Origin of the sequence: Kribbella deserti (assembly GCF_042434725.1) — a bacterium.
Classification (GTDB): Bacteria; Actinomycetota; Actinomycetes; order Propionibacteriales; family Kribbellaceae; genus Kribbella; species Kribbella deserti.
The window spans coordinates 227914-340244 of record NZ_JBHLTC010000030.1 but is presented as its reverse complement, the minus strand read 5'-3'; the positions used below and the strand labels follow the sequence as shown (position 1 = coordinate 340244).

The 112331-nt window shown below is 68.2% G+C and carries 113 protein-coding genes and 1 pseudogene (2 of these 114 only partly in view); 67 read left to right on the top strand and 47 right to left on the bottom strand.

Features of this window, described 5'->3' with window-relative positions; translation table 11 throughout:
* Together ACFFGN_RS24320 and ACFFGN_RS24315 are read left to right on the top strand one after the other, a co-directional pair.
* Positions 1–228 carry the 3' end of a class I SAM-dependent methyltransferase gene (locus ACFFGN_RS24320; protein ID WP_380051630.1) on the top strand. It extends 615 nt beyond the left edge of the window, so only the last 228 of its 843 coding nucleotides appear in the window; its start codon lies off the left edge, out of view; it ends in the stop codon at positions 226–228.
* On the top strand, positions 221–745 hold the full coding sequence (locus tag ACFFGN_RS24315) for a bifunctional DNA primase/polymerase (protein WP_380051628.1): 525 nt from the start codon (positions 221–223) through the stop codon (positions 743–745). Before ACFFGN_RS24320 ends, ACFFGN_RS24315 begins: the two co-directional genes overlap by 8 nt.
* 9 nt (positions 746–754) lie before the next feature.
* On the opposite strand, the gene ACFFGN_RS24310 is transcribed toward ACFFGN_RS24315, so the two are convergent.
* Together ACFFGN_RS24310 and ACFFGN_RS24305 are read right to left on the bottom strand one after the other, a co-directional pair.
* On the bottom strand, positions 755–1072 hold the full coding sequence (locus tag ACFFGN_RS24310) for a hypothetical protein (RefSeq protein ID WP_380051626.1): 318 nt from the start codon (positions 1070–1072) through the stop codon (positions 755–757).
* Positions 1069–2565, bottom strand: coding sequence for an MFS transporter (locus tag ACFFGN_RS24305; protein WP_380051624.1), 1497 nt, complete (start codon positions 2563–2565; stop codon positions 1069–1071). Before ACFFGN_RS24305 ends, ACFFGN_RS24310 begins: the two co-directional genes overlap by 4 nt.
* Before the next feature lie 122 nt (positions 2566–2687).
* On the opposite strand from ACFFGN_RS24305, the gene ACFFGN_RS24300 reads away from it, so the two are divergent.
* The gene (locus ACFFGN_RS24300; protein ID WP_380051622.1) at positions 2688–3365 is read left to right on the top strand and encodes a winged helix-turn-helix transcriptional regulator; all 678 of its coding nucleotides are present in this window, start codon (positions 2688–2690) and stop codon (positions 3363–3365) included.
* Here the strand turns inward: ACFFGN_RS24300 and ACFFGN_RS24295 are convergent.
* From ACFFGN_RS24295 to tdh, 4 genes are all read right to left on the bottom strand, one after another.
* Positions 3362–4246 carry an RNA polymerase sigma-70 factor gene (locus ACFFGN_RS24295; RefSeq protein WP_380051620.1) on the bottom strand — a complete coding sequence of 295 codons (885 nt, stop codon included), beginning with the start codon at positions 4244–4246 and terminating at the stop codon, positions 3362–3364. The two genes, ACFFGN_RS24300 and ACFFGN_RS24295, sit on opposite strands and share 4 nt — an antisense overlap.
* A gap of 22 nt (positions 4247–4268) precedes the next feature.
* The gene (locus tag ACFFGN_RS24290; RefSeq protein WP_380051618.1) at positions 4269–5114 is read right to left on the bottom strand and encodes a M55 family metallopeptidase; all 846 of its coding nucleotides are present in this window, start codon (positions 5112–5114) and stop codon (positions 4269–4271) included.
* 147 nt (positions 5115–5261) lie between these two features.
* Positions 5262–6443, bottom strand: coding sequence for a glycine C-acetyltransferase (locus ACFFGN_RS24285; protein WP_380051697.1), 1182 nt, complete (start codon positions 6441–6443; stop codon positions 5262–5264).
* Positions 6444–6454: 11 nt separating this feature from the next.
* Positions 6455–7513 (bottom strand): L-threonine 3-dehydrogenase, encoded by a 1059-nt coding sequence (tdh, locus tag ACFFGN_RS24280; RefSeq protein WP_380051616.1) that lies wholly within the window; start codon positions 7511–7513, stop codon positions 6455–6457.
* A gap of 146 nt (positions 7514–7659) precedes the next feature.
* Here tdh and ACFFGN_RS24275 point away from each other — a divergent pair, with 146 nt between their 5' ends.
* From ACFFGN_RS24275 to ACFFGN_RS24245, 7 genes are all read left to right on the top strand, one after another.
* Positions 7660–8289, top strand: a complete 630-nt coding sequence (locus tag ACFFGN_RS24275; RefSeq protein WP_380051614.1) for a class E sortase — start codon at positions 7660–7662, stop codon at positions 8287–8289.
* A gap of 72 nt (positions 8290–8361) precedes the next feature.
* Positions 8362–8907 carry an orotate phosphoribosyltransferase gene (gene pyrE / locus ACFFGN_RS24270; protein ID WP_380051612.1) on the top strand — a complete coding sequence of 182 codons (546 nt, stop codon included), beginning with the start codon at positions 8362–8364 and terminating at the stop codon, positions 8905–8907.
* Positions 8907–9602 (top strand): type III secretion system chaperone family protein, encoded by a 696-nt coding sequence (locus ACFFGN_RS24265; RefSeq protein WP_380051610.1) that lies wholly within the window; start codon positions 8907–8909, stop codon positions 9600–9602. The genes pyrE and ACFFGN_RS24265 overlap by 1 nt, the downstream gene beginning before the upstream one ends.
* Positions 9603–9725: 123 nt before the next feature.
* Positions 9726–10406, top strand: a complete 681-nt coding sequence (locus ACFFGN_RS24260) for a hypothetical protein (RefSeq protein WP_380051608.1) — start codon at positions 9726–9728, stop codon at positions 10404–10406.
* Positions 10407–10516: 110 nt separating this feature from the next.
* Positions 10517–11368, top strand: a complete 852-nt coding sequence (locus ACFFGN_RS24255) for a LemA family protein (protein ID WP_380051606.1) — start codon at positions 10517–10519, stop codon at positions 11366–11368.
* A 246-nt stretch (positions 11369–11614) separates the two neighbouring features.
* Complete coding sequence (locus ACFFGN_RS24250; RefSeq protein ID WP_380051604.1) at positions 11615–14569, top strand: AfsR/SARP family transcriptional regulator; 2955 nt, start codon at positions 11615–11617, stop codon at positions 14567–14569.
* A gap of 151 nt (positions 14570–14720) precedes the next feature.
* Positions 14721–15095, top strand: coding sequence for a hypothetical protein (locus ACFFGN_RS24245; RefSeq protein ID WP_380051602.1), 375 nt, complete (start codon positions 14721–14723; stop codon positions 15093–15095).
* 49 nt (positions 15096–15144) lie between these two features.
* Here ACFFGN_RS24245 and ACFFGN_RS24240 read toward each other — a convergent pair whose 3' ends face one another.
* Positions 15145–15882, bottom strand: coding sequence for a DedA family protein (locus ACFFGN_RS24240; protein WP_380051600.1), 738 nt, complete (start codon positions 15880–15882; stop codon positions 15145–15147).
* 24 nt (positions 15883–15906) lie between these two features.
* On the opposite strand from ACFFGN_RS24240, the gene ACFFGN_RS24235 reads away from it, so the two are divergent.
* Positions 15907–16584 carry a TrmH family RNA methyltransferase gene (locus tag ACFFGN_RS24235; protein WP_380051598.1) on the top strand — a complete coding sequence of 226 codons (678 nt, stop codon included), beginning with the start codon at positions 15907–15909 and terminating at the stop codon, positions 16582–16584.
* Here the strand turns inward: ACFFGN_RS24235 and ACFFGN_RS24230 are convergent.
* The 3 genes from ACFFGN_RS24230 to galE form a co-directional block, all read right to left on the bottom strand.
* Positions 16581–17420, bottom strand: a complete 840-nt coding sequence (locus ACFFGN_RS24230; RefSeq protein WP_380051596.1) for a hypothetical protein — start codon at positions 17418–17420, stop codon at positions 16581–16583. The two genes, ACFFGN_RS24235 and ACFFGN_RS24230, sit on opposite strands and share 4 nt — an antisense overlap.
* A gap of 23 nt (positions 17421–17443) precedes the next feature.
* Complete coding sequence (locus ACFFGN_RS24225) at positions 17444–17950, bottom strand: SigE family RNA polymerase sigma factor (RefSeq protein ID WP_380051594.1); 507 nt, start codon at positions 17948–17950, stop codon at positions 17444–17446.
* A gap of 195 nt (positions 17951–18145) precedes the next feature.
* Positions 18146–19153 (bottom strand): UDP-glucose 4-epimerase GalE, encoded by a 1008-nt coding sequence (gene galE, locus ACFFGN_RS24220; protein WP_380051592.1) that lies wholly within the window; start codon positions 19151–19153, stop codon positions 18146–18148.
* Between the two features lie 203 nt (positions 19154–19356).
* Here galE and ACFFGN_RS24215 point away from each other — a divergent pair, with 203 nt between their 5' ends.
* The 8 genes from ACFFGN_RS24215 (at position 19357) to ACFFGN_RS24180 (ending at position 28139) form a co-directional block, all read left to right on the top strand.
* Entirely contained in the window at positions 19357–21528 is a 2172-nt protein-coding gene (locus tag ACFFGN_RS24215; RefSeq protein WP_380051590.1) for a hypothetical protein, read from the top strand.
* Positions 21513–22913, top strand: a complete 1401-nt coding sequence (pelF, locus tag ACFFGN_RS24210) for a GT4 family glycosyltransferase PelF (protein ID WP_380051588.1) — start codon at positions 21513–21515, stop codon at positions 22911–22913. The genes ACFFGN_RS24215 and pelF overlap by 16 nt, the downstream gene beginning before the upstream one ends.
* On the top strand, positions 22910–24298 hold the full coding sequence (locus ACFFGN_RS24205) for a hypothetical protein (RefSeq protein ID WP_380051586.1): 1389 nt from the start codon (positions 22910–22912) through the stop codon (positions 24296–24298). Before pelF ends, ACFFGN_RS24205 begins: the two co-directional genes overlap by 4 nt.
* Positions 24295–24972, top strand: a complete 678-nt coding sequence (locus ACFFGN_RS24200) for a spherulation-specific family 4 protein (protein ID WP_380051584.1) — start codon at positions 24295–24297, stop codon at positions 24970–24972. The genes ACFFGN_RS24205 and ACFFGN_RS24200 overlap by 4 nt, the downstream gene beginning before the upstream one ends.
* A complete protein-coding gene (locus ACFFGN_RS24195; protein ID WP_380051582.1) occupies positions 24966–25877 on the top strand; it encodes an endo alpha-1,4 polygalactosaminidase in 912 nt (303 codons plus the stop codon). Before ACFFGN_RS24200 ends, ACFFGN_RS24195 begins: the two co-directional genes overlap by 7 nt.
* Positions 25871–26566, top strand: a complete 696-nt coding sequence (locus tag ACFFGN_RS24190) for a response regulator transcription factor (protein WP_380051580.1) — start codon at positions 25871–25873, stop codon at positions 26564–26566. Before ACFFGN_RS24195 ends, ACFFGN_RS24190 begins: the two co-directional genes overlap by 7 nt.
* A gap of 210 nt (positions 26567–26776) precedes the next feature.
* Positions 26777–27439 (top strand): sensor histidine kinase, encoded by a 663-nt coding sequence (locus ACFFGN_RS24185; protein WP_380051578.1) that lies wholly within the window; start codon positions 26777–26779, stop codon positions 27437–27439.
* On the top strand, positions 27423–28139 hold the full coding sequence (locus ACFFGN_RS24180) for a response regulator (protein WP_380051576.1): 717 nt from the start codon (positions 27423–27425) through the stop codon (positions 28137–28139). Before ACFFGN_RS24185 ends, ACFFGN_RS24180 begins: the two co-directional genes overlap by 17 nt.
* A 141-nt stretch (positions 28140–28280) precedes the next feature.
* Here the strand turns inward: ACFFGN_RS24180 and ACFFGN_RS24175 are convergent, their stop codons facing one another.
* On the bottom strand, positions 28281–30017 hold the full coding sequence (locus tag ACFFGN_RS24175) for an FAD-dependent oxidoreductase (protein WP_380051574.1): 1737 nt from the start codon (positions 30015–30017) through the stop codon (positions 28281–28283).
* A gap of 214 nt (positions 30018–30231) precedes the next feature.
* A complete protein-coding gene (locus ACFFGN_RS24170) occupies positions 30232–31251 on the bottom strand; it encodes an SIS domain-containing protein (RefSeq protein WP_380051572.1) in 1020 nt (339 codons plus the stop codon).
* Between the two features lie 205 nt (positions 31252–31456).
* Between ACFFGN_RS24170 and ACFFGN_RS24165 the strand changes: the two genes are divergently transcribed.
* Together ACFFGN_RS24165 and fbaA are read left to right on the top strand one after the other, a co-directional pair.
* Positions 31457–32140 (top strand): GntR family transcriptional regulator, encoded by a 684-nt coding sequence (locus tag ACFFGN_RS24165; RefSeq protein ID WP_380051570.1) that lies wholly within the window; start codon positions 31457–31459, stop codon positions 32138–32140.
* A 188-nt stretch (positions 32141–32328) separates the two neighbouring features.
* Positions 32329–33354, top strand: a complete 1026-nt coding sequence (gene fbaA / locus ACFFGN_RS24160) for a class II fructose-bisphosphate aldolase (RefSeq protein ID WP_380051568.1) — start codon at positions 32329–32331, stop codon at positions 33352–33354.
* Between the two features lie 5 nt (positions 33355–33359).
* On the opposite strand, the gene ACFFGN_RS24155 is transcribed toward fbaA, so the two are convergent.
* Positions 33360–34061, bottom strand: a complete 702-nt coding sequence (locus ACFFGN_RS24155) for an IS30 family transposase (protein ID WP_380051695.1) — start codon at positions 34059–34061, stop codon at positions 33360–33362.
* Positions 34062–34169: 108 nt separating this feature from the next.
* On the opposite strand from ACFFGN_RS24155, the gene ACFFGN_RS24150 reads away from it, so the two are divergent.
* Positions 34170–35207, top strand: coding sequence for a type IV toxin-antitoxin system AbiEi family antitoxin domain-containing protein (locus ACFFGN_RS24150; RefSeq protein WP_380051566.1), 1038 nt, complete (start codon positions 34170–34172; stop codon positions 35205–35207).
* A gap of 82 nt (positions 35208–35289) precedes the next feature.
* Here ACFFGN_RS24150 and ACFFGN_RS24145 read toward each other — a convergent pair whose 3' ends face one another.
* Entirely contained in the window at positions 35290–35733 is a 444-nt protein-coding gene (locus ACFFGN_RS24145) for an HNH endonuclease (protein ID WP_380051564.1), read from the bottom strand.
* Positions 35734–36199: 466 nt separating this feature from the next.
* Between ACFFGN_RS24145 and ACFFGN_RS24140 the strand changes: the two genes are divergently transcribed.
* On the top strand, positions 36200–36607 hold the full coding sequence (locus tag ACFFGN_RS24140) for a DUF3151 domain-containing protein (protein ID WP_380051562.1): 408 nt from the start codon (positions 36200–36202) through the stop codon (positions 36605–36607).
* Positions 36608–36914: 307 nt separating this feature from the next.
* Here ACFFGN_RS24140 and ACFFGN_RS24135 read toward each other — a convergent pair whose 3' ends face one another.
* Positions 36915–37754 (bottom strand): DUF6597 domain-containing transcriptional factor, encoded by an 840-nt coding sequence (locus ACFFGN_RS24135; protein ID WP_380051560.1) that lies wholly within the window; start codon positions 37752–37754, stop codon positions 36915–36917.
* 54 nt (positions 37755–37808) lie between these two features.
* On the opposite strand from ACFFGN_RS24135, the gene ACFFGN_RS24130 reads away from it, so the two are divergent.
* Together ACFFGN_RS24130 and ACFFGN_RS24125 are read left to right on the top strand one after the other, a co-directional pair.
* The gene (locus tag ACFFGN_RS24130; protein ID WP_380051558.1) at positions 37809–38285 is read left to right on the top strand and encodes a VOC family protein; all 477 of its coding nucleotides are present in this window, start codon (positions 37809–37811) and stop codon (positions 38283–38285) included.
* 333 nt (positions 38286–38618) lie between these two features.
* A complete protein-coding gene (locus tag ACFFGN_RS24125; RefSeq protein ID WP_380051556.1) occupies positions 38619–39911 on the top strand; it encodes an adenylosuccinate synthase in 1293 nt (430 codons plus the stop codon).
* A gap of 76 nt (positions 39912–39987) precedes the next feature.
* Here the strand turns inward: ACFFGN_RS24125 and ACFFGN_RS24120 are convergent, their stop codons facing one another.
* The 3 genes from ACFFGN_RS24120 to ACFFGN_RS24110 form a co-directional block, all read right to left on the bottom strand.
* Positions 39988–42078 carry a serine/threonine-protein kinase gene (locus ACFFGN_RS24120; protein ID WP_380051553.1) on the bottom strand — a complete coding sequence of 697 codons (2091 nt, stop codon included), beginning with the start codon at positions 42076–42078 and terminating at the stop codon, positions 39988–39990.
* 168 nt (positions 42079–42246) lie between these two features.
* A complete protein-coding gene (locus ACFFGN_RS24115; protein WP_380051551.1) occupies positions 42247–42714 on the bottom strand; it encodes a hypothetical protein in 468 nt (155 codons plus the stop codon).
* 52 nt (positions 42715–42766) lie between these two features.
* The gene (locus ACFFGN_RS24110; protein ID WP_380051549.1) at positions 42767–44920 is read right to left on the bottom strand and encodes a sialate O-acetylesterase; all 2154 of its coding nucleotides are present in this window, start codon (positions 44918–44920) and stop codon (positions 42767–42769) included.
* Between the two features lie 168 nt (positions 44921–45088).
* On the opposite strand from ACFFGN_RS24110, the gene ACFFGN_RS24105 reads away from it, so the two are divergent.
* Positions 45089–45688, top strand: coding sequence for a DJ-1/PfpI family protein (locus tag ACFFGN_RS24105; protein WP_380051547.1), 600 nt, complete (start codon positions 45089–45091; stop codon positions 45686–45688).
* Positions 45689–45793: 105 nt separating this feature from the next.
* Here ACFFGN_RS24105 and ACFFGN_RS24100 read toward each other — a convergent pair whose 3' ends face one another.
* Together ACFFGN_RS24100 and ACFFGN_RS24095 are read right to left on the bottom strand one after the other, a co-directional pair.
* The gene (locus ACFFGN_RS24100; RefSeq protein WP_380051545.1) at positions 45794–46360 is read right to left on the bottom strand and encodes a TetR/AcrR family transcriptional regulator; all 567 of its coding nucleotides are present in this window, start codon (positions 46358–46360) and stop codon (positions 45794–45796) included.
* Between the two features lie 63 nt (positions 46361–46423).
* Complete coding sequence (locus ACFFGN_RS24095; protein ID WP_380051543.1) at positions 46424–47128, bottom strand: SDR family oxidoreductase; 705 nt, start codon at positions 47126–47128, stop codon at positions 46424–46426.
* A gap of 93 nt (positions 47129–47221) precedes the next feature.
* On the opposite strand from ACFFGN_RS24095, the gene ACFFGN_RS24090 reads away from it, so the two are divergent.
* Both ACFFGN_RS24090 and ACFFGN_RS24085 read left to right on the top strand, forming a co-directional pair.
* The gene (locus ACFFGN_RS24090) at positions 47222–47791 is read left to right on the top strand and encodes a TetR/AcrR family transcriptional regulator (RefSeq protein ID WP_380051541.1); all 570 of its coding nucleotides are present in this window, start codon (positions 47222–47224) and stop codon (positions 47789–47791) included.
* A 161-nt stretch (positions 47792–47952) separates the two neighbouring features.
* Positions 47953–48549, top strand: coding sequence for a DUF4232 domain-containing protein (locus ACFFGN_RS24085; protein ID WP_380051539.1), 597 nt, complete (start codon positions 47953–47955; stop codon positions 48547–48549).
* Between the two features lie 234 nt (positions 48550–48783).
* Here the strand turns inward: ACFFGN_RS24085 and ACFFGN_RS24080 are convergent, their stop codons facing one another.
* On the bottom strand, positions 48784–49935 hold the full coding sequence (locus ACFFGN_RS24080) for a glycoside hydrolase family 88 protein (RefSeq protein ID WP_380051538.1): 1152 nt from the start codon (positions 49933–49935) through the stop codon (positions 48784–48786).
* A gap of 154 nt (positions 49936–50089) precedes the next feature.
* Between ACFFGN_RS24080 and ACFFGN_RS24075 the strand changes: the two genes are divergently transcribed.
* Positions 50090–50845, top strand: coding sequence for a hypothetical protein (locus ACFFGN_RS24075; protein WP_380051536.1), 756 nt, complete (start codon positions 50090–50092; stop codon positions 50843–50845).
* Positions 50779–51423 carry a hypothetical protein gene (locus ACFFGN_RS24070; protein WP_380051534.1) on the top strand — a complete coding sequence of 215 codons (645 nt, stop codon included), beginning with the start codon at positions 50779–50781 and terminating at the stop codon, positions 51421–51423. The genes ACFFGN_RS24075 and ACFFGN_RS24070 overlap by 67 nt, the downstream gene beginning before the upstream one ends.
* A 43-nt stretch (positions 51424–51466) precedes the next feature.
* Here ACFFGN_RS24070 and ACFFGN_RS24065 read toward each other — a convergent pair whose 3' ends face one another.
* Entirely contained in the window at positions 51467–52303 is an 837-nt protein-coding gene (locus tag ACFFGN_RS24065; RefSeq protein WP_380051532.1) for a siderophore-interacting protein, read from the bottom strand.
* Positions 52304–52409: 106 nt separating this feature from the next.
* Between ACFFGN_RS24065 and ACFFGN_RS24060 the strand changes: the two genes are divergently transcribed.
* The 4 genes from ACFFGN_RS24060 (at position 52410) to ACFFGN_RS24045 (ending at position 56620) form a co-directional block, all read left to right on the top strand.
* Positions 52410–53495, top strand: a complete 1086-nt coding sequence (locus tag ACFFGN_RS24060; protein WP_380051530.1) for a FecCD family ABC transporter permease — start codon at positions 52410–52412, stop codon at positions 53493–53495.
* Positions 53495–54553 (top strand): FecCD family ABC transporter permease, encoded by a 1059-nt coding sequence (locus tag ACFFGN_RS24055; RefSeq protein ID WP_380051528.1) that lies wholly within the window; start codon positions 53495–53497, stop codon positions 54551–54553. The genes ACFFGN_RS24060 and ACFFGN_RS24055 overlap by 1 nt, the downstream gene beginning before the upstream one ends.
* Positions 54554–54557: 4 nt before the next feature.
* Positions 54558–55514 (top strand): ABC transporter ATP-binding protein, encoded by a 957-nt coding sequence (locus ACFFGN_RS24050; RefSeq protein ID WP_380051526.1) that lies wholly within the window; start codon positions 54558–54560, stop codon positions 55512–55514.
* Positions 55515–55651: 137 nt separating this feature from the next.
* Positions 55652–56620: a UbiA prenyltransferase family protein gene (locus ACFFGN_RS24045; RefSeq protein ID WP_380051524.1), complete on the top strand. Its 969-nt coding sequence runs from the start codon at positions 55652–55654 to the stop codon at positions 56618–56620.
* On the opposite strand, the gene ACFFGN_RS24040 is transcribed toward ACFFGN_RS24045, so the two are convergent.
* The 7 genes from ACFFGN_RS24040 to ACFFGN_RS24010 all read right to left on the bottom strand — a co-directional run bounded on the left by ACFFGN_RS24040 (position 56613) and on the right by ACFFGN_RS24010 (position 63452).
* Positions 56613–57245 carry a DUF2238 domain-containing protein gene (locus tag ACFFGN_RS24040; RefSeq protein WP_380051522.1) on the bottom strand — a complete coding sequence of 211 codons (633 nt, stop codon included), beginning with the start codon at positions 57243–57245 and terminating at the stop codon, positions 56613–56615. The two genes, ACFFGN_RS24045 and ACFFGN_RS24040, sit on opposite strands and share 8 nt — an antisense overlap.
* 138 nt (positions 57246–57383) lie before the next feature.
* On the bottom strand, positions 57384–57755 hold the full coding sequence (locus ACFFGN_RS24035) for an FKBP-type peptidyl-prolyl cis-trans isomerase (protein ID WP_380051520.1): 372 nt from the start codon (positions 57753–57755) through the stop codon (positions 57384–57386).
* Positions 57756–57785: 30 nt separating this feature from the next.
* Positions 57786–58658 carry an alpha/beta fold hydrolase gene (locus tag ACFFGN_RS24030; protein ID WP_380051518.1) on the bottom strand — a complete coding sequence of 291 codons (873 nt, stop codon included), beginning with the start codon at positions 58656–58658 and terminating at the stop codon, positions 57786–57788.
* Between the two features lie 66 nt (positions 58659–58724).
* Positions 58725–60047 carry an MFS transporter gene (locus ACFFGN_RS24025; RefSeq protein WP_380051516.1) on the bottom strand — a complete coding sequence of 441 codons (1323 nt, stop codon included), beginning with the start codon at positions 60045–60047 and terminating at the stop codon, positions 58725–58727.
* Positions 60048–60262: 215 nt separating this feature from the next.
* A complete protein-coding gene (locus ACFFGN_RS24020) occupies positions 60263–61672 on the bottom strand; it encodes an ABC transporter substrate-binding protein (RefSeq protein ID WP_380051514.1) in 1410 nt (469 codons plus the stop codon).
* A 26-nt stretch (positions 61673–61698) separates the two neighbouring features.
* Positions 61699–62547 carry a carbohydrate ABC transporter permease gene (locus ACFFGN_RS24015; RefSeq protein ID WP_380051512.1) on the bottom strand — a complete coding sequence of 283 codons (849 nt, stop codon included), beginning with the start codon at positions 62545–62547 and terminating at the stop codon, positions 61699–61701.
* A complete protein-coding gene (locus ACFFGN_RS24010) occupies positions 62544–63452 on the bottom strand; it encodes a carbohydrate ABC transporter permease (protein ID WP_380051510.1) in 909 nt (302 codons plus the stop codon). The genes ACFFGN_RS24015 and ACFFGN_RS24010 overlap by 4 nt, the downstream gene beginning before the upstream one ends.
* Positions 63453–63572: 120 nt before the next feature.
* Here ACFFGN_RS24010 and purD point away from each other — a divergent pair, with 120 nt between their 5' ends.
* From purD to ACFFGN_RS23940, 14 genes are all read left to right on the top strand, one after another.
* On the top strand, positions 63573–64847 hold the full coding sequence (gene purD, locus ACFFGN_RS24005; protein WP_380051508.1) for a phosphoribosylamine--glycine ligase: 1275 nt from the start codon (positions 63573–63575) through the stop codon (positions 64845–64847).
* A 60-nt stretch (positions 64848–64907) separates the two neighbouring features.
* Positions 64908–65441: a SigE family RNA polymerase sigma factor gene (locus ACFFGN_RS24000; protein WP_380051506.1), complete on the top strand. Its 534-nt coding sequence runs from the start codon at positions 64908–64910 to the stop codon at positions 65439–65441.
* Positions 65438–66541 carry a hypothetical protein gene (locus ACFFGN_RS23995; protein WP_380051504.1) on the top strand — a complete coding sequence of 368 codons (1104 nt, stop codon included), beginning with the start codon at positions 65438–65440 and terminating at the stop codon, positions 66539–66541. Before ACFFGN_RS24000 ends, ACFFGN_RS23995 begins: the two co-directional genes overlap by 4 nt.
* 61 nt (positions 66542–66602) lie before the next feature.
* Positions 66603–67127 carry a SigE family RNA polymerase sigma factor gene (locus ACFFGN_RS23990; RefSeq protein WP_380051502.1) on the top strand — a complete coding sequence of 175 codons (525 nt, stop codon included), beginning with the start codon at positions 66603–66605 and terminating at the stop codon, positions 67125–67127.
* Positions 67124–68167 (top strand): hypothetical protein, encoded by a 1044-nt coding sequence (locus tag ACFFGN_RS23985; protein WP_380051500.1) that lies wholly within the window; start codon positions 67124–67126, stop codon positions 68165–68167. The genes ACFFGN_RS23990 and ACFFGN_RS23985 overlap by 4 nt, the downstream gene beginning before the upstream one ends.
* Positions 68168–68240: 73 nt before the next feature.
* On the top strand, positions 68241–69152 hold the full coding sequence (locus tag ACFFGN_RS23980) for a hypothetical protein (RefSeq protein ID WP_380051498.1): 912 nt from the start codon (positions 68241–68243) through the stop codon (positions 69150–69152).
* A gap of 66 nt (positions 69153–69218) precedes the next feature.
* On the top strand, positions 69219–69734 hold the full coding sequence (locus ACFFGN_RS23975; RefSeq protein ID WP_380051496.1) for a SigE family RNA polymerase sigma factor: 516 nt from the start codon (positions 69219–69221) through the stop codon (positions 69732–69734).
* A gap of 11 nt (positions 69735–69745) precedes the next feature.
* Positions 69746–70855 carry a hypothetical protein gene (locus tag ACFFGN_RS23970; RefSeq protein WP_380051494.1) on the top strand — a complete coding sequence of 370 codons (1110 nt, stop codon included), beginning with the start codon at positions 69746–69748 and terminating at the stop codon, positions 70853–70855.
* Between the two features lie 59 nt (positions 70856–70914).
* Entirely contained in the window at positions 70915–72360 is a 1446-nt protein-coding gene (purB, locus tag ACFFGN_RS23965; protein ID WP_380051492.1) for an adenylosuccinate lyase, read from the top strand.
* Positions 72361–72379: 19 nt separating this feature from the next.
* Entirely contained in the window at positions 72380–73756 is a 1377-nt protein-coding gene (locus ACFFGN_RS23960) for an NACHT domain-containing protein (RefSeq protein ID WP_380051490.1), read from the top strand.
* Complete coding sequence (locus tag ACFFGN_RS23955; RefSeq protein WP_380051488.1) at positions 73757–74395, top strand: hypothetical protein; 639 nt, start codon at positions 73757–73759, stop codon at positions 74393–74395.
* 159 nt (positions 74396–74554) lie between these two features.
* Positions 74555–74911 carry a hypothetical protein gene (locus tag ACFFGN_RS23950; RefSeq protein WP_380051486.1) on the top strand — a complete coding sequence of 119 codons (357 nt, stop codon included), beginning with the start codon at positions 74555–74557 and terminating at the stop codon, positions 74909–74911.
* A complete protein-coding gene (locus tag ACFFGN_RS23945; RefSeq protein WP_380051484.1) occupies positions 74911–75300 on the top strand; it encodes a hypothetical protein in 390 nt (129 codons plus the stop codon). Before ACFFGN_RS23950 ends, ACFFGN_RS23945 begins: the two co-directional genes overlap by 1 nt.
* Positions 75301–75427: 127 nt before the next feature.
* Positions 75428–75844: a hypothetical protein gene (locus ACFFGN_RS23940; RefSeq protein ID WP_380051482.1), complete on the top strand. Its 417-nt coding sequence runs from the start codon at positions 75428–75430 to the stop codon at positions 75842–75844.
* A 166-nt stretch (positions 75845–76010) separates the two neighbouring features.
* On the opposite strand, the gene ACFFGN_RS23935 is transcribed toward ACFFGN_RS23940, so the two are convergent.
* Positions 76011–76589, bottom strand: a complete 579-nt coding sequence (locus ACFFGN_RS23935) for a TetR/AcrR family transcriptional regulator (protein WP_380051480.1) — start codon at positions 76587–76589, stop codon at positions 76011–76013.
* 47 nt (positions 76590–76636) lie between these two features.
* Here ACFFGN_RS23935 and ACFFGN_RS23930 point away from each other — a divergent pair, with 47 nt between their 5' ends.
* Entirely contained in the window at positions 76637–77803 is a 1167-nt protein-coding gene (locus ACFFGN_RS23930; protein ID WP_380051478.1) for an FAD-dependent oxidoreductase, read from the top strand.
* Positions 77804–77851: 48 nt separating this feature from the next.
* Here the strand turns inward: ACFFGN_RS23930 and ACFFGN_RS23925 are convergent, their stop codons facing one another.
* From ACFFGN_RS23925 to ACFFGN_RS23915, 3 genes are all read right to left on the bottom strand, one after another.
* Positions 77852–78349, bottom strand: a complete 498-nt coding sequence (locus ACFFGN_RS23925; protein WP_380051476.1) for a hypothetical protein — start codon at positions 78347–78349, stop codon at positions 77852–77854.
* 69 nt (positions 78350–78418) lie between these two features.
* Complete coding sequence (locus tag ACFFGN_RS23920) at positions 78419–78925, bottom strand: hypothetical protein (protein WP_380051474.1); 507 nt, start codon at positions 78923–78925, stop codon at positions 78419–78421.
* 36 nt (positions 78926–78961) lie between these two features.
* Positions 78962–79687: a CDP-alcohol phosphatidyltransferase family protein gene (locus ACFFGN_RS23915; protein WP_380051472.1), complete on the bottom strand. Its 726-nt coding sequence runs from the start codon at positions 79685–79687 to the stop codon at positions 78962–78964.
* Positions 79688–79900: 213 nt separating this feature from the next.
* Here ACFFGN_RS23915 and ACFFGN_RS23910 point away from each other — a divergent pair, with 213 nt between their 5' ends.
* The 7 genes from ACFFGN_RS23910 (at position 79901) to ACFFGN_RS23880 (ending at position 88019) form a co-directional block, all read left to right on the top strand.
* Positions 79901–80995: a hypothetical protein gene (locus ACFFGN_RS23910; RefSeq protein ID WP_380051470.1), complete on the top strand. Its 1095-nt coding sequence runs from the start codon at positions 79901–79903 to the stop codon at positions 80993–80995.
* A gap of 752 nt (positions 80996–81747) precedes the next feature.
* Positions 81748–81999 carry a phosphoribosylformylglycinamidine synthase subunit PurS gene (gene purS, locus ACFFGN_RS23905; protein WP_380051468.1) on the top strand — a complete coding sequence of 84 codons (252 nt, stop codon included), beginning with the start codon at positions 81748–81750 and terminating at the stop codon, positions 81997–81999.
* On the top strand, positions 81996–82667 hold the full coding sequence (gene purQ / locus ACFFGN_RS23900; RefSeq protein WP_380051466.1) for a phosphoribosylformylglycinamidine synthase subunit PurQ: 672 nt from the start codon (positions 81996–81998) through the stop codon (positions 82665–82667). The genes purS and purQ overlap by 4 nt, the downstream gene beginning before the upstream one ends.
* Positions 82667–84673 (top strand): hypothetical protein, encoded by a 2007-nt coding sequence (locus ACFFGN_RS23895; protein WP_380051464.1) that lies wholly within the window; start codon positions 82667–82669, stop codon positions 84671–84673. The genes purQ and ACFFGN_RS23895 overlap by 1 nt, the downstream gene beginning before the upstream one ends.
* Positions 84670–86931 (top strand): phosphoribosylformylglycinamidine synthase subunit PurL, encoded by a 2262-nt coding sequence (gene purL / locus ACFFGN_RS23890; RefSeq protein WP_380051462.1) that lies wholly within the window; start codon positions 84670–84672, stop codon positions 86929–86931. The genes ACFFGN_RS23895 and purL overlap by 4 nt, the downstream gene beginning before the upstream one ends.
* Before the next feature lie 167 nt (positions 86932–87098).
* Positions 87099–87641, top strand: a complete 543-nt coding sequence (locus tag ACFFGN_RS23885) for a DUF1707 SHOCT-like domain-containing protein (protein ID WP_380051460.1) — start codon at positions 87099–87101, stop codon at positions 87639–87641.
* 48 nt (positions 87642–87689) lie between these two features.
* The gene (locus tag ACFFGN_RS23880; RefSeq protein WP_380051458.1) at positions 87690–88019 is read left to right on the top strand and encodes a YnfA family protein; all 330 of its coding nucleotides are present in this window, start codon (positions 87690–87692) and stop codon (positions 88017–88019) included.
* 87 nt (positions 88020–88106) lie between these two features.
* Here ACFFGN_RS23880 and ACFFGN_RS23875 read toward each other — a convergent pair whose 3' ends face one another.
* On the bottom strand, positions 88107–88967 hold the full coding sequence (locus tag ACFFGN_RS23875; protein WP_380051456.1) for a hypothetical protein: 861 nt from the start codon (positions 88965–88967) through the stop codon (positions 88107–88109).
* On the bottom strand, positions 88964–89533 hold the full coding sequence (locus ACFFGN_RS23870) for an RNA polymerase sigma factor (protein WP_380051454.1): 570 nt from the start codon (positions 89531–89533) through the stop codon (positions 88964–88966). The genes ACFFGN_RS23875 and ACFFGN_RS23870 overlap by 4 nt, the downstream gene beginning before the upstream one ends.
* Positions 89534–89709: 176 nt before the next feature.
* On the opposite strand from ACFFGN_RS23870, the gene ACFFGN_RS23865 reads away from it, so the two are divergent.
* The 3 genes from ACFFGN_RS23865 to ACFFGN_RS23855 all read left to right on the top strand — a co-directional run bounded on the left by ACFFGN_RS23865 (position 89710) and on the right by ACFFGN_RS23855 (position 91858).
* A complete protein-coding gene (locus ACFFGN_RS23865) occupies positions 89710–90387 on the top strand; it encodes a GNAT family N-acetyltransferase (protein ID WP_380051452.1) in 678 nt (225 codons plus the stop codon).
* Complete coding sequence (locus tag ACFFGN_RS23860; RefSeq protein ID WP_380051450.1) at positions 90384–91043, top strand: cupin domain-containing protein; 660 nt, start codon at positions 90384–90386, stop codon at positions 91041–91043. Before ACFFGN_RS23865 ends, ACFFGN_RS23860 begins: the two co-directional genes overlap by 4 nt.
* A gap of 233 nt (positions 91044–91276) precedes the next feature.
* Positions 91277–91858 carry a hypothetical protein gene (locus ACFFGN_RS23855; protein WP_380051448.1) on the top strand — a complete coding sequence of 194 codons (582 nt, stop codon included), beginning with the start codon at positions 91277–91279 and terminating at the stop codon, positions 91856–91858.
* On the opposite strand, the gene ptsP is transcribed toward ACFFGN_RS23855, so the two are convergent.
* From ptsP to dhaK, 4 genes and pseudogenes are all read right to left on the bottom strand, one after another.
* On the bottom strand, positions 91844–93799 hold the full coding sequence (gene ptsP / locus ACFFGN_RS23850; protein ID WP_380051693.1) for a phosphoenolpyruvate--protein phosphotransferase: 1956 nt from the start codon (positions 93797–93799) through the stop codon (positions 91844–91846). The two genes, ACFFGN_RS23855 and ptsP, sit on opposite strands and share 15 nt — an antisense overlap.
* A gap of 105 nt (positions 93800–93904) precedes the next feature.
* Positions 93905–94348 (bottom strand): annotated as a pseudogene (gene dhaM, locus ACFFGN_RS23845) (dihydroxyacetone kinase phosphoryl donor subunit DhaM); the annotation flags it as partial.
* Between the two features lie 147 nt (positions 94349–94495).
* Positions 94496–95128: a dihydroxyacetone kinase subunit DhaL gene (gene dhaL, locus ACFFGN_RS23840; RefSeq protein WP_380051691.1), complete on the bottom strand. Its 633-nt coding sequence runs from the start codon at positions 95126–95128 to the stop codon at positions 94496–94498.
* Complete coding sequence (gene dhaK / locus ACFFGN_RS23835; protein WP_380051446.1) at positions 95116–96120, bottom strand: dihydroxyacetone kinase subunit DhaK; 1005 nt, start codon at positions 96118–96120, stop codon at positions 95116–95118. The genes dhaL and dhaK overlap by 13 nt, the downstream gene beginning before the upstream one ends.
* A gap of 276 nt (positions 96121–96396) precedes the next feature.
* Here dhaK and ACFFGN_RS23830 point away from each other — a divergent pair, with 276 nt between their 5' ends.
* Positions 96397–96906 carry a GNAT family N-acetyltransferase gene (locus ACFFGN_RS23830; RefSeq protein ID WP_380051444.1) on the top strand — a complete coding sequence of 170 codons (510 nt, stop codon included), beginning with the start codon at positions 96397–96399 and terminating at the stop codon, positions 96904–96906.
* Between the two features lie 141 nt (positions 96907–97047).
* Here the strand turns inward: ACFFGN_RS23830 and ACFFGN_RS23825 are convergent, their stop codons facing one another.
* Positions 97048–97608 carry an RNA polymerase sigma factor gene (locus ACFFGN_RS23825; RefSeq protein ID WP_380051442.1) on the bottom strand — a complete coding sequence of 187 codons (561 nt, stop codon included), beginning with the start codon at positions 97606–97608 and terminating at the stop codon, positions 97048–97050.
* Positions 97609–97669: 61 nt separating this feature from the next.
* On the opposite strand from ACFFGN_RS23825, the gene ACFFGN_RS23820 reads away from it, so the two are divergent.
* Positions 97670–99028, top strand: a complete 1359-nt coding sequence (locus ACFFGN_RS23820) for a serine/threonine-protein kinase (RefSeq protein ID WP_380051440.1) — start codon at positions 97670–97672, stop codon at positions 99026–99028.
* 34 nt (positions 99029–99062) lie between these two features.
* On the opposite strand, the gene ACFFGN_RS23815 is transcribed toward ACFFGN_RS23820, so the two are convergent.
* The 6 genes from ACFFGN_RS23815 to ACFFGN_RS23790 form a co-directional block, all read right to left on the bottom strand.
* Entirely contained in the window at positions 99063–99431 is a 369-nt protein-coding gene (locus ACFFGN_RS23815) for a hypothetical protein (RefSeq protein ID WP_380051438.1), read from the bottom strand.
* 104 nt (positions 99432–99535) lie between these two features.
* Positions 99536–100255 (bottom strand): hypothetical protein, encoded by a 720-nt coding sequence (locus tag ACFFGN_RS23810; RefSeq protein ID WP_380051436.1) that lies wholly within the window; start codon positions 100253–100255, stop codon positions 99536–99538.
* A gap of 78 nt (positions 100256–100333) precedes the next feature.
* Complete coding sequence (locus ACFFGN_RS23805) at positions 100334–101056, bottom strand: hypothetical protein (protein ID WP_380051434.1); 723 nt, start codon at positions 101054–101056, stop codon at positions 100334–100336.
* The gene (locus tag ACFFGN_RS23800; protein ID WP_380051432.1) at positions 101053–101715 is read right to left on the bottom strand and encodes a TenA family protein; all 663 of its coding nucleotides are present in this window, start codon (positions 101713–101715) and stop codon (positions 101053–101055) included. Before ACFFGN_RS23800 ends, ACFFGN_RS23805 begins: the two co-directional genes overlap by 4 nt.
* Before the next feature lie 5 nt (positions 101716–101720).
* Entirely contained in the window at positions 101721–103154 is a 1434-nt protein-coding gene (locus tag ACFFGN_RS23795) for a family 43 glycosylhydrolase (RefSeq protein ID WP_380051430.1), read from the bottom strand.
* A gap of 132 nt (positions 103155–103286) precedes the next feature.
* Complete coding sequence (locus ACFFGN_RS23790; RefSeq protein WP_380051428.1) at positions 103287–105575, bottom strand: pectate lyase-like domain-containing protein; 2289 nt, start codon at positions 105573–105575, stop codon at positions 103287–103289.
* 295 nt (positions 105576–105870) lie between these two features.
* Between ACFFGN_RS23790 and ACFFGN_RS23785 the strand changes: the two genes are divergently transcribed.
* The 5 genes from ACFFGN_RS23785 to ACFFGN_RS23765 all read left to right on the top strand — a co-directional run bounded on the left by ACFFGN_RS23785 (position 105871) and on the right by ACFFGN_RS23765 (position 111095).
* A complete protein-coding gene (locus tag ACFFGN_RS23785; RefSeq protein ID WP_380051426.1) occupies positions 105871–106500 on the top strand; it encodes an excalibur calcium-binding domain-containing protein in 630 nt (209 codons plus the stop codon).
* A gap of 92 nt (positions 106501–106592) precedes the next feature.
* Positions 106593–107645, top strand: a complete 1053-nt coding sequence (locus ACFFGN_RS23780) for an SGNH/GDSL hydrolase family protein (RefSeq protein WP_380051424.1) — start codon at positions 106593–106595, stop codon at positions 107643–107645.
* Positions 107646–107820: 175 nt separating this feature from the next.
* Positions 107821–108054 carry a hypothetical protein gene (locus ACFFGN_RS23775; protein ID WP_380051422.1) on the top strand — a complete coding sequence of 78 codons (234 nt, stop codon included), beginning with the start codon at positions 107821–107823 and terminating at the stop codon, positions 108052–108054.
* Positions 108055–108212: 158 nt separating this feature from the next.
* Positions 108213–109412 (top strand): Gfo/Idh/MocA family protein, encoded by a 1200-nt coding sequence (locus ACFFGN_RS23770; RefSeq protein ID WP_380051420.1) that lies wholly within the window; start codon positions 108213–108215, stop codon positions 109410–109412.
* A gap of 105 nt (positions 109413–109517) precedes the next feature.
* A complete protein-coding gene (locus ACFFGN_RS23765) occupies positions 109518–111095 on the top strand; it encodes a TIGR03086 family metal-binding protein (protein ID WP_380051418.1) in 1578 nt (525 codons plus the stop codon).
* Here ACFFGN_RS23765 and ACFFGN_RS23760 read toward each other — a convergent pair.
* Complete coding sequence (locus ACFFGN_RS23760; protein WP_380051416.1) at positions 111056–111763, bottom strand: GntR family transcriptional regulator; 708 nt, start codon at positions 111761–111763, stop codon at positions 111056–111058. The two genes, ACFFGN_RS23765 and ACFFGN_RS23760, sit on opposite strands and share 40 nt — an antisense overlap.
* An 87-nt stretch (positions 111764–111850) precedes the next feature.
* Between ACFFGN_RS23760 and ACFFGN_RS23755 the strand changes: the two genes are divergently transcribed.
* Positions 111851–112331, top strand: the beginning of a protein-coding gene (locus tag ACFFGN_RS23755; protein WP_380051414.1) for a UxaA family hydrolase. Its footprint extends 2216 nt past the window's final position; the window shows 481 of its 2697 coding nt (coding positions 1–481); the start codon lies at positions 111851–111853; the stop codon falls past the right edge of the window.

Below are 112331 nucleotides of genomic sequence, written 5' to 3'. Positions count from 1 at the left end.
GAGTTGACCGTCGCCGGGCTGCGGCCGGTAACGCTGCACGGGCTGACCGGTCCGGGCGGCTGGCTCACCGTCGTACTCGACGCGCATCGCGACCCGGGTCCGCTGCCGCCTTCACTGCTTGATCCGGACCCGCTCACGACCGCACTCGAATGCTCGCGCCTGGCCGACGATCAGCCCGAGCTGGTTCCGTCGAGTTCCCTGCTGCTCGGGGTGGGCTGGCGTGCGTGAAGCGAGAGCCCGTCAGCTGGCGGTCGAGTACGTCGAGCACGGGTGGCCCGTCGCCCGGCTCGCCATTCCGCGTCATGGCGTGTGCCCGTGCCGGCACGGCGCCGACTGTCTGGATCCGCACCTGCTCGACGGCCGGGTGGTCGAGGACCCGAACGAGGCCGCCGCGGCGTGGTCGTTCAAGCCCTGGGGCATCGCGTTGGTGACGGCGCGGTTCGACGTGATCGAACTGCCCGCGGCCTTCGGCGCACCCCTGCACCATCGCCTCAAGGAAAGCTGCCCGACCTCGATCGCCCCGCGAACCCGGCGCTGGTCCTTCTTCCTCACGCCGTTCTCCGTACCGGCCTCTCAGCTGGACCCGATCGGCGGCCGGCTGCGAAGCGGCCCCAAAGCCTGGGTCACCGCCCCCGGCACCTTCACCGAAAGCCACGGCCGAACCCGCTGGCTCGTCCCGCCCTACGTAACCGCCTGGCAAGCCCACCAACGCACTGACGCCTTCGACGACATCCTCAGGCCCTGATGGACGGCCTCACGCGCCGGGCGTGAGGAACCGGTAGGAGCCGACCAGGGTCGCTTCACTGAAGGACGGCGGGCCAGCCACCCGTTCGGCGATCGTCTTCTGGAAGTCGCGGAAGGCGGCGCTGTCCTCGAGTACGTTCTTCTCGGTCTCGTGGACCGCGACGTGCACGAACGTCACGCCGTCGGCCAACCGGAACGTGGCGTAGCGCAGGCCACCCGGGTCGTCGGCGTTGAGCTCGGCGAAGACAGCCTCCACGAGACGTTGGTTCGCATTGGCCGCGTCAGCGTCCTTGGTCTCGTAGCGGACCACGAAGGTCTTGTTCGTCATTGCAGAAGTCCTTTCGATGCGATGGATTCGAGGTTGGCGGAGGCCTTGGGCAGGCCGGGCAGGAAGAACGCGGCGAGGACACCGAGGCCCGCGAAGACGGCCGCGACGAGAAACCCTGCCTGCACGCCCTCGGTCAGGGCGGTCTCCGCACCGCCGGTGGCTCCTGCCGCGGTGGAGACCGCGACCGAGGTGACGATGGCGATGCCGAGGGCGCTGCCGATGTTGAAGGAGGTGTCCACCAGGCCGGCGGCGAGGCCGGACTCCTGCTCGGCAACGCCGTCGAGCGCGGCGATCTGCGAGGCGACGAAGGCGGCGCCCAGGCCCGGGCCGAAGATCAGCAGGCCCCAGAACAAGTCGCCGAGGAACGTGCCATCGGTCGGCACCGAGACGAGCAACAGCGAGCCGATCGCGACCAGGAGCAGCGCGGCGACGGCGACCGGGCGAAGGCCCAGCCGGGCGACGGCCGCCTGACCGGCCATGGCGCCCGCGATCGACATGACGCTCATGACCGCGCTGGCCAGACCGAACTGCAGGGCCGAATAACCGAGCACGTCCTGGGCGTACAACGTCAATGGGAACAACATGCCGTCCACTGAGAGTCCGACGGCGAGAATCACCAGGTTGCCGGTGACGAGTGTGCGCAGCCGGAAGATCCGCAGCGGCACGAGCGGTGCGGCCGAGCGGTACTCGATCAGCAGGAACAACCCCAGCAACGCCACGACGCCGGCGAATCGCGCGACCGTGGTCCCGCTGACCCAGCCGTCTTCGGGGGCATTGGTCAGGGTGTAGATCAGCAGCAACAACGCGCCGGTGATAGCCACTGCCCCCGGCACATCGAACCGTCGCACGCCACTCGTCTGCGCGCTGTCGCGGCTTTCCCGGATCAGCACCGGCACGAGCAGGAAGATGGCTATACCGACCGGAACGTTGAGGTAGAAGATCCACTGCCAGCCGAGGCCGGAGGTGATCACGCCGCCGAGCAGGAGGCCCGCGGTTGCGCCGATACCGCCCAGGCCGCCCCAGATTCCGAGAGCCTGATTCCGCTCGGCCGGGTCGCGGAACATCGAGATAACGATGGCCAGCGCGGTCGGTGCCATGATCGCTGCCGAAATCCCCTGCGCCGCGCGGGCCCAGATCAGGAGCTCACCGGTCCACGCGATCCCGCACACGAGCGACGACAGGACGAACAAGGCGGTTCCAGCGAGGAACACCCGGCGTCTCCCGATCAGATCGGCCACTCGTCCGAAGAACAGCAGCAACCCGCCGAAGGTGATCGCGTAGCCGGTCAGCACCCACTGCACCTGCGCCACGGTGAACTCCAGCTCGCGCTGCATCGCCGGTATCGCCGTCAGCACGATCGTCGCGTCCAGGATGACCATGAAGAAGGCCGTGCCGAGCAGGGCCAGCACCTTCCAACGCCGCGGATCTGGTGGTGCCGTGAGCTGTTGCGACGGTTGAGGTGACTGGCTTTGGTCGAGCTTGTCGTCGGACATCTCCGGGCTCCTTGGGCAATAGGCGGTCCTGTCGGCGACTCCTGTAGTTCTACAATATGATCATCTAATCCTAAAAAACAACTATAAAGATCGAAGCTAGGACTGCTTGATAAGGTGAAGCGGTGACGACCAAGCGCAAGTACGACGACGGCTGCGCTGCCGCTCATGCACTGGACCTCGTGGGTGAGCGCTGGGCGCTGCTGGTAGTGCGGGAGCTGATGTTCGGCCCGAAGCGGTTCACCGATCTCCGCGCGGGGATGCCCGGCGCCAGCCCGAATGTGTTGACGCAACGGTTGCGTGAGCTGGAGGAGGCGGGCATCGTGCACCGTCGCAAGCTGCCGCCGCCCGCCGCGGCCTGGGTGTACGAGCTCACAGATTGGGGTCAGGAACTCGAGCCGGTGGTCGAGGCACTCGGGCGCTGGGGCGCGCGGTCGCCGGTGATGCAGCACGACGCGGCGATGAGTGTGGACTCGTTGATGCTCGCGCTCAAGGCATTGTTCGATCCCCAGCGGGCCCGCGGAACCAGCGCGAAGCTGCTGCTCCGGCTCGGCGAGGACAGCTTCCGGATCGAGCTGTCGGACGACCGGATCCGGATCCGCCGTGGCGTGCTGAACCAGCCGGACGCCATCATCGAAACCGACCCGGACACCCTCAACGCGTTGCTCTGGAGCGACGAGAGCGTCGCCACCGCGATCGACGAGGGCGCCGTCCGTATCACCGGGGACCGCACCTGGGTCAAGCGCTTCCTCGGCCTCTTCCCCTTGCCGGAGCCGGCTCCCGCTGTCCGTCAGCCGTTTTAGGCGACGCCGGAAGCGCTGATCGGTTCGAGTTTTTCTGGGTTGAGTAGCCACATCAGGCGGTCGACGCCCTCGGTGGTCGCGCTGATGGTGACCAGGGCGTACGGCGTGCCGTCTCGCCGGAGCAGTACGGCGGCCCGGCCGTTCGCCTCGACCCAGGTGATGGTCGCGTCGGCCCAGAAGCGGGTGTGGAACGCCCGGACGAACTTGCTGACGTGGTCCCGGCCGACCACCGGGAACTTCGTGGCCCGCGCCAGACCGCCACCGTCGGAGTAGCTGATGACGTCGGCGGCCAGGAGCTTCTCCAGCGCGGGCAGATCGCCCGCCCGCGCGGCGGCGAGGAAGGCGGTCAGCAGCCGGCGGTGCTCGGCCGGAGCGACTCGTTCGGGCTGCTCGGCGGTGAGCTGCTTGCGCGCGCGGCTGACCAGTTGGCGGGCGTTGGCCTCGGTCGACTGGATGACCTCGGCGATCTGGTCGTACGGATAGGCGAAGGCCTCGCGCAGTACGTAGGCGGCTCGCTGGGTGGGAGACAACCGCTCGAGCAGCATCAGCACCGCCATTTCAAGCGCCTCACCGCGTTCGGCACCGAGAGCCGGATCGGCGCTGGTGTCGACCGGCTCGGGCAACCACGGTCCGACGTACGACTCGCGCCGGACCCGGGCCGAGCGCGCGACGTTGATCGCGAGCCGGGTGGTCGTGGTGACGAGAAAGCCCACGGGATCGCGAACGGTCTCCCGCTCGTAGGCCTGCCAGCGCAGCCAGGTGTCCTGTACGACGTCCTCCGCCTCGGCGGAACTTCCCAGTACGCGATAAGCGATCCCGAACAACCGAGGCCGTACTTCGCCGAACACCTCGGCCGCCTCGTCCAGCGCGTTCGTCACCACGCTGGACATCGTAAGGCGGGGCCTAGCGGCGGGCGGTGAGGGCGGTGCGTCCGCGCCGTGCGGAGGCGGCGAGTTCGTACCAGACGGTGATCAAGGCCAGTAGCTCGTCGATATCGCCGACCTGCTGGCGGACCGTGAGCTCACCGAGGCGTTCGCAGCCAGGGATGAACGCGAGTAGCTCGGCCGCCTCCGGGATCTGCAGGTCGAGTTCAACGACCAGATCATCCGGAACGGCCAACAGGCGCAGCGAACTCGCACCCTCGACTGCCAACGCCGCACCTTCCTGAACCAGCTGCCGGGCCACTACCGGGCTCAGGGAGTTCGTGGCGTTCCAGCCTTCAGCGGTCTTGACCTCCGCCGTACCGACGCCGGGCAGTACACGAGTCACCAGGCCGCAGATCTGGTCGTCGCCCGTGACCAGCCCAACCGGCACGCCACGGCTGGCGGCGTACCAGGCGTTCACCTCGGCCTCGGACACCTCCAGCCCGTTGACGCGCATCCGAGCGAATTCCGAGGAGAAGGTGTGTGCCAGCACACCAGGCGCTCCACCCGGCGCGTGGTACCCGACGAAGAGTGCGACGTCGTGATCGGGTGTGAGGCCGTGGGCCATGCACTGCGCCCGCGGCGTTCCGAAGACCAGCCGGGCTCGCGGATCCAGTTCAGCGTGCAGGAGGTTGTCCATCCGGCCGTGGCTGTCGCTAACCGTCACCTCGGTTGCGCCCGCCTCGTACGCGCCGAGGATCGCGGCATTCGTTTCGGCCGTCATCAGCGCTTGTGCGGCCACGTAGCCGGACTGGCCCTGGACCACCTGATCGAGGGTGGCGATTCCCGCGATGCCTTCCATATCGACCGAGATGTAGACCTTCATCCACTGCCCTTCCGCTTCGGCGACTTCTGCGCACCGTAGGACAGCCCGCCCGGTGGCGAAACGTACGTCCCGACGGCTCTCCAGATGAAAATTCGTCCGTCGGGACAGGGTGCGGTCCTACCTGAGACCGGCGTCCGGCGGCAGGCGTTAGGCCAGGGCGGCGCGGGCCTCGATGAAGGCGGCGACCACCTGGTCGATGTCCTCGGCGGTGTGCGCCGCGCTGAGCTGGGTCCGGATGCGGGCCTTGCCGTGCGGAACCACCGGGTACGAGAAGCCGATGACGTAGACGCCGAGTTCGAGCAGCTTGTCCGCAAGCCGTCCGGCCTGGGCCGCGTCGCCGATCATGACGGGCGAAATCGGGTGATCACCGGGCAGTACGTCGAAGCCGGCCTCGGTCATCTTCGTCCGGAACCGCTCGGTGTTCGCCTTCAGCCGGTCGCGGAGGTCGCTCGAAGCACCGATCAGCTCGAGCGCCTTCAGCGAGGCGGCGGTGACGGCGGGCGCGAGAGAGTTCGAGAACAGGTACGGGCGGGACCGCTGGCGCAGCAGCTCGACGATCTCCCGTCGGGCGGAGACGTAACCGCCCGACGCGCCACCGAGGGCCTTGCCGAGGGTGCCGGTGATGATGTCCACCCGGTCGCTGACGCCGAACAGCTCGGGCGTTCCGCCGCCGTTCGGGCCGACGAAGCCGACGGCATGCGAGTCATCCACCATCACCAGGGCGTCGTACCGCTCGGCCAGGTCGCAGATCTCGTCCAGCGGGGCGACGTACCCGTCCATGGAGAAGACGCCGTCGGTCGCGATCAGCCGGTACCGCGCGTCGGCCGCGTCCTTGAGCTGGGCCTCCAGGTCGGCCATGTCGCGGTTCTTGTAGCGGTAGCGCTTGGCCTTGCACAGCCGGATGCCGTCGATGATGCTGGCGTGGTTCAGCTCGTCGGAGATGACCGCGTCGTCCGGACCGAGCAGCGTCTCGAACAGCCCGCCGTTCGCGTCGAAGCAGGAGCTGTAGAGGATCGTGTCCTCCTGGCCCAGGAAGTTGCTCAGGGCATCTTCCAGCTGCTTGTGGATCGCCTGGGTGCCGCAGATGAACCGCACCGACGCCATCCCGAAGCCCCACTCGTCCAGCGCGTCCTTGGCCGCCTGGATCACCTCGGGGTGGTCGGCCAGACCGAGGTAGTTGTTGGCGCAGAAGTTCAGCACCTTGTTGCCCTCTAAGTTGCCACTGCCAACGGAGATGGCCGAGCTCTGCGGCGAGGTGATGACCCGCTCGGCCTTGTACAGGCCCGCCTCCCGGATCTCGCCGATGGTGCCTGCCAGGTCTTCCCGCATCCGGCCGAACATCAGTGCTTCTCCTCCAGGGTGTGATTGGTCCAGTCCAGGATGACCTTGCCGCACTGCCCAAGGCGTGCGGTGTCGAAGGCCTGCTCGAAGTCGCCGTAGCCGAAACGGTGCGTGATCACCGGCGCGAGGTCGAGACCGCGTTCGAGCATCACCGACATCGAGTACCAGGTCTCGAACATCTCGCGGCCGTAGATGCCCTTGATCGTGAGCATGTTCAGCACGACCGTGCCCCAGTCGATGGCGATCTCGTCCGACGGCAGTCCGAGCATCGCGATCTTGCCGCCGTGGTTCATGTTGGCCAGCATGTCGCGCAGCGCCTTGGGTTGACCCGACATCTCCATGCCGACGTCGAAGCCCTCGCGCATGCCGAGGCTCTGCTGCGCGTCCGAGATGTTCTGCTCGCCGACGTTGAGCGCGTGCGTCACGCCGATCTTGCGAGCCAGGTCGAGCCGGTACTCGGACAGGTCGGTGATGACGACGTTGCGCGCGCCCGCGTGCAGCGCGACGGCCGCGGCCATGATGCCGATCGGGCCGGCGCCGGTGATCAGGACGTCCTCGCCGACGACGGGGAACGACAGTGCGGTGTGTACGGCGTTGCCGAACGGGTCGAAGATCGCGGCCACGTCCAGGTCGACCGTGCCAGTGACGTCTCGATGGACCCAGACGTTGGACGACGGCAGCGCGACGTACTCCGCGAACGCGCCGGGCACGTGCACCCCGAGGCCGCGGGTCTTGATGCACAGGTGACGGCGGCCGGCCCGGCAGTTACGGCATTTCCCGCACACCAGGTGGCCCTCGCCGCTCACGAGGTCACCGACGGCCACATCGCGAACACCCGCGCCGACCTCGACCACCTCGCCGCAGAACTCGTGACCGGTGACCATCGGAACCGGCACGTTCTTCTGCGCCCAGGCGTCCCAGTTCTGGATGTGCAGGTCGGTACCGCACAAACCGGTGCGAAGGACCTTGATCAGCACCTCGTCGGCCTCGACGGTGGGCTCGGGCACGTCCTGCAGCCACAGCCCGGGCTTGCTCTCGGCCTTGACCAGCGCCTTCACGGCGTTCTCCCGTCCGTCGATCCTTGCCTTTGGCTCATCGTGGCGCCCTTTCGCTCATCGTGGTGCCAGGCAACGACCCGCGTCCATCGACACGTGCTACACAGCCTTTGCAGTCCCGTTGAAACATCCAGGCGATACTGGGCGGTATGTCACGGGGTGGATTGCGCTGGCTCGGGATCGTGTTCGTGGTCGCCGGGCTGGCAGTACTGGGCTGGGTAGGCTGGCAGTACGTCGGCACGGGCATTACCTCGGGTAAAGCGATGGAAGAGCTCGAGAACGATCTACGCCGCCAGTGGAAGCCAGAGGTGAAACCAGCGGCCAAACCCGGGTTGGGCCAGCCGGTGGCGCTAGTGCGGATTCCGGCGTTCGGTGCCGACTGGGAGAAGCCGATCGTGCAGGGCGTTCGTGAGGACGATCTGGCCAAGGGAGTCGGGCACTACCCGGATACGCAGCTCCCGGGCGAAATCGGCAATTTCGCCGTCGCAGCGCATCGGGTCACGCACGGATCGCCGTTCCGGAAGTTACTGCGATTGAACGCTGGTGACGAGGTAATCGTCGAAACCCGCGATGCGATCTACACGTACGTGCTGGACACCTCGCCGCGCGATCTGACGGTCAAACCGGCCGCCGGCTGGGTCCTGCAGCCCGTGCCCGGTAAGCCTTCGGTGAAGCCCACCAAGGCCATGATCACGCTCACGACCTGTCAGGACCTGTTCCGCTCGCCGGACCGCTCTGTCGCCTTCGGTCATCTCGCGAAGACCGTTAAGAAACGCTGACCGCTTGCGTGCATCGCCCTTCTTGGAACGCAAGGAACTGGCGGGCCCTGGGCGCGGATATGCTCCTAGGCCATGACTGTTGAGCGGGACGCGTTGCTGGAGCAGGTCAAGACCAAGGCGATCGTGCGGGGCCGGGTGACGCTGGCTTCGGGCAAGGAAGCCGACTACTACGTCGACCTGCGCCGGATCACCCTGGACGCCGAGGCCGCGCCGCTGATCGGCCCGGTGCTGCTGGAACTGACCGCCGATCTGGAGTACGACGCGGTGGGTGGCCTCACCCTGGGCGCCGATCCGGTCGCGCTGTCGATGCTCTACGCGGCGAACGCACAGGGCCGCAAGCTCGACGCCTTCGTCGTTCGCAAGGCCGAGAAGACGCACGGCCTGCAGCGCCGGATCGAGGGCCCGGACGTCAAGGGCCGTCGCGTGCTCGCGGTCGAGGACACCTCCACGACGGGTGGATCCGTGCTCACCGCCGTCGAGGCGCTGCGCGAGGCCGGTGCCGAGATCGTGGGTGTTGTGGTGATCGTGGACCGCGCGACCGGGGCGAAGGAGAAGGTCGAGGCCGAGGGGCTGCAGTACCGCTACGCCTTCGGACTCGACGAGCTCGACCTGTCCTGATGCAGGGTTCTTACCTGCTCTTCACCGCCATCTTCCTGGTTCTTGTCGTAGCGCTCGGCTTCCTGGGGCATCACCAGGCGAAGAAGCGGCGGGAGGCGTTCGCGGCGTTTGCCGCCTACAACGGGTGGACCTATCTCCCGGCCGACCCGGCCTTGGCCAGACAGTGGCGGGGCGAACCGTTCGACCAGGGCAGCAACCGCAAGGCGATCAACGTGGTGACCGGAGCGTTCCACGGCCGGTCGTTCGTGGCGTTCGACTACAGCTATCAGACGCGACGTACGGACTCGAAGGGCAGAACCAGTACCACCACCCACGAGTACGGCGTGGTGGTGATGAACATGCCCGGGCGGTTGCCGTACCTGGAGGTCACGCACGAGGGCATCTTCGGTGGCGTCGTCGCGAACGCACTGGGCTTCCGGGATATCCAGTTCGAGAGCGAGCAGTTCAACCGGACCTTCCGGGTGAAGGCGCCGGACGAACGCTTCGGTCATGCGGTCGTTCATCCGCGGATGATGGAGATGTTGCTCGCGCGCGGCGAGATCGGCTGGCGGATGGACGGCGACGCCGTGATCGGCTGGAGCCGTGGCGATCACCAGCCGAACCAGGTGCTGGGCCGGCTGGACCTGCTCAAGAACGTGCTCGACCAGGTGCCGCCGTACGTCTGGCGTGACTACGCGGGCGTCGACCCGCGCTAGGTGCCGCGCGCTGCTCGCCTTCTTGCGCGACGGGCAGGCGGCATACCCCGCGGCGGCGCGAACCCGTTGACGGCATAGCTTTGCGTACGACGCCCGCGAGGTCGAACCCGGAGAGAACCACCTGTGGAAAGTGCGTACGGCTTTGTCGCGTTAGTGGTCATCGTGGCGCTGACCATGCTCGTGAGACATGTGCGGGACGACCGTCGCCGTAGCGTGGTGAGCCAGTTCGCGCAGGCGCAGGGCTGGACGTTCGCCGCGGCGGATCCGGCCCTGGTCAACCGGTGGCGCGGGATTCCGTTCGACGATGGGTACGAACGCGAGGCCCGCAACGTGCAGACCGGCAACCGCAACGGGCGCGCGTTCATCGCGTTCGACTACACCTACGTCACTCGCGGTTCGGGACGAAGAAGCCAGTTGATCCGGGTGAGGCACAACTTCGGCGTGGTCGCGATACCGCTGCCGGGCGCCTTGCCCCCGCTGATGGTGGAACCGCAGAACCGCCTCATCGCGGCCTTGGGCGGCGAGGACTTCGACCTGGAGAGCGAGCGGTTCAACGAGGCCTTCCGGGTCCGTGCCGATGACCAGCGGTTCGGGCACGCCGTACTGCATCCGCGTCTGATGGAGTTGCTCCTGCAGCGCGGGGAACTCTCCTGGCGCATTCACGGCGACACCCTGCTCGGCTGGGCCCGGGGCCGTCACGAGCCGTCCGAGGCGCTCTGGCGGCTAGACCTACTTGCGGAGATCGCGGACCACGTACCGCCGTACGTCTGGCGCGACTACGCGAACGTCGATCCACGCCGCTGACGGTCTAGGGCCCACCTAGCGGGAGCCGAGAGTGAGCGCCGGGAGCGGGTTCGACCCAGGGGAGCATTAGGGTCGGGGGCAGCATCACCCCTACCTCTCGGGAGCAGGCCATGGTCGTCACCGTCATCGTGATCGTCGCGGTTGTCGTGATTCTCGCGATCGCGCTGATCACGTCGTACAACCGGTTCGTCAAGCAGCGGAACCTGATTCAGGAGTCCTGGCGGCAGATCGATGTCGAACTGCACCGGCGCTACGACCTGATCCCGAACCTGGTCGAGACGGTTCGCGCCTTCGCGGCCCACGAGCGGCACGTGTTCGAGGAGGTCGCGCGGCTGCGTACGCAGGCGCAAGGCGTCCAGGGCGCCGCGCCCGAGCAGCGGGCCCAGGCCGAGACCGCCCTGTCGGGGGCGTTGCGCCAGATGATGATCTCGGTCGAGGCCTACCCGCAGCTGCAGTCCAACCAGAACTTCCTGAACCTGCAGCGCGAACTGACCGACACCGAGGACCGGATCGCCGCCGGGCGCCGGTTCTACAACGCGAACGTGGGTGACTACAACACTCGCATCGAGGCCTTCCCGTCGAACCTGATCGCGAACGGCTTCAAGTTCGAGAAGGCCGGCTACTTCGAGGTGGAGGACGCGGCCGTGCGGTCCGTGCCGCAGGTGTCGTTCGGCACTATCGGCGCCGTGGCCGGCGAGAGCGCCCCGCCGCACGTCGGCCCGGGCCAGCCGTCGTCGGGCCAGGTTCAGCCGCAGATGCCGGGCTACGAGGGCCAGCAGAACCCGCAGGCCCTCCCGTCGTACGGCCCGCCCAACGGCGGCCACCCCCAGCAGCAGTACAGCGGCCAGCAAGGCCAGCAGCAGGGTCAGCCGTCGTACGGCCCGCCGAACGGTGGCCAGGCTGGTGGGCCGCCCGCCGGTCCAGACCGTCCTCAGGACGGTCAACCCCCGTTCACCGGCTGACGGACCACTACCGCCGTGAGGCGGTTCTGCCTCAAAGGGCAGCAAAACCAGACACCAATTCAGGCCCGGGAGTAACGAGTAACTCGTCACACCCGGGCCTGCCCTCCCCCCGGTACCGCCGATCACCCTGCCGGAGGGGGATACATCGGACGTACATCGAGGCGTACATCGCGCACCGAACACCTTCCGGTCATCGTCACTAGATGTCACCATGGGGCGGATCGCCAGAGGATTTGGGGGCAGCGCGTGGACAGCCTGAGGTACGAGATCCTCGGACCTTTGCGGCTCCACCACGCCCAGGGCCAGCCGCTGCGCGCCAGTAAACCGCGACAATTGCTGGCCACGCTGCTGTTGCACCCCAACCGGTTCGTCTCCACGGACCTGATCGCGGACGCACTCTGGGAAGGCAGTCCGCCACGCTCCGCAACCGCGAACATCCGCACCTATGTCCGGGCATTACGCGGTGTGTTGCAGGAGGCGGGCCTGCCGACGCCGATCGACACCTCCGCCTCCGGGTACAGCATCGAGGTCGGGGTCGACGAACTCGACGCGAGCCTGTTCGAGTCCTTGCTGGCCGAGGCGGGCCACCTTCGCGCCGTCGGGGACGGCCGCCAGGCGATGGCGTTGTTCACCCGGGCCTACAACCTGTGGCGCGGCCAACCGCTGGCGGACCTGAACATCGCCTCCGCCTGGGAGGGGTCGATCGCCCGGCTCGACGCGCAGTACCGCAGCCTGGTCGACACCCTGCTGGACCTCAGACTCGAGTACGGCGACGCGACCGGCGCTGCGGTGCTCCTGAGCGGGCGACTGACCGAGGACCCGTACGACGAACAGCTGTGGGCCCGGTTGATCGACGCCCTGGTAGACGCTGGCCGGTCCGGTGAAGCCCGGACGGCGTACCAGAAGGCCACGCGGACGCTAGCCGAGGACCTCGGGGTTGAGCCGGGCCCGGAGCTGCAGGCGGCTGGAGCGCGTGCAGAGCGTGGACCCGGGCGTGCGCGTCCAGCTGTCCTGCAGGCGGTTCCGCCGCCTGAGGAGCCTCAGCCTGGTCCGATGGCCGAGCGCGTCGGGCCGAGGCAGGTGCCGAGCCAGCTGCCGTTGGACCTTGCCGACTTCAGTGGGCGGAATGACGAGCTGATCCGGCTGCGCGACCTCATTTGCGGGCGCGATCCGGTTCGGCCGCCGATCGCCGTGATCTCGGGACCGCCCGGAACCGGCAAGACCGCGCTCGCCGTACGGCTTGGTCACCTGGTTCGGGAGTTCTTCCCCGACGGGCAGATCTACCTGGACATGCGCGGCGCCACCCAGCCACGGGACCCGGCGAGCGCCTTGCACGATCTGCTGCGCAGCCTGGACATTCCGGACTCGGCCGTGCCGGCGGATCCGGATCGCCGTTCGGCCGCCTTGCGTTCGGAACTGGCCAGCCGCCGCGTACTGATCGTGCTGGATGACGTTGGTGCCGCGAGCCAGGTGGTGCCGCTGATGCCCGGTACGGGTGCTTCGGCCCTGGTCGTGACGAGCCGGTCGCGGTTGACCGATCTGGCCGGCGCCGACGTGATCGCCCTGGACACCCTCGATCACGAGGAGGCGAGCGAACTGCTGCGCCGGGTGGCGGGCAAGGACCGGATCGACTCCGACAGCAGGGCCGCTGACGAGATCCTCACCGCCTGCGGCAACCTGCCTCTGGCCATCCGGATCGCGGCCAGCCGTCTCGCGCAGCGGCCCGACCTCACCCCGGCCGAACTGGCTCGGCGCCTGCAGGACGAGACCCAGCGCCTGGACGAGTTGAGCATCGGCGAACTGGCCGTTCGGACCAGCGCGGACCTGAGCTACGACTCGCTCCGCGCCGAGGACGCCCGGCTCTACCGGTTGATCGGCCACCTCGCGGTTGGGGACTTCTCCGGGCGTTCGCTGGAGGCCTTGGCGGCGCCCGCGGCCACCCGGCGCAGCCTGGATCGCCTGATCGAGGCGAACCTCGTGCAGGTCAGTTCGGTGGACCAGGGCGGCCGCCCGCGCTACCGCGTGCACGACCTGCTCCGGTTGCACGCGACCGAGATCGGCGATCCGGGCGAACGGGCGATGGCCGTGGCCGACCTGACCACCGTGCTGGAAGCCTTTCTCGACCGGTGCCGGTGGGCCACGCAGGCCCTGCCATTCGAGTATTTCGGCGTGCTGGAGAGCCAGCCGCTGAAGCCGGATCCGCTGGCGATGAGCGCGAGCGAAGCCGTCACCTGGTTCGACGAAGAACGCAACAGCTTCATCCCGGCGATCCGGGCCGCCGCGCACAACGGCCTGCACGAGCACGCCTGGCGGATCGCCGCGGCCTGGGCGCCGTACCTCGACATGCGGGCTGGATTCGATGACTGGCTCGAGTCGCACCGAATCGGCCTCGCGAGCGCCCGGGCCTGCGGCGATCTACGTGGACAGGCGATCATGCTGCGCTGTATCGGCCAGTGCGCGCTCTACCGCGACGACTGGCCGGTGGCGGAGCGTTCGCTGACCGACGCGCTCGCGTTGTTCGACCAGGTCGGTGACCAGATCGGGTATGGCGTGGCCTCGGTCGGGTTCGGCACCTTCCTGCGCGAACGGGCCACGCTGGACCAGGCCTTCGACCGGTACGAGACGGCCATGACCGCGTTCATCGAAGCCGGTGACGCCAACGGCGAGGCCGTCGCCCGCAGCGCCATCGCGTCGGTCTGCCTGCGCCGCGACGACACCGGTACGGCGGGCCGCCATCTCGCGCAGGCGTTCCTGCTCGGCGTGCGCCTGGGGGATCCGCACCGCGAGGCCAAGGTCCGTCGCCGCATCGCCGAACTGCGCGAACAGCAGGGCCGCCACGATCAGGCCGTACGCCAGTTGCGGGCGGCGTTGCAGATCTTCCTGGGCATCGGCGACGACCACTGCGCGGCGTACACCCGGACCGAGCTCGGTAAGGCCCTGGTCTCGCTCGGCGAGGACGCGGCCGCCCGAAAGGCCCTGCTGGACGCGATCGAGGCGGGGCACCGGCTCGGAGATCGCAGTGTCGAGGCCCAGGCGGCGTTCCAGCTCGGGCAGTCGCATCAGCAGGCCGGTCATCTCGACTCGGCCCGTCGCTATCTCAGCCGGGCCGCCCGGGTCTGGCAGCTGGTCGGCGCGGACGAACAAGCCGCCGAGGCCCGCCGCCAGCTGGCCGACCTCACCCCAGGCCTCGCCGCCGGCTGACCCGCCCTTTCGGCATGAATGCCGAAGAGCGGCGGGAATGTATGGCGGATGTATGTGGGTTCGGCAGGATCTCGGTTGTCGGCGGGGGATAGGGGCCGACGAGGTAGGGGTGACCGAAACACGGCGGGGGGAATGCGTGGAGCCGAGGGCTATGGACCGAGTGTCCAATCCACGCGATGCCGAAGCCGCTCTGGCGTGGGAACTGGAGCGGATCGGATCGGGGGCATGGCAGGGCTGGGCGCTGAAGTTTCAGCGGATGGCCTTCGGTTACGCCCACGACAGCGGTTGGCAGGACGAAGCGGACGCCTTGCGTTGGCTGAATCAGCACAACCTGTTGCACGAGGGGGAACCACCAAGGGGCGCTCTGGTCTGGTACCAGTCGGGGGAGCGCACTTTGGTGGCGTGTTCGGTCGGAGCCGGCCAGATCGTCGGCGCCCTGCCGTACGGGGAGGTAGGCGTCGCCGGCCTCACCGAGGTCAGCGCCGACTACGTCTGGTCTGACCCGCACTTCCCCTTCGCCCACTGAACCGCCGGAAAGCCGGAGACGGCTGAGATCAAGGCAAAGGACCGGCTGGTCAGGCCTTGTCGTGTTTGTGGGCCGCCGCGTCGAAGAGGGCGGTCAGTTCTTCCGGCTCGTCGTAGCGGTCGTCGCGGCCGTCGGCGTTCGCGTCCTTGAGTTCCTTGTCCCGGCGACGGGCCAACGCGAACTCGACCACCATCGGGATCACCGAGACGATGACGATCAGGATCAGCGCCGTCTCCAGGTTGTCGTGCACGAACTTGATCCGGCCCAGGTAGTAGCCGAGCACCGTGACGCCCGTGCCCCAGAGCACCGCGCCGACGCCGGTGTAGAAGAAGAACCGGCGCGGGTCCATCCGGCCGGCGCCCGCGGTCACGGTGATGAACGTGCGCACGATCGGTACGAACCGGGCCATCACGATGGCGCGGTTGCCGTACTTGTCGAAGAACGCGGCGGTCTGGTCGAGGTACTTCGGTTTCAGGAACTTCGCGTCGGGATTCTTGAACAACGAAGTGCCCAGGGCACGTCCGATGTAGTAGCCGGACACGTTGCCGAAGAACGCGGCCGTGGTCAGGATCACGCAGACCAGCCACAGCGGTACGCCGATCGTGCCGAGCGCGACGAACATGCCGACCGCGAACAGCAGCGAATCACCCGGCAGGATCGGGAACAGCAGACCGCACTCGATGAAGATGATCGCGACGGTTCCCCACAGGGCCCAGTCGCCGAGCGCGTTCAGCAGGTACTCGGGGTCCATCCAGCTGGGCATCAACATCGCCGCGAGAGCAATCACGCGCACAGGGTAGCGTCTCGACCCGTGCCGGAAGCCAATCGAGACAATGACCGTCCGCCCAATGACCTGATCGGGGCGGACCTGGTCGGGCCCAGCGAGGTGGGCGTCGGACCCTGGCCGGGTGACTGGCCGGACGATCCGCGCTACGACCCGGAGCTGCTCGCCAACGGTGATCGCCGCAACGTGGTGGACCAGTACCGGTACTGGCGGATGGACGCGATCGTCGCCGACCTGGACGCGCGGCGGAATCCGTTCCATGTCGCGATCGAGAACTGGCAGCACGATCTCAACATCGGCTCGGTGGTCCGTACGGCGAACGCCTTCCTGGCCGAGGAGGTCCACATCGTCGGTAACCGTAAGTGGAACCGCCGCGGCGCGATGGTGACGGACCGCTACCAGCACGTCCGGCACCACCCGCAGCTCGCCGATCTCGCGTCGTACGCCGCTGAGCGTGGTCTACCGGTGATCGGGATCGACAACCTGCCAGGGTCGGTTCCGCTCGAGACGTACGACCTGCCGCCCGCGTGCGTGCTGCTGTTCGGCCAGGAGGGCCCAGGTCTCACCGAAGAGGCCCACGCCATCTGTACCGCCGTACTGTCCATCGCCCAGTACGGATCCACGAGGTCGATCAATGCCAGCGCGGCGGCGGCCATCGCGATGCACGCCTGGATCCGCCGCCACACCTTCAAGCAGTCGCTCTAGTTACTGGGCGTTGGGGATGACGGGATCTCCGTGCTTGGCTTCGCGGTCGGCGGGGCCGGGGTCACCTCGAACAAGGACTCCGCCTTCCGCACGAACGCCGCGTCCAGCCTGTCCTGCCAGCGCGGGCTGGTCACGATCTTCGTGAGCTGCTCCAGGGACAGGGGCGGCGTGGGCCGGGTGCCCTGGCTTTTCCACTCGCTGGAGTTGTCCGCCATCAGGTCGATCTGCAGGCCGTCCTTCCGGCTCAGAATCGCGTTCCACCTCCGATGATTCTCCGGCGCGTGGAAGTTCTTCATGACGATGAGCTTCGATCCGTCCGCCAAGGTGCTCTGCTGGCAGTGGTTGCCAGGCTCCCGAGCCCATTCCTCCGCGCAGAGGTTCTGGTGCTTCTGCCGGGCGACACGCAGATTGAGCGAAGACTTGCCCACCGCGTCGGTATAGGAGAAGCGAACCCAGACAGCACCAGCAGCAACCTCACCCGGGATGCTCGCGTCGCCGCCACGGTAGCCGCCCGTGCGTCCGTCAGGAGGTAGCTGGTCCAGCAGGATCTGTAGCGCGGCCTGCGGGGTGATCGGCACTTGCTGGCTGGTGGACGCGACAGGCCCGGCGAAATCAGCTCCCGACTCATTCGGAGCGAAGCCCCCGGAGCCGGCGTAGGCGAAGACGCCACCTACAGTCGCTAGGACCGCCGTCACCACGACAAGCTGCCCGAGCCGCCGTCGGCGTACCAGCTTCTTTCCGTGAGCCACACCGCCGGCAAGCAGCTTGCCCAGGTCGACCGGTTCGTCGGCCACACCAGCGTCCATGTGATCGCGTAGTTCGGTTTCGAAGTTCATGGGGAATCCCCTCTCTGAGGTGGTCACAGGCCGCTGAGCTCGCGGTACTGGCTGGCCGCGCTGCCGAGTCGTTCCCGCAACCGTGCGAGGGCGCGCATGCTCTGAGTCCGTACGGCGCCCGCGCTGATGCCGAGCAGCGCCGCGGTGTCCTCGACGCTGTGGTCCTCCCAATAGCGGAGTACAACGATCGCCCGGTCCCGTGGGCGCAGTTCGGCCAACGCCGCGAACAACGTCAGCCGCAACGCGCTGTCCCGGTCGTAATGGGAGTCAGCCGGTGGGGCGTCCGTCGGTCGTTCCTGGCTGGTCTTCCGGCGATCCGCGACGTAGGTCCGGATCATCACCTTGCGGCTGTAGGCCACGGGGTTGTCGGCCCGGCGAACGTGCGGCCAGGCCGCGTACAGCTTGCCCAGCGTGGTCTGGGTCAGGTCCTCGGCGGCGTGCCGATTCCCCGCCAGCAGGTAGGCCATCCGGAACAGCTGCGCGCCGCGTGCCGAGGCGAACTCACTGAACTCGTCCAAATCGACACTCATCAGTCCCCTTCTCGTTGCTGGATGACCCTCTCACCCACCAAGAGCACGGAACCGCGCATTCTGTTACACCCCCAACTTCTGGCGCACCAATTTTTTGCGACGATCGGACCCGTTTTGCCGCTGCGAGGCCGCCCGCACCTGACAGGCAGCAGACGAGCGGCAAAACGGGTCCGATCGTCGCAAAAAAACTGGGGGTTACCCCACGAGGGTCTCGACCGGCTGGGGGAAGGCGGCCCAGGCGGAGGTGACCATGTCGTGCAGGGTGCGCTGGGCGCGCCAGCCGAGTTCCGAGGTGATTCGGGCCGGGTTGGCCACTACGCACGCGGGGTCGATCTCCCGGCGGGGTGTGACCTCGTACGGCTCGTGCAGGCCGGTTACCCGGGAGGCCGTCTCCAGTACGTCGAGAACGCTCGCCCCAAGGCCGGTACCGACGTTGTAGGTCCGGGCGATCCCGTCAGCCGCCAAAGCCTCGACCGCCGCCAGGTGTGCCTCCGCCAAGTCAGCCACGTGTAGGTAGTCCCGGATGCAGGTGCCATCCGGAGTCGGGTGGTCGTCGCCGTAGACCTGCGGGCGGATTCCCCGGGTCAAGGCCCGCAAGGTCAGTTGCAGCAAGTTCGCGACGCCTGGATCGCCTAGGGCGGGATGACCGGCGCCTGCGATGTTGAAGTACCTCAGGCTGATCCAGGACAGGTTTTGCGCCGCGGCCGCGTCACGGATCAACCACTCGCACACGAGCTTCGTGGCGCCGTACGGATTGATCGGGTCCGTTGGAGTGTCCTCGGTGACCTCGCCCGCCGGGGGAATCCCGTACACCGCCGCGCTCGACGAGAACACCAGGCGCCGTACGTCGACCGCGCGCATCGCCTCGAGCAGGCTGGCCGTGCCCCGGACGTTCTGGTCGTAGTAGTACAGCGGCTGCTCGACCGATTCGCCGACGGCCTTCTTCGCCGCGAGGTGGATCACCCCGGTCACGTCGTACCGGGTCATCACGGCGGCCAGCGTGGCGGTGTCGAGCACCGAGCAGGTCTCCAGGGCCACTCCGGCGGGCAGCCGGCCGGCCGAGCCGGTGCTGAGGTCGTCGACCACGACGACCTGGCGGCCGGCCCGGACCATCGTCTCGACCACGTGCGCGCCGATGTAACCGGCGCCGCCGGTGATCAGCCAGGTCGGCCGGGGGTGGTTCCACTGCTGCGTGACGGTCATGGCCGAAGCCTTTCGCCGCGGCGCCCGGCGCGGAACGTCCGTGCGGACCAGTCCGGGCCGGGTGTCGGGAGGTGGTCCACGTACTGCAAATGGTGGAGATGGGTCTCGTGCATCGACGCGATCCGCGATCCGCCGGGGCCGGACAGCATGTTGTCTGCCGTGACTTGTCCTGAGCCGCGGCGCCTGAGCCCGTGGGAGCAGAAGTGAGAATTGCCCGTCCGTCCGTCCGGCGCATGGTCGCCGGGGTCGTGCTCGCGCTGGTGGTGACCACCGCGGTCAGCCCGGCGACCAGCTCGGCCGCGGTCACGCCGCGCATTGACTTGAAGGTGCTGGTCGTGAACGACGGCAGCGCGCCGGTCGAGGCCATCGCCAGTGAACTCAGCGCCGCGGGCGTGCCGTTCACCGAGCTCGACCTCGGCTCCGCGACCCGGCCCACCGTGACCGCGGCGTACCTGTCGGACAAGATCGGTACGACGCCCCGGGCCAAGTACCAGGCCGTGGTGCTGCCGAACGAGGCACCGGCCGGTCTGACCGCGGCCGAGTTGACCGCCTTGCACGCGTTCGAGCGGGCCTTCTCGATCCGGCAGGTCAACGCCTCCACCTGGGCCCACCCGGGCGTCGGGCTGAACTACGCGGCCAACCCCGGCTACATCGGATCGCTGGACGGGGTCACCGCGACGGCCACGGCCGAGGCGCGAGCGGCCGACCTGAAGTACCTGGATGGGCCGGTGCCGTTCGAGGACGCGGACAAGGCCATCTCGGAGAGCTACGGCTATCTGGCCACCCCGCTGGCGGGTGCTGCCTTCAAGACTCTGGTCGGAGCGCCGATCCCCGGTACGGCGGAGACCGGTTCGCTGATCGGGCAGTACACGGTCGACGGGCGTGAGGAGCTCGTCATCACCTTTGTGTACAACGAATATCAGGAGCAGTTCCAGTTTGTTGCCCACGGCATCATTTCGTGGATGACCCGGGGAATCCACCTCGGCTACGACCGGAACTACTTCTCGGCGCACATCGACGACGTGTTCCTGGAGGACCTGCGCTGGAGCATCGACGGCAACTGCACGCCGGGTGACGGTTGTCCGGCCGGGGTGCCGGACAACCAGCCCATCCGGATGACCGCGGCCGACGTGGACTACCTGAAGGCATGGCAGGACCGGACCAAGATGCCGCTCGACCAGGCCTACAACGCCGAAGGCGCGGCGACCACCGTCGGCACCGACGCGCTGACCGACAAGTACCGCGCGAACAAGACGTCGTTCCGCTGGCTCAACCACACCTGGTCCCACCCGTACATGGGCTGTGTGCAGGACTTCACCGTGGTGCCGTGGAAGTGCGCCACCAACAGCCTCGGCGCGATCCAGTACATGCCGCGGGCAACGATCGCGACCGAGATCCGGAAGAACACCGACTGGGCCACGTCGGCCGGTGTCACGCTGGACCGGACCGAGCTGGTCACCGGTGAGCACTCGGGCCTGAAGACGCTGCCGCAGATGGCCGTCGACAACCCGAACCTGGCCGGTGCACTGAACGATCGAGGCGTGCGGTACATCGCCTCGGACGCCTCGCGGGAGAAGCAGCCGCGGTCGATCGGCAACGCCGTCACCGTGCCGCGGTACCCGATGAACATCTTCTACAACGTGGCCACCGAGGCCGAGGAGATGGACGAGTACAACTGGATCTACACCAGCCGGGCCGACGGCGGCAGTGGCATCTGTGAGGACAACCCGGCCACCACGACCTGTATCAAGCCGCAGAGCCTGACCACCGGCTTCCGCGACTACATCGTGCCGCTCGAAGTCCGGATCGCGCTGCGGCACGTGCTCGGCAACGACCCGCGTCCGCACTACGCCCACCAGTCGAACCTGGCCGAGGACCGGATCCTCTACCCGGTGCTCGACGGTGTGCTTGAGCGGTTCGGCCAGGCCTACGCCGCGAACACCCCGCTGCTGCACCCGACCATGAAGCAGTCCTCGGCCGTGCTGCAGCAGGCCATCGCGTGGAAGGCGAACCAGTCGAAGGTCACCGCCTACGTGACCGGAACGACGCTCACCGTGCAGAGCAGCTCGTCCGTCGCCGTACCGGTCACCGTGCCGGAGGGCACCCGTCTGGTCGGCCTGCTCGGCTCGACTGGCGCCGTCTTCGGTACGGCGTACGCGGGGGAGCGGTCGGACTACAAGACCGTGGGAGGTCTGCTGAGTGGGTCGTTCCAGCTCAAGGTGCCGGCGGGTTACCCGGCGCCGACGACCACCGCCCCGGCCACGACGGCGAAGACCACGACCACCACGAACCAGCCGGCCCAGCCGCGGGAGCTGCGGGAACCCGCCAAGGTCGGCCCGTTGCGGACCGGTGAGGTGCGGTGGACGTCGCGCTGATCAACGAAGGGACCTATCCCTACGTAAAAGGCGGCGTCAGCCAGTGGTGTGACAAGTTGATCCGCGGTCTGCCCGAGCACCGGTTCCGGTTGCTCACGTTGGTTGCCAACGGCACCGAACGGCAGACCTGGGAACTACCGGACAACGCCGACGGTGTGCGGCCGTTCCCCCTCTGGGGACCGGCCGTCACGCCCCGGCGCGGACGGGACCAGGCTCGGGTGGCAGACGCCGCCCGGGCCGTCCTGGCCGGATCGGTGCTGAACCAGCCGGTGACATTCGAGTGGGGCCTGCGTGAACTCGCGAAACTCGCGACAAACAAGGGCTTTTCGCGTTCCCTGCGTGCCTGCGATCTGGTCGGCTACCTGCTGGAAGTCTGGCCGGATCCGCAGACTCTCACCGTGCACGACGCCATCGTCGCGGCGGAGCTGGTGGAACGATCGCTACTGCCGTTGACCGTGGACCTGGGTCCGGGCCTCGACCTGAGCCACGCCGTGGCGAACGGCCTGCCGACGCTGGTAGGCCTGGCGGAGAAATGGCGCCGCGGAACGCCGCTGGTGATGTCGGAACACGGCGTGCACATTCGTGAGCGCTATCTCGCCTTCCGCGACCTGTCCTACCCGGCGCCGGTGAAAGAGGTTGTGCTCGGGTTCCTCCGGCAACTGGCCGAACTGGGGTACCGCAACGCGGACTTCGTCGTACCGGTGGCCAAGTTCAACGCCCGCTGGGAGTACCGGCTCGGCGCCGACCCGGCCTCGGTGGTACCGATCTACAACGGTGTCGAGCCCGAGCGGTACACCGAGATCGAGGCCGAGCCGGCCGTGCCGACGGTCAGCTGGGTCGGCCGGGTCGATCCGTTGAAGGACCTGGAGACGCTCATCAGCGCCTACGCGTTGATCCGCGAGCAGCTCCCGACCACGGTGTTGCGGCTGTTCGGGCCGACGCCGGAGGGCAACGAGGAGTACGAGAAGCGCTGCCTCGCCCTGGCCGAGCGGCTCGGCGTGGCCGACGGCATCACGCTCGAAGGGCCGGTGCCGTCGAGCCGGATCGCCTTTGAGGCCGGGCATGTGGTCGCGCTGTCGAGCATCTCCGAGGGCATGCCGTACACGGTGATCGAGGCGATGATGTGCGGCCGGGCCACCGTCTCCACCGACGTCGGCGGTACGGCGGAGGCCGTCGCGGGCGCGGGTTCGGTGGTACCACCGCGCGACCCGTCCGCGTTTGCCGAGGCTTGCCTCGACTATCTGCTGGACCCGGACCTGCGGCGGCGGATCGGTCAGGCCGCGCGGCGTCGTTCGCTCGACAACTTCACGTTGGAGAAGTCGATCGACACCTACCGGATGCTCTACACCGCCGCCGTGACGACGGTGGAACGGACCTCGGCATGAGCGCCGACTGCGTCCTGCTCCCCGGCCGACGGCATCCGCAGGCGGTGGACCTCGTCGAAGCGCCGGGTTCGGCTCCGCCGGTTGACGCCTACGAGGTGGCCGCCGCGCTGGAGGCGAGCGGCATCAGCGATCGCACGGCTCAGGAACGGTACGGCCATCCGGACGTGTTCTCCCTGGGGAAGTCTCTGCTGGCGGGCCTTCGCGCGGAAGCACCCGCGCCGGTTCGTGCGGCTCTGGTCGCGGGCCGGATCGACGTACGCCAGACGCTGCAACGCGGTCTGGTCTTTGTTCTGCCCGCGCTGCTGACCGGCGCGGCCATGGGTGAACGTACCGCGCCCGCCGAGGTGATCCTGCTGCTCGTCGCCGTCGCGTACGGGTGGGCGGCCAGCCAGGGCGTCGCGTACGCGGGCTACGCCATGACCGGCGCCGGTTCGTATCCCGAGGCCCGTCGCCTGATGCGCGATCTCGCCGCCCTGGCCTTCCTCCCGGCTCTGATCGGCCTGGGGATCATGGCCTGGTTCGATCCGTCGATCCGGTACGTCGCGGTGGTGGCGATCGGGCAGGTCGCGTTCGTGCTGGCCTCGACCGTGGGCGTCGTACTCCAGCGACCGGGACTGATGCTGCTGGTGCTGATCCCGGGTCTGCTCGTCTCGCTGCCCGACGTGCTTCGGCCCGAGTTGTTGCCAAAGGCAATTGTTTTGCCGGTGATCGCCGTCTCGGTGCTGGCCACGCTCGTGGTAGCGCTGGTGTTGTGCCGTGACGGGTGTCGCGCGGCCCGGCCGGTGACCCGCAGCGTTGTCGCCGATTGCCGGCTCTATGTCGGGTACGGCGCGTGCCTCGCGTTGTTGCTGACGTTGGGGTTGCTCGACGGTTTGCTGGTTCCCGGCGGCGGCGTGGGGATCGGGCTGACGTTGATGCCGCTTGTTGGTGGCGTACTGGTGGCCGAATGGCAGCTGGCCCGTTATCGGAGCCGCGCCGAACTCGCTCTGCGCGCGACCACTTCCGCGGAGCAGTTCGCCGCGATGGTTCAGACGGCCTTGCTGCGGTGTTTCGGCTGGTACCTCGCGTTGCTCCTGACCTTGATCCTGCTGGCGGTGGCCTCAGTGGATCGGCTCGACTTCATCGCGGTGCTGCGCTTCGCCGCCACCGGCCTGCTCGGCTGGTCCTTCCTTGCCGCGTTGCTGCTGGTGGCTCACCGCCTGGTCGCGCCGGTTCTGCTCGTCACCGGGATCGGGGTGGTTCTCGCCGCCGCGCGGTACGTCGTTCTCGATCCGTTGACGGCATTCGATCTTGCCATCGGCTATCTGGCCGTCTGTGGTTCCCTGGCCATGACGCTGACCGTATTGGTCTGGCAGTGGCTCCCAGCCGTGGAGGTTCACCGGTGACCCGTCTCGCCATTCCCTGGTACGTGCATCCGGCCGAAGACCCCGCGCAGTGGACACGTCTCGCGGAACTGGCCGACCGGATCGCTTTCGTGGTCGTGAACGTCGCCAGCGGCCCAGGCGAAGCGGACGACCCGTACTACCCGGAGGCACTCGCTGCCTTGCGGTCGAGCGGAGTCACCTTCTACGGGTACGTCGACACCGCTTACGCGGAGCGCGGCATCGTCCAGGTGGCGGCGGACATCCGCGTCTGGCTCGAGCGGTACGACGTCGACGGCATCATGTTCGACCAGGTCGCCCCTGGCCCGGACGGCCTCGGCTACAACCGGATGCTGGCCACGATCGCGCGCCAGGCCGGAGCCCGCGCCATTGTCGCGAATCCCGGCGTGCGGCCGTGTCCCGAACTGCTCGGCCTGTTCGACGTCACCTGCGTCTTCGAGGACACGGCCGGCTCGCATGGTTCGGTGGTCTCGGACGGCACAGGCGAATCGGCCGCGTGGGCGGTTGGGCCTGAGCGCCTTTGGCACCTCGTGTACGACGTCCCGGTGGAGGAGCTGGACGCTGTGCTGGCCCGGGTGGACGCGGCGGGAGCCGGTCTGGCCTTCGTCACCGACCGGGCCGGGCCGCATCCGTGGACCGGGTTGCCATCGCCGTTGGCAAGGTTTAGCCAGTGCTGAAGCTGGTGCTGTGTGTCGGGCTGTTCCTGTTCACGGGCTGCGCGGCGGATGAGCCGCCGACCGCGGTCCCCAGCCCAGGGCCAACCGCCAGCCCGACCGCGGCCCCTCGGCCCACCCCGGCTTCGACACCTGGTTCGACGCCTGCTTCGAGTGCGCGGCCCACCGCGACTGGGAGCGCGCGGCCGACGTCGAGCGCGACGCCCCGGCGGTGGAGCCCGTCCCCGGGAACGGCGTGGCAGTGGCAGCTCGACGGCACGCTGGACCTCTCGGTCGATGTGCCTGTGTACGACGTGGATGGCGAGCGGACCACGAAGGCCCAGGTGGACGAGCTGCATCGCCGTGGCCGCCGGGTCATTTGCTATGTCAATGTTGGCGCCTACGAGAACTTCCGTCCGGACAAGGCACGTTTCCCCGCGGCGCTACTCGGCAAAGCGCTGGACGGCTGGCCCGGCGAACGGTGGCTCGACATCCGTCGCTGGGATCAGCTCGCGCCGATCATGGCCGCGCGCTTCGGCGCCTGCCGGGCGAAGGGATTCGACGCGATCGAGCCCGACAATGTTGATGCCTATAGCAACGATTCGGGCTTCCCGCTGACCGCGGCCGACCAGCTCACGTACAACCGCCGGATCGCGGCCCTGGCCCATCGGGTTGGCCTTTCCGTGGCTTTGAAGAACGACGTGGAACAAGCCGCGATCCTGGAACCGTCATTCGACTTCGCCGTCAACGAGGAGTGCATGAAGTACGACGAATGTGAGTCGCTGGCCGCGTTTCGCCAAGCAGGTAAGGCGGTTCTGCACGTCGAGTACGACCTGGCCCCGGCCGAGTTCTGCGCCCGGGCCAAGCGTCTCGGCTTCAGCTCGATGCGCAAGCCGCTGGTCCTGCACGCCGGCCGGCAACCGTGCTGAGGACCCGGGCGGACCGCCCGACGCTGCTGGTATGCGACGCACTGCGGGTGATCGCCGAGGCCGTCGCGGCGTACGTCGACAGCCAAGCGGGCGTTCGATCGCTCGGTACGGCCAGCCGGTTGGACGAGTTCCTCCGGCTGCTCGCGACCGAGGCCCCGGATGTCGTCCTGGTGGAACCGCGTGGTCTCGGGTTGTCCGCGGTCGGAGTGGTCCGGATGGTGCACGAGACCCAGCCGCGAGCGCGGGTCCTGCTTGTCGCGGACACGGACGACCCGGCGCAGGTGCTGCCCGCCGTACGTGCCGGTGGATTCGGATGGGTCTCGGCCTCGGATCCGCTGACCGATCTCGAGACCGCTGTACGGACGGTGGCGGCGGGTGGCATGTGGTTGAGCCCGTCGGTGCTGGGGGAGCCGGCGCCGGATGTGGCGGTTCGTTCTGCGGCGGCGAGTCTGGCGGCGGACGAGGCGCGCGGCTTGGTCGGGGCGCTGACGGAGCGGGAGCGCGACGTACTCTCGCATCTGGTCGGCGGGTTCGATCGCAGGGCGCTGGCGCAGCGACTGGGCATCGCGGACAGCACGGCCCGGACGCACGTGCAGCGGGTTATGGCCAAGCTCGGCGCTCGCAACGCGATCCAGGCGGCGGCGATCGGCCGGCGCGCCGGAATTCCAGGCGTAACGCGGGGCTGCTGAGCGCGTTTATCTGTGCAAGGCGAGCTGAGACGTAGTCGACGACAGACTGTGTTCTGTTGGTAACCTACAGTTCGGCTCGACGTTATTGCTGCCCCGATAGTCGGGAGCAGAGCCTTGGCCGTACTTGAAGAAGCTAGTCAGTCCTACTCGGGCGGGGAGGGCTCGCACTGCCGCGAGCCTTACCGGGTTACGACGACGTGGGGGGAAGACGTGAGCTCTGGGGTGCTCGTCCATGGACGTGACGACCTGTCCGCCGTTGCCGTGGTTCCGGTGGTGCAACTACCGACGACCCGGCTATCAACCGATATCTGGCACGACCTGATCCATGAGATGGCCACGGTCCGCGCGCTGACCGCCGCCGCGCTCGCCGCGAACGACGAGACGGCCCAAACCACGCTGCTGACGCTGATCGAGTCCGAGACTCGCGAGGTCACGGCACTGCTGCAGCAGATCCGCGAGGACCACTACTCGGCCGAGCCGGCGGACGTCTCCGTGGTGCTGGCCGAGCTGGTCGAGACACTGGCCGCGACCACCGAGGTCACCCTCCGGCTGGAGCCCGTGCGGGCCAGGCGCATCGGCATCGACCGGGTCTCGCTGCGCCGGGTGCTGCGCAACCTGCTGGAGAACGCGATCCGTGCCGCCGGGCCCGACGGCACGGTCGAACTGGCCGCGCAGCAGACCGACGCCGGACTGGCCATCTCGATCGGCGATTCCGGTCCCGGCTTCGGCCTCGGGCCACCCGGGCTGAGCAGCCGGGGCCTGGTCATCGTTCGCCGGCTGGTCGAAGCGGTCGGCGGTTCACTTCACGTCGGCACCTCACCGCTCGGTGGCGCCCTCGTCACAGTGACGTTCTCCGTTGCCCGCCTCAGCTGATACCGCGCCCAGCGAGCAGGTCGCTGCCGGGCCGGGCCAGCCCGCGACCGACGGTGTGCGGGTGATCGTCTGCGACGACCATCGGGTCTTCGCGGAGGCGCTCGCGGCGGTTCTGCGCGGGCATGGCTATCACGTCGCGGAAGTGGTTCAGGACCCCCGCCACGCGCTGGAACTGATCGCGGCCCAGACGGTCGACCTGTGCGTGATGGACCTGGGCTTTCCCGACGCGGACGGCATCGAGTTCACCCGCCGGATCGGTGAGACCGCACCGTCGGTCAAGGTCTTTGTGCTCACCGCCCGCACCGGACCCGACGTACTGCGCCTCGCGATGGCCGCCGGTGCGAGTGGTGTCGCCTCCAAGGAACGTGGCATCGGCGACGTTGTTCGGGCCATCGGCCGGGTCGCGGGAGGCGAGCTCTACTGCGACGACAGCCTGCTGCGGGACGCACTCGGTTTGGGAGTCGACAGGGACCGGGCCCACGCCCAGTTCCTCGCGACCTACCTGACCAAACGGGAACGCGAGGTGCTGGATCTGCTGATTCAGGGGCATACCACCGACGCGATGGCGGGCCTGCTCCGCATCTCGAAGACCACCGTCCGGACCCACATCCAGTCGGTACTCAACAAGTTCGGCGTCCACTCCCGCCTGGAAGCCGTGGCCTACGCCATCGCCAACGGCATCGTCCCGCCACCGACCTAGCCACCCCAACTTTGCGACACCTCTAACTTGGCGACGATCGGACCCGTTGTGCCGCTCGTCCGCTGCCTGTCAGGTACAGGTGGCCTCGCAGCGGCACAACGGATCCGATCGTCGCCAAGTTAGGGGGCAGCCACCGGCCTCCTAGCGCGAGAGCACGGTCGTCAGCACTTGGTGGAGCGTGGCGGCAGGGTCGTCCGGGACGGTGGGCGAGCGCCAGGCGACGTGGGCGTCCGGGCGGACCAGGAGGCAGCCGGAATCGGGGATCTCGCTGACGCGGGACCAGTCGCCGTACAGGTCGTCCAAATCCCCACCCGGCCCGATCACGTACGCGTCCAGCGGCAGCCCCAGTTCCTCCGACACCACCCGAACTGCCTTGCTCCACGACTCACCGCCGATCCCGGTCAGTAGGACGAATCGCCCCTTGCCCACCACGTCCAACGTGCTGACGGTGGCGCCGTCGGAGTTGAGCCAGCAGTGCGGAATGCGCGCGCCCGGCCAGGTGGTCGGGTGGTAGAACAGCTCCGGATCCCGGTCGTACGACGGCTCCGGCGTGCCGTCCGGTAGTACGGCGTCCGAGCGATAGCGCTGGCCGAGCTCCACCCCATGCGCGTTGAACTCGTAGTCCTTGAGCTCGATCGCCTTGCGCAACTCCTCGCGTTGCGCCGCGCCTTCGGGCGTATCGTCCTTGCGCGACGCGATCGTCCGCCCGGGTGGCGCGTCCGGCGTCATACCCAGCGCCCGGAAGATCTGGCCGAACTGGGTGCGGCTCTTGTTGGACCGTTCCACGATCTGCTGGGCGATCGGCACCCGCTCGTCGTCGTACGTCGCGAGCAGCGCCGCGCCGGCCTGGCCACGAATGACGTGGGCGAGTTTCCAGGCCAGGTTGTACGCGTCCTGGATCGAGGTGTTCGACCCGAGGCCGTTGCTCGGTGGATGCCGGTGGATCGCGTCGCCCATACAGAAGACCCGGCCGCGGGAGGCCTGTTCGGCGTACATGTGATTGACGCTCCACACGGACGTGCTGGTGAGCTTCACGTCGATCGTGTCGTCGCCGACCAGGTTGTGCACGATCTCGGTCGCCATCGCCTCGTCCACCTCGGGCGCGGGCTTGCTGATGTCGTAGCCCCAGACGATCAGCCATTCGTTCCACGGCCGCACCATCCGGACCAGGCCCGCGCCGATCCCGCCGATCTGCGCGCCCGGTTGCAACACCCAGTACAGAACGCTCGGGCGATGCGCGACGTACTTGGACAGGTCGGCCTCGAAGACGATGTTCATCGAGCCCTCGATATCCATCGAGCCGGTCATCGGCAGCGCGATGTCCTGCGCGACCTTGCTGCGACCGCCGTCCGCGCCGATCAGATAGCGCGCACGGATGCTGTACGTCGAGCCGGTGAGGCGGTCGCGAACCTGCGCGGTCACGCCGTCCTCGTCCTGTTCCAGCGACAGGTACTCCGTGCCGAACCGGACCTGCGCGCCACGGCTTGCGGCCGTGTTGATCAGAATCGGCTCGAACAGCGTCTGTGGCAGATCGCACGGCAGGGTCGGCGAGGCCTCGGTGTAGTCGGCCAGCCGGCGTGGATGCGTTCCCCAGGTGCGGATCCGGCCGATCTCCTCCCCGGCGAGGCTGGTGCAGAAGGCGGTTTCGCCCATCAGTTCGTGTGCGGTGCCTTTGCCGGTGACCTCCGCCTCGATGCCCATGTCGCGCATCAGCTCGATCGTGCGCTGGTTGGTGATGTGGGAGCGCGGGGTGTTCGCGGTCCAGCGATAGCGGTTCAAGACGATGGTGTCGATGCCGTACGTCGACAGGAACAGGGCGGCGGCTCCACCGGCCGGTCCACTGCCGACGATCAGCACCTCGGTGTCGTACGCGGTCATCGGGCGCACTCCTCGTCGGTGGCGAGTACCAGGTCGATCAGCGAGGCTTCTACCCCGAAGACCGCGTCGCTATCCAGGTATTCGTCACCGGCCGCGAAGACCAGCGCGATCAACCGGGCATCCCACCTTTTCTGTCGCGACCACTCGCGACAGAAAAGAGCCGAACCGGCCGCGCACGGGATGTGAGCGGCCGGTTCGGTGGAGCTTGGGTGGATCAGTCGGTCTGGGTGACCTTGCGCAGGCCGCGGGGCGCGTCGGGGTCCAGGCCGAGTTTGCGGGCGAGGGCCTCGATCGTGAGCTGCGCCGGGATAATCAGCGTCAGCGGTGCGAGCGTCTCGGGCAAGTCCGGGCCGGGCAGCGCGACATCGCAGCCACTGGCGAACGCGGCGTCGCCGCCGATGCCGAGGATCTTGCTGCCCTTCTCCCGGACCAGGCCGGCCAGATCGATCAGGCCGGGCAGGGCCGGACCGCTCGGAGCGGCGACCAGGATCGTGACGAGGTCGGAGTCGACCACCGCGATCGGGCCGTGCTTCAGGTCGGCGTAGGACAGGCCGCGCACCGGCTGCAGGCAGGTCTCCTCGAGCTTGAGCGCCACCTCCAGCGTCGTACCGAAGGTCAGACCGCGACCACTCGCGAGTACGTCGTGGGCGCCGGCCAGCAGGGCGGCGGCCACCTCGACGTCGAGCTCGAGCGCCTTCGCGGCGACCTCGGGAACCCGGGCGATATCGGCGTCCAGCGTGCCCGGCTTGCTGGCCAGCGCGTCCACGGCGACCGTGATCGCGGCCAGCTGCGTGGTGTAGGTCTTTGTCGCCGGGACCGCCAGCTCCTGGCCGGCCTGAGTGATCAGCGCGACGTCGGCGGTCGAGGCCAGCGGGCTGTCCGCGTGGTTGGTGATACCGACGATGGCGGCGCCGTTGCGCTTGGCCCATTCCGCCGTGTCGACGATCTCCTGGGTGGCACCGGACTGGCTGACCGCCACCACCAGGGTGTTCGACAGGTCCAGGTTCGCGCCGTACAGGGTGGCGACCGAAGGCGCGGCCAGGGACGCCTGGCGGCCGGCGTGGATCTCGGTCAGGTAGCGCCCGTACACACACGCGTTGTCCGACGAGCCGCGGGCCACGAACAGCACGTTGCGGCGCCCGGCGGCCAGCCGGGTGATCTGGTCCCGCAGTGGCAGGACGTGCTCGAACGTCGCCGCCAGCGCGTCCGGCTGCTCGGCGATCTCGACGGACATCTGGGTCCGGGGGGCGGGTACCGACACCACTGAAATCACTGGTCCTATCTGGTCTTAACAGGTATGCTGCGCACGATAGCAGTGAGTGCACCGGGTCCGGCAACCCCGAAAGCTCACTTCCCGCAAACGCGCAAAATCTGTTCGAATGCGCAGGTCAGGAGGGCGAAAGCCGATGGTGGCGACAAAACGCTCCCAGGTTCGGGCGGTGCTGGAGCGACTGATCGACGTCGACCTGCACCCAGGGGACTCGATCCCGTCGGAGCGGGCCCTGGTCGACAAACTGAACGTCTCCCGGGTCACGGTCCGGCAGGCGATCAGCGACCTGGTCGAGTCCGGGGCGCTGGAGCGAGTGCACGGCAAGGGGACGTTCGTCACCGGGCCGCAGGTCGACTCCCAGCTGCACCTCACCTCGTTCTCCCGCGAGATGCGGGCCCGTGGCCTCGAACCCGGCACGGTGGTGCTCTCGGCCACCGAGGTGGAGGCCTCGGACGAGACCGCGCAGGGACTGCGGATGCCAAAGGGCACCCCGGTCATCCGGGTCGAGCGGCTGCGCACCGCGGACGCCTCCCCGATGGCCTACGAGATCGGGTACTACCCCTCCGCGTTGTTCCCGGGCCTGCTCGGCCGCGAACTCGGCACGCTGTACGACGTGTTCGCCGCGGAGTACGACGTGGTCGTCACCTCGGGCGAGCAGACCGTGCGGGCGGACAACGCCGACGGCCATGTCGCCCGGGTGCTCGGCGTGGCCCGGCGAGCGCCACTGCTGGTGCTCGAACGCACGACTTTCGCCGGTCGCAAGGTGGTCGAGCTGTCCTGGTCGGCGTACCGGGCCGACCGCTACCGGCTGCACATGGCACTGACTCCCCGCGGTCCCCGCAGCGGAGGTTAGCGCGAACCACATGATCAACAGGTATGCGCACTGGATCGGTCCTCTCCGATCAGTGGTCTGCTCTGTGATCCCCGCGGGCCCGGCCGGCCAGGTGTCCCAGTGCTTGGGCCACTTGGCGGCAACCGGCCGTGCACCGCAATACTGAAGCCTCATCCACACGTTCTTTGCTGTGAGGAGTACCGCGAGACATGCCTATTGCCACCCCTGAGGTCTACGCCGAGATGCTGGACAAGGCCAAGCAGAACAGCTTCGCCTACCCGGCCATCAACGTCAGCTCCTCACAGACGCTGAACGCCGCCCTGCGCGGGTTCGCCGAGGCCGGCTCGGACGGCATCGTCCAGGTCTCCACCGGCGGCGGTGAGTACCTGTCCGGCCCGACCGTGAAGAACATGGTCTCCGGCTCCGTCGCCCTGGCGGCGTATGCGCACGAGGTCGCCAAGAACTACCCGGTGAACATCGCGCTGCACACCGACCACTGCCCGAAGGACAAGCTGGACGGCTTCGTCCGGCCGCTGCTGGCGATCTCCGCCGAGCGCGTCGGCCGCGGCGAGAACCCGCTGTTCCAGTCGCACATGTGGGACGGTTCCGCGGTGCCGCTGGAGGAGAACCTCGAGATCGCCAAGGAGCTGCTGGCCCTGGCCAAGGCGGCCCGGATCGTTCTCGAGGTCGAGATCGGTGTTGTCGGTGGCGAGGAGGACGGCGTCGCCCACGAGATCAACGAGAAGCTCTACACCACGGTCGAGGACGGCCTGGCCACGGTCGAGGCCCTCGGCACCGGTGAGAACGGCCGCTACCTGACCGCCCTCACCTTCGGCAACGTGCACGGCGTCTACAAGCCCGGCGCGGTCAAGCTGCGGCCGGAGATCCTCAAGGAGATCCAGGACCAGGTCGGCGCCAAGGTCGGCAAGGAGCGCCCGTTCGACCTGGTGTTCCACGGTGGCTCCGGCTCGACCCTGGAAGAGATCCGCTCGGCCGTCGACCACGGTGTCATCAAGATGAACATCGACACCGACACGCAGTACGCGTTCACCCGGCCGGCCGCCGCGCACATGTTCGCCAACTACGACGGCGTGCTCAAGGTGGACGGTGAGGTCGGCAACAAGAAGGCCTACGACCCGCGCGCCTGGGGCAAGCTGGCCGAAGAGGGCATGGCCAAGCGCATCGTCGAAGCCTGCGAGCACCTCCGCTCCACCGGCACCTCGCTGCTGGCCTGAAGCTCCTAGGTCGCGAGTAGTTTCTGCAGACGCTCGGCTGGGGTTTCCCAGCCGAGCGTTTTGCGTGGCCGCCCATTGAGCTGAACCCCGACCGCGTCCAGGTGCTCGCGGCTGTGCACGGCCAGATCGGCGTCCTTGGGAAAGTACTGGCGAAGTAGACCGTTGGTGCTCTCGTTGGAGCCGCCTAGCCAGGGTGACTCCGGATCGCAGAAGTAGACGGGAAGTGCGGTGGAGACAGTGAATGCGACGCGAGCCCTCTCATCGCCGCGGCTGTTTTCGCCCAGGGACCTGGCGAGGTGGGCGGGCAGATCTGGGGCGGTGGCGGCCAGAGCGTCACGAACCTGTTCGGCGGTGCGGCCGTGGGGCAGGTGAAGCAGCATCACGTAGCGGGTGGCACGCTCGACCAGCGTGCCTATGGCCGAGGTGTTCCTTCTGCCGAGGATCAGGTCGCTCTCCCAGTGGCCGGGGAGCGCTCGGTCTCCAGGTACGGCGGGGCGGCCGCTGATCAGGATCTCTTCGGTCGCTGGCGGTGGGGCGGACGCGTCGTTGCCTGGGCGGTCGGTTACGTAGGTGCGGCCGGTCCGGACCGCTTCGGCGAGCTGGCGGCGTAGTTCTCCGCGGCCCTGGATGTAGAGGGCCTGAAAGGTGGTTTCGTGAGCCACTGGCTTCTCCGCTGGACAGGAAGATCTGGCTTCGAAGCGTGCCAGACCGGCCGGGACCGCGAGTGATCAGTGCCGCTTCCGGCTGGGCCAGTGGCTATCCACAGTGGCGGAATTCGTTGTGCTGTTGGGCTTTGGGCAGGGCATCTTCTCCGCGTGAACCCGCAACTGATCGTGATGACCCAGATCCGTGGCGGGGTGTTCACCCGCGCCGACGCCCGCGCGTGTGGATATCCCGACCGCGATATCGACACCCTGCTGACCACCGGCGGCTGGCGCCGGATCAGCCCGGGGACGTATGCGCCTGGCCAGCTGCTACCGGTGACCGACGAGACCACCCATCTGCGCCGGCTCCACCACCTCCTGCGGTACGGCGATCCAGGGCTGGTCGCGAGCCACCAGTCGGCCGTCTGTCTGTACGGTCTGCCTGCCTGGGGCCTCGACCTGTCCCGGCTGCACGTCACCGCCGCGACGGGCCGACCAGGGCGGCACCAGGGCGGTCTGACGCTGCACGTGGCGGGCCTGCCCAAGCCCCGCCGGTGGAACGGCCTGCGCGTCGTCTCCCTCGCCCGGGCCGTCGCCGAGATCGCCGCCACGGCCTCGCTGCAACCCGCGCTGGTCGTGACCGAGGCAGCGCTCTGGGGCGGACGGGCGACCCGCGCGTCGATCGGAGCTGCCGCCAGGCGATTCGAGGCGGGGCAGGCGCGGCGGATCCGCCGGGTGCTGGCCCGGGCCTCACCACATTCCGGCTCGTTGGCGGAGAGCCGGCTGCGGTCGGTGCTTGTCGAGGCAGGCCTACCTGCGCCTTCGGCGGAGCGGCCGCCGCCGATGGACGGGTTCCTGCCCGGCTCCGAGGAAGGAACCACCGCCGTGTGGTTCCCGGAACAGCGCACGGTGTTCGAGTTCGAGCCCTGGCTCCGGTACTGGCGGCCCGGCGATGGCGACGACCTCGCAGGCTTGTCGTACCTGCCTGCCCTGTCGTACGACGCGGCCGGGCCGCCCCCGGTGGAGTACGGGTGGATCGACTGGCCCGAGCTGGATCAACCCGAGGAACTGGCCGAGCGCATCCGCCGTACCTTCGCCCGCGCGGCGGCGCGATCCGGCGTGCGCGTGTTCGACCCGAGCCGCCCGCGGCCGATCCGCCGACGCCCACGCCCGCCTACGCCGTACGAGGACACCGACTGCACCTGCTGACGTCCCGCTCGCACCTGCGTTTGGGCGCTGGTTTCCGGCCCAGAATGCAGAAAACCCGACCACCGGCATTCCGGAGTCGGGATCAGAGCATGAGCTCGGCGCGCGTGGGTATCCAAGGTTGCCAAAGCAGGGGCATATTGGCCTCGCTGGGCGTGAGGTTTCCCTTGCGCTCGTTGCACGAGGCATGTGCGGCCACAGCGTTGAGCCACTCGGTCCCGCCGCCCCGGGACCGGGGTATGACGTGGTCCATGGTGTCCGCGTTGTGCTTGCCGCAATAAGCGCACCGGAACTTGTCCCGCCGGAGTACACCGTGCTTGCTGTACTTCATCCGGCCGGCGGCGTAGCGCCAGTGCGTGACGACATAACGAACGAGCCGGAGCACCCGGGGCACCGGGAACGGGCCAATGGTCCGTTCCCCGTGGGCCTCCTCAACGACGGCGACCTCACGCACCAGCATTCTGATGGCGTGCTGGATCGACACCGTGTGCAACGGCTCGTACGACGCGTTGAGGACGATGACACTCATCGCGACCTCCTGTCCGGTCAGCCCGCAGGATCTCAAGCATCGGTGTCCGGTCGATGAACGGTCAACGGATTTCGGCTGATGGTCACCGGTCCGTTGTCCGCACGATCGGAGCGAATCTGTGCATGAAGTTCACTAATCTGCCGTCAAGTTCATTCGCGAGACTACCCCCGCCCCCACCCACCCCGCCGAAACTCGCCGCCCACCCACCACTCCAGCGCGTCCCCGCGCCCAGACGGCATGACCCAGGCGGCGCATTCCGATGGCAGAGCGGAGGTGGGTCAGGTTGCCGCCGCGGAGCGTCGGCAGGGCGGGGATGAGGGCGGGGATGAGGGCGGCGCTCTGGCGGTGGCAGGCGGGGTGCCGAGGCGCGACGTTGCGGCAGCCGGGGCGGAGGTGGCGAGGCGGGTTTGAGGGGGAACTGGTCGCCGGGGCGGGGGTTGTTCGGGCGATCGGAGAGTATGGGGCCATGGAGTTCAACAATCTGATGTCAGGCCCACCCGCGACGCTTCTCCCGACCGACCCCGCGGCGGCGGAACTCGCCGCCGGTACGCCGGCCGTTGAGGTCGCCGCCAAGCGTCCGACCTCGTCCCTGGCCTGGTCGTTCCTGGCCGAGGAGGCACTCGCCGGCGGACGCACCATCGAGGCGTACGCCTACGCCCGGACCGGCTACCACCGCGGTCTGGACAGCCTTCGCCGCAACGGCTGGAAGGGACACGGCCCGGTCCCGTGGGAGCACGAGCCCAACCGAGGCTTCCTCCGCTGCCTGGCCGTCCTCGGCAAGGCAGCCGCCATCATCGACGAGAAGGACGAAGCCGAGCGCTGCACCACCTTCCTCCGCGACTCGTCCCCCACCGCCGCCGACGAACTCGCCTAACCTGCCCCCTCTTGCGTTCGTCGGGTCCGAATCGCCCTCAATCGCGGCCAAACCTGCTGGTCCGGCAGGGCCGGTGAGGGTGGTTCCCGGACCGACGAACGCAAAGGAAAGTGGCCGTTAGCGGTAGGCCACCGGCGCAATTCGGCCCGGGTGGCGGCCATCACCACGCTGATCATCGACGCGGGCACCACCAAACGCCTCCCGGCCGCTCGCTCAACCAGGGGAGCGCCCACCCGAGCAGCCGAGGCACCGGCCGAGCCGACCTCGGCGCACGCAACACAACCAGGTGCCTTGTTGTGTTTGGTGGTTAGCGGTAGGCGACTACTGGGTGGGTGCTGGAGCGGGCGCAGGCGGCGGCGTATTCGGCGGGGGTGCTGCCGACGACGTCCTTGAACTCGCGGGAGAAGTGGGCCTGGTCGAAGTACCCGAGCTGGATCGACAACTCGGCCAGTTCGCGAATCTCGCCACGGGCCAGGAGTTCGGCGCCGTCGTGCAGGCGGTAGCGGCGTAGCACCCACTTGGGGCCGACTCCCACGTAGCGCCGGAAGAGCCGTTGCAGCGTGCGCACGGGAATGCCGAACCGCTCGGTCACCTGGTCCACCCGGGTGAGGTCGCGATCTTCCGCCATCGCGCCGATCACCTGGAGCACCTGCTGGTACGCCGGATCCTCGGCCGCGTGCCGTTCGGTCAGACGTTCGGACAGGAAGGCCTCCACCACGGCGCGGCGCCGTACGTCGGAGGACTGGCTGAACACCAGATCGGCGAGGCGGCCGGCGTCGTCGAAGACCTCGGCCAACGGCAGTACCTGGTCGCGGAACGCGCCGACGTCCCGGCCGGTGAAGGCGCCGAACCCGCCCGCCCAGAACTTCACCCCGAAGCACCGGCCATGACCGGTGAGTTCGCGGCTGAACTTCTTCGTATAGACGCCGTTGACGAAGGCGCCGCCTGGTTCCTCGAAGGTGACGTTGACGCTGGGATACGGCAGCACCTCGGCGACGTACGGCTCGGACAGCGCCCATTCGACCGACCAGTACCACTCGACGAAGCGGCCGACTCCGGGTCCGGCCGCGAGCCGGGTCAGGGATCGGTGGCGTGCCTGCTCCTGGGGGCGCAGGATGCCGCGTTCGCTGTTGGTGGGTGTCGTCAAAGGCTGTCGCTTTCTTACAAGACCGGGCGGCCCGTCACGGCGAAGACTGCGGGTATGACGAACACGGTAAACCCCATCCCCGACGGTTATCACTCGCTTACCCCGTACCTGGCGGTCAACGACGGGGCCAAGGCCATCGCGTTCTACCAGCAGGTCTTCGGCGCCGAGGTGGTCAGCCGGCAGGACCTGCCCGACGGGCGGGTGGCCCAGGCCGAGCTGCGGTTCGGCGATTCCATGCTGCAGTTGAGCGACCAGATGCCACAGATCGGCCTGCGCGCGCCGAACGGCGAATGGGTGCACTCGTCGCTGGTGCACTACGTGCCGGATGTGGACGCGGCCTTCCAGCGCGCGATCGACGCCGGCGCCCGGCAGGTGGAGGCGGTGCAGACCTTCGTGACCGGCGATCGCTACGGCACGGTGATCGACCCGTTCGGTCATCGCTGGGCGATTCTGACCAAGGTGGAGAACGTCTCGAAGGAAGAGGCCGATCGCCGCGTGATGGAGTGGCTGGAGTCGAACCCCATCGACTGAATCGAATGGCCCAGCCGTTGGCCCGGAAACCACCCGGGCATAAGAAAGCGGCCCGCCGGAACCGTCCCCTGCGGCAGTTTCGGCGGGCCGCTGACTAAGAGTGTGCACGCGATCACGGAAAATGGCAACCCGTCGTATCGAACTGCTTGCGATCCGTCACGGACTGCCCATAGACCGGTCCTAACGCGCAAGTCCGCTAAGCTTTGGCCGCAAGAGCCTGGATGCTGTTGCCACCGGATCACCGGTGACACGCGCGTCCGGGCTTCACCGTTTTCCACGGCAGTGCAATCGCGGCGATGGCGCCGCACGCCGTACGTGAAGAGGAGGGCTGAGATGCCCGCAATCGTGCTCGTCGGCGCCCAGTGGGGCGATGAGGGCAAGGGCAAGGCGACCGATCTGCTCGGCAACACCGGGGCTGAGATCGACTACGTGGTGAAGTTCAACGGCGGTAACAACGCCGGCCACACCGTGGTCATCGGCAGCGAGAAGTACGCGCTGCACCTGCTGCCGAGCGGCATCCTGACTCCCGGGGTCACCCCGGTGATCGGGAACGGCGTGGTGGTCGACCTGAGTGTGTTGTTCGAGGAGCTCGAGGCCCTGCAGGCCCGGGGTGTCGACACCTCGAAGCTGGTCGTGAGCGCCAACGCCCACTTGATCGCGCCGTACAACCGGACCCTCGACAAGGTCACCGAGCGGTTCCTGGGCAGCCGCAAGATCGGCACCACCGGGCGCGGCATCGGCCCGACGTACGCCGACAAGATGAACCGCGTCGGCATCCGGGTGCAGGATCTTTACGACGAGAACATCCTCAAGCAGAAGGTCGAGGGCGCGCTCGAGCTCAAGAACCAACTGCTGGTCAAGGTCTACAACCGCCGCGCGGTGGCCGTGGACGAGGTCGTCGAGGAACTCCTGTCGTACGCCGAGCGTCTGCGCCCGATGGTGGCGGACACCGCGCTGCTGCTGGGCAAGGCCCTCGACGCGGGGAAGACCGTGCTGATGGAGGCAGGCCAGGCGACGCTGCTGGACGTCGACCACGGCACCTACCCGTTCGTCACGTCGTCCAACGCGATCTCGGCCGGCGCCTGCACGGGTTCGGGCATTCCGCCGACCCGGATCGACCGGGTGATGGCGGTCGTGAAGGCCTACACCACCCGCGTCGGCGAAGGCCCGTTCCCGACGGAGCTGCTCGACGACGATGGCGAGTGGCTGCGCCAGCAGGGCTTCGAGTTCGGTACGACGACCGGGCGCCCGCGTCGCTGCGGCTGGTACGACGCCGTCATCGCGCGGTACGCCGCCAGGGTCAACGGGGTGTCGGACTTCGTGCTCACCAAGCTGGACACCCTGACCGGGCGCGAGAAGATCCCGGTCTGCGTCGGGTACGACGTGCGCGGGGTGCGGCACGAGGAAATGCCGATGACCCAGACCGACTTCCACCACGCGAAGCCGGTGTACGAGGAGTTCGACGGCTGGTCCGAGGACATCACCGGCTGTCGCACGTTCGAGGATCTGCCGAAGAACGCGCAGACCTACGTGAAGGCGATCGAGGCCATGAGCGGCGCGCCGATCTCGGCCGTTGGCGTCGGTCCGGAGCGCAGCCAGATGGTGATTCTCGACAACCGCATCTGAGCCGGCCGATCCCTCCTCGCCTTCTGGTGCGCCAGGGCGGGGAGGGATCGTCGTTTGTACAGGCCGGGATCTGGTGTCAGCGGCCGAGGAACGGGATGTCGCGGATCACGGGTAGGTTCCGGACGTCACCCAGGCTGGGCCGTTCCGGCACGTTGACCGAGGGTGTACCGATCGGGGACCAGTCGGGCACGCTGCCGTTGGCGACGTTCATCCAGCACAGTCCGGCGACCGCCAGCAGTGCAACCGCGACCAGCGTGCTCAGCCACGCGGGCCGGAACGCCGCACGCAGGGTGGTCCGGGCGCCGCGGCGCAACGACGAACCGCCCGGGCCGATCCAGGCCGTGAAGAACCCGGACAGCGCCCCAACGGCTACACCTGTCGTGGCGAGGTGTCCCCAGCTCAAGCCCTGGAAGACGGCCATAACGAGTGTGGCCAGGCCACCCATGGTGAAGCCGACTAGTAGCGGCGTAATCAGGCAAGGCAGGGTGATAGCGGCAGCGGTGACTAGATGCAGCGGACTCGCCGCAACCGCCACAAGGCCGTCCGAACGCCCCTTGCCACCCCGAACCTCCCGCCTGCGCAGCAACGCCGTACTAGAGCGATCCACAGACCGGGCGATGACCATCAGCAGCGCAAGTACCCCGAACGCCACCACCGGCAGAATCGCGGCCAGCCCGACTAGCGCCATCAGAACCGCGAACATCAGACCTGAGCGCGTCGGAAGCAGATGCGGCGGCACGGGTGGTGCAGCCTGCTCCCGTCGGGCGAGCGCCTTCTGCGCCTTCTGCTGCTTCTTGGTCGGCGCTGGCACAGCATGGCCGTACGGCGATACCGGCTGCCCGGCCGTCGTCGGGCCTTGCGGCGGGTATCCCTGGTATCCACCGGGTTGCCCGGGCGAATAGGCCGGTGACTGGTACGCGAGCGGCAACGACGCCGGCTGGGCCGAAGTCGGTGCAGGCGAGTACGTCGCGGGGTGGCTCGGCACGGGCGCGTACGGCCCTGCAGGCTGGCCTACTCCGGCAGGCTGGCCTAAACCGCCGGGCTGGCCTAAACCGGCTGGCTGGGCTAGCGGCGGTGAAGGGGTAGAGGTCGTCGAGGCGCGAATCCGGTCTCGCAGCGGGGCGAACGCGGATAGCGGCGGGATGACCGACGGCACCAGCTTGGCGACCTCGACGGGATCCAGCTCGTCGGATTCCTGCTCGGGCTCGTCCTTGATGGCCGGGGTGATCTCGGTCGCGGCGTCGTCGGTGGGCATCACCCGGGTCATCACCCGCGTTGACGGCGGCGGTTCGACCTCGACTTCGCTGGTGACGGTTTTTGTGCTCGGTACGAGGGCCTCGCGGCCCTCGGCGTACCGGCTGAGTCCGGTCATGATCTCGGCCGCGGTCGGGCGGTCGCGCTTGTGCGGCGAGAGCGCCGCCGCGAGCAACGGCTGCAGGCGCGGATCCACGCCTTCCAGGTCGAACTGCCCGGTGTGGACGCGATGCAGCACAACCTCGAACGGGCCCTTGCCGAACGGCCGCCGTCCGGTCAACGCGAAGGCGCAAGTCGCGGCCCAGCCCCACCAGTCGGCCGACTCAGTGACGGCCTCGCCGTCGATCAGCTCGGGCGAAAGGTAACCAGGCGTGCCGATCACCAGGCCGGTCGCGGTCAGCCTCAGGTCGTCGGCGGCCTGGGCGATACCGAAGTCGATGATGACGGGCCGGCCGTTCAGCATCAGCACGTTGCCCGGTTTGAGATCGCGGTGCACCACGCCGACCCGGTGGATCGCCTGCAGCGCCTCGGCCAAACACCCGGCCATCGGCAGCCACCGCTGCGGGGTCAACGGCCCGCGGTCGTCCACATGCTCATCGAGGGATTTGCCGGGCACATACCGTGTCACCAGGTACGGGCGTTCCGCCTGCAGATCGAAATCGAGCAGACCCGCGACGCCCGGATGGTCCACCTTCTGCAAGGTGGCAGTCTCGCGTTCGAGCCGGGCACGGGCGGTCGCGTCGTGGGCGACATGCGGCCGCAACACCTTCAGCGCGACCTCGCGCCCATCCGCGTTCTGGGCGAGATAGACGACGCCCATGCCGCCTTGTCCGAGGCGCCGCACCAACTGGTACGGCCCCACCCGCTCCTCCACGCCGGCCGGCGCGGAAGGTCGTCCCCCTGTAGTGACCATGCCCTCTAAGGTACGTCGGCCCCGGGTCCCACCCTCATCCAGTCACCCCATGCCACAAGTTATCCACAACCAGTTATCCACAGCTGTTGATGACCGCGCGCACTGCCTAGTCGACTGCGGCGCTGATCCGGCCCTCGCGCGGCTCCGGCGGTCCAGGGGTGTCAGAACTCAGCGGTCGGCTTCGGCGATCGTGGTGGTGTCAGCGAGGTAGTCCTCATAGCGAGGCTGTTCGGGGTAGGAGAGCACGTGCCGCACCCAGGAGCGTCGTTCCTGATCGATCACGGCCAGCTCCCAGACACAGGCGGTCGGCCCGCCGCCGGGAATCTCCTCGAACTCCGTCGTACCGAGCGTGGCCCGGAACAAGCGTTGGTACAGGATGTCGAGTTCCCACCGGCCGACCAGCACCCAAAGTGCCTCGGCGCCCTTATGGACGATCAGATAGCCGATCCCGCCGGGCGTCAGACCGGCCACCAGTTCTGACACGGCCTCGACTTCCGCGGCGCTCGGCAACTCCTCGGTCGCCGTGATCCCCGTCGCCTTGAGCACCCACTGCCCGCGCTCGACCACCCCTAGCGCTCGGGTCAGTCGGGGCCGGTAGGCCTCCATTGCCAGCCGGCCCGGCAGTTCGCGTTCCATACTCGAACCCTAGGCCGTCCCCAACTTATCCACATCCGGTTTGGCGGGCTGCTCAGGTCAGAGGGACTTGGAACGCGAGCAGCCCGGCACCGGTGGCGTTGGTGATCAACGGCCCGGCCCCGTTGTGGCTCAGGTAGCTGACGGAGGTCGCCGCTGTGGCAGGCCCCGAAAGGGCGAGGATGAGTTTGCCGCCAGGCTGGTAGCTGACCGAGGTAACCGTGGCGGTGGTTCCAGTGAGGCGGAAGTGGGCTTTCGAGCCTGTATCCACCTTGAGCGCGTCGGCCGCCCGAAGCTGGATCGTCACTTGCCTGCCGTTTGCGGCGAGGGAGGCGCTTGCAGGGTTCGGAGCCGCCACCCCGGACTTCGGGCCGTCGTACAGATCGCGGGCGATCACCGCGAAGTTGTGGTCACCTAACTCCCGGTAACCACCCACCCAGGCGTAGTGGCAGCCATCGTGGCCAGGAAGCCCGTTGGTCGAGAGCACGGTCACGCCGAGGCTGTCGCCCATCTTACGCTGCGCCTCGCGTAGCGCGATCGAGGTGCTGTTACGGCAGGGCGAGGTCCTTACCTGGTGGACGTAGTACTTGCTGCCGCCCGGCAGGGTTTTGCCGAAGTCGGCCCGCCAATCGTTCAAGAGCGCGCTGAAGCCGCTGGTGTGGATCGAGGCGTTGTCGCTGTCCGATTCGCCTTGGTAGAAGAGAACGCCCTTCACCTGGCCGATAAGGCCTGCCGACACCAGGCGCTGCCGGAGCCGCCCGTAGTTCGTCGAGAGGTCGTTGGGTTTGCTGTCGTTCCGCTGGAAGAACGAGATCCGCTGACCGCCGTGAGCGCCGTTGACCAGCGCGACCGGGACCTTGTACGTATCAACGATGCGGCGGCCCAACCGGATCGCCCACTGGCCAACCGAGCCGGACTGGTTCGTGACGTCCCCGGCCGCGTAGTGCCAGACCCGGTCGGCGCCGGAGATCTGCCCGCCCGAGGCCGAGGTGCCGAAACTCCGCAGGTACGGCGATTCCTCGGTGGCGGCGCTGCCGTTGTAGCTGGAGGCCACGGCGTTCGACTGGCCCTGTACGACGTACACGTCGCCGGAGACGACGCCTTCGCGCTTCGCGACGACCCGGTTGATGCCAGGGCCGATGGCGCGGAGTTCGAAGGTGTACTCGTGCAGGCCCGCGTTGATCCGCGGGGTGAACCGGAACGGCTGCGAGGCCGGAGCCGTCAGGGTCCGAGTGCCGCTCGGGCCGCTGATGCGCAGTTTGACCTCGCGCACGCGGGCATCCGTGACCCGGCCCGCGACCGGCACGACGGCTCCGCCTCGGCTGTCCCGGGGGACGAGCTGCCGATCCTGGGGTGACTTCGTCAACGCGACCAGCGAGGGCCGGACGTACGCGGTGAACCGGCGCTGCGTATAGCGGGCCGCGTTGTTCGTGAACGTCCAGTCGGGTTGTCCATCGGTGTTGGTGCCGATGCCGATCGACAGCGTGCCACTGGCCGGTTCGGTGAAGCTGTTGATCGCGAACACGGTGTCCGCCGCCAACCTCGAAGGCCGGGTCGCGCCGATCTGGTGCACCTGAAACGACCCGTAGCCGTAACTGCTGATCGGCCTGTCGTCCGCGTCGAACGTCAGGCCGGAGGCGTTCGCGACCTGGCTGCTGTTGTTCTTCTCGTACTTGTTCGGCCACATCTCCAGGTAGCCGGTCTGGCCGCTGCCGTTGGTCACGCCCGGCACATTGGAGCTGACCTCGAGATCGCCGACGCGTTGCCGGACGAGTTCACCCTGCCGCGTCGGCAGGCCGATCCGCCGGGCAGCCGCGGTGAACGGCTCCATCGCGGTCCAGACCCATTGAACTCCCTTAGGGCCGTCCAGCTCGAGGCAGTAGCCGACGCGGTCGAAGCTGGATCCGACCTCGGCCGTTCGATCGAGTGTGTACGGCAATGGCCGGTTCAGCCAGCCGGCGTTCTGCGGTAGGTCGATCTGTAGTACCGGCACGAAGCCGGCGGCGGCGGTGACAGCCGGATCGCAAGCATTCGCAGCCGTCTCTGCATCCGCATCCGCCTTTGCAGCCGCAGCCGCAGCCGCATCCGTGGCCGCTCCTGCAGTCGGCGCAAGCCTGGAGGCACCCGCTGGCTCGATGGCGGTGATGAGTCCACTGGAGGCCAGCAGCAATCCCGTGCACAGGGCGGTAAGGCGGCGAACTTGAGGCATGGGTCGAACCTCCTGGGACAGACGGCTTCCTAGGTGTAGCGACTGATCACCGTTGGGGCGAGCTTCTAGCGCCCAATGGTCCTATCTATGCGGCCAATGGCCGGTATCTTCCGAAGTTCGGCCGGCGCGGTACTGGCCGGGGTCGGCCTGCCGCGAAAGGGTCGAGTCATGCGGATTGAGATCGTGGCTTTCGACGGTGTGGACGAGATGGACGTGATGGGCCCCTTCGAGGTGTGGGGGAGTGCTGCGCGCCAGGGCCACCTTGAGGTGGTGATGGTCGGGCTTGACGGTCCGGCTGAGATCAAGGGCATGAACGGGCTGGAGTTCCGTGCGACCGAGGGCCTGGCTGCGGCCGGTACTCCCGACGCCGTCTTCGTACCTGGTGGTGGCTGGCTCAGCAAGGCCGAGAAGGGCGCCTGGGCCGAGGTCCAGCGCGGCGAACTTCCCGCCCGGTTGGCGGAGTTGGCACCCGACCTCAGCTGGATCGGCTCGGTTTGCACCGGCGCGATGATCCTTGCGGCCGCCGGGCTGACCAAAGGCCGGCCGTCGACCACCAACCGTCAGGCCTGGCAGGCGTTGCGCGATACCGGTGCGGACGTGAAGGAGAACCGCGTCGTCGATGACGGCAACCTGGTCACGGCGGGCGGCATCACCTCCGGCATCGACCTTGCCCTCTGGATCGTCGAACGCGAGATCGGTCCCGACCTCGCCACCCGCATCGCCACCGCCATGGAGTACCAGCCGCACCGCGACATCTGGCACCGCTGACACCCGCGCCAACCGTTGGCCTCCTCCGCCCTCCGCAGGCCCGCAGCACGCACGTCGATCCTGCCGATCCCGTTGGTCCGTAGCGGGACCGCGGGCCCGGGCGGGTCAAGCGCGCAGGAGGGCTCGGACGGTTTGCACTACGAGTTGGCGGCGTTCGGCGGAGGTCATTTCCCGGACCAGCAGGCTGACCTCCGGCGCCATCGTGCTCCAGAGCGAGGCCTGGTGCAGGACCAGGCCCAGCAGCACCGCGGGCTCGAAGCGCGTTGGCAGTACGCCGTTGGCCTGGGCTTTTGCGATCAGCTCGACTTTTTGCCGATTGCCTGCCAGTACGGAATCCAGTGGTGCTTCCAGGTCGGCGCGCTCGAGCCGGTACCAGGTCGCGAGGCGGGCCATCTCGGGATTCTCCTCGTAGCGGTCGAACAACTGCGCGGCGTACTCCGGGAGATCGGCCGGGTCGATCGGTGTTTCGCGCACGGTCTCGCTGACGAGTTGGTCGAAGACCGCGTCGAACAGGCCGTCCTTGCTGTCGAAGTAGTGGTAGATCTGCGCCTTGTTGCAACCCGCCATCGCGGCGATCCGATCCACTCGCGCCCCCGCGATACCGAACGCCCCGAACTCCTGCAGCGCGGCCTCCAGCAGCCGCTTCTTTGTCGCCTCCGCGTCCCCAACCATGCCGATCATGCTAGGCGACTAACCAGCTAGTTGATCCGCCGCACGCGAGCCCGGCCAGCCGGTTCAGTTCTTTGCTAGCTCTGGGTAGAAGACGGTGAGATCCGCGGCCAGACCTGCCTTGGCCTGCCGGCTCGTCTCGTCCGCGAGCACCTCGTAGGCCCCGGCTTCGATGCCGTCGAGCGCCTGCTTGCTGATCTGCTCCGGAGTGCTCTTGGGCTCGGTAACAGCCGCAGTCATGTCGGTGTCGACGTAACCCATGTGCAAGCCGGTCACGCCGATGCCGCGGTTGAGCAGTTCGAGCCGAATCGCGTTTGTCTGGGACCAGATGGCGGCCTTGCTCGCGGCGTAGGCGCCATGGCGGGCGACCCAGGACAAGGCGGAATGCACATTCAAAATGTGGCCGCCGCCGTTGCGCTCGATGATCGGCGCGAAGGCGCGGGTGACTTCGAGAGGGCCGAAGAAGTTCGTGTCGAAGACCGCACGGATGTCCGCCAGCGACGCATCCAGGTAGGTCTGGGGTGAGTTGGCGCCCGCGTTGTTGATCAGGATCGTGACGTCGGGAGCAGCCTCGGCGAGCGCGGCGATCGAAGCCGGGTCGGTCACCTCGAGCGGCAGCGTCACCACGCGCGGGTCCTCGCTGGGCTGCGGATTCCGGGCGGTGGCGTAGACCTTCTTCGCGCCGCGGGCCAGCAGGTCTGCCACGAACGCCTTGCCGATACCGCGATTGCCACCGGTGACCAGGGCGACGGCGCCTTCGATTGCGGTCATGCTTCTCAACTCCTCTGAACGGAAACCGATCGGTTTCCACCGACAGTAAACCGATCGGTTTCCATTTGCAAGCTGAGTCGGTACGCTCGGACCATGAGCACTTCAACGACCGGCCCACCCGCGCGGGAGCGCCTGCTCGAGGCAGGGGCCGACCTCTTCTACCGCGAGGGTGTCAACGTGGGCATCGAGCTGCTCTGCCGCACGGCGCACGTGTCGAAACGGTCGATGTACCAGATGTTCCGAACCAAGGACGAGGTCATCGCGGAGAGCCTCGCGCACCGCGCGCCCTGGTATGCGGCGCTTTTCCAGCCCGAGGGGGAGGACGGTTCGCCCCGTGAGCGAATTCTCGCCGTCTTCGAGCGGCTGGAGGCGGCGACGCAGGATGAGAGCTACCTCGGCTGCCCCTTCATCAGTACGGCGGTCGAGCTGAAGGATCCCGATCACCCGGCGAGCGTGATCGCCCGGCGGTACAAACAGCAGTTGACGGACTACTTCGAAACGGAGGCCAGTAAAGGAGGTGTGAAGGACTCGTCGTCGCTCGCGGACCAGCTCACGATCGTTTTCGACGGCGCCAACGCCCGGGCCGTCGTACGGGCCGAGCCGCTGACTGGCGTCGCCGTCACGATGGCCACCGCTCTGCTCGACGCCGCGGGCCTGGCCTAAGGCGTCCCGAGAACGTCCGCCCTACCGTCCGCCGCGGCCGGGGTCCGAAGGATGCGCGGTCGTGGGCGGTGCCGGCCGCAGGACGCTACATCGTGGTGAGCGCCCGCCCAGGGAGGTGCTGCGCAGTCGGGGGTGGACCGTGGCTCGGACAGAATGCGGAGATGAGACGTCCCGTGATCGCGCTCGCCCTGCTCTTCGCTGTGAGCGCGTGCGGCACGGAGGTTGCCCCGGGAGCCGGTGGTCGGCCCGGCGCACCGACGACGTCCGCGACCGCGAAGACCGCAAAGCCAACTGACGGCGAAACGTCGTTCGGCAAGGAGCGAGCCACTCCGCCGCCGGCCAAGTGCCCGGCGAGCGGCTTACTCATCACCCGCGGTGAGATCGACGCCGCCATGGGCCTTCGGGCCATCACGCTGACCCTTCACAACTGCGGCAAGCGCGCCGTCGACGTGCAGGGCTATCCAGTCGTAACCGTGCTCGACAAGGTCCGTCAGCCCTTCAAGATCACCGTCGCGCCCGAGACCCCCGACGGCCCGCCGAAGAAGTTGCGTCTGACAACAAAGCAGACCCTGACCGCCGAACTGATCTGGCGGAACACGGTCACCCTCGACACCACGGACGGGCCAATGCAAGCCGCTTATCTGAAAGTGGCTCCGGCCGCGAATCGTCCCGCAAGTCTGATCGAATTGCACGAAACCTTCGGCAACACCGGTAAAGCCCGAGTTACGCCCTGGGCCCGCCCAAAGAGCCAACCCTGAACCGGTTTTCCGATCTAGCCGGACCCTGGCCCTTCCAGTACCGGAAAGGCCAGGGGTTTTGCTATACCGCAAGCGGAGCTAGTGTCCTGAGTCGGAAGTTCGTGCACATCTCCGGCGCCCAGGCACGCACCTCGCGGCGTTGGAGAAACGGCCACGATGCTAGAGCATCGCGACCGCTTCTCCGCCTTGCGATGCACGCACCTGGACACCGGAGCTGAAGCACGAACTTCCGACTCAGGACACTAGTTCGCTGGCGGCCAGCAGGAACGCGCCGACGCCGAAGTCGGCGGTGGTGTTGACGTTGATGGGCTGACTGGATTCCGGGCGGTCGCCGACGCCCTGGATGTAGCCGAGGAATCCGTTGCTGTGCACGGCTGTTGCCACCATTCCGTTCCAGGCTCGCGCCGCCATCGGCAAGTACGTTGCTGACGGCAACAACCTTGTGGCGACGGCGGATGCGGTGCCGTAGGTGAAGAACGACGTGCCGCTGGTTTCCGGTCCTGGTAGGTGCTGGGGATCGCCCAGGTTCACGTTCCAGAAGCCGTCGCCGCGCTGGATCGGGTGCAGCGCCGTGATGAGCCGGACCAACGTCTCCCGGTACTCGGGCACGTTGCGCGCCGTCGACGGCAAGGCCTTGAGTGTCTTGACGTGCGCGCCCGCCACCCAGCCGTTGCCGCGCGACCACAAGACCGGCTTGCCGTTCGGTGAGACGATACCGCCCGGGATGAATCGGCCATCGCGATACCAAAGGCCCAGATCGCTTGCGTATAAGGCATGTACGCGCTTCGTGTGGTTATAGAGCTGGTAGCCTTTGTCCCAGAACGCCGGATCGTTGCGGATGCGCCCGATCCGGGCGAACGCGGGCAGGGCCATGTGCAACGCGTCGTCCCACCACCAGTCATCGTTCTTGTTCGGCTGGTTGGTGATCATCCGGCGCAGAGTGTCGGTGGCGGCCGTTAGCTTGTTCGCCGACGGCTCGATCTCGTAGAGGTCGAGGTATGCCTGGATCGCGTTGTGGTTGTCGGCGTGCCGGGTGGTCACGCCGCCGCGGATTCCGTATGCGTGCTTCTCCGCCCAGGAGCGGGTGTAGTTCAGGTAGCGAGGTTCGCGCGTCAGCCGGTAGAGGGCCATCAGTCCGCTGAATAGTGTCGCGCGGGCCCAGCCGTTGTCGCCGGAGTCGCTGTGCGTCGAGATCCAGTGATCCGCGACCTGGCGGGCGACGGCAACGAGCTCATTGCGTGCTGGCAGTTGGTCCGACGGTGCCACCAAGTCGCCTGAGCGCGACTCGGCGGAGGACGCCGCAAAAGCCTTGTGAGTGGTCAGAATTGGTAGTGCGGGGGCGGCCGCAACAAGTGCGGAGCGGGTCAGAAACTGGCGTCTGTCCATGGGACAAAACCTTTCTTTGTTCCACATCCGAATTGCTATAGCCCTGCATATTGACGCGCTTACGGACTGTCGTCAAACTTCCGAAAAGACGCTGCAAATCCGGCCGGAGCTTGCCGTTCACCGCCCCCTGAACGACGATCGAAGGAACCTGCTCATGCGCCCCAAAGTGCTCTATTCCGTGCTGGCCACGGCGCTCACCGCGCTGCTCGCCGGCACCGTCAGCGGCCCCGCGTCCGCCGTACCGCGTCCGTCCACCGAGCCTGCTCCGTCCGCCGCCACGGCTCCGCCGGCCGCCCAAGCCGACGAAGCCGACGAAGCCGACGAAGCCGACGAAGCCGACGAAGCCGCCCAAGCCAGCCAAGCCGGACGAGCCGGCCAGGCCGTCCACGCCCTGCTTGCCCCGGGCACGTTCGCCCATCCAGGCGTGGGCTCCAGCCGGGCTCAGCTCGACTTCATGCGCTCGAAGGTGCTCGCGAACGCGCAGCCCTGGAAGGCGGCCTACGACCAGATGATGGCGTCGAGGTTCGCCCAGCTGAGCCGGGTGCCGAAACCGCGCGCCGTGGTCGAATGCGGCTCGTATTCCAACCCGAATTACGGCTGTACCGACGAGCGGGAAGACGCCATCGCGGCGTACACCAACGCGCTCGCGTGGTATGTCACCCGGGATGTTCGCTATGCCAACAAGGCGATCCAGCTGATGGACGCGTGGTCCGCCACCATCCGGGACCACACCAACAGCAACGCGCCTTTGCAGACGGCCTGGGCCGCCTCGTCCTGGCGAAGGCCGCCGAGATCATCAAGCACGTGTACGGCAACTGGCCGAACTCCGGGCGGTTCGCGACGATGCTGCGTAACGTCTACGTACCGGAGATCTACAACGGCTCAAACTCCAACGGCAACTGGGAGTTGAGCATGATCGAGGCCCTACAGGGGATCGGCGTGTTCCTGGCGGACGGGGCGATCTACGACAGGGCGATTTCCCTGTTCCGCAACAGGGTTCCGGCCTTCGTCTACCTGGAGTCGGACGGCGCGCTGCCGCGCACGAAGCCCGGGGATGGCCGCGACACCCGCGACGAGATCATCGGCTACTGGCAAGGGCAATCGACGTTCGTGACAGGTCTAACTCAGGAGACCTGTCGCGACTTCACCCACACCGGTTATGGCATCTCGGCTATCTCGCACGTGCTGGAGACTTCCCGGATCCAGGGCATCGACCTCTACCCGGAGTTCGGGGAGCGGCTGCGGCACGCGCTGGGCTTCCAGGCCCGGTGGGAGCGCAACCTGGAGCCGGTTCCGTCCTGGCTGTGTAAGGGAACGCTGCATCGTGGGCTCGGCCCGATCACCGAGGTCGGCTACAACGCGATGTCGAACCGGCTCGGCTACGCGATGGGTAACACCCAGGCGTTGACCGAATCGCGGCGACCGGCTGGTTCGAACAACCTGTTTGTGGCGTGGGAGACCCTCACGCACGCAAGCAATCCGGCGTAACTACGGTCGGGGCCTCGCCTTACTGGAAGGCGAGGCCCTGCCGTCAGATCTGAGCTTCGCCGCGCTTCCAGTAGCCCTGGAACGAGATGGCCGACTTCGGCAGGCCTACGGCGTTGACGAGGTGTCGGCGAGCAGCCTTGATCATGCCTGACTCACCCGCCACCCACGCGTAGTCGACGCCGAACGGGATCGGCGCCGCCTTGAGAGCCTCAACCACCGTACGCGGCGCATCGTCCGGACCGCCGGTGTGCGCGGACCAGGTGATGTCCACGCGGCCAGGGCTCGGCAGGGCGCGGATGTCGCGAATGTCCGGTACCTCGACAAAGACCGTCGCCTGAACGTCGCTGGGCAGTTCCTCGAGAATGCCCGCCAGCGCCGGCAAAGCCGTCTCGTCCGCGATCAGCAGCCGGTGCGTACTCGTCGCGGGCGGCACGTAGTCCACCCCGGAGTGCAGCAGGCCCTTGGTGCTCGACGTGTCGACCGCGAACGGCAGGATCAGGCCGATCGACTGGCCGATCTCCGCTTCCGACACCCAGGCCGAGGCCGGCCCGTTGACGCCGTGCAGCACGAACTCGATGTCGATCTCGGCGACCGCCGGGCGCAGAGCGCGCACCGTATACGTCCGCATGATGAAGCGCTCGTCGGCCTCGGTGGCGCACCACTGTGCGTACCACTCGGGGCCGCTGGGCAGTTTCAGCTCGCCGCCGTTGGGCGGTGCGAGCAGAATCTTGATGCGCTGGTCCGGGCCCGCCGTCACGGCCTCGGTGATACGCGGCGCGACGAAAGTCACACGGCGCAGGTGGGGGCTCAGGTCCTCGATCGACGCCACGGTGGCGAGTACCGAGTCGAACGCGATGGGGCGTTCGAGCACTGTGGTCATGCCTGGGTCTCCGAACGGTTCGCAGGGGTGCAAGGGACAGCACTGCTGGCGCGGCGCTATGCTGACTGCCTCAGGTTAGCCTTACCTAAGAGGATATGGAAACACCATGCCATCGCCGCCCGCCCCGCCGATAGCCCAGGCGCTCGATCCCCTGGCCGTCCGGCGTGACGTCGACCGCCCGCGGCGGAGCAGGCGTGGTGTCACCCTCGCCGCCCTGCTGCTCGGTGTCGTGGTGGTGCTGCTGGTCGTGGTGGCGCTGAGTATCGCGATCGGCTCGCGAGGTATTCCGCTCGGCACCGTGTTCGACGCGTTCCGGCACTTCGATCCTGACAACACCGATCACGTCATCGTGCGCTCGGTCCGGATGCCGAGAACGATCGTCGGCCTGCTGGTCGGTATCGCGCTCGGGCTGGCCGGCGCGCTGATGCAAGGCGTGACCCGCAACCCGCTCGCCGACCCGGGCATTCTCGGCGTCAACGGTGGTGCCGCGCTGTTCGTGGTGATCGGCATCTACTTCTTCGGGCTCACCAGCCTCAAGTCGTACGTCTGGCTGGCCTTCCTCGGCGCGGCCGTCGCCGCCGTGGCGGTCTACCTGCTCGGCTCGCTCGGTCGCGAAGGCGCGACGCCGGTGAAACTCGCGCTCGCCGGGGCAGCGCTGACCGCGATGTTCGGCTCGCTGACAACGGCGATGCTGATCGGTGACGTACAGACGTTCGACCAGTTCCGGTTCTGGCAGGTCGGCTCGCTGGTCAATCGCGACTACGCGATCGCCGCGCAGGTGGCGCCGTTCATCCTGATCGGCATCCCGCTGGCGCTGATCACCGGCCGGGTGCTGAACGCACTCTCCCTGGGTGACGACGTGGCTCGCTCGCTCGGCCAGCGAGTCGGCGCCGCCCGGGCGTTCACCGCGCTCACCGTGGTGCTGCTCTGCGGCGCGGCCACCGCGGCGGCCGGGCCGATCGGCTTCATCGGACTGACCATTCCGCATATCGCGCGCTTGATCACTGGGCCGGACTACCGCTGGATTCTGCCGTTCTCGATGCTGCTCGGGCCGATCCTGCTGCTCGGCGCGGATGTCGTCGGCCGGGTGGTCGCCCAGCCGGCCGAGCTCCAGGTCGGCATCACCACCGCTGTAATCGGTGCGCCGTTCTTCATCGCCCTGGTCCGTCGCCGGAAGCTGGCGGAACTCTGATGGCCGCGCACCTCACCGCCGACCCCGGTACGACGTACCAGGTCATCGCGCGCAGCCGACGGATCGCCCGCGCGCGGGGAATCCTCGTCGGCGCGATTCTGGCGGCGCTGGTCTTCGTGGTGTTCTGCGTTTCGCTGTCGGTCGGGGACTTCCCGGTGCCGGTGTCCAAGGTGGTGCCGTCGATCTTCGGTCAGGGCGATCGGGCCACCGAGTTCATCATCAACCGGCTCCGGCTGCCACGGGCGCTCACGGGCCTGCTTGTCGGCGCAGCCCTCGGTATGTCGGGCGCGGTCTTCCAGAGCATCGCGCGTAACCCGTTGGCCAGTCCGGACATCATCGGCATTACCGCCGGCGCGAGCTTCTCGGCCGTGTTCGCGATCCTCATCGTGGGTGTAACCGGGTGGGCGGTTTCAGGCTTCGCCCTGGTGGGTGCCGTTCTTACCGCCCTTGGCATTTACTTGTTGGCCTGGCGCCAGGGTGTCTCGTCGTACCGGCTAGTGCTGGTTGGAATCGGTGTCGGCTCAGTGGCGGTCAGCGCCACCTCGTACCTCTTGACCAGGTCGAAGGTCGAGATCGCGCAGCAGGCCCTGGTATGGATCACCGGGAGCTTGAACGCCCGTGACTGGACGCATGTCCGTTCACTGTCGTTAGCCCTCCTCGTGCTCGTACCGCTGCTCCTAGTCCTCGTACGGCGCCTGCGGGTTCTGCAGCTTGGGGACGACACTGCCGCGGGTCTAGGCCTACCGGTCGAGAAGTCGCGTCTGGCGGTTCTACTGGTGGGCGTGGCCCTTGCAGCGGTTGCGACGGCCGCAGCCGGACCGATCGGGTTTGTGGCGTTCGTGGCGCCGCCGATCGCCCGCTGGCTTAGCCGTTCGCCCGGGCCCTCGGTGATTCCCGCGGCGTTGGTCGGGGCGTTGGTGGTGAGCGTGTCCGATTTCGCGGGGCAGCACCTGATCGGAGACACCCCGATGCCGGTTGGCGTGATCACCGGCGTGGTCGGCGCGCCGTACCTGTTGTTCTTGCTGGCGAGAGTCAATCGAGTGGGTCGTGGAGGCTAGTCGAATGTCCGAAGAGCACACTCTGTCGGCGACAGGGCTGAAGGTCGCGTACGACCAGCGGGAGATCATCCAGAACCTCTCGGTCGAGATCCCGGCCGGCAAGATCACCGTCATCGTCGGCGCCAACGCCTGCGGCAAGTCCACCCTGTTGCGCACGCTCGCGCGGCTGCTCAAGGCCAAGGCAGGCACGGTCCACCTCGACGGCAAGGACATCCAGCAGATCCCGACCCGCGAGGTCGCGACGAAGCTCGGCCTGTTGCCGCAGTCTCCCAGCGCGCCCGAGGGCATCACCGTCGCGGACCTGGTCGGCCGCGGCCGCTATCCGCGGCAGAGCTGGGTCCGGCAGTGGAGCCGCGCCGACGACGAGGCCGTCGCGGGCGCGATGCTCTCGACCAACGTGCTGGATCTGGCCGATCGCCCGATCGACGAGCTGTCCGGCGGACAGCGCCAGCGGGTCTGGATCGCGATGGCCCTCGCGCAGGAGACCGGCATCCTGCTGCTCGACGAGCCGACCACCTTTCTCGACCTGACCCACCAGTTCGAGGTACTCGACCTGCTGGTGGACCTGAACCGTCGCGACGGCCGCACGATCGTCCTGGTGCTGCACGACTTGAACCAGGCCTGCAGGTATGCGGACCACCTGATCGCGATGAAAAAGGGCGACATCGTGGTCGAGGGCCGCCCGGCCGAGGTCATCACCGAGGCGGTCGTCGAGGACGTGTTCAACCTGGCGGTGCGGATCGTGCCGGATCCTGTTGCTGGTACACCGATGGTGGTTCCGATCGGCCGCCATACCTCGTCGGTGGATTCCCATCGGCCGGACGACATCCGCCCAGCCGTTGCCACCGGCACCCTTCCCGGCGCATCGGGGGTGGGGGTTGGTGGGCAGAACGGCGTTGCCGCGAGCGCTCTCGCCGCCAGCGCGCTGGCCAACGGGATCTGCCGCCCGCAAGACACCTGACGTACGCAGCTGCCTCTGCCGGTCCGCTTGCCACTGCCGTTCCGTCGCTCACACGCCGGGCGGGGGACTCACCGGAGTGAACGGATTCACTCTGGCGAGGGAGGTGCGCGCGGCCGAATCGGGAGCACTGTGGTGATGTGACCACAGCGGTGGAACCAGGCAACCAACCCGAGGCCGTACGACGCCCGGCCGGTTACGGGCTAGCGGATCAGCGGACAGTTCGGCGGCGTACGCGGGTCCGCGATGTGCTGGCGGTTGGGCGGCCGGCGTTCTGGGCGGTGTCGGTACTTCCGTACTACGTCGGCGTTCTACTCGCCACGCACCGGCTGGTCCCGCTGCCGCAGGACTGGCCGCGTCTGATCGCCGGGGCCGTCGTGATGGGCCCGTTGCTGTGGCTATCGGTGCTCGCGATCAACGACGCGTACGACCTGCCCGGCGATCGCCTGAACCCGCGGAAGTCGAAGTCGCCGCTCCTCGACGGCCGAGTCTCGGTCCGGACCGCCAAGTGGATCGCGGCGGTCGCGGGTATCGCCTCGCTGGCGGTCGGCCTCACCGTCGGGGTGGTCTTCGCCTTGGGAGTATTGCTCGCGGCCGTACTCGGCTACGCGTACAGCGTTCCGCCCGTACGTCTGAAGACGCGGGCCGGTTTCGATGTGGCGGTGAATTCCCTTGCTCTGGGCGCCTTTGGCCCGCTCGCGGGTTGGGCCGCCGTGACGTCGGACCTTGGCGGGTTCCCCTGGTTGATGGCCTTGCAGGGCACGTTGGTTGCCGTCGGCCTCTATCTGCCGACCACCCTGGCGGACCTCGACGCGGATCGGGCTGCTGGATACCAAACGATCGCGGTACGCCTTGGCGCGAGTACGACGTACCGCCTGGGCTTCGCGGCCTGGATCGCCGCCGCCGGGTTGTCCGTCGTACTCGCGGCGGCGGATGCGGTGATCCCGCGCAGCATGCTCGTACTGGAGATCGTGATGGTGCCCGTGCTCGTGGCGGCGTACCGGCGGTTGATCGGGCCGGGGCAGACCTTCCAGCGCGTCATCGTGCTGGCCTTCCTCTTCCTTTGCCCGTGCGGCGCGTTCGCCCTGGCGTACGTCGGCATCATCTGAGATCCAGCCGCCCGATGCACACTGGACGGATGAGGTAAGGGAGCGCGAGGCCGGCCAGGAGGGCGCCTAGGGTGCCTAGGGTCAGGTCGCCAAGGGTGTCGGTGTAGGCGGTTTGCAGTTCGGGGGAGTGGCGGACGAACGCCACGTACTCGCCGAGTTCCCAGATCAGGGCGGCGGTGGTGCCGAAGCCGAGGGCCAGCATGGCGGTCAGGCCGCGCGAGGCGTTCCGCGGCGCGAAGGCGAGTAGTACGCCGGCGGTGAGGAAGGCCCAGAGCACAAAGTGCATCGCGTCGTCCCACCAGCTGACGCGGTCGAACAGGTCGAGGCGATTCCCAGCGAGATCCACCAGCCACGGCAGCGTCAGCAACAGATCCGCGACCCACGGAAACGGCCGCCGTACCGCATTCCCGCGGTGCCGGACGGCGTACCAGATGAGGGGCAGGGCCATCGCGCCCAGCGGGTAGACGATCAGGCGGGCGGTGGAGGCTTTGCCCTTGATGCCGCTCAGGTCCGGCCAGATGAGAGCCGAGAGCAACAGCACGGCCAGCAGCAGCTTCGCGGTGATGTCGGCGGCCACGGCCCAGCGGGGCCTGGCGGCGGACAGCGGCAGGGGCATCGTCGTCATGGCTCCATTCAGCCGGATTCGCCGGGCGGAGGCATGAGTAGTGCTACTCGATTCAGCAACCGCGAAACGACTGCACACCGAGAGGAGAACGCCCTCGACCGGCCGGAACCGATCGAGGGCGCGGGGGGTCGAGAAAGGTCAGGCGACCGAAACCAGGTCGACGACGAAGATCAGCGTCTCGCCCGGCTTGATCGCGCCACCGGCGCCACGGTCGCCGTAGCCCAGGTGCGGCGGGATGACCAGCTTGCGGCGGCCACCGACCTTCATGCCCTGGATGCCGGTGTCCCAGCCCTGGATGACCTGGCCGACGCCGAGCTGGAAGGCCAGCGGCGCGCCACGGTTGTACGAGGCGTCGAACTCCTCGCCGGTCGAGTGGGCCACGCCCACGTAGTGAGCGTTGATCCGCGATCCGGCGGTCGCCTCGGCGCCGTCGCCCACGATGATGTCGGTGATCTCCAGTTCGGTCGGCGGCTCGCCTTCCGGGAAGTCGATCTCAGGCTTCTCAGTCATACCCCCAGCTAACCAGATCGTCCCGGCGGTTCACCGGGAGGCCAGCACCTCGCGCAACCGCGTGGCGAACTCGGCCGGCTTTCCGGGCATGCCGTACTCATCGCCGAGGAAGCCGCCGTGGCCGCTCGGGAAGACCACCGGCGTGATGCCGAGCCGCTCCGCGACGGCCTCGCCGCCCCGGCGGGCGAGCTCGCTGCCCGAGTCCTCACCGACGGCGATCACGATCTTGTCCTTGGCCTTCGCGAGGGCGTCGAAGTCCGGTTGGTACGACGTACAGCCGCGGAGGTTCTGCCCGAGCAGTGCGTCGTCGCGCGAGCCGTCGTCCTCCGTCGGCAGGCCGAACATGGCCGGGTCCGGCGCGGGCTGGGACGTGTAGTCCGCCGGGAACTCACCCTGGAAACTGGTGATCGCGATGAACTTGGCCATCGCTGGGCCCATCCCGTCGCGCTGATACGTCTGGTAGATGTCCTCGCAGGCGGCGAGCGCGTTCTCACTGTCCGGGAGGAGCGCGACCAGGGGTGGCTCGTGCGCGATCACGGTCTTCACCAGATCTGGGCGCTTGGCCGTCAGCGCCAGCGCGTTCACCGCGCCGCCGCTGCTCGCGAACAGCTCGACCGGTCCCGCGTCGAGGGCCTCGATCAGCGCCACCAGGTCGGCGGCGTGGTCGTCCGGGGAGAGCTCGCCGGAGCCGTCGGACCGGACACTGCGCTCCACCCCGCGCGGGTCATACGTCGCGACGGTCCGATCGGCAAAGTGCGACGCCAGCGTCGGGAAACCACTCGCGGCCATCGGCGAACCGATCAGCAGCAGCACTGGCTGCTCACGATCGGCCAGGTCACCGCGAACGTCATACGTCAAGGTGGCGCCCGGCACACCGAGCGTATGGGTGACTGGATCCGTCATAACTGCACTCCTCAGGCGAAGTCGAACTGATGCGAGGAGCCTAAACGGCGCCGGGGACAAAACCGGCTAGCGCCGGGTGACGAGGGCCGGATAGGTGGCCAGCAAGGCCAATCCCGCCGCGGCGAGAGCGGCCAACCGGATGCCTTCGATGCTGTCGGCGGCCGCGGTCAGACCGGAGGCCAGGCCGACGATCCCCGCGATACCGATCGCCGTACCGGCTTGGGCCGTGGCGGTGAGTACGCCGGACGCGACGCCGTGGTCCGGGCCGTCGGCCACGCTCACCCCGACCGTCGTGATCGAGGTCGACGCCAGGCCGAGCCCGCACCCCATCAGGAGGAAGGCGGGCAACAAGATGCCGAGGTATGCGCCGGTCGACGGCAGAAGCGCCAGGAGGGAAGAACCTGCCGCGATCCCGACGAGCCCTAGCACGGTAGTTGCCCTAGACCCCCATCGACCGAATACGGCGGGTGCGGCCAGTGAACCCGCCACCACGGCCAGGTTGAACGGTACGAACGCCAGACCCGTTTCGAGCGCGGATCGGTCCCGAGGCCCTTGCAGGTGTAGTACGCACAGTAGGAGCGGTGGCGTGGTTACCGCGGTTAAGACGGCCGTCACTAGGTTCGCCGTACCGAAGGACTTGTCGGCAACAAGACGAGCCGGCACGAGTGGATCCGCGCTACGCCGCTCTACCCACACAAAGGCCGCTGCGGCCACGAAGGCCCCTGCTAGTCCCAGGACACCAGCTAGTACGGCGCCATGCTCAAACCGGGTTAAGGCGAGTACCAGCAGGGTCAAGGCCAGTGTCACCGTGATGGCGCCTGGTACGTCGAGACGCCGCGTGGCCCCGCCGCCCGCGCGGAGCAGCCTCAACGCGAGGGCACAACCTGCGACGGCTATAGGCAGGTTCACCAGGAAGATCCAGCGCCAACCGATGCCAGTGGCCACCATGCCTCCGAGGACCCAGCCGGTCGCACCGCCTCCAGCCGCGGCGGCGGTCCACCAAGCCAACGCACGGCGCCTAGCGTGCCCGTCGCCGTACAGCCCGGTGAGCAGGGCAAGAGCGGCTGGAGCAAGTAGGGCGGCTCCTGCGCCTTGGAAGGCCCTCGCGACGATCAAGGTGCCTAGGTTCGGGCTGAGCCCACAAACGAGTGAGGCCGCCGCGAAGATCATCAGCCCGGCGATGAAGCACCGGCGCCGCCCGGCCACGTCAGCGATTCGCCCACCGAATACGAGCAGCCCGCTGAACGCCACGGTGTAGGAGGTGACAACCCACTGCAACTGCGCCGCGTCCCCACCCAGGTCCGCACCGGTCGCAGGCAACGCCACCGCCACAATGGTCGTATCCAGCACCACCACAAACTGCGCGACGCACAACAACGCGAGCACCATCGCACCCGCGTACCCGCCACCCCACCGCACAAACCGCCCGCAAACAACAACGTCCGGAGGCCCGTGGTGGGGCTCCGAACGTTGCTGGTGTTGGTCAGAAGGGCCCGATCAACCGCGACACGCCGGGTCACAAGGGCCCGATCAACCGCGACACGCCGGGTCACAAGGGTCCGATTAGCGGCGACACGCCGGGTCACAAGGGTCCGATGAGCGGGTTACTTTTTGACGGTGGAGTTGTATTTTTCGATTTCGGGCTGGATGGCTTTGGCGGCGTCGGCCATGGCCTGCTTGGGGTCGGTGCCGAGTACGGCCTTCTCCAGACCGTCTTCGGCGGCCTTGCGGGCTTGCGGCATGACGCCGAGGATGCAGCCGGCCGAGGGGGTGGAGGGCTTGGTGTTGTGGAGCTGGGTGATGGCCGTGGTGAACTGCGGGTACTGCGCGACCCAGGCCTTGTCCTCGGGCAGGTCCAGGGCACGGCTGTTGATCGGGAAGTAGCCCGTGCCGGTGTGCCAGGTGGCCTGCTGCTCCGGGGTGGCCGCGAACTTCACGAACTCCCAGGACGCGCGCTTCACGGCGTCGTTGTGGCCGACACCGTTGATCCACAGCGAGGCGCCGCCGATGATCGGGCCGCCGGTGTCAGCCGCGCTGATCTTGGGGAACGGCGCGGTGGCGAGGGTGAACTTGCCCTTGGCCGCTTCGAGGTAGCCGCGCAGGGAGCCGGTCGACTCCAGGTGCATGGCCGACGTACCGGACTTGAAGACGGCCTGGGCGTCGTCGGTCTTCTTGCCGGTGTTCGGCATGTAGCCGAGCTTGATCATCTGCTGGTACCAGGTGGCGACCTTGACGCCCGGGTCCTCGTCGAACTGCACCTTGGTGGCGAGGTCCTTGCGGCCGTTGTCGTTGTCGCAGTACGTCGTACCGGACTGGGCGATCAGTTGCTCGACGAACCAGCCGTAGATGGCAGCGTTGAAACCGTACTGGACGGTGCTGCCGCCCTTCTTGATGGTGAGCTTCTTCGACGCCTCCATGATCTCTTCGAGCGAGGTCGGCGGCTTGTTCGGGTCGAGCCCGGCCTTGGTGAAGGCCTCCTTGTTGATGTACAGCAAGGGCATCGAGGTGTTGAACGGCATCGAGTTCATCTTGCCGTCGATGGAGTAGTAGTTCGCGATGTTCGGCTCGATGTCCGTCAGCGGGTAGCTGTCTTTCTCAGCGAACTTGTGCACCGGAACGGTCTGCTTCGAGTCGATCATGAAGCGCGAGCCGATGTCGTAGATCTGCACGATCGAAGGCGTGTTGCCCTGCTGTACCGACGTCTTGTACTTGGTGATCGTCTCGTCGTAGTCGCCCTGGTAGACGGCCTGGACCTCGATCTTGCCGCTGTTCTTGGCGTTGAAGGCCTTGACGAGCTTGTCCACGGCCTCGCCGTTGGCGCCCTTCATGGCGTGCCAGAACGTCACCTTGGTGACGCCGGAGGCATTTTCCAGCGCGTCCGCGCCGGGTGCGTCCTGCGCGGCCGCGCTGTCCCCGTCGCCCTCGGAACCGCCACCGCAGCCGGCGGCAACCAGTGCCACCGCCGCCAGCAGCGCCGCCGCGGTCGTCGTACGCCGTTGTCCGACTGATCGCATGTGTACAGCCTTTCTGAAGGAACTACTCATCGGATCGCGCCCGCGGTCAGACCACGGACGATGAAACGCTGGCCGAAGATCACGATGGCCAGGGTGGGCAGGATGGACAGCGTGACACCGGCGAGGATCAGGCCCGGATCGGCCGCCTCCGCGTCGTTCAGCTGGCTGATCCCGATCTGCAGCGTGCGCTGACTCGGTTTGTCCCCGATCAGCAACGGCCAGAAGAACTGGTTCCAGGCCGAGAGGAACACGTACAACCCGACGGCCATCAGCGCGGGCTTGCTCAGCGGCAGCAGGATGCGCCGGATGAACCGCCAGTGCCCGCAGCCGTCGATCACCGCGGCATCACGCAGTTCCGTCGGGAACTGCAGGAACGACTGCCGCAGCAGGAAGACGCCGAAGGCGTTCGCGAGGAACGGAAGCACCAGCGCGATCATGGTGCCGGCGTACGTCGCGGTGAGGCGCTGGTCGCCGAGCTGCCAACCGGTGATGGTCAGATAGTTCGGCAGCACGATCGATTCCCACGGCACCATCAGCGTCGCCAGGAACAGGCCGAACATCACGGTCCGGCCCCACATCTTCATGAAAACGAAGGCGTACGCCGCGAGCACGCTGGTGATCAGCTGGCTCAGGGTGATCACCGACGTCTGCAGGATCGAGTTCGCGTACTGCTGGCCGATCGCGGTACTGGAGGTCGCGCCTTCGTAGTTGCCGGTGAAGATCCCCTTCGGGAACAGGTCCGGCGGGTACGACGAGATCTGCCCGGGCGACATGATCGAGCCGGCGATCACGTAGTACACCGGGAAGATCACGGCGAGGGCGGCCAGGATCAGCACCGCGTAGGTGATGAGCCGGCCCACGGTCAGATGTCTCACTTGTAGTGCACCCGCCTCTCCAGAACGCCGAACTGGATCGCGGTACACGCCAGCAGGATGATCAGCAGCACGATGGCCTGCGCGGACGCGAAGCCGAAGTCACTGGCGTTGTTCGCGAACGCCGAGTGGTAGATCGAGTACACGAGCGTCTTGGTGGACTGCTCCGGACCACCTTCGGGCGTGAGGATCTTGATCTGCCCGAAGCCCTGCAGCGCGTGGATCGTCGAGATGACGACCAGGAAGAACAGCTGCGGGCCGAGCATCGGGATGGTGATGTGCCAGGCCGCGCGCCAGCCGCCCGCGCCGTCCAGCGTGGCCGCCTCGTTGATCTCGGTCGGGATGGCGCCGATACCGGCCGACAGCACGAGCACGTTGTAACCGATGCTCATCCACACGGTGGTGATCGAGACGCTCAGCAACGCCCAGGAGGGATCCGTCAGCCAGCCGATCCGGTCGATGCCGAACTTGCCGAGCATGCCGTTGGCCAGGCCGATCGCCGGGTTGTAGATGGTCGCGAAGATCACCGAGGCGCTCGCGACCGAGAAGGCGAACGGCAGCGCGAACGCGGTCCGGAAGATCCGGATGCCCTTGATGTGCTGTTCGAGCAGCAGCACGATCGCCAGGGCGCCGAGTACGCCGGGAATCACGGTCAGCAGTACGAACGCCAGCGTCACCAGCAGGGTGTGCCGGAAGTCTGCCGAGCCGAGCATGTCCCGGTAGTGCTGCAGCCCGACGAACGCGTCCGGCCGGCCGAAGAGGTCCGAGCCGTGCAGCGACAGCGAGACCGACTTGCCCAGCGGCCAGACGATGAACAGCGCGAACACGACCAGCGAGGGCAGCAGGAGGAGCCACGACGTCAGTGCCGACAGCTGCGGCAGGCGGCGGGCCCTTGGTGGTGTAGTCAATCGAATACCTCCAGTCAGGCGCAGTCTTACACCGAGCAGGTTCCGAACCCGACAGGTGCCGCTGTGTCGGGTCGCCGGCGGCGCTGCCGGCACCGCGGCCGTGCACTAGGCTCACACCCCGTGAAGGTTCTAGTCATCGGTACGGGTGGTCGTGAGCACGCGCTGGTCTGGGCACTGAGCCAGGACCCGGATGTGGAGCAGGTGGTCGCGGCCCCGGGCAACCCCGGTATCGCCGCCCTCACTCCGGCCTTCGAGGGCCAGACGATCGAGTGCCGCTCCGTCGATGTGACGGACCACGACGCCGTTGTCGCGCTGGCGCGGGAGCTCGGCGTGGACCTGGTCGTTGTCGGGCCGGAGGCGCCGCTGGTGGCCGGACTGGCCGATCCGCTGCGCGACGCCGGGATCGCGGTCTTCGGACCGTCCAAGGACGCCGCCCAGATCGAGGGATCGAAGGCGTTCGCCAAGGACGTGATGGCCGCCGCGAGCGTGCCGACCGGCCGCGCCTACGTCTGTACGACGCCCGCGCAGGCGGCCGAGGCCATCGACGCGTTCGGCCCGCCGTACGTCGTCAAGGATGACGGGCTCGCCGCCGGTAAGGGCGTGGTGGTGACGTCGGACCGCGAGGAGGCACTCGCGCACGCGGCTGCCTGCGACCAGGTCCTGATCGAGGAGTACCTGGACGGTCCGGAGGTGTCGCTGTTCGCGATCTCCGACGGCACCACCGTGCTGCCGATGCAGCCGGCCCAGGACTTCAAGCGACTCGGCGACGGCGACGAGGGCCCGAACACCGGTGGCATGGGCGCGTACACGCCGCTGCCGTGGGCCCCGGAGAAGCTGGTCGAGGAGGTCACCGAGAAGGTGCTCCAGCCGACCGTTGACGAGCTGCGCCGCCGCGGTACGCCGTTTGCCGGGCTGCTTTACGCCGGTCTCGCGCTGACCTCACGCGGGATGCGGGTGATCGAGTTCAACTGCCGCTTCGGTGATCCCGAGACCCAGGCGTTGCTGCCGTTGCTGAAGACCCCGCTCGGTGGGGTGTTCCTGGCCGCCGCCACCGGCAAGCTGGCCGACTACACGCTGAGCTGGCGCTCCGGCTCGTCGGTGGCCGTGGTGGTCGCCGCGAAGAAGTACCCGGAGAAGCCGCGCAGCGGGGACGTGATCAACGGGATCGCCCAGGCCGAGGCCGACGGTGTCCAGGTCTTCCACGCCGGTACCGCGCTCGAAGGCGATGACGTGGTGACGGCCGGTGGACGTGTCCTGGCGGTCAGCGCGACCGGGAAGGACCTCGACGAGGCACGGCGCCGGGCGTACGCCGGGGTCAGCCAGATCCGGATCAAGGGCAGCCAGCACCGCACCGATATCGGCCTGAAGGCGGCCCGCGGAGAAATTTCCGTCTAGCGAGCAACCTTTCGCCTCCTGACCCCCGTCAGCTGTACGACGGAGGGTGAGAGGGGGGCGATGACGTCCGACCGGGACCGCGAGTTCGCGGAGTTCGTGGCGGTGTCGTCTGTTGCGTTGCAGCGGACGGCGTTCCTGGTGTGCGCGGACCGGGATCACGCCGCCGACGCGGTCCAGGAGGCGCTCTACCGGTTGTATGTGTCGTGGCCCAAGTTCCAGCGCGCCACGAATCCGATGGCCTACGCCCGTCGCGCGGTCGTCAACGCCGCGGTGGATGCGGGCCGACGGCCGTGGCGGCGGGAGCGGGTGGTCGACGCGATGCCCGAGACCCCGTCCGAGGACACCGCCGGGCAGCATGCGGTGCGCGACGAGCTGCTCAGCGCGTTGCGGGAGCTGCCGCCGCGACGCCGGGCCTGCGTCGCGCTGCGCTACTACGAGGACCTGACGATCGAGGAGACGGCCGAGATCCTGGGCTGCTCGATCGGCACGGTGAAGAGCCAGACCGCCCGTGGCCTGGAGACTCTGCGCAAAAGCCTGGTCGCGCGCCGGGCCCAGGAGCTACGACCCGAACAGCTGACAGGAGGGAGATCGTGAGCGACGACGACGAGATCCGCGCGTTACTGCGGCGGATGGCCGATGACGAGGAGTTCGAGCCGGTCCCGCTCGTGCCGCTGATGGACCGTGGCCGGCGTGGCCTGTTCCGGCGCCGGGTGTTCTCGGCCGTGATGGCCGGTACGGCGGTGGCCGCGGTCGTGATGGCCGCGGCCGTGGTGCCGGGCGTGCTGGCCGCCGAACCGGACGCGCCCGCGGCCGCCTCGACCCGGCTACCCGGCACCCGGCCCGGTGACGCGGCGCTGGAGCCGGTCCCCGTGCCGGAGGCGTTGCGGCGCTGCCAGCTGCAGTGGAGTGCGGTCTCGGGCCGGGACGTCGGCGCCATCACCGTGATGTCGTCCCGCCTGGAGCAGCAACAGCCGACCTTCACCAAGGTCGGCATGGTGCGGCCCGGGCGGCCACAGACCGTCGTCGACGCCCAGCGGCAGACCTTCGTGTGCCTGATCCCAGGCGATTACCGGCCGTCCGAAACCGACCTCGCCATCGCGTCCCGCGACACCGCGCTGCCGACGCGAAAGGACGATCTGCTGCGCCGCTGCTCGACCGAGTTCTGGCACGACCTCAGTGACTGGCGGGTGGTCACCCAGCAGACGGCCGGGACCACGCTGCTGCAAGCGGTCATGCTGTCCCCCTCCGGCCGGTATGCGGCGCACTGCACGATCAGCGATCACGCCACCCGTAGTGTCGTGCGGGCGATTCCGGTCGAGCGGCCACTGATCGAGGTGGTCGGCAACACCAAGGGCAATACCAAGGGCACGAACCTCGTCACCCGGCTGTCGATCGGGGCCAACGAGGTGCTCGGGCTCCAGGCCGGTTCGGCCTGCGGCATGGCATCGACGGGATGCCTGTCCTGGGTCTTCTACGGCTCCGGCCGGGTCTCACCGCAGATCGCCCGGATGGTGATCAAGTACGGCGCCAAGTCCGAGACGATCGACGTGGCCGACGGGTGGTATGCGGTCGCCTTCGAGACTTCCGTGAACGACCGGGACGGTCGCCCCGGCAAGGTCGGCCCGCTGATGGCGTACGACACCAACGGCCAACTGGTTAAGACGACGACCTACTTCGCCGTCAGCACTGGCTGATCTTTCCAACCTTCGGGCCACCGCCACCGTCTTACAGGTGTGAAGAACGCAGGAGGTGGCGATGGCCCGCCGAGATGACAGCGCGTACGTCGACTTCGTCAACGCGGCGAGCCGGTCGCTGCGCCGTACGGCCTATCTCGTCTGCGGCGACTGGGGCCTCGCCGAGGACCTGGTCCAGGACGCCCTGCTCAAGCTGTACGTCGCCTGGCCGCGGGTGGCCAGCGTGGAGGGCGCGCACGGTTATGCCCGGCGCACGGTGGTGAACGTGGCGATCGACGCCGGCCGGAAGAGCTCGAAGTTCGGCCACACCTCGGCGGAGATCCCGGAGTTACCCGATGACCGTGACGCGGTGGGGGCGTTCGACACCCGCACGGTGGTGATGGCGGGCCTGCGGGAGTTGCCGCCGAAGGCCCGTGCTTGCGTTGTACTGCGGTATTTCGACGACCTGTCGGTGCAGGAGACCGCCCAGATTCTCGGTATCAGCGTCGGCACGGTGAAGAGTCAGACCTCGCGCGGCCTGGAGCTGTTGCGATCGACCCTCGAGCGCGGTGGGGTCACGCTCGAACCAGTGGGAGACGGCAGATGAGCCCCGATATCCGTGAGCTTTTCGATTCCGCCGCCGACGATTCCGGCCGCGACGACCTGGACGCGTCGGCCCTGGTCAGGCGCGGGCGCCGCAAGGTTCGGACCCGTCAGGCCGTGGCTGCCGCTGGTGCTGCCGCCGTACTGGTTGCCGCCGTGGTTGGCGCGAGTCAGTTGACGCTGCCGAGGTCCGGCGGCCCGGTGCCACCCGCCCACACGCCGACCACGCCCGTCCCGGGAACCAGTTCTGCCCCGTCCTCATCTTCGGCCGGGCCCACTTCGGGCACCGGGGCCGCCGTACTGCGCAAGCTCACGTACGCCGAGGGTGTGCGCCGCTGCAAGGTCAGAATGGCCGCGGAGTACGGCGATGAGCGGGCCACGCCGAATCCGAGTGAGCCGATCGACCCGGGCACAGGGCTGCAGTTCGGGATGTACGTCACCGATCTGCTGAGGATGAAGCTCAGCGACGGCAGTGAGGCCTATTGCTCGGTGCCGGGCCCGACCACGCCTAAGTACGACGCCGGTGGTGGCTCCGGTCCCCGGGGCGTTTGCGGTGACCTCAGCTGGCTCAACTTGGCGGACTGGAAGTTCGCCGTACAGAACGACGGCCAAGGTGGCTTCGCGGCGGCGCTGATCTCGCCGGATCGCAAGGCGGTGCTGCTGTGCGACCAGGACGGCTCCGGTGCCACTCGGGAGAAGTCGACCGCCTTCCCGGACGCGTACGTGTGCATGGTGTACGGCCCGGCCTCGGGCCAGCCGGCCGGCAGCGCGCCGAACGGTGTTGTCGGCTGTGCCATCGACGGCACCCCGATCCGCTTCCTGGGCGCGGTCAAGGCCGGGCGCCAGTTCTGGGGTGGCGGCGGTATCGCGACCAACGGCGCTGTTCGTTACGCGCTGTTCGCGGGCACTCGCCAACTCGCGGAGACCTCCGTGACCGACGGCATCTACGCGCTCCGCGTCTGGCTGCCGAAGGCCACGGAACCCACCGAGGTCCGCGCCTACGACGCCACCGGCAAGGTGATCGACTCGTACCAGCCGTTCTGAGGATTCTCGGCCAGGCAGGCAACCTCAGGCAGACCGAGATCCGTACGGGAAGGAGACGAGCGGAGGAGGAGCCTTGCGGAACGGACTTCGGCGACCTGGTGGTGCGGTGGTTGTGCTGCTCGCGGTACTGGCGGGGTGCGGCAGTCAACCGGCCGGGCCCGCGGCCGCGCCGCAACAACGGCTGCTGTCGACCTCGACGGCACTGGCACCCGCGACCGAGTTCCCAGCCGGAACACAGGGAGACTTCACGCCGTTGCCGGGAGTGCCCCAGGGTGATGCGGCGGTGGGTGACAGGCTGCCGCCCAAGGAGACGGCCCGGCGCTGCAGACTGCGCTACCCGGACTTCGACGGCCACCTGACCGCCTCCTTCAATCGCCCCGGATTCAGCGACATGATGGCTACCACGCACGGCTGGTGCACTGTGCCGGGCGGGCATCGGCCATCCGGCGCGCTGATCGAGGCCGCGGCCAAAGACCCGCTGCCGGCCGATCCGGCCGGCCAACTACGGAACTGCTCGGTCCTGATGTGGCACGACCTGACCAAGTGGAAGGTGGTCGCCACCGGCCGCGTGCAGAACTACCGGGCCGAGGTCGTCGCGCTCTCACCGAAGGGCGACAAGGCAGCGCTGTGTGCTCTCGGCGAGGGCTCCGAGGAGCAGAGCGGGATCTGGCGCTCGAGCATTCTCTTCGTGAACACCACGATCCGGATGGGCCAGACCGGGGACCAGACCTGCTCAGCGGGGCGGGCCAACGGCGCCTGCCTGGGCTGGGTCACGTACGACTCGGGGCACGTGGACAAGTCGGTCGCGAAGCTGGTGCTGCGGTCCACCCGGGGCAAGACCCACGAGGTGCCGGTGCACGACGGCTGGTACGCGTTCGTCTGGGCCGAGGGTTCGAAGCCCGGCGCCGCCGGTATCACCGCGACCGCCTATGACAAGTCCGGCAAAGAGGTGAAGTACCACCACAACGGCACGATCAAGCGCTAGCGCCGGATCCGGATGCAACCCGCTGCCCGCTGGCCTCCGTATTGAGGGAGACAGAGAGTGGAGGGCATGATGCCGGATCGAGACCGGGAGTACGTCGAGTTCGTCGAAGCGGCGGGCGGCACGCTCCGGCGGACGGCGTTTCTCGTGTGCGGAGACTGGCATCGCGCCGACGACATCGTCCAGGACGCCTTGTACAAGCTGTACCTGGCCTGGGCCCGGGTGGATCGCGGCGGCAATCCGCTCGCCTACGCCCGGCGAGTGGTCGTCAACGCCGCACTGGACCAAGGCCGGCGCCCCTGGCGCCGGGAGGTGCCGACCGAGGTCATACCCGATCGAGTCGCCCTGCACGGTGATCCCGCCGGGCCGTTCGGCGCTCGTGACGAGATGCTCACCGCGCTCGGCGCGCTTGCGCCGCGCCAACGAGCGTGCGTCGTACTGCGCTACTACGAGGACCTCTCGGTCGAGCAGACCGCCGAGGTGCTGAGCTGCTCGGCCGGAACCGTGAAGAGCCAGACCGCACGGGCGCTCGACTCCCTCCGTCGCGTCATTGATCACCCCCGGCCGATCGGCCGGCTGTCGTGAAGGAGCCCCAGATGAACGACGATCAGGAGATCGGCGCCGAACTCCACCGGATGGCGGCGACCGACCCACTCGGCCCGATCGACTCCCAGCGGCTTCTCGCGCGCGGCCGTCGCGGCCGTAAGCGGCGTCGCATCCTTTCCGCCTCGGGCGCCGTCGCCGCGGTGTCGGCGGTTGCGCTGGCCGCCACGCTGCTGCCGAACGTGGGCCAGGCCGATACCGCGCCGGCCGACTCCAGGACCGAGAACCGTGTCGTCGCGGACAGCGGGGGAGCCTTTCCCGGCACGCCGACGGGTGACGCGGCGCTCGCTCCGATCTCGTCGGCGGAAGCGCTGCGGCGCTGCCGGATCCAGTGGACGGTGGCGGTGGGCAAGGATCCAGGGCCGATCGAGGTGCTTACCGGCGAACCGGTGATGCAGGGCAACGGGGATCCGCTGCCGAACGGCAAGTTGCTGTGGCGGCCGGGCAGCCTGCTGATCGTCGGTGATATCGCGTCCAAGGTTGAGTCGTACAACTGTGTGATCGGCGGCAACTACTTGCCGAGCAAGGCCGAACTGGCCGCGGTGGCGGAACAGTCGATCCGTACCGACGACCAGTCGGTGCTGCGTCGCTGCTCAGCGATGACGTTCCAGGACCTGCGGCGCTGGAAGGTGCTGTCCAAGAGCATTCAGGCGAACGCGTTCGGCGCCGCCGTAGCGGTTTCGCCGAGTGGCAAGTACGTCGCGCACTGCTACTTCGGTTCCCCGGCGGCTCGAAAGGCCGCGGTCGGGGTCGGGGGCAAGAGCCAGATCGTCCGTCAGTGGCCCGCGCCTACCCGCGTCGATGGTGGGTTCGGCTACGCCGGCGTCAGGGTCGAGGACGCGTTCCAGACCTGCAAGGTGACCGGCCTGGCTTGCGAAGGCTGGCTTTACCACTCAGCGCGGCGTGTTCCGCTGCCGGTCGCGAAGCTCACCTTCGAACAAGGTGGCCGCACCACCACCGTGTCCGTCCGGCAAGGCTGGTACGCGCTGGCTTGGGCACCTGGTGACAAGGATGGCCCGCTGAAGCAGCTGAGGGTGACCGCCTACCGGGCGGATGGTTCTGTCATCAAGAGCGTCTCCAGCGGTCCGATCCACAAGCGCTGACGGCCGCCGGGGTGCGATGCCAACCCGTGACGGCGGTGCCGCGAGGCGAGTGAGAGAGAATGGGGTACGTGCCGACTTCCAGCAAGCCTCAGATCCCGAACGTTCTCGCCTCGCGGTATGCCAGCCTGACAATGGCCGAGCTGTGGTCGCCGGAGCACAAGATCGTGCTCGAGCGGCAGCTGTGGCTGGCGGTGCTGAGCGCCCAGAAGGACTTCGGGGTCGCGGTGCCGGACGGCGTGATCGAGGACTACCAGCGGGTGCTGAACCAGGTCGACCTGGAGTCGATCGCGGCGCGTGAGCGGATCACCCGGCACGACGTGAAGGCCCGGATCGAGGAGTTCAACGCCCTCGCCGGGCACGAGCACGTGCACAAGGGCATGACCAGCCGGGACCTGACCGAAAACGTCGAGCAGCTGCAGATCCGGGCCGGCCTGGCCCTGGTCCGGGACCGCGCCGTCGCCACCGCCGTACGGCTCGGCCAGCAGGCTGCGGAGCACGCGGCGCTGGTGATGACCGGCCGCTCGCACAACGTCGCCGCGCAGGCGACCACTCTCGGCAAGCGGTTCGCCTCGGCCGCGGACGAGCTGCTGATCGCGATCGCCCGGGTGGACGAGTTGCTCGAGCGCTACCCGCTGCGCGGCATCAAGGGCCCGGTCGGTACCTCGCAGGACATGCTCGACCTGTTCGGTGGCCAGGAGAAGCTGCTGACCGGCCTGGAGTCGGAGGTCGCGCAGCACCTCGGATTCCGGCGCACGCTGACCAGCGTCGGCCAGGTCTACCCGCGTTCGCTGGACTTCGAGGTCGTCTCGGCCCTGGTCCAGCTGGCCGCCGGCCCGTCCAGCCTGGCCACCACGATCCGGCTGATGGCCGGCCACGAGCTGGTCACCGAGGGCTTCAAGGAGGGCCAGGTCGGTTCCTCGGCGATGCCGCACAAGATGAACACCCGGTCCTGTGAGCGGGTCAACGGCCTGGCCGTGATCGTTCGCGGCTACGCGTCGATGGCCGGTGAGATGGCCGGTAACCAGTGGAACGAGGGCGACGTCTTCTGCTCGGTGATCCGCCGGGTCGCGCTGCCCGACGCGTTCTTCGCGCTGGACGGGTTGTTCGAGACGTTCCTGACCGTGCTGGACGAGTTCGGCGTCTACCCGGCGGTGGTGGAGCGGGAGCTCGAGCGGTACCTGCCGTTCCTGACCACCACGAAGATCCTGATGGCCGCGGTGAAGAACGGCGTCGGCCGGGAGACCGCGCACGAGGTGATCAAGACCCACGCCGTCCAGATGGCCCTCGACCTGCGCCAGGGTTCGGACGAGAACGATCTGTTCCGACGCCTCGGCGAGGACGGACGGCTGGGGCTGACCGAGCAGCAGATCGTGGCCATCGTCGGCGAACCGCTCTCGTTCACCGGAGCGGCTGTCGCGCAGGTCAACGAGGTCGTGCGCCGGGTCGATCAGCTCGCCAAGCGCTACCCTGACGCAGCCGCCTATAACCCCGGCGACATCTTGTAGGCACTCCAGGAGGGCATCGGTGGTTCAGCGCAACGCCCGCTTTCTCGCGATGGCCGTGGCGCTGCTGAGCCTGGGTCTGCTCGCACTGGTGATCCGGGGCCTCGACCGGGGGTGGCTCAGCAACACCGCCGCGATCGTGGCGCTGGCGTTCGCCTTCGCGGCGGCCTCGATCCAGCTGCTCAGCCTGCGCCGGATGAGCCGGGCCGAGGCCACCTCGACGGTGGAACGTCTCTATCTGACCGAGGTGATCCGCCGTTTCGGTCCCACCAGCCGTACGGTGTACCGGCGGCGGCCGGTTCGACTCCGGGACCTCGGCACGGGCGAGGGTCTTCCCGAGCAGGACCTGGCGGCGCGGCTCGCCCCTGCGGAGGTTGGCCTCGCCGTACTGACGGCACCGCACGGTGGCGGGAAGACCTCGTTGCTGAGGCATTTGGTCGCCTCGCTGGCAACGGATCGCCAGAGCGGTTTGGCCGGGAGTCGCCTGCCTATGTTGATCTGGTCGCGCGACTGGTCACCCAAGGGCGAGGAGTTGCCCGACTTCCTCGCGAAGGAGTCCGGGGTCCCGCTTGAGGTCGTCACGCACTGGGCGGAGACGGGGGCGCTGCTAGTCATCATCGACGGCCTTGACGAGCTGAGGTCGTCGGACCGGCGCGCGCTGATGCGGCAGGTCAAGCACTTCCGAGCGGACTTCCCGCACGTGAAGGTGCTCTTGAGCGACCAGCCGGGCTTCGACGACTCGTACCTGGTTCCAGACCTCCAGCTGGAGATCGAGGCAATCAGCCCGGCAGAGGTCGAGGAGTGGCTGACGGACCTGGCGCTATCTAGCGACGGGCCCGCCACCCCCGTGGAGGGTGACGAGCTTGACCCGCCAGGTCGCCGCCGGGTTCGCGAAGAAGAGGACGACGGGTATACGCCGTCTTTGCCGCAGGAGATCCAGTACGAGGCGTCCTACCGGCGTACCTTCGGCGTGCGGCGTCATTCCCAGGTAGCCGAGCTACTGGGGCTTGGAGACGGCGCGGCGGTCGTGAGCGGGTTCGAACAGCTACTGCAGACTGGCTCGACTGATGTGGCCGTGGCGGTCTCGCACGACTTGATCCCGGCCCTGCTGCATCGAGGAGATGAGTCTGCCGCCGCGGAAATCCAGCGGCTGGCCGTTGGCATCTTCAGGGAGCCGTCAGAGCAGACCCAGCTCCCGACGGTCGACGGACTCTCCACCGACGAGAAGCGGGTGTACGCCGTCCTGAGCGCGTCCGTCGCTCAAGACCTCGCCCAGGTCGCGAGCGCGGCTGAGCTCCGGCCGTCGGTTACGAGCCAGGCGCTCACCGCACTCGAGGAAGCGGGCCTAGTCAGGGTGAGCGGCGACAGGTACCGGCTGGCTCTCGAACGGGGGCACTGAGTGTCCGCCGCTGGACCCTGGATCGCCGCGTTACTCGCTGGCGGTTTGGCCTTCCTCGAATTGCATGTTCAGAAGCGCAAGCCGCTCTCCTGGCGTGCGACGCACTGGGTACTGCTTCGTCTGGCTGCGGACGGTGTAGCCGGGTACCTCGCTTACACCGTGCTAGAGCTGGCTTTCGGTGACTTGGACTGGTTCAACAACATCTGGTCGGCCTTGATCGCCGGGCTGGTCGGTCCCGCGCTGCTGCGGTCCCAGCTCAGCCTGATCGGTTCTGGCGACGAGACCTCGGCAGGCCCGGCAGTGGTGTTCCGCCGACTCCAGCGGTACGCCGATGAGGCCGTCGACGACATCGGCGCGAACGCACAGTCCAAGTGGATCCACAGCAAGGTCCTGCCGGTCCTGGATCGTCCGGGCAGTCTGGATTACTTGGTCCGGCGGGCCGACGACTACCTGGCCCAACTCGATCGACTGGATCAACTGGTCCGGGACGCCAAGCGCGAGCAGATCCAACAGGCCGCGGCCGACGACACTCCCGACTCCCTGAAGAGCCGGGTGATCGTGCAGATCCTCCTGGACCTCAAATGCCAGCGGGCCGTTCGAAGCATCGTCGCCGACCTCCGTAAGACCGCCCCGCGCTGAACTCTCCTGACTGGTACGCGGCTGCCTTGGCCTATCACAATCCCGCTGGTGGAAGTGGACGGTCTACCGCGTTGAAGGCAGAAGCCCGGACCCTCGGGCCTCCGCCGGCTGCGGGCAGCGGAGATCGCTCGGGTACGAGAGGCTAAGCTCCGTGACGCTATGAACGATGTCCTCTCGATGACGATCGTCATCCTCGCCGTGCTCGCGGCCGTCTTCGCCCTCGTGCTGGCGGCGCTGGACCGCCGGATCAACTGGTGGCTGCTCGGTTTGCTCGGCGTGGTCGAGGTAGCGCTGTTGGTGCAGTTCGTCTTCGGCATCGTGCAGCTGATCCGTACGGACCAGGACGTGTCCGGCATCATCTTCGTCGGCTACCTGATCGGCACCCTCGCGGTCCTACCCCTCGGCGCCTTGTGGGCGCTTGCCGAGAAGAGCCGCTGGGGAGCGGGCGCCCTGGCGATCGCGTGCCTGATCGTGCCGGTGCTGGTACTGCGGCTCGAGCAGATCTGGTCGGTCTGATGACCTCCACCCGGAGTGGTCCAGGCCGTGCGCTGATCCTGGTCTACGGGATCTTCGCGGCCTCCGCGACCGCCCGGGCCGGCGTACAGATCGCGACGGACTTCGACCGGGCGCCGCTGGCCTACCTGCTGTCCGCCTTCGCGGCGATCGTGTACTGCGCGGCGACTGTCGGGCTGGCCCGATCGACCTCCGACTCGCGCCGGGTGGCCCTGGCCGCGATCGTGATCGAACTGGCCGGCGTGATCGGCGTCGGCGCGCTGAGTTACGCCGTACCGGAGGACTTTCCGGACGCCACGGTGTGGTCGCACTTCGGTCAGGGCTACGGTTTCGTACCGCTGGTACTGCCGGTGCTCGGCCTGCTCTGGTTACGCAAAAGCACCGCCGGCTAATCGGGCGAGGGGTTGTTGCCGAGGTCCCCTATCGTCGATGAGGCGTTGTGTCAGTGGTCTGGCCTCGTTAGATACGCAACACGTTTGGGGATTCTGCCGCTAAGGCACGTACGGCAAGATGCTGATCGTGGACTGGTCGAATGTGACCTGGTTGCTGACCGGCCTCGGGGCAGTGGTCGTATTGCTCACCCGGGTCAGACTCGGCGGCGGCGCAGAGCGTCGTCGCAGCAGCGGCGTGGCCGGGGTCGCGTCGGGCCTGGTCAAACTGCACACCCTCTTCGGCGTACTCGCGCTGGTCCTCTGGAGCACCGCCCTGGTCACCCTGCGGGACGTCATCGTGTACGCCGCCCTCGCCGCCTGGTGGATCGTCGTCGTACTCGGCCTACTCCTCCTGGCCCGCTGGCTCCCGTCCGCCGGCCGCCATTCCGAGGAGACCGCCGCTGACGCCTGGGGCGCCGGCGCGGGCCTATCCGCCCTCGGCCACCTGGGCATGCTCGTAGGCGTCACCTACTTCACCTTCGTAGCCCTGACCAATCGCCTCTAGCCACTCCACAGCCGCCCGCCCCCTCCCTCCCCCCTTGCCACGGTCGGACGCGAAATACCGAAACCGCATTTTGCGTCCGACCGTGGCAAGGGGGGAGGGAGGGCGGGACCTCGTCGTGCCGACGAGGGGGCACGTTTGGATCCGGCCCGGGTAGGAGGGGGCCGGGCTAGGGGGTGAGGGTGGTCAGGAGGGCGGTGAGGGTGGTGCGGGTGGTTGATTCGAAGGTGGCGGCGGGGATGGTGGAGCCGGCGCCGGCTACGCGGTCGTACATGAGGCCGTCGAGCATCGCCGCGATCGGCCAGGCGAGTTCCTCGGCGTTCGGGATGCCGTCTGCCGCGAGGACTTCGGCGAGACCGGCGCGCAGGCGCGTGCCCGCCTCGATGAGAACGGCCTGGAGGGCGGGCTGACGGTTGGCCTCGAGGGAGAGTTCGTACCGCGCGAGCAGGTCTTCTCGCCGGTGGGTCGTCAGGTCGAGGACCATGCCGAGCAACAACTCGACCGTGCCGATCCCGCTTGGCATGGCGGTACGCCCGGCCAGGTCGCGTTCGAGCATCCGGTTGAGGCACGCGCCGAGCAGGGCGTCGCGCGTGCGCAGGTAGTACGACGTCGAGCCCGGCGGCAGTCCGGCTTCGGCGTCCACCGCGCGATGGGTGAGTCCTTTGAGTCCGCGGGTCGCGACCAGGCGGATCGCGGCGTCCGCGATGACCTCGCGCCGTTCCGCCCCCACGGGCACTTTGTCAGCCACATCACGAACCCTATCTCACCATCCTCTACAGATGTAGAGTTTTGTCCATGAGTGAGAGAACAGCGGTAGTCGTCGGAGCCGGTATCGGTGGCGTGACAGCGGCTGCCGCCCTGAGCCGTCGCGGTTGGCGAGTCACCCTGCTGGAGCGGGCGCCCGAGCTCGGTGAAGTCGGCGCGGGCATCTCCGTTTGGCCGAAGGCGCTCCAGGTTCTCGACGGCCTCGGCGCCAAGCAGCGACTCGGCGACGCCGGGATCGACGCGGTGCAGGGCGGGTTGCGCCGGCCCGACGGCAGGTGGCTTATCCGGGTCAGCGGTACGGCGATGGAGGCTCCGATGATGGTCCACCGGGCCCGGCTGCATGAGGCGATCACGGCCACGTTCCCGGCGTCCGTCCAGATCCGGACCGGCGTAACGGTTGTCGGCGTCGAGCAGGACGCGACCTCCGCGACGGTGATCGGCAGCGCGGGGGAGGAGTTCACGGCGGACCTGGTCGTCGCGGCCGACGGCCTTCGCAGCGTCGTCCGTACGGCGCTCAACCCCGGCCATCCCGGCCCGCGCTACTCGGGCTACACCGCCTTCCGGGGTGTCGCGGAGGTCGACCGCCCGGACGACGGTGGTGAGACTTGGGGGCGGGGTTACCGCTTCGGCTATCTCCCGCTCGTCGACGGCCGCGTCTACTGGTACGCGACCGCCACCGCGCCGGCTCAAGCCAAGCCGGCTCAAGCCAAGCCGGCTCAAGCCAAGCCGGTACAACCCGAGTTGGACGTCACCGAGTTGTTCCAGCACTGGCATGACCCGATCCCGGCGCTCGTCGGGAAGACGCCGCCCGAGACGGTACTGCGCAATGACGTGTACGACCTCGCGCTACCGCTGCCGCCCTTCGTCACCGGCCGGGTGGTCCTACTCGGAGATGCCGCCCACGCGATGACCCCGAACCTGGGCCAAGGCGCGTGCGCCGCGATCCAGGACGCCGGGGTGCTCGCGGAGCAACTCGAGCGGTACGGCGAACAGCCTGCCGCGCTCGAATCGTACGACCGGATCAGGCGTACCGCGACGACGAAGCTGGTTCGCCGCTCGCGCCGGCTGGGCGTGCTCGGCCAGGTCGCGAATCCGGTCGCGGCGACAACCCGGGACGGCGTACTGGCCCTCATCGGCCAAGCCGCCCGCCTGCTCCCGAACCGCCGGCCCACCACACAACCCGTACGACCCGCATAACCCGTACGACCCGTACGGCCCACACAAGCTGTACGAGCCGGCAGGGGATCAGAAGGCGGCGATGCCGATGGCGATGAGTACGAAGCGGGCGGCGCGGCCGAGAAAGACCGCGCCGGCGAAGCCGACCACGCCCATCCGGCTGGCCCCGGCGAGCAGGGCGACGGCGTACAGCGGGGGAATGCCGGTGAAGGAGCTGAGCAGGGTGACGGGCAATCCGTACCGGGCGTCGCTCAGGGCGTCGAGCAGTCGCTTACTCGCCGAGCGATAGGAGTGCACGAGCCGTCCCCAGCGGGTATCGAGGTTCACGCCCTTCGGCTCGCGCTGGGATCGCCGGGCATTGAAGTCGGGGCGATAACGCACCGCGAGGAACATGCCGATCTTGCCCACGGTCTGGCCGAACGAGATACCGATGGCCGCGGTGATCGGGTCCAGAGCGCCCGAAACACCAGCGCCGAGGATGTACGCCTCGGCGCTCAGAATCGGGATCACGGCGGACGCGATACCGAATCCGGTCGCGAGTAACGCCTGCCAAAGCCAGTCGGCCATGGGGTCAACTGTGCCGTAAGAAGTTTGTTGCATCAGGCACCGGGCCGGATAACCGGGGGCGAGTCAGGGTCAGAAGGCGGAGACCCCTAGGGCCAGCAGGGCGAATCTGCCGACCCGGCCGATCAGCACGGTGATGGCGAAGACCAGTACGCGCATCCGGCTCGCGCCCGCGATCAGCGCGACGGCGTACAGCGGCGGAAAGCCCGCGAACGCGCTCAGCGCGACCACCGGTACGCCGTACTTCGCGTCGCCGATCAGATCGAGCAGCTTTTTCGCGGCGCGGGCCGAGCGCTCCTTGAACCGGCCCCACCGGGTGGTGAGATCGGGCTCCTTCGGGACCTTGGTCTTGTGCTTCGCGGCCCAGTCCGGGCGATAGCGAACGGCGAGGAACAGTACGACCTTGCCGAGGCCCTGGCCGACACCCACGCCGATCGCGGCAACGAGCGGATCCAGCGCATGCGAGACGCCGACGCCGACGATGTAGGCCTCGGAGTTGAGCACGGGAATGACGGCCGAGCCGATACCGAACCCGATCGAGAGCAACAGCTCCCAGATCCACCCCAGCGCGTCGCCCATTCGGCCGAGGTTACCCGGCGAAGGGAGCGATACCGGTCAGCGCTTGAAGATCTTGCCGCTGCCCGGGACCGGCTCGATCGCGCCGGTCAGGATGCGGATCAGGCGGATCAGCGAGACTACCTTCATGATCACGATCAGACCGGCGATGGTGTACGGAATCACCATCAGGTCCCAGCGGTAGCCCACAATCAGGGTGATGATCACGCCGGCGGTGTTCACGGCCTTGCCGGCGCGTGACCAGTTCCACAGATAGATCGGGTTGTCGACCTTGTAGAAGTAGTTCGGGCTGAGCGTCGACGGCCAGAGCAGGAATGCCAACGACAACATCGTGTCCAGTACGGCGAACTGGATCAGGTACACCGTGAGCGGGCCGACCACCTCGGGATACGTCGCGATGAACGCCCCGGCCAGCAGCAACGTGCTCGCCCGGTCACAGACGATGTCGAAGACGGCGCCGAGCAGGCTTTCCTGCTTGCGCAAGCGGGCCCACTCGCCGTCGAGCGAATCGCCCGCCCAGTAGACGAAGTAGCCCACCACGAGCCACTGCCAGGTGCCCGAGTGGAACGCCCACGCGGCGACGGCCATCGCGATGATCGTGCGCACCAAGGTGATCCGGTTGGGCGCGGCCAGCATCAGATCCAGCGGGATATGCGCCAGCGAAGGCTTCAGCACCGGCATTACCGCACCGGCGGCCGCCTGGTCCGCGGGACCACCTGTCGCGTTGTTGTCCGGACTCGGCTCCGGGCGCGTCGTACCCACCATTGCGCCTCCAATCAGCCGGGTCCGTCGCCCAGACGCTACCTCGTCCAAGGTCCGTGGCCCTAAAACGCCATCCGGCGAAGGACTGCGCGATCGGTTGCCACTTCGTGCAATCGCGTTGCTCGTTGCTGCAGAAAGGCTGCGCGCCGACTGGTCGCCGGATCAGTGTGACGAGCACCGGAAAGGTTTTCCGGGATGAAGGCGCAGGGAGTTCGGATGAACATTTCAGCACGCAGACGATGGCGGGCTTTTGCCGCGCTGGCGATGGCGGGAGCAGTGGCCGGTTCGACCGGTCTGGCGACGGCGACCGGCGCGGAAGTACCCGCCGGGACCGGGGTGCGGGCCGACTCGGTGGCGGCCGGCGCTCCGCGTAACGGCTTGGACGGCAGCCGCGAAGTGGGCAGTCTCGAAGGCAATGTCTTCGCGGCCGACCGGCGGGCAGATCTCGAAGGCGGCGCGCGGACGACGGCGGCCACGCCGTACTGGGTTCGCTACGCGCCACTGGTCTACCTGGCCTCCGGCGACAAGAACTACCCGATGTCCGCGGAGAGCTTCATCCGGCTCGCGGCGCTGAGGTGGTCCCACGATGACGGCTGCAGCGACGAACAACTCGTCCGCTCGGGCAGTATCAACCCGGCCACCTTGCGCAGTGGCGGCTACAAGCACCAGGGCAAGGGCGGCTCGCCCGGCTGCCGGCACGGCGGTGCGGTCTACACCAGCGCGGGCAAGGTCCGCCCCTTCGACCTGGCGAGTGACTCGAACGAGGGTATGTTCCTCGAGATCGCCAACGCCCACCGCGGTGGTTCGGGCGTGCGCTCTCCCATCTACGTGGACTACATCGCGCGGTCCCACATGACGTTCTGGTTCTTCTACGGCAACAACGACAGCCCCGCGCCGAGGATCGCCGACCACGAGGGCGACTGGGAGCGGATCTCGCTGCGGCTGAACGCAAGCAACGTCCCGGACCGGGTGGCGTTCTACAAGCACAACAGCACCTGCTGGTTGTCGTGGCGCTCGGTGTCGCGCACGGGCACGCACCCGATCATCTACTCGGCCAAGGGCACCCACGCGAGCTACTGGAAGGTCAAGAACAACTGGCCGCTGCCGTACGGCGCGGTGGATACGACCAGCAAGGGCCACGCCTGGAAGACGTGGGAGGTCCCGAGCTACGCGGTCCGCGCACGCCCTTGGTACGGCTACGGCGGCGGCTGGGGCGAGGTCGGCTCGAACCGGCACAGCACCGGTCCGCTCGGCCCGAGCGTTTACAAGGGCCACGAGCCCAACTGGAACAACATCCCCGCCTGCGCCTAGGAGCCCAAGATGAACGCCTTCATGACCAAGCGCCGGCGTACCCTCGCCGCCCTGGCGATCGCAGGCACACTGGCCGCCACAGCGGCCCTTTCGCCGACAGCCGAGAAGGCTGAAGCGGCAACACCGTAATGGGTCCAGTTTGCACCTCTGGTCCACCTCGCGGGCGGTGAGAGCTACCTGCCGATGTCGGCGGAGAGCTTCATTGCGAACTCCACCCTGACCTGGGCGCATGACTCGTTCTGCAACGATGACGATCTGGCTGCCCGCGGCACCGTGTCGCAGGCAGCCCTTGGCAGTGGTGGCTACTCGCATCAGGGCAAGGGCGGCTCGCCGGCCTGCGCGCACGGTGGCGCGGTCTACAACAGCACCGGAAGGGTGCGGCCATACGACCTCGCTGCGGGCGTCGGAGAGCCCGCGCTTGGTACGGCTACGGCGGCGCCTGGGGAGAGGTGGGGGAGTCAGGCTGGACCACCGGTCCGACCGGCCCCAGCGCGCACAAGGGCCCGGTACCGGACTGGAACAGCATCCCCGCTTGCGCCTGATCGTCTCCGTCAGCCGAACGGAGACGTCGGAACGTGGGCGGGTGCTTCTACGGGCCCGCCCACGGCCGATCTCTGGTGACCCGGCCACGGCTGGTGCGTCGGCCCGGCTGCGGCTGGGGGCCTGGACTGGACCGATGTGGGGGTGGTAGAGGGAGATCGGTAGGATTCGGCGTGTCTGTTCGTGTCAGCGGTCGAACCCAGGAGTAGTCAGTGGCCCGCGTTGTCGTCGACGTCATGCTCAAATCAGAGATCCTCGACCCCCAGGGCAAGGCGGTGCACGGCGCGTTCGGCCGGCTCGGCTTCGATGGTGTCGCCGATGTCCGCCAGGGCAAGCGGTTCGAGATCACCCTTGACGGGGAGGCCACCGAAGAGAAGGTGGCCGAGATCCGGAAGGCGGCGGAGACGCTGCTCGCCAACCCCGTGATCGAGGACTTCGAGGTGCACGTCGAGGCCGACCGATGAAGATCGGCGTTGTCACCTTCCCGGGCTCGCTCGACGATGCCGACGCCCGCCGCGCGGTCACGCTGGCCGGTGGCGAGGCCGTCGCGCTGTGGCACGCGGACGCCGATCTGCACGGTGTCGACGCGGTGGTCCTGCCCGGCGGCTTCTCGTACGGCGACTACCTGCGCGCCGGCGCGATCTCGCGCTTCGCGCCGGTGATGGAGACGATCATCGCCAAAGCCGGTCAGGGTCTGCCCGTGCTCGGTATCTGCAACGGCTTCCAGGTGCTCTGCGAGTCGCACCTGCTGCCCGGCGCCCTGATCAAGAACAACCACCGCAAGTTCGTCTGCAAGGACCAGGTCCTGCGGATCGAGAACAACCGCACCGCCTGGACCACCGGCTACGACGCCGGCCAGGAGATCACCATCGTGCTGAAGAACCAGGACGGCGGCTTTGTCGCCGACGAGCCGACCCTGGACCGGCTCGAGGGCGAAGGCCTGGTGCTGGCGCGCTACGTCGGTGACAACCCGAACGGCTCGTACCGCGACATCGCCGGTATCGCCAACGAGCGCGGCAACGTGGTCGGTCTGATGCCGCACCCGGAGCACGCGATCGAGCCGCTGACCGGTCCGGGTACGGACGGTCTGGCCTTCTTCACCTCGGTGCTGAAGGCAGTCGTCGCCTCCTGATGACCAAGCCCCCGCGCCTGAGCCACCGGCGCCCGTTCCTTTGGGCACTGGTGCTCGGCGTTCTGGTCTGCGCTCTTCCGCAAACCGCGACCGCTTCCGCAGCTGATGACTTGTCGAAGCAGGTAGTGGTCGGTGTAGCGGGTCTGCGGTGGTCGGATGTGCAGGCCTCGCCGGAGCTGACCGCGCTGGTCAGCGAGGCGGACGTGGCGTCGATCTCGGTGAAGTCGTCCACCCAGCAGACCTGTCCGCTCGACGGCTGGCTCACCATCAGTTCGGGCACACGCGCGTGGGGCACGATCGCCGGCGAGAGCTGTCCCGAGCTGCCGACGCCGGTGGACGGCAAGATCCCCGGCTGGCAGCAGTACGTCGACACCCAGATCACGCACAGCTCCAGCGCACAGCTCGGCAAACTCGGCACCTACGGCAGCCCGTGCGGCTTCGGTCCCGGCGCGGCCCTGGCCGTTGCCGACAGCTTGGGCCAGGTCGAGAACTGGAAGCCCACCTTCGTACCGGCCGACCTGGCGAACTGCCAGACGGCCATCATCGACGCCGGGATCATGCCGCTGCGCGAAGGCCGCGACGAGGCCCGCGCGAAGCTCGCCGTACTGGTCGGCCAGCTCAAGGCGGCCGGCGCGCGGGTGCTGCTGATCGGTGTCGCCGAGGAGCAGTCCGGCGCACACCGCGAAACCCAGGTCGCGATGCGAATCCCGGCCGGAGGTGAACCCCGCTGGCTGACGAGCGGTTCCACCCGGCGACCCGGGCTGATCCAGCTCGCCGACGTGACCGCCACCCTGCTCAGCACGGTCAGCCTCAAGGACCCGCAGGACGGCGGCGTGCTGGAGGTGACCGGCGATCGGCATACGGACGCCGCCGCGGTGATCGAGGACCGGCTCGACACCAACCAGCGATTCGCGCAGCCCCGGAAGATCCTCGGCCTGGTCGGTATCTCCCTGGTGCTGCTGCAACTCGCCGCGATCGCCTGGCACCGTCTCCGCCCGTCGCGGCGCTCGCGCCCGGTGCTGGTCGGCGCGTTGCTCGCCCAGTGCGGGTTCTTCTCCGCCGTCTTTCTCGCGACCCTCACCAACTGGTGGCGATTCCCCGAGGCCGGGCTCGCCCTGTACGTCGCCGTGATCGGTATCTCCATCGGGCTGGCCGCCTTGAGCTACGCCGCGCTCCGGCGCAACCTCGCCCTCGGCCTGGCCATCGCGGCGTACGTCACGCTGGTCATCGACGGCCTGCTCGGTACGCCGATGCAGGTCGGCAGCATGTTCGCCGACGGCCCGGTCATCGGCGGCCGGTACTACGGCTTCGGTAACTCGACCTTCGCCGCTTTCGCGGTGGCCACGCTCGTCCTCGCTTACGCGGCCGCCCGGCGTTTGCTGGCGAAGAGCCGCGCGCAGGCTGCCGCCGCGGTACTCGCCATTGGAGGCCTCGCGATCATCGTCGAAGGCGTTCCGGCCTGGGGCGCCGACTTCGGCGGGGTGATCGCGTTGACCCCGGCCGTGTTGTTGCTGAGCTGGATCACCTGGCGCGGCAGCATCTCGTTCAGGGCGCTCATCGGTCTCGGTCTGACCGGGTTCGTCGCGGTGGCCGCCTTCGCGCTGGCCGACTACGCCCGCCCGGCCGCCGAACGCAGCCACTTCGGCTCGTTCGTGGCCCGTCTGCTCGACGGGGACACCGGTGACGTGTTCGCCCGGAAGATCCGGATGGCGCTCGGGCCACTGCACACCGTCGGCGGCTGGATCATGCTGCTGGCCGTCGTACTCGCGCTGGTCGCGTGCCTGGCGCCGCAGAAGGTGCCCTCGGCAACGTTCCGGGCGTACGTCGCGAACGACCCGCTGGCCCGTCCGACCCTGCTGGCCCTGGCCGTCTGCGGTTTCGTCGGCATGGTCCTGAACGACGCCGGCGTCACCGTACCGGCGATCATGATCGGTTTCGCCCTTCCCCTCGCTGTAGCCCATCTAGTTGCCAATGGCAATGAAATAGTGAAGGACACTGCCCCGTGAGTACCGACACCGTCAGCAATGCGACCAGTACGCCGGACGTCGAGCAGCCGTGGGCCGAGCTCGGGCTGAAGCCGGACGAGTACCAGCGCATCCGCGACATCCTGGACCGGCGGCCGACCAGCTGTGAGCTGGCGATGTACTCGGTGATGTGGAGCGAGCACTGCTCGTACAAGTCCTCCAAGGTGCACCTGAAGAAGTTCGGCGAGATCCCGCAGGAGACGCCGGCCGGCAAGATGCTCGCCGGTATCGGTGAGAACGCGGGCGTGATCGACATCGGCGAGGGCTACGCCGTCACCTTCAAGGTCGAGTCGCACAACCACCCGTCGTACGTCGAGCCGTACCAGGGTGCGGCGACCGGCGTCGGCGGCATCGTGCGCGACATCCTGGCGATGGGCGCGCGCCCGGTCGCGGTGATGGACCCGCTGCGGTTCGGCCCGCTGGACGCCCCGGACACCAAGCGCGTCCTGCCCGGCATCGTGTCCGGCGTCGGCGGCTACGGCAACAGCCTCGGCCTGCCGAACATCGGTGGTGAGGTCGTCTTCGACGCGACCTACATCGGTAATCCGCTGGTGAACGCGCTCTGCGTCGGCGTGATGCGGCACGAGGACCTGCACCTGGCCAACGCGACCGGCGTCGGCAACCAGATCATCCTGTACGGCGCGAAGACCGGTGGCGACGGAATCGGCGGCGTCTCCGTACTGGCCAGCGAGACCTTCGCCGACGGTGGTCCGACCAAGCGCCCCGCGGTGCAGGTTGGTGACCCGTTCATGGAGAAGCTGCTGATCGAGTGCACGCTCGAGCTGTTCGCCGCGGGTGTTGTCGAGGGCATCCAGGACCTCGGCGGTGCCGGACTGTCCTGCGCGACCTCGGAGCTGGCCAGCGCCGGTGATGGTGGCATGCACGTCGATCTCGACAAGGTGCCGCTGCGGGACGCCTCGTTAGCGCCCGAAGAGATCCTGATGAGCGAGTCGCAGGAACGCATGATGGCGGTCGTGACCCCGGCCAATGTCGAGAAGTTCCTGAAGATCTGTGAGAAGTGGGACGTGCAGGCCGACGTGATCGGCGAGGTCACCGACACCGGGCTGCTGCAGATCGACTGGCACGGCGAACGCGTCGTCGACGTACCGCCGGGCACTGTCGCGCACGAGGGCCCGGTCTACAACCGGCCGTTCGCGCGGCCCGACTGGCAGGACGCCCTGCAGGCCGACGGCGCCGAGAAGTTGCCGCGTGCAACAACCTCGGAGGAGCTGCGGGACACCCTGCTGCAGCTGATCGCCTCGCCGAATCTGTGCGACAAGTCCTGGGTCACCGACCAGTACGACCGCTACGTGCTCGGCAACTCGGTGCTGGCCCAGCCCGAGGACAGCGGCATGATCCGGGTCGACGAGACCACCGGCCTCGGTGTCGCGGTCTCGACCGACTGCAACGGCCGGTTCGCGAAGCTCGACCCATATACGGGTGCACTCGCTGCGCTTGCAGAGGCATACCGCAACGTCGCCACCACCGGCGCGCGCCCGGCCGCGGTGACCGACTGCCTGAACTTCGGTTCGCCGGAGGACCCGGGCGTGATGTGGCAGTTCACCGAGGCCATTCGCGGTCTGGTCGACGGCTGCACCGAGCTCGGCATTCCCGTCACCGGCGGCAACGTGTCGTTCTACAACCAGACGGGTGACACCCCGATTCTGCCGACGCCCGTGGTCGGCGTGATCGGCGTCATCGACGACGTCACCCGGCGGACTCCGATCGGTTTCACCGCCGAGATGGAGGGCCACCAGCTGTACCTGCTCGGCGAGACCCGCGAGGAGCTTTCGGGCTCGGAGTGGGCCAACGTCGTCCACGGTCACCTCGGTGGTCTGCCGCCGAAGGTGGACCTCAAGGTCGAGCAGCAGCTGGCCGACATCCTGATCAACGCTTCGCGCGACGGTCTGATCGACGCGGCGCACGATGTCAGCGACGGCGGTGTCGCCCAGGTGCTGGTCGAGTCCGCGCTGCGCGGTGGCGTCGGCGCCCGGGTCTGGGCGCCGGACGGGCTGGACACGTTCCTCTTCCTGTTCGCGGAGTCGGCCGGTCGCGCGGTCGTCGCGGTACCGCGTACCGAAGAGGTCCGCTTCACCGACATGTGCACCGCTCGCCGTTTCCCGCACGCCAAGATCGGCGTCGTCACGGGCGATTCGCTGGACCTGCAGGACCACTTCTCGCTGCCGCTCACCCAGCTGCGCGAGACCTGGTCGGCCACCCTCCCGGCGGCTTTCGCCTGATCCGAGCGACTTACGGCCCGGTTCCCCTCAGGGGAGCCGGGCCGTTCTCGTAGCTGGAAGCTCGGGGCCAGCTGCTCTGGCAGCTGCAGGGCGGTCTCGGATGGCTGAGGGCGGGATCGGGCTGGTGCGACCTGGCAGACTGTTCGGGAGGCGAAGGAGAGGTGGGGATGGGGGACAAGAAGAAGTCCGCGCGATCAGGTCCAGCCGTACCCGACCGGCCCATGCCGCCCGCCAAGGTGGTCGCGGATCTGGCCGGCAAGGCGGCGGCCACCGGACGCGAGGCCCGGGTCATCGCCGAGCAGCGGCGCATGCGGGCGATCCGCCTGACCGACGCCGAGCGGGAGACCTGCGTCGAACACCTCGCCGAGCAGTACGCTCTTGGCCGGTTGCAGCGCGACGAGTGGGAAGAGCGCCACGACCAGCTAGGCCGGGCCGCCGTGCACGGTGATATCCCGGCCGTCTTCCAGGGCCTGCCGATGCCGGACCTCTATCGCCGCGAGCGGGACAAACCAGCCCGCTGGCCCTGGGCCGTCGGAATCGCCGTCGGCAGCCTCTCCGGCCCGTTCCTGCTGATCGGCCTGGTCCTACTCGCCCTCGGCCGCGAGATCGGCGCCGCCATCTTCATCCTGCCGGCCCTGATCTGGATCCTGCTCTCCGCCCGCTGGGCCTCCCGCCGCAGCCGCCGCCACCTCCTACCCAAACCCCGCTGACCCACAGCTGGGGGCACGGGCGGCGTATGAGGGCCGTAGCGTGCGGGTATGACCTTGCGCTCGATCGGCTTGTTCGTGGTCGCGGCCTTGGCCGAGATCGGTGGCGCCTGGCTCGTTTGGCAGGGCGTACGCGAACAGCGCGGCTTGCTCTGGGTCCTTGGCGGGGTGATCGCGCTTGGCGCCTACGGATTCGTCGCCACCCTGCAGCCTGATCCGAACTTCGGCCGCATTCTCGCGGCGTACGGCGGCATCTTCGTGGCGGGTTCTCTTGCGTGGGGCGTGCTGGTCGACGGATTCCGCCCGGACCGCTGGGACCTCGCCGGCGCGGCCGTCTGCCTGCTCGGCGTCGGGCTGATCATGTACGCCCCGCGCGGCTAGAGACGTCGGCCGGCCATCCACCTGGTTGGCCGGCCGATCGCCGCTAACCTGCTGCCTGTGACCGGAGTGCGTTGGCTGAGCCGCTGGTCAGGGCTGAGTACCGCGCGGGTAGACGTCCAGATGTGCCTCGCCGAGCTTCTGGGTGCGTCCGTCGGCAACCAGCCAGTCGTCCGGCGCGTGGTGCTCGTCGACACCGGCCTGGGCCTTGCGCGGATAGAAGCCTGCGATGACCGTGTTCCGCGAGGCGAGCAGGGCCCGAACCTCGGCAACGGTCTTGTTGCGCCACTGCAGGCCGTGCAGCGGTTCGCCGATGCCCTCGAGTGAGCCGGGCATGTCATAGGCCTCACCGGGTTTGGCCTTCCGGCCGAACTCCAGCTGCAGATTCGCCTTGAAGTCCAGCGGAATCTTGATCACCGTCTGGCAAGGGTCGGTGAAGTAGGGATTGCAGAGCTCCGGCTCCGAGGTGAACTTGACCTTGTACAGAGGCGATTCCTCGTTGGTGAGCTGCGTCTTCCCAGGCGGAAAACTGGTCGAGCGGATGGAACCCAGCTGGCCGACCGACGACGGTGAGGCCGCGGAGGTGGTCATCTGCACGTCGAGCCCCTGCTTCTTGAACTCGGCGTTGTACTTGGCGGTGTCCGCGTACGGGTCGATCACTCGCACGATCAGGTACTCGCCACTGCGACTGAACGACAACGCCGCGGCCTCGGTGCTGCCGCCGCCGATCGGGATGATCGTGAAGGCCGCCGCCAGCCCGGCCGCGGCCAGGGCCGGCACCACCCGTCGTACGACCGGGCGCTTGAACAAGCTGACGCCTGACCGCTCGGGGGAGCCGGTCCGCATGATGGCGCCAACGAGTTCGTCGTGCGCCTGCGGGCTGATCCGTCCGGCCAGTTCGCCGTCGGAGACAGGGTTGAGTTCGCGTAGCCGCTGGTTCGTGGTGCTCATCTCGAGACCTCCTTCATCGCCGGGGTGAACCCTTCGGCGCGTCGTTGCTGCTGATTGGTGCGGGCGTGGAGCAGACGTTCGAAGCGGGCTCTGGCGCGGTGCAACCGAATGCGTACGGCGTTGCGCGAACAGCCCAGGACCACGGCGACCTCGGCCGTGTCGAGCCCTTCCCAGGCGACAAGCGCGAGCAGTTCGCGATCCCGCTCGGGCAGTTCCTCGAATGCCTCCGCCGCCGTCGAGGAGATGGCGCGATCCGGCGTCAACGCACCGGCTTTGGCCAGCTCGCCACGAAGGCGGTCCGCCAGCGCCGTACGACGGCCTTCGCCGCGGCGGTGGTTGGCGAGCGAACGGCGGGCCACGCCGTACAGCCAGGGCCTCGCCTGCTCGTCTTCCGGTACGTCGTCCAACCGCCGCCAGGCCGTCAGGAACGTTTCGGCCAGTACGTCGGCCGCGTCGTCCCGGCTCGAGGTGCGCCGGAGCAGGTAGGTCAGGACCGGGTCGTGGTTGGCCGCGTAGAGCTGCTCGAAGCGCGTTCGGCGTTCGTCTGGTGGATCAGCGCTTCTCACCGCGGCAAGTGGTGATCTGGACGGTGACTGGTTCATACCCCACACATGTCCGGCAACCCGGCCGGGCATTTCACGGCAGCAACAATCAGGGCACTTCCATTCGGGTGGTTCCCAGGGGTGAGCCGCCATCATTGCCCACAGGCGTGCCACGTCGGTGGGCCTCGTAATCTGGGCGGGTGCCGATCTCACAGCCTGTCCAGCGACTCGCCACTCCCGCGGATGCGGAGGCCATCGCGGAGTTGATGCGGATCTCGACCCTCGAACTGTTCCCGGCGTACTACGACGAGCGACAGACAGCCAGCGCCTCGCGGTACATCGCGGCGCTGGACCGCGCTCTGATCGATGACGGGACCTACTACGTTCACGAGGCCGACGGCGAGGTTGTGGCCTGTGGCGGGTGGAGCCGTCGGAACAAGTTGTTCAACGGTACGACCGCGGGCGACAACTCCCGGCTGCTGGATCCGGCGACCGAGCCGGCGCGGATCCGGGCCATGTTCGTGCGCGCCGACTGGACCCGGCGAGGCCTCGGCCGGGCCATTCTCACCGCGTGCGTGGACGCGGCCCGGGCCGAGGGATTCACCCAGCTCGCGTTGATGGCCACGCTGCCCGGCGTACCGCTGTACAAGTCGTTCGGCTTCACCGAGGTCGAACCGGCCGAACTGCCGATGCCCGATGGTGTCGTTCTGGGCGGCGTCGCGATGGAACGCCCGGTCGACGTGGCCAGTCCCGACGTACGGCGTGCTTCCGGCGTATCGCCCGACGCTGTTGCAGGGCCTGATTCCGTTGCAGGACCCGATTCTGTTGCTGGACCTGACTGTCTTGTACGGCCCGATTCTTTGGAGGAGTCCCGATGACCGCAGGCACCACGGTGGAGGCACCCGACGGCACGAAGGTGGTGCTGGGTGAGATCGGCACCCGGGTGGTGTTCGAGAACACCCGGGTCCGGGTCTGGGAGGTCGCACTCGATCCGGGTGAGGCCCAGGGCTGGCACCTGCACCACAACCCGTACGTCGTGCTGTGCCTGAGCACGTCGCCGTGCCACATGGACTGGCTCGACGGCAGTCCGGCGCGGCAGTTGAGCGAGACGGTTGGCGGTTCGGTCTATCGGCCGGTTTCGCCCGTTCACATGCTCACGAACGACGGGGACGCGCCGTACCGGAATCGCTTGATCGAGGTGCTCGACCTGGGCGAAGAGGCCAGCGGCGAACCGCAGGTCCGGGATGGCGACGCGGCAGGCGCCCTCACCGCATCGAGTGGATCCGGGGTGCCGGTCCGGGTGGTTTTGGAGGAGGACGACGTGCGGGTGCGCCACGTGATCCCCGAGCCGGACGCGTCGTACACCTGGGTGACCGGCGCCACGCCGTCCCTGGTGGTCGACCTCGATCTGGAGACCGAGGCCACCGCGGGCGTGCGCTACCTCGAGGCCGGGGAGACGTACGAGCTGCCCGCCAAGTCGACCCGGACCTCCGGCTACAACATCGTCGAGCTGCTGTACTACGGCCGCGCCTAGCTGGCTCCGGGTGCCCGGCTGGCGGGGCACAAGTGTGGACTACTTGGGGAAATCCTGTGGATAACTCAAAAAAACGCGAAGTTATCCACAGGCTCTGAGCCTGAGAGTGTGCACATTTTGTCCACAGGCCTGTTGGCGACCGCTGCCGCCAGAGTTGCAGCTTCCTGCGAATCGTGCCGTATCGCCCTCACCTTCCGTTAGCCTTCGGGTACATTCGGCGGTCGGGGGATCAGATGGGCAAGCGAGTGCGGATCGCGGCTGCGGCGATGGCGGCCATCGGGCTGTTGTTCGTCGCCTGGATCTATCTGCCACGACACCTTGGCGGCCCGTTGGGCAATGGCGCCGGCGATCTGCTGTGCCTTCCGGCCGATCGGGAGCCCGATGCCGCGCTAGGCATGTTGGTTCTGGAGAACACCGGCGACGCCGACGTGACCCTCACCGGGATCTACCCCGTCGACGCTGAGAATCTCTCCATCGCCGAGGCCTTGCTGGTGCCGCTGAGCAAGGACTCGCTCGGCTTGAGTAGCTCAATCGGCTGGCCCTTGACGACCAACCGGATGGCGGAGCTGGGCGACGGGTGGAAGCAGCGCCGGCAGTTGAACGGCGCGGTCATTCCCCCGCAGGCGAAGTCGCCGCGGACGAGGTGGAGTGTGCTGGTGCACGCCCTTAGATCGGATCTCGAGGCGCCGGGACGGACCAACGGGTTCGAGATCGAGTACGAGTCGCGCGGCATCAAGTACCGGTCGGAGCTCGGCACGCACCACGTGCTCGCGCCGGTGTCCGATTGCGCGAAGTTCGAATCACCAACCGGCTGAGAAGGCCCGCACCGCCGCGGAGCTCGGCTGGCTGAGCACTTCCGCGGTGTTGATCGTGGTCAGATCGCTTTGCCGGAGGCGCGCCTTGACCGCCGGGATCTGCGGGCCGATCGCGCTCAGCTCGCGAACCCCCAGGGCGGCCAGCAGTACGGCGGCGGCCGGATCGCTCGCCAGGTCGCCGCAGACCGCGACCGCCACACCTGCGGGCACGTTCCGCACGACGTGGTCGATCAGCCGCAGCACCGCCGGGTCCAGTCCGTCGGCCAGCTGAGCGACGGCACCGTTGCCGCGATCGGCCGCGGTGGTGTACTGCGTGAGGTCGTTCGTGCCGATACTGACAAAATCCAGCCCGGCCGCGAGCGAGGCGATTCGCAGCGCGGCGGCAGGCACCTCGACCATGATGCCGACGCCCAGCCCATCCGGCCGCGGCCCGAGGGCGTCCAGTTCCGCAACGGCCCACCTGACCTCGTCGAGCGTGGTGACCATCGGGAACATGACCCGGGTAGGAGTCTCACCGGCGATCTCACGAACCGCCCGCAGCTGATCGCGGAACAGCTCGGGCCGATCGCGGAACACCCGCAGCCCCCGCTCGCCGAGGAACGGGTTCGCCTCGGCCGGCAGGGGCAGGAACGCGAGGGGCTTGTCGCCGCCGACATCCCACGTGCGGATGGTGATGGGCCGGCCGCCGAGGGCCTTCGCGATCTCGCCGTACGCCGCGACCTGCTCGTCGACGCCCGGCGCCTCGCGGCGATCGCCGAAGAGCACCTCGGTACGGATCAGGCCGGAGCCGTCCGCGCCGAAGGCGGTCCGGGCGTCCTCGACAGAGCCCACGTTCGCCATCACGTGCACGGTCTGGCCGTCGCGGCTGACCGCGGGGCGATCGGCCTCGGCCAGAGCGGTCTCGCGCTCGGCCACGCGGGCCTTGATCGTCGCCGTGAAGGCCTCGCGGGTGGACGCGTCAGGCTCGACCAGGAACGTGCCCTCGCGTGCGTCGAACGCGACCAGCGCGCCAGGGGTGATCCCGATCACGCCGATCCCGGCGATCAGCGGAATTCCGCGCGACCGGGCAACGATCACCCCGTGACCGGTCATCCCGGCGGCGCGGACGGCGATACCCGCCACGCGCTGCGCGTCGATCGAGGCGGCCGTGCCCGCGTCCAGCTCCGGCACGACCAGGATGTGGGCGTCCGTATCGCCGCCCGGGTCCGGCTCGGCCGTGGTCACGCCGGGATTGGCGAGGTTGGACAGGATGCGGTCGCGCACGCTTCGGACATCCTGAGCGCGTTCGCGTTGGTAGGCGTCCTCCAGTTCGGCGAAGACCTTCGCGAGCTCGTCGTACGTCGCTCGCCAGGCCTCCGGGGCGGAGGCTCCGGCCGTGATCGCCTGGGCGACTTCCGCCAGGACGGCCTCGTCGTCGAGCAGAGCGAGATGCGCGTCGAAGATCGAGGCCTCAGCCGGTCCGACCAGCTCCGCGGTACGTTTTCGCAGGTCACGAAGGTCCTCGGCCGCTTTCCCCCGGGCCCGTTGCGAACGCTCCCGCTCGTCGTCGGCCTCACCTGGCTCATAGCCCGCGAGGTCCACCTCGGCCGCCGCCAGCAGCGCGGGCCCGATCGCGAGGTCGAGGCCCGAGCCATTCGCCGTACGGCTTGGCGTGGTTTCGGCTGGTGCCGTTCCGGTTGGCGCGGCGCCTTCGTCGAAGTGCCGGGCGGCCAACTGCGAGATGGCATCCAGTACGTCGGCCGCCTGCGGGCCGTTGGCGTCGAAGCGGAGGTGGTGCCCTTGCCGCGCGTTGAGGGTGGCGACCCGGCTGAGGCTGCCCGCGTCGACCGGGCCTTTGCCGGTGGTCAGGTTCGTCACGGACACCTGGACGTCGAACGAACGGACCAGCCCGACCAGTTTGGCGGCAGGCCTCGCGTGCAGCCCATGCGAGATATCCACCACGACCTCGGTAGACGGCCCGACCACGCCACCCCCAGACCCGCCGCCTTTCGCCTCGCCGGGAGCCGCTCCAGGGCCCTGCTGACCTGCGGAAACGTCGGAACCAGGCACGTCGGCGAGGTGCTCGTGTTTGCCGGCCAGACCGTTGGCGGCTTCGGCAGCGACGTCCGGCAGTGCGGCGCCGGTCGAGGCGATGACGATCGCCGCGACAAGGCCTTCCACCAGCGGTGCGCTGGAGATGACAACTCGCTCGGCCAAGACCGGATCGACGAACTCCAGCGCCATCTCGGCACTCAGCACCGCGCTGCCCAGGTCGAGCAGTACGAGCACGCCCTCCGGACTGTCGGCCGCTTCGATCGCCGCCGCGACGGCCGTCGCATCCGTACCGAAGGTGGTCTCGTCCAGCCCAGCAGCTACCGCGATCACGGGCCGATCGGCCGCAGGCACCATCTCCCCGGCCAACGCGACCGCCGCATCCGCCAGCGCCCGGCTATGCGAAACCACCACCAACCCGATCACGCGTCCACCTCTCCATCGACTATCCGGCCGCACGAGACGACCACCAACGCCGTCACGCCAGCCGTCGCCCCCTCAACAACGCCCCGACAGCACGGGACGACCGCCAACCCCGTCACGCCGACCACCGACCCGACGAGCACCTGGCGAGCACCCGGCGAGACGGCGACGGGATCGGACCGGTCATGTGAGGGTTCGAGCGGCGGACTCCAGCAACAGGGTGGAACTGGTCGCGCCTGGATCTTGATGGCCCGCGCTGCGCTCGCCGAGATAGCTCGCGCGGCCCTTGCGTGCGACCAGCGGCGTGGTGGAGTCGCGGCCCTGGGCGGCGGCGTCGGCAGCGGCTTTCAGCGCGGAGGCCAGATCGCCGCCACCCGCGACGGCCGCGTCGTACGCCGCCAAAGCCGGCGCCCACGCGTCGTACATGGTCTTGTCGCCGACCTCGGCTTTGCCGCGCGCGAGAATGCCGCCGACACCGGCGTGCAGCGCCTCGCCGACCGAGGCGGGCGTCACCTCACCGGACAACGCGGTGCCGAAGCGCAGCAGGAACGTGCCATACAACGGGCCGCTGGCGCCGCCGACCTTACTCACCAGCGTCATACCGGCCTTTTTCAGCAACTCGCCGGGTGTTTCGAACTGCCCGGCGTCGAGCAGCTCGACCACGGCCTGCATGCCCCGGTCCATGTTGCTGCCGTGATCGGCGTCGCCGATGGCCGAGTCGAGCTCGGTCAGATAGGCCGCGTTCTCCTTGATGACGCCGGCGTAGTCACGTAACCAGGCGGCGAAGGTCTCGACGCCGGCCATCAGACACCCCAGCGCAGACCCGGCGTATTGACCGGCGCATCCCAGAGCCGGACCAGCTCGTCGTCAAGTTTGAGCAGGGTGATCGAGCAGCCCGCCATCTCCAGCGAGGTGATGTAGTTGCCGACCAGCGACCGCGCGACGGAGACCCCGGCGCGGTCGAGCAGCTGGTGAATCTCGTTGTACATCAGGTAGAGCTCGATCAGCGGAGTGCCACCCATGCCGTTGACGAAGGCGATCACCGAGTCGCCGACGCCGAACGGCAGATCGGTGAGCACGGGATCGACCAGCATCGCCGCGACCTCCTTCGCGGAGGCCAGTGGCAGCCGCTGCCGCCCGGGCTCGCCGTGAATGCCGACGCCGAGCTCCATCTCGGTCTCCGCGAGCTCGAACGTCGGTTTGCCCGCGGCCGGCACGGTGCAGGAGGTCAGCGCCATGCCCATACTGCGGCCGTTGTCGTTCACCCGCCGGGCCAGGTCGGCCACCTCGGTCAGCGAGCGGCCCTCCTCGGCCGCGGCGCCGACGATCTTCTCCAGCAGCACGGTCACGCCGACCCCGCGACGGCCTGCCGTGTAGAGGCTGTCCTGCACCGCGACGTCGTCGTTGGTCACGATCGAGACGACCTCGGTGCCGGTCTCGGCGGCGGCCAGCTCGGCGGCCATCTCGAAGTTCATCACGTCGCCGGTGTAGTTCTTCACGATGTGCAGCACACCGGCGCCGGCGTCCACCGCCTTGGTCGCGGCCATCATCTGATCCGGCACGGGCGAGGTGAACACCTCACCGGCGCAGGCGGCATCCAGCATGCCTAGGCCGACAAAGCCGCCGTGCATCGGCTCGTGCCCGGACCCACCGCCCGACACCAGCCCGACCTTGCCTGGGCGCGGAGGCTCCCGGCGCAGCACGATGCGATTCGGATGGTCGACGCGAACGTGGTCCGGATGCGCGGCCTCGAGTCCGAGCAGCGACTCGCTCACGACATCGGCTGGGTCGTTGATGAGCTTCTTCATGCAGCCATCTGAGCACAACCGGCCCGCGCTTTCGACCCCCGATCGCCGCCCTGTGGATAACCACCGCCGGCCAACCGCGGTCCGGAAGTCCGCTAATCAGCAGCGGAGCGGCCCAGAGCGGACTAGGGTTGGAGGCAACTACCCGGATCGACTAGGGAATGGAGCTGAGTTGATGACCGCGCCAACGGCGTTCGCCGTTGTTGTTGTCATGCTCAGCTTCCGGATTCCGGCCTGACGTTTCCCGGGCCGAATCCCCTTGTTCGAAAGGGATTCCCGTTGTTCAATTCGTGGCACACTCGCGTTGAGACCGCCGCCGATATCGCGGCGATTCGTGCGGTCAATCTGCAGGCGTTCGGCCGTGCCTATGAGCCGGATATCGTCGACGCGTTGCGCGCCGACTCCTCCGCCTGGTGGCCCGGGCTGTCCATCATCGCCACCACCGAGGCCGGTGAGGCGGTGGGGCATGTGCTGCTCAGCCGGTGCCGGATCGGGGTGACGCCGGCGCTGATCCTCGGGCCTTGTGCGGTGTTGCCCGCCTACCAAGGGCAAGGCGTTGGCGGCGCCGTCATCCGGACGGCGCTGGCCGCGGCTCGTCGGCAGGGCCATCGGTTCGTCGTACTGCTCGGGCACGCGGACTACTACCCGCGGTTCGGGTTCGAACCGGCCGAGCCGTTCGGCATCAGTTTTCCGAACGTCGAGAGCGGCCCGCATCTGATGGCGCTCGCGCTCGGCACCGACCGCCTCCCGGCCGGAGTGATCGACCTGCCGGCCAGCTGGAACATCTGACCGGAGCCAGCGGCGGGACCGGCGCAGCCTCGACGGCGCGCCGGCCCGCCGCAGGCCTCAGCCACACCCGCCGTACGCCGCAGCCTCAGCCACACCCGCCGCAGCCTCCCGCCGTACGGCGGAGGGCGGAGGGCGGCTGGGTCAGTCCTTCGGGCGGAGCATGGGGCGGACTACCTCGCGGGCGTCGTGGATGCGGGACTTGATCGTGCCGAGGGGTGCGCCGACCTCGGCCGCGATCTCCTCGTAGGTCAGTCCGTACACATCGCGCAGCACCAGCGGCGTGACCATCTGGGGCCGGTCGCGCTCGAGCGCCTCCAGGGCCTCCAGCAGGTCCAGCCGGGTGCCGGCGATCACGCTGGTGGTCCGCGGGTCCGGCTTCTCCATCTGCTCCGGGCTGTGCGCCGCCTGGGCGGTGCGCTTGAGCTTGCGGTAGGTGGAGCGGGCCGAGTTGGCCGCGACCGAGTGCATCCAGGTGCTGAAGCTGCTCCGGCCGGAGTAGGTGTGGATCTTGGTGGCGACGTTGAGCATCGCCTCCTGGGCCGCATCCTCGGCGTCGGCGCTGTACGGCAGCACGCTCTTGCAGATGCGCAGCACCCTCGGCCGGATCGCCCGCAACAGGTCGTCCATAGCCGCCTTGTCGCCCGCGGCGGCCCGCTCGGCCAGGGCTCCGAGGTCCTCGGGCGTGGTGCCGGTCTCGCTCATCAGTTCCTTCGTGTCATCCCGCCCACAGGTTGTGGGCCTCCAGTACTCCATAATGCCCTGCATGGGGGTTCCGATCAGGCTCGGCCGGTACGCCGTGCGACGCCGCCTGGGCTCAGGCGGGTTCGCCACGGTGTGGCTGGCCTATGACGAACAGCTTGACGCCGAGGTCGCGGTCAAGGTCCTGGCGGACAACTGGGCCCACGACGACACCGTGCGGCGGCGCTTCCTGGAGGAGGGCCGCTTCCTGCGCCGGGTCGAGTCCGAGCACGTCATGCAGGTCCACGACGTGGGCGAGCTCGAGGACGGCCGCCCCTTCCTGGTCCTCACGTATGCCGACCGCGGCACGCTGGCCGAGCGCCTCAAGCAGGCGCCGCTGGGCCCGGAGGCCGCCGTAGGCGTGATCGTGCAGGTCGGCCGGGGCCTGCAGGCCCTGCACCGGCGCGGCCTGCTGCACCGTGACGTGAAACCCGCCAACGTTTTGTTCCGCAGTACGGACGACGGCGAGCGGGCCGTGCTGTCCGACCTGGGCCTCGGTAAGGCCCTGGACGAGGTGTCGCGGATCACTATGCCGGGCGGCACCCCGTCGTACGTCGCTCCCGAGCAGGCGATGGGCGAGCGCCTCGACGAGCGCGCCGACCAGTACTCGCTCGGTGCCGTCGCGTATGCCGCGCTCACCGGTCGTTCCCCGCACCAGGTGGACGGCCTCGGCGCCGCCGGCCGGGTCGAAGCGCCCGCGCCGCCGAGCAGCCTCGGCATCGCCGTACCGGACCGGATCGACGACGCCATCGTGCGAGCGCTCGACCCGAACCGGGAGAGGCGCTGGCCCGATCTCGAGACCTTCACCCGCGAGCTGGTCGGCGGGCTGAACGAGACCACCCGCGGCTTCGTACCCGGCACGGTGGCCGCGGCCCCGACCGTTGAGGGTGACCCCAAGACCCTGGCCTCGCCGACCGTTGCGGGCGGCTCCGCCAATGCCACGACGAAGCCGAAGCCGCCGACCGACACAGCGGCCACCACGGCGACCACTGCAGGGGCCACCACGCCGGTCCCGGAGGTCGGCGAGCCCTCTGCACCGGCCGACGCCGACAAGTCGGACAAGACCGATCAGACGGGCAAAGCCGCCAAACCCGATGAGACCGCCAAACCCGACGAGACCGGCAAGCCCGGCGCCGCCGACGAGGCCGCTCAGCCCGCGGCTCTCGTCGATGCCACGGCCGGTCAAGCCGAGAAGAAGCCCAGTTGGCCCGACGCTCTGGTCGAGCGCCGGGACCGCCGTCGGCGTCGCCGCCGCTGGCTGGTCGGGGCCCTGGTGCTGTGGCTGGTCAGCGCGGCGGTCGGTTTCACCGCCCAGCGGCTGTCCGCCGACGCGCCGCACGACCAGCCCACCCCGACCCACACCTACGTCCTCACCCAGGCCTGACCGAAGCCTGGCCAAGGCTTGACCGGGCAGCTGGTCAGCCCGCCAGCGCAACCGTTCGGGTGGCCCGGGTGAGCAACGAGTGCAGGCCCGCCTTGTCCTTCGGCCGCCCGGCCGCGGTCATCTCGAGGTACGCGTGATTGGCCGTGCCCCGCTCGTACGGCGCGACGTAGCGGGTGGTCACGTAGCGCGTCGCGCCGGCACCGTCGCGGTAGGGGTAGGTCAGCGTGCTGACCGCCATCACCGTGTGGTTCGGCAGATCGGACCGGACCGTCGTGGACACACGCGAGATGACCTTCAGCCCAGGCGTACCGCGCAGGGCCCGCTGCTTGGCCAGGGCGGCCTGGCTGGTCGACTGGCGACCGGAGAGGTTGCTCGCAGCAGTGACCCGGGCTCGGCTTAACACCCCAGCACTTACGGTGAAAGGTCAGCGTGGCCGGATCCAGCGGCGGCCACTCGGCCGTGCACACCATTGACGCCGCGGCCCGACCCTAAGGTTGCATCCCGAACTCAGTTGCTGCGGGCAACCGTCTTGGTGGCCCGGTTGAGCACTGCGGCAAGGGCCTTCTCGTCCTTCGGCATACCGGCCACGGCCATCACGACCGCCGTGTTCGGATTGCCCTCGAAGGCGAGGTGCCGGAGGATGACGAGCTTGAGTCCCTGTTCCTTTGAGATGTAGCTGTAGCGGAAGTCCTGGTAACTGCGCTTCACCCCGTCTACGCCGGTCATCGAACCGCTGACCAACTCGTCGAACTTGGGATCGTTCTCGTACGTCAGGGAGTCGATCACCTCGCGGCGCGCCCGGGTAGCCCGGCTCAGGGGAGTTTCGACCAGGTGGAAGCCGGCCTGGACCCGGATGAACCGGGGGTCCGGACCGGGCTTGGTGAATCGCGCGACGTCGCCTTCGGCCTGAATGGTCTCCCCCCAGCCCCTGGGCACCTCGAGTGAGACCGACGATTCCAGCTCGCCGGTGAGAGTGACCCGGCGCCCGACGAAGACGATGTCATCGAGCTCCAGCGCGGGCATCTTCGGCGGGACGATCGGGTATCTGGTGCGCGGGCTGCTCGGCGCCGGAGTCGGGGTCGGAGTCGGGGTCGGTGTGACCGGCGCCGAGGCCTGCGGGCGCCGGCCGGCCGCCGATCGATCTTCGGGCAGCGTGAAGTGGGCGGCGGCGTAACCACTGCCACCGCCGAGCACCATGATGCCGAGCACCGCTGCCGCTGTTCGCATAGCGCCCAACACACACCTCCGATCCCCAGTCCGGATGTTTGACACCGTAACCCGCCGATAAGTTCGAAGACCGCTTCGTCAGTTCGGCAACGGGGAGCGGGTCACCGTGCGGCTGGCCACGTCGAGAATGGCGGTCAGGGCCCGCTCGTCCTGGGGCAGGCCGTTCACGGTCATCTCGACGTCCGCCTTGTCGCCGTCGAGCGCGACCCAGCGAACCGCCACAAAGCGCAGGGTCTGGGACGGCACGTAGGTGTAGACCAGGGTCGAAACCGCGCGGGCGTTGCCCTGGTCGTCGATCACCGTACTGGACGACCGGGACTTGACCTGCAGGTCGTTCTCGGGTGGCTGGCTGCTGACCAGTTCGGCGATATGGGAGTCCATCAGTTCATTGGGCCGCCGCAGCGGGGTGAAGCCGGACTCGATCCGCAGCCCCCGCTCCAGGGTGGGATCGAGGTAGCGGATCTGCTGCGGCTCCTTCGGATACGCGCGGAAGGTCCAGCCGCGTGGCACCGACAGCGCGACCTCGACGGACGGGTTCGGTTTGGTGCGCAGCTTGAAGTCCACCGGCCGGTAGTCGAGGTGCTTCGGATTCAGAGCCGGTTTGTCGTTCGGAATCGGGGCCTTGCGAATGATGCCGAGCTGCGGGGGCGTCGAGTTCGCCTGGTCCGGATCGTTCGGCGAGCCCGCGCGCGGGAGGGCAGGCAGCAGCTCCGACGCGACGTAGCCCGAGTACGCCCCGAACACGGCTACCGCGACGGCCGCCACGAAGATCGGCAGCGCCTTGCCGAAGAAGAACCTCATTCGTGCACCAGGTCCCAGAAGGCCAGTTCGAACCGCGCCACCCGCCCGAACGCCTGGTGCATCGCGGGCGTCGGTTCCACCTGGTCGACCAGGCCCGCCAGGTCAGCGACGTACGCCGCGAAGTCGGGGGAGGACCAGTTCGCGATGAAACCCGCGTACGGCGTCTCGGCGCCGGTGGTGTCGCGGACCGAGGCCCACGCGTCGTAGTAGGCCTTCTCGACGCCGTACAGCACGGTGATGCCGACGGGCCAGCCGTCCCGCACGGATGCCAGCAGGTACGACGAGTAGCCCAGGTTGATCGGAGATGGCTCGACGTCGAGGTTCAAGCCACGGGTGGCGGCCTCCCGCTCGAAGAGGGCCAACTCGGGCTCCAGGGCGGCCAGGCCACCGGCGAGCACGGCGCGGGCCTCGTCGCTCGGCGCCACCTGGGTGAGCTCGTCCAGGAAGACCCGGAAGGTCCGGACGAAGTAGTGGTCCTCGATCAGCCAGCGGTCGAAAGTCGCCGCGGGCAGGGTGCCGGCCGAGGTCTTGGTGACGAACGGATGTGCCAGGATCTGCCGCCACAAGCCGGCCTGGGCGGTGAGGAGGGCGTTGCTCGTCGTCTCGGGCACCCGGGCATTGTCCCAGGTGCCGTCGACAACAGGCAGCGCCCTCCTCATCCGGCTCAGTTCGCTCCGTAGACCTCGACCCGGTCCATGCTGATCACGGTGGAGCTGGAACTCGGATTGCGCTCGCCGGTGACACGGACGGTGAGCGTGTGCGGACCCGGCGGCAGCACCGGGCTGAGGTAGTTCAGCTCCTCGCCGACCCGGATATCGCTGTGGAAGTCGACCCGTTGCTCGGGGCCACCGTCGATCGAGATGGCGGCGATGCCGTTACCCCGGTCGCGCACGCTGAGCAGGCCCACCTGCGTGCCGTTGAACCGGATCGTCGCCGTCGCGTTGGTCACGCCGCTCCAATGGTCGTTGCCCCAGAAGCACTGGGTGCCACAGCCCGAACCGGACTGCCAGGCCCCGGCGTACTCCACCTGCCACAGGCCCGTGCCGGTGTCGGTGTCGTTGATCCAGCGCGTCGCGGCGCCGGGATCACCCGACGGCAAGGTCTGGGTGGCGCCGGCCGCGAGGGGACGGCCGAAGTTCGGCGTGCCGTCCGCGTTCCAGGTGAAGCGCTGGGCCCGGGTGGTGCGGAAGGCGTACGTGTAGGTGCTGGTGTTCTTGCCGTGGTAGGCGATCCAGTCCTCGGTGCCGTCCGGCGAGGTGAAGAACGAGTGGTGCCCGGGACCCCACACGCCCGTCGCGTCGTTGCGGGAGAACACCGGTCCGGCGTGCTGCGTCCAGTTGGCCGCCACCATCGGGTCGGCCCCGTTCGCGATGCTCTTCATCCAGAGCTGGTAGTCGGGCTTACCGGTGTCGCAGGTCGAGTACGTCAGGAACGTCCGGCCGTTGCGGTACAGCGGCGTCGGCCCTTCCCGAACCTCGGTACAACCGCCACTGGCCGGAATCGCCACCCGGGCGCCCGTGGTGGTCCAGGGGTTGGTCATCCGGGCTATGTAGAGCTGAGCCGGTCCACCCTGTCCACGGCCCGGGCCGGTCCAGACGAAGTAGTCCTGGCCGTTGTGCGTAATGGGCTCGCCGTCGATCGCGTACTGGCCGAAGTCGGCGATCTTGGCCTTGAACGAGTACGGGCCCATAGGGTCGTCGCCGGCCGATTCGAGCACGTACATTCGGTGGTTGGCGTCCACGCCGTCCGAGGCGGTGTAGTAGATGTACCAGCGTGAGCCGACGTGACGGAACGCCGGCGCCCACATCTGGGTATTGCGGCTCGGATCGCTGTCACGCCATACAACCTCTTCAGGCGCGTTGAGCAGTGTCGCGAGGCTGGGCGAGCGCCAGATGCCGATGCGGTCTCCCCGCGTCGTAGCGACGTAGTAGCTGCCTTGGTGGTACATGACCGACGGATCCGCGCTGGTGTTCAGTGGGTTCCGGAAGTTGTTCACAACGGTCTGAGGTGCTTCTGGCGCCGGTACGGCGTTGCTGGTGGCTGGGGTAGCTGCGAGCAGCAATGTCAGTGCTGCCACTACCCGGCGGAATCGGGACATAGGGCGGGTCCTCTCAGCAATGCGGGGAAGACCAGTCCTACAACGTTGAAACGGCTCCCGCCAGGCCCTACGACCCTGGTCGAATGGTCGGGCTCAGGCGGCCGCCGAAACAGCCGCCCAAGCCCGAACACATCAGGGGTAACTAGGCAGGTAGTTCACCTGGGTAGCGGTGTTCGACGTACCACCAGTGTTGTTGATGATGCGGTTGATCGTGCCGACGCCGCCGAGCGACACCGTGAGCAGGTTGTGGAAGCGCACGCCGGGTTTGTCCGGTACCTCGAAACCGCGGCTGGCGACGATCGACGGGTTCGTCTGGAAGAACGAGTAAACGCCGACGCCCCAGGCCTGATGGGTCGAGACGCTGTCCGCCACCTTGTACGCGGCCCACCCGAGGGCGCCCGGGCCGCTGCTCCAACCCGCCTGGTTCGGCACGTCGTACGGCATCTCGTTCTGGTAGAAGTACGTCCGGCCGCCGTTGCCGTTCCAGAGCGTCTCGTATTGCTGGTAGTGCTCGACGAACAGCCCGTACATCGTCACGTCGTTGCCGTTGACAACCAATCCGGTCGCGGCGGTGTTGACGTCCCAGCCGACGGCGCTGCCGTGATCCGCGCGCCACAGCCACAGGTGGTCGCCGATGACGTTGTTGCTGTTCACCCGCAGGCTGACGGTGGCCTTACCGATCTGCGGCCCGCCGCCGATCCGGACGAACACGTCGTGCAGCGAGGTCGGGTTCGCCGCGTGGTTCGCGGCCGACCCGGCCGGACCGACCTCGATCAGCACGGGCGAGTTCACCGGTCCGGCGTCGACCAGGAAGCCGGCCAGCTTCACCCCGTCCACGTCGGCGACCGTGAGCGCCGCCATGCCGGTGTCAGGCTGCAACGTGGCCAGGCCCAGGCCGAGTACGACGGTGTTGGCGCGAGTCACGCGAATCGTGTCGTCGAGGTGGTAGACGCCGGGAGTGAGCAGGAGGTGTTTCCCCTGTGCCAGTGCGGCATTGATCGTCGCGACGGGAGCACCGGGCTTGACCACGTAGAACTCGCTGAGCGAGATCGAAGACCCTGCGGCGGGCCCGTTCGACCAACTGGTGCCGGAGGTGTTCTGACGCAGAGCGGGAACGAAGACGTGGTAGCTGCCGGTGGCGTCGATGTAGAGGAACGGCTTCTCGCGAACGACCGGGGTTTGGCCGACCACCGTGTGGGACGGGTTCGGGAAGTGCGGCGGCGGTGCGCCGTTCACCCCGAGGAAGACCATGTTCCAGACCGATCCAGCCCAGCTGCCGAACTCCGAGTTCCGGGAGAACCACTGCTGCTGCGAGCCGGAGACCACCCGGCCGTCGATCTTGGTGTCGGCGAACAACCCGCCGCTGGCCCAGCCGTCGCCGCCGTTCCAGAGCTGGATCTCCGGCGCGCCCTTCAGGTGCATCCGGCGATACGGCGCTGCCTGGGAGACGGCCCAGCGTTCGATCTGCCCGGGCGGGGTGGTGACGGCCAGGTTCTCGGCGGAGCGCCAGAAGTTCTGGGTGGCGTTGCCGAGGTTGTTCGGGTCGTCGCCCTGCTGCAGCCAATCGGCCTCCACCCGGACGTGGCCGTGGAGGTTGACGTCGTCCGGCGAGAGGCCGAGCCCGGCGACCTGGGTGAAGAAGCCGAGGTTCACGTCGGCGGTGTACGTGCCGGGCTGGAAAAGCGTCGCGTAGCGCTCGGAGCCGAACTGGTTGGTGTGCTGTCGCGCGGAGATGATGTTCAGCCGGTTCTGCATCTCGGCCTGCGGTGTGCCCGGGCCGAAGACGTACACGTTCGGCCCGAAGTCCGGGTTGCGCGGATCGGTCGGCGGTACGACCGGACCGGGCCCGCCGTCGCTGGTCCGCACGGTCACCTCCCAAAGTGAATAGCCCCAGCTGGTGGCCCGCTGAGTGCCGTGGATGCGCAGGTACCGGCCGCTGCCGGCGACGTCCAGCGTTTGTGTGCCACCCGTGCTCGAGGTGGTCGAGTAGATCGTGCTCCAGCTCGTGCCGTTGTCGGACACGCGGATCTCGAAGGCCCTGCCGTACGCCGACTCCCAGCTCAGCACTACCTGGCAGATGGCCTGGGTAGAACCTAGATCCACCTGCAGCCATTGGGGATCCGCGAAAGCGCTCGACCATCTCGTACCGGGATTGCCGTCTACGGCCGCGGAGGCCGGGGTGCCGCCGTTCTCGATGGATGAGGCCGTCGCGGGGCGGTTCTGCGCGACATTCGTGCTGTCACAGGCTTGCGTGGCTCGAGGCCCACTCTCAGCTTGAGGACCTTGAGGACCTTGAGCGGCTTGAGTGGACTGGGTGGTTTGCGGGCCGGCCTGGGCGTTGTCGCCGCCAGGAGCGACAACGAAGGCGGAAGCCAGCAGTAGTGCGACGGGTATGGCGGACAGCCGTCTGGATCTGGACATGGCGGCACCAATCAGGAGAGGACGGGCGGCATCCAGCGACCCGGGATCGGGCCGCCTTTCCTGCAGGGTTCAGAGAGCGCTCTCTGAGAGAGTGGCCGCCCCTCCGAGCACTGTCAAGGGAACGTTCCCCCCGCGCTGGTTGCGGAACTTCAGGTCCAGCTGCCGACTGGCCGGATCGGCTTCCACCACAAGCAGTCCGGCCTGGCCGGCCGCACTGGGTCGCGAGCTGCCGTGTCTCGATCGTTAGTAACGGACAGTGAGGTCGGCCGGATATAGCCGCAAAGGGGGCAACACCATGGATCGCTTCAACTCACCGCCCGATTGGCCCGCGCCACCTACACCGGACTGGCGCCCGCCGCGCGGCTGGCAGCCCGATCCGGCCTGGCCGCCGGCGCCGTCGGGCTGGAGATTTTGGCTCAACGAAAGGGGCGCGCGCAGTCTCGGCCCGCCCGGCCTGTACGGATCGGTCAGCCGCGGGCGGCTCGCGGCCGGCCTTGGCGCGGCGGCGTTGATCCTGATGGGCGGCTGTACGGCGATCGTCGGCGGCGATGGGGGCACGTCAGGAGATCAGGCCGGGCCAGCACCGACCGTGACGATCGAGCGAACCGTGCCGATGGCGCCGGTGGCGTCCGTACCGCCCGCAACCGTGACGGCGGCCGGTCCGACGGTGACCGTGACAGTGAAGCCGAAGGCGGTTCCGCCCGTGACGGTTCGCCTTCCCCGGGCCACGGTGACGGTGACCGCGCCGCTGGTGCGCAAGTCGACCCAGCCGGTTCGGCCCGATCCGGAGGAGACGACCGGTACTAGTGCGTACTACGCCAACTGTGCGGCGGCCCGGGCGGCCGGTGCGGCGCCGCTCTACACCGGCGATCCGGGATACAGCCGGAAGCTGGATCGGGATGGTGACGGTGTGGCCTGTGAGTAGTGGGGTAGGCGACTGGGTGTAAGCGGGGGGTTGCGTTTAGGGTTCCTCTGGCGGTCCGCCCAGGCCGCCTCAGTGAGGAGACAAAAGCACATATGCGTACTGCCCGGATCGCCCGGTTGTGTCTTGCCTCGGCGATCGGATTCGCTGCTGCCCTGCACGCGACCGTAGTTCCCGCCGCCGCCATCGAACCCGAACAAAGTGGACCGCCCGCGTACGCCGTACCGGCCGCTGGGGCTGCCGAGGACGCGTTGCCCGAGCTGCCCATGTTCGAGATTCCGGCGGACCTTGTGGCAGCCGACGTAGCGCCTCTCGCCGTACAGCAGAAGGCCGCGAAGCCGCGGAACATCCAAGCGTCACAAGCCGCCCAAGCCCCGGAGGCGCCTCAGGCTGCGCAAGTCGCTCTAGCCCCGCAAGGCGCCCAAGCGCCCCAAAGCGCCCAAGCCCCGCAGGGTGCGCAGGCGCCGCAGCGGACGACGGCGTTGCGGGCGTTGAAGGTGATGCCGATGGGTGACTCGATCACCTACGGCGTTGGCAGCAGTACGCACGTCGGTTACCGGCTCGATCTGTGGAATCGCTTCCGTACCGTTGGCTATGCGGCCAACTTCATGGGCACGCTGCGCAGCGGCCACATGGGCGACAACAACCACGAGGGTCACCTCGGCTGGCGGATCGACCAACTGTCGGCGAATGCCGCTCGCTACATGGCGCTGTACAAGCCGGACGTGGTCCTGCTGCACATCGGCACCAACGATCTCGCGCAGGACTACAATATGGCCCAGGCGCCGCAGCGGCTGTCCTTGCTGATCGACCGGATCCGCAAGGCCCGGCCGACGGCCCGGATCTACGTTGCCAGCCTGATCGCGATGAAGTCGTCACAGGCGGGTGTGGCCAGCAAGCGGTCGGCGTACAACGCGGCGATTCCCGGAGTGGTGCAGAAGAAGGGCCCGATGGTCCGGTTCGTACCGCAGCACCTGGTGCCGGCGAAGGACCTCGCGGATCAGGCCCACCCGAACAACTGTGGTTACGCCAAGATGGCCTACATCTGGTTCTACTACCTGGGCCGTTCGCCGCTCAACCAGTCGGGCAAAACCTGGCCGACCGGCTACTACCCGTTCGGCTCGGCGAAGGGCGCCTGCAACCCCTGATCGCGCTGGTGACACCGCTCAACCGAAGGTTGCAGCGGTGTCATTAGCTCAAACCCCTTGTGCACGCTTGAGATCTGATCGAGATTTGACCGTGACCTTACACAGGGCTGGTCGTTGATCAGTCAGTCGAAGCAGATCACTGGATCTCGGGGGAGATCTCGAAAGGCGCCCGCCCGTGCACAAGTTCAACTCACCACCCAGCTGGCCCGTTCCGCCCACCGATCGCTGGCGTCCGCCGATCGGCTGGTCGCCCGACCCGGCCTGGCCGCCGGCTCCGGACGGCTGGAAGTTCTGGCTCAACGGGCGCGGAATGCCCGCCAGCGGTCCGATCGGCGCGTTCGGCGCGGTGCAGGGCGGCCGGCTCGAGGTCGTCGCCGCCGACTCGTCCCAGCTCCTGATGACGGTCTAACCTCTCGCTGCAAAGGCCGCCGGACGGTCCCGCCAGCGAGGCCGGCAGGTCCGACAGGTCCGCCTGGCGGATCGCGCGCGAGGCCGGTTCCAGCCGCCATGTGCACATGTTGAGATTTGTGCTTACCTGGTCGAGATTTGTGTGATTGCCTTTCGGGTATGAGCTTCAGCATCGGCCTGGTCGGCGCCGGCCAATTCGCCCCCTCGTTCCTGCGCCTGTGGCTGGCGCATCCCGACGTGACCGACGTCCGGCTCACCGACGTGCTGCCGGACCGGATGGCCGAGATGGCCGCGCGATTCGGCATCTCCACGACGTACCAGTCGTTCGAGGAGATGCTGAACTCGGACGTCGACGCGGTCGCGATCTTCACCCAGCGCTGGCTGCACGGTGAGATGGCGATCCAGGCGCTCGAAGCCGGTAAGCACGTGTACTCGACCGTGCCGATGGCCATCGAAGCGGACCAGATCGCCCGCATCATCGAGCTGGTTCGCGAGACCGGCCTGACGTACATGATGGGCGAGACCAGCTTCTACTACCCCTCGTCGGTGTACTGCCGGGAGCGGCTGGCCAAGGGCGACTTCGGCCGGGTGTTCTACTCCGAGGGCGACTACGTGCACGACATGGACCTCGGCTTCTACTCCGCCTACCAGTACAGCGGTGGCGAGAAGTGGAAGGAGGTCGCGAGCTTCCCGCCGATGCTCTACCCGACCCACGCGGTCGGCAACGTTCTGTCGGTCACCGGGCAGTACGCGACCCACGTGTCCTGTATCGGCGTGAAGGACGACCGCGGCGACGGTGTGTTCGACAAAGAGGTCAGTCAGTTCGACAACGACTTCAGCAACGCCACGGCTCTGTTCAAGCTGGCCGACGGTGGCGTGATGCGGACCAACGAGATGCGCCGGGTCGGTTATCCCTCGCACATCCGGGAATCGCGCCTGCGCATCTTCGGTACCGAGGGCAGTTTCGAGCAGCTTGCCGAGACCAGCGTCTGGCAGACCAAGCAGGGCGTCGAGGACATCACCGACCTGCTCAAGACCTCCCCGAGCGGCAGTCTGGACGACGAGGACATCCGGCACGTCGATCCGGCGCTGCGCGACGCGTTCCGCTCCGGCCTGGCGCCGGTGCACGACCGCAGCCGGCTGCCCACCGAGTTCACCGGGCTGCACAACGGGCACGACGGTTCGCACCACTACCTGGCCGACGACTTCGCCCGCGCGGTCACGGACCGGACGATTCCGCCGGTCAACGCGTGGGTGGCCGCCCGCTACACGCTGCCCGGCATCGTCGCGCACCAGTCCGCGCTGCAGGGCGGCGTGCAGCTCGAGATCCCCGACCACGGCGACGCCCCGGCCGCCTGAAGCCGGCAAGCACTCGGTCGGCAGGCCGAGTGCTGCGGCCGGTACGAAGCCCGAGGGGATGGGATGCTTGACTCTCCCACTGTGGGAGACCGGAGGCTGACGGCTATGCGCGTCGGCGACGACACCTTGTGGAGTATCGGCGAGATCGCCCGCCGGACCGGGCTCTCGGTGAAGCTGATCCGGCATTGGTCGGACTGCGGCATCGTGAGCCCGGCCGAACGGACCGAGGCCGGTTACCGCCGCTACGGCACCGAGGCCCTGGCCCGGCTGCAGCTTGCCCGGACCCTGCGGGAGCTCGGTCTCGGCCTGGTCGAGATCCGGGAGGTGCTCGATCGTGAGCACACCTTGGCCGAGGTCGCCGCGGTGCAGGTCGACGCGCTGGAGGCACAGATCCGCACGCTGCGCTCGCAGCAGGCGGTCCTGCGCTCCGTCCTGAGCCGCGACGCCACCACCGAGGGAATTCTCAGCATGACCGAACTGGTCCGCATGTCCGCCGCCGAACGCCGCAAGATCATCGCCGACTTCGTCACCGAGGCCCTGGCCGAACTCGACGTACCCACCTACCGGCGCGGCCTGCTCGCGGCCACGCCGGAGCTTCCCGCCGACCCCACCGACGAACAGGTCGACGCCTGGATCGAACTAGGCGAACTCGTCCAGGACCCGGCCCTCCGCAACGGCTTGCGCCGGATGGCCCAGTACGCCGCTGAGCACCACCCGGGCGAGCACGACGACGCCGTACTGGCTGAAGCGCGGCAGGTGACCGACGACTGGCTCGCGTCAGTGAACGCGGCCATGGCGGAGGGGATCGCGGCGGACTCGCCGGCCGCCGATCCGATCGTGACCGCCATCGTCGCCGCGTGGATCCCCACCCAGCCGACCGCGGTGACGGACGACCTTCAGGGCCGGAAGCTGCTCCTCGAACAGCTGGAAGTGGCAGCCGATCAAAAGGTCGAGCGCTACTGGCAACTGTTGTGCGTCATCAACGGCTGGCCCGTTCGGCCGAGTATGGCGGCCGCCGGCGCCTGGCTCCTCGCCGCGCTGAGGGCCAATCCCGAACCAGGTGCGAGGGCCGCCAGACTCGACGAGCTGTACGCCGACAAGCGCGACGCGTGGGAGCCGGCCGGAGTGCTCGCCGCCTGCGAAAGGGTGGTCGAGGCGGTCACGCTGCTAGTCAGCAAGGTGAAGCCCGACGAGTTCGACCGGCCGACACCTTGCGCGGACTGGGATGTCCGGGCGCTGCTCAACCACCTGGTCTGGGAGAACCTGCTCTGGGGTGGATTCGCCGAAGGTGCTCCGCCCGCCGACTTCACCGCCGACCATCTTGGCGATGACCATGTCGAGGCGTTCCGGGTCGCCTCGCGGCGGGCCTTGGCCGCCTTCAACCGTCCGGGCCTGCTCGAGCAGCGGTTTGGTCCTGCGCCCGGGCGACGCCTGGTCGAGCAGTTGGTGATCGAGTTGCTCGTGCACGGCTGGGACCTCGCCAAGGCCACGGGACAATCCCACGACACTGTCGGTGACCTCGCGGAACTGGCGCTACCTGTCGTCCGGGAGATCTACGGCGAGGCCGAACGATCCGCGGCCGCCTCCTTCGCGCCCGCGCGGCCGATCCCGTCGGACACGAACCCGCTCGACCGCCTAGCCGCCTACTTAGGACGTTCGGTGGACTGGTCCGGGCGGTCGTAGATCTTGCGAAGGCGGAGGGCCATCGAGGTGTCGAGGTGGCGCTGCATCGCCTGCTCGGCCGCAGCCGGATCGCCCGAGGCGATGGCCTCCACGATCTGGCGGTGTTCGACCAGTACTTCCGGCCCGGTTGCCCGGTCATAGTGCAGCCGGAAGATGTGCAGGTGGCAGTGGGTCCGCTCGAAAGCAAGGCGGACCTGCTCGCTACCGGACAGCCTCGCGATCAACGTATGGAACCGGCTGTCATGCGCGGTCAGGGACTTGTAGCCGGCATAGTCCACCGAAGTCGGACTAACTGCCGTAGCCAGTTCCGCCCGCAGGAGTTCCGCACCACTCGCGTCAATCCGCGCAGCGGCCTCCCGGGCGGCCCACGGCTCCAGTAGTCGCCGGAACGCGTAGAGGTCTTCGAACTCCTCCAGCGTGAGCAGGGGTGTCGCGCGGTACCCCTTGAGTGGCTCCTTGTCGGCCAGTCCTTCCGACTCCAGCCGGGCCAGCGCCTCACGTACGGGCGTGGAGGACACCTGGAAGTCACGGGCCAGGCCGTCGATCGAGATCCGCGCGCCGGGCTGGATGTCGTGATCCATCAGCATCGCCTTGATGGCCTCGTAGACGTCATCGGCCAGCATCTGCCGCCGTGACAGGCGCCGGTCCTGCTGACTGATCTCGGTCATCTGCTCCCTCGCACCTTGACCCAGGCCCGCCGGTTGGGCAGGCTGATGCCGGTAATCATGCATCATGCACGATTCGAGGGGAAGCGTATGCGGTTCGACGAAGTGGGCGTGCTGCCCGAGCCCGGTGACAACGTCGCGATCGCCTCGCGGCGGCTCGAGGCCGGCACGGTGATCGACTTTGGCGACCAGCAGGTGACGCTGCCGCACACCGTGCTGGAGGGCCATCGGTTCGTGGCCCGCCCGGTCGCCGCGGACGAGCCCCTGCTGTCCTGGTCGACCCCTTTCGCCCGGGCGCGGCGAGACCTGGTCGTCGGTGACTACGTCTGTACGCCGTCCAGCCTGGCAAGCGTCACCTCCCGCGGGGTGGCGGGCCTACCGTCGGAGCCGTCCGCCGACAACGTGCCGCTCGACCCGTACGAACTGGATGAGACGGCCCTTCGACTCGGCCGGCAGGTGTCCCCGGTGGAGCGGCCCGGGACGTTCCTCGGCTTTAAGCGCGAGCAAGGCCCAGCCGGGACGCGGAACCACGTGGTCCTGGTGGCGACCAGCTCGCGCAGCAGTGCCTTCG

Excerpts from the sequence above, each read along its gene's own strand:
- ACFFGN_RS24310 (WP_380051626.1), bottom strand. The coding sequence starts at position 1,072 with ATGACGAACAAGACCTTCGTGGTCCGCTACGAGACCAAGGACGCTGAC.
- ACFFGN_RS24305 (WP_380051624.1), bottom strand. The coding sequence starts at position 2,565 with ATGTCCGACGACAAGCTCGACCAAAGCCAGTCACCTCAACCGTCGCAA.
- ACFFGN_RS24290 (WP_380051618.1), bottom strand. The coding sequence starts at position 5,114 with ATGAAGGTCTACATCTCGGTCGATATGGAAGGCATCGCGGGAATCGCC.
- ACFFGN_RS24285 (WP_380051697.1), bottom strand. The coding sequence starts at position 6,443 with ATGCGGGAAGACCTGGCAGGCACCATCGGCGAGATCCGGGAGGCGGGC.
- ACFFGN_RS24275 (WP_380051614.1), top strand. The coding sequence starts at position 7,660 with ATGTCACGGGGTGGATTGCGCTGGCTCGGGATCGTGTTCGTGGTCGCC.
- pyrE (WP_380051612.1), top strand. The coding sequence starts at position 8,362 with ATGACTGTTGAGCGGGACGCGTTGCTGGAGCAGGTCAAGACCAAGGCG.
- ACFFGN_RS24265 (WP_380051610.1), top strand. The coding sequence starts at position 8,907 with ATGCAGGGTTCTTACCTGCTCTTCACCGCCATCTTCCTGGTTCTTGTC.
- ACFFGN_RS24255 (WP_380051606.1), top strand. The coding sequence starts at position 10,517 with ATGGTCGTCACCGTCATCGTGATCGTCGCGGTTGTCGTGATTCTCGCG.
- ACFFGN_RS24245 (WP_380051602.1), top strand. The coding sequence starts at position 14,721 with ATGGACCGAGTGTCCAATCCACGCGATGCCGAAGCCGCTCTGGCGTGG.
- ACFFGN_RS24230 (WP_380051596.1), bottom strand. The coding sequence starts at position 17,420 with ATGAACTTCGAAACCGAACTACGCGATCACATGGACGCTGGTGTGGCC.
- ACFFGN_RS24225 (WP_380051594.1), bottom strand. The coding sequence starts at position 17,950 with ATGAGTGTCGATTTGGACGAGTTCAGTGAGTTCGCCTCGGCACGCGGC.
- galE (WP_380051592.1), bottom strand. The coding sequence starts at position 19,153 with ATGACCGTCACGCAGCAGTGGAACCACCCCCGGCCGACCTGGCTGATC.
- ACFFGN_RS24205 (WP_380051586.1), top strand. The coding sequence starts at position 22,910 with ATGAGCGCCGACTGCGTCCTGCTCCCCGGCCGACGGCATCCGCAGGCG.
- ACFFGN_RS24175 (WP_380051574.1), bottom strand. The coding sequence starts at position 30,017 with ATGACCGCGTACGACACCGAGGTGCTGATCGTCGGCAGTGGACCGGCC.
- ACFFGN_RS24170 (WP_380051572.1), bottom strand. The coding sequence starts at position 31,251 with ATGTCCGTCGAGATCGCCGAGCAGCCGGACGCGCTGGCGGCGACGTTC.
- fbaA (WP_380051568.1), top strand. The coding sequence starts at position 32,329 with ATGCCTATTGCCACCCCTGAGGTCTACGCCGAGATGCTGGACAAGGCC.
- ACFFGN_RS24145 (WP_380051564.1), bottom strand. The coding sequence starts at position 35,733 with ATGAGTGTCATCGTCCTCAACGCGTCGTACGAGCCGTTGCACACGGTG.
- ACFFGN_RS24140 (WP_380051562.1), top strand. The coding sequence starts at position 36,200 with ATGGAGTTCAACAATCTGATGTCAGGCCCACCCGCGACGCTTCTCCCG.
- ACFFGN_RS24130 (WP_380051558.1), top strand. The coding sequence starts at position 37,809 with ATGACGAACACGGTAAACCCCATCCCCGACGGTTATCACTCGCTTACC.
- ACFFGN_RS24125 (WP_380051556.1), top strand. The coding sequence starts at position 38,619 with ATGCCCGCAATCGTGCTCGTCGGCGCCCAGTGGGGCGATGAGGGCAAG.
- ACFFGN_RS24120 (WP_380051553.1), bottom strand. The coding sequence starts at position 42,078 with ATGGTCACTACAGGGGGACGACCTTCCGCGCCGGCCGGCGTGGAGGAG.
- ACFFGN_RS24115 (WP_380051551.1), bottom strand. The coding sequence starts at position 42,714 with ATGGAACGCGAACTGCCGGGCCGGCTGGCAATGGAGGCCTACCGGCCC.
- ACFFGN_RS24110 (WP_380051549.1), bottom strand. The coding sequence starts at position 44,920 with ATGCCTCAAGTTCGCCGCCTTACCGCCCTGTGCACGGGATTGCTGCTG.
- ACFFGN_RS24105 (WP_380051547.1), top strand. The coding sequence starts at position 45,089 with ATGCGGATTGAGATCGTGGCTTTCGACGGTGTGGACGAGATGGACGTG.
- ACFFGN_RS24100 (WP_380051545.1), bottom strand. The coding sequence starts at position 46,360 with ATGGTTGGGGACGCGGAGGCGACAAAGAAGCGGCTGCTGGAGGCCGCG.
- ACFFGN_RS24095 (WP_380051543.1), bottom strand. The coding sequence starts at position 47,128 with ATGACCGCAATCGAAGGCGCCGTCGCCCTGGTCACCGGTGGCAATCGC.
- ACFFGN_RS24090 (WP_380051541.1), top strand. The coding sequence starts at position 47,222 with ATGAGCACTTCAACGACCGGCCCACCCGCGCGGGAGCGCCTGCTCGAG.
- ACFFGN_RS24085 (WP_380051539.1), top strand. The coding sequence starts at position 47,953 with ATGAGACGTCCCGTGATCGCGCTCGCCCTGCTCTTCGCTGTGAGCGCG.
- ACFFGN_RS24080 (WP_380051538.1), bottom strand. The coding sequence starts at position 49,935 with ATGGACAGACGCCAGTTTCTGACCCGCTCCGCACTTGTTGCGGCCGCC.
- ACFFGN_RS24075 (WP_380051536.1), top strand. The coding sequence starts at position 50,090 with ATGCGCCCCAAAGTGCTCTATTCCGTGCTGGCCACGGCGCTCACCGCG.
- ACFFGN_RS24070 (WP_380051534.1), top strand. The coding sequence starts at position 50,779 with ATGCTGCGTAACGTCTACGTACCGGAGATCTACAACGGCTCAAACTCC.
- ACFFGN_RS24065 (WP_380051532.1), bottom strand. The coding sequence starts at position 52,303 with ATGACCACAGTGCTCGAACGCCCCATCGCGTTCGACTCGGTACTCGCC.
- ACFFGN_RS24060 (WP_380051530.1), top strand. The coding sequence starts at position 52,410 with ATGCCATCGCCGCCCGCCCCGCCGATAGCCCAGGCGCTCGATCCCCTG.
- ACFFGN_RS24055 (WP_380051528.1), top strand. The coding sequence starts at position 53,495 with ATGGCCGCGCACCTCACCGCCGACCCCGGTACGACGTACCAGGTCATC.
- ACFFGN_RS24050 (WP_380051526.1), top strand. The coding sequence starts at position 54,558 with ATGTCCGAAGAGCACACTCTGTCGGCGACAGGGCTGAAGGTCGCGTAC.
- ACFFGN_RS24040 (WP_380051522.1), bottom strand. The coding sequence starts at position 57,245 with ATGACGACGATGCCCCTGCCGCTGTCCGCCGCCAGGCCCCGCTGGGCC.
- ACFFGN_RS24035 (WP_380051520.1), bottom strand. The coding sequence starts at position 57,755 with ATGACTGAGAAGCCTGAGATCGACTTCCCGGAAGGCGAGCCGCCGACC.
- ACFFGN_RS24030 (WP_380051518.1), bottom strand. The coding sequence starts at position 58,658 with ATGACGGATCCAGTCACCCATACGCTCGGTGTGCCGGGCGCCACCTTG.
- ACFFGN_RS24025 (WP_380051516.1), bottom strand. The coding sequence starts at position 60,047 with ATGGTGCTCGCGTTGTTGTGCGTCGCGCAGTTTGTGGTGGTGCTGGAT.
- ACFFGN_RS24020 (WP_380051514.1), bottom strand. The coding sequence starts at position 61,672 with ATGCGATCAGTCGGACAACGGCGTACGACGACCGCGGCGGCGCTGCTG.
- ACFFGN_RS24000 (WP_380051506.1), top strand. The coding sequence starts at position 64,908 with ATGACGTCCGACCGGGACCGCGAGTTCGCGGAGTTCGTGGCGGTGTCG.
- ACFFGN_RS23990 (WP_380051502.1), top strand. The coding sequence starts at position 66,603 with ATGGCCCGCCGAGATGACAGCGCGTACGTCGACTTCGTCAACGCGGCG.
- ACFFGN_RS23985 (WP_380051500.1), top strand. The coding sequence starts at position 67,124 with ATGAGCCCCGATATCCGTGAGCTTTTCGATTCCGCCGCCGACGATTCC.
- ACFFGN_RS23975 (WP_380051496.1), top strand. The coding sequence starts at position 69,219 with ATGATGCCGGATCGAGACCGGGAGTACGTCGAGTTCGTCGAAGCGGCG.
- ACFFGN_RS23970 (WP_380051494.1), top strand. The coding sequence starts at position 69,746 with ATGAACGACGATCAGGAGATCGGCGCCGAACTCCACCGGATGGCGGCG.
- purB (WP_380051492.1), top strand. The coding sequence starts at position 70,915 with ATGGGGTACGTGCCGACTTCCAGCAAGCCTCAGATCCCGAACGTTCTC.
- ACFFGN_RS23950 (WP_380051486.1), top strand. The coding sequence starts at position 74,555 with ATGAACGATGTCCTCTCGATGACGATCGTCATCCTCGCCGTGCTCGCG.
- ACFFGN_RS23945 (WP_380051484.1), top strand. The coding sequence starts at position 74,911 with ATGACCTCCACCCGGAGTGGTCCAGGCCGTGCGCTGATCCTGGTCTAC.
- ACFFGN_RS23930 (WP_380051478.1), top strand. The coding sequence starts at position 76,637 with ATGAGTGAGAGAACAGCGGTAGTCGTCGGAGCCGGTATCGGTGGCGTG.
- ACFFGN_RS23925 (WP_380051476.1), bottom strand. The coding sequence starts at position 78,349 with ATGGCCGACTGGCTTTGGCAGGCGTTACTCGCGACCGGATTCGGTATC.
- ACFFGN_RS23920 (WP_380051474.1), bottom strand. The coding sequence starts at position 78,925 with ATGGGCGACGCGCTGGGGTGGATCTGGGAGCTGTTGCTCTCGATCGGG.
- ACFFGN_RS23915 (WP_380051472.1), bottom strand. The coding sequence starts at position 79,687 with ATGGTGGGTACGACGCGCCCGGAGCCGAGTCCGGACAACAACGCGACA.
- ACFFGN_RS23910 (WP_380051470.1), top strand. The coding sequence starts at position 79,901 with ATGAACATTTCAGCACGCAGACGATGGCGGGCTTTTGCCGCGCTGGCG.
- purQ (WP_380051466.1), top strand. The coding sequence starts at position 81,996 with ATGAAGATCGGCGTTGTCACCTTCCCGGGCTCGCTCGACGATGCCGAC.
- ACFFGN_RS23895 (WP_380051464.1), top strand. The coding sequence starts at position 82,667 with ATGACCAAGCCCCCGCGCCTGAGCCACCGGCGCCCGTTCCTTTGGGCA.
- ACFFGN_RS23885 (WP_380051460.1), top strand. The coding sequence starts at position 87,099 with ATGGGGGACAAGAAGAAGTCCGCGCGATCAGGTCCAGCCGTACCCGAC.
- ACFFGN_RS23880 (WP_380051458.1), top strand. The coding sequence starts at position 87,690 with ATGACCTTGCGCTCGATCGGCTTGTTCGTGGTCGCGGCCTTGGCCGAG.
- ACFFGN_RS23875 (WP_380051456.1), bottom strand. The coding sequence starts at position 88,967 with ATGAGCACCACGAACCAGCGGCTACGCGAACTCAACCCTGTCTCCGAC.
- ACFFGN_RS23860 (WP_380051450.1), top strand. The coding sequence starts at position 90,384 with ATGACCGCAGGCACCACGGTGGAGGCACCCGACGGCACGAAGGTGGTG.
- ACFFGN_RS23855 (WP_380051448.1), top strand. The coding sequence starts at position 91,277 with ATGGGCAAGCGAGTGCGGATCGCGGCTGCGGCGATGGCGGCCATCGGG.
- dhaK (WP_380051446.1), bottom strand. The coding sequence starts at position 96,120 with ATGAAGAAGCTCATCAACGACCCAGCCGATGTCGTGAGCGAGTCGCTG.
- ACFFGN_RS23825 (WP_380051442.1), bottom strand. The coding sequence starts at position 97,608 with ATGAGCGAGACCGGCACCACGCCCGAGGACCTCGGAGCCCTGGCCGAG.
- ACFFGN_RS23820 (WP_380051440.1), top strand. The coding sequence starts at position 97,670 with ATGGGGGTTCCGATCAGGCTCGGCCGGTACGCCGTGCGACGCCGCCTG.
- ACFFGN_RS23810 (WP_380051436.1), bottom strand. The coding sequence starts at position 100,255 with ATGCGAACAGCGGCAGCGGTGCTCGGCATCATGGTGCTCGGCGGTGGC.
- ACFFGN_RS23805 (WP_380051434.1), bottom strand. The coding sequence starts at position 101,056 with ATGAGGTTCTTCTTCGGCAAGGCGCTGCCGATCTTCGTGGCGGCCGTC.
- ACFFGN_RS23800 (WP_380051432.1), bottom strand. The coding sequence starts at position 101,715 with ATGAGGAGGGCGCTGCCTGTTGTCGACGGCACCTGGGACAATGCCCGG.
- ACFFGN_RS23795 (WP_380051430.1), bottom strand. The coding sequence starts at position 103,154 with ATGTCCCGATTCCGCCGGGTAGTGGCAGCACTGACATTGCTGCTCGCA.
- ACFFGN_RS23790 (WP_380051428.1), bottom strand. The coding sequence starts at position 105,575 with ATGTCCAGATCCAGACGGCTGTCCGCCATACCCGTCGCACTACTGCTG.
- ACFFGN_RS23785 (WP_380051426.1), top strand. The coding sequence starts at position 105,871 with ATGGATCGCTTCAACTCACCGCCCGATTGGCCCGCGCCACCTACACCG.
- ACFFGN_RS23780 (WP_380051424.1), top strand. The coding sequence starts at position 106,593 with ATGCGTACTGCCCGGATCGCCCGGTTGTGTCTTGCCTCGGCGATCGGA.
- ACFFGN_RS23770 (WP_380051420.1), top strand. The coding sequence starts at position 108,213 with ATGAGCTTCAGCATCGGCCTGGTCGGCGCCGGCCAATTCGCCCCCTCG.
- ACFFGN_RS23765 (WP_380051418.1), top strand. The coding sequence starts at position 109,518 with ATGCGCGTCGGCGACGACACCTTGTGGAGTATCGGCGAGATCGCCCGC.
- ACFFGN_RS23760 (WP_380051416.1), bottom strand. The coding sequence starts at position 111,763 with ATGACCGAGATCAGTCAGCAGGACCGGCGCCTGTCACGGCGGCAGATG.